The organism is Mesotoga prima MesG1.Ag.4.2 (assembly GCF_000147715.2).
Taxonomy (GTDB): domain Bacteria; phylum Thermotogota; class Thermotogae; order Petrotogales; family Kosmotogaceae; genus Mesotoga; species Mesotoga prima.
This window is the reverse complement of the sequence record NC_017934.1, coordinates 1-115,343: the sequence shown is the minus strand read 5'-3', so window position 1 is coordinate 115,343 and position 115,343 is coordinate 1. Positions and strand designations below refer to the sequence as shown.

Below are 115,343 nucleotides of genomic sequence, written 5' to 3'. Positions count from 1 at the left end.
GGATTCGGATACGAACAGGGAGTATTACGGGCTGTCTTTGACTCCTCAGGAGATTATCGAGAAGGAAGCAATCGGAGACGATGTAAATGAACTGATAAACTTTCTCGAATCTCTTATTGTTCGGCTGAACTAATCGTGTAACTGTTACGGAAACACCATTTATCTATTGAGATGCAACTGGAGCTCACGGAAAGCAATCTAATCTGTGAGCTCCTGTTCTTATGATATCCGGCCCTTGCGTAATATAATCTCTTTGAGACAAGGTCACATTTCTTAACGCGAAGGAGAGATTAGGTTTTGAGACTCGTGTTGATTGTCTTTGTGGTTATCGCATCTGTTGGTTTGTCTGTCGATATCCAACAGATCGAACCGCTTATAGGCAGCTACTCCGAATTTACTTCTAGAGGGTACGAAATGGAAGAAGGCAGTTTCGCCACCGTAACAGCGATTCCATTCGATGCAATATCCAACCTCGATTTCCCGATAAAGGATGTTGTCGGTTTGTTGTTCTTCGAGCTGCCGGAAGGTCCCTCACGTGTATCGTTCCTGAATGTGGCCGTTACGGGGAAGTGTAAGCGCGGAGAACCCGTTGAAGGAGTCTGGGCCGATCTCTTCATAATTGGTGAGGAGTATATCTTCCAGACGGAGAGGTACAATCCTTATATAGCTATTGATTCAGAGGGCCTGTTAATCGCATTTTGTGTCTATCTAGATACGTCCATTTACTACTCCGTAACTCTCGAGGGTAGAATCATGGACGTGCAATGGGAGTTCAACGTCGGCAAATGAAATTGTGATGCAGTCTTGTCCAGTTGAGGAGGCAGAGTCATTTTATGAGAAAACTAAGTAGAAAGATATCGTTACAGTTTCTGCTCTTCGTCCTGGCAGTCTTGACTGTCCTTGTAGCTCTGCTTTCCGTCACATTTGTCCGCACAGCGACCGACGAATACAAGAGCTATCTAAGCTCAAAGAAGCAATCCGTCTTTCAGTGGTTTATCGACTTGCGCAAGGATATGAAGGTTTTTGTCGACGGTTATTCGCTTGAGGGAGTTATTGATGATGGTTGCGATATTCTCATTCGACTTGGAGACGAGCGAAAGACAATTCTTAACAGGCCAGCCATCTCAGAAGGGCAGTTAAACGAAATCGAAGAAGCAGAAAACGGATTCAAAATGCTCGAGGGACAGCTCGTCTACTTCTCGACTGTAGAGAGCAACGAATCGCGATACGTTGCCGGAATTGTCTTCGACAATGAAGATGTGGAAGAACTGTCGGCATTTCTTGGGCAGGACGGAATCGCCTTCCTTCTGATCGATGATCACTTCGTGATCCCGAGAGAGTTCTCGGATTCCGGCCTCTATGTGAGAACGGTGCTGGATGAGGAGAGGTGGTCAAGTGAAATCCCCTTCACCGTGAGCGAACCGAGGCCCGCCTTCTCTTTCTTCTCCTCGGGATCGTTGTTCCTCGCCGACAAGGTTTCGATCGGCGGAGCCGACATCTATGTGTTGCAGTCTGAGGGTCTAATGGTGATGCTCAGGAATAGGCTACTCCCGATACTCAGCATTGTGTTACTCGGGGTATTCGGCTTTTCCTTCGTGCTGTCCTTCACTCTCAACGCCCATATATCCAAGGCCCTGTCGGAGCTGCTGAAGGGTTTCGAGTCGATAAAGAAGGGCTCCTTTGTCAGGGTTAAACTCAATTCTAATGACGAGTTGGGCGAGATCGCCTCAGAACTGAACAACACGATGGTCTTCATTGAAAAGACGCTTGACAGACTGAAGAATTCGAATGAAATGCTCAGGAAGGTTTCGAAGGAGGCACAGCAGGCCAGCAAGATGAAATCGGAGTTTCTGGCAAACATGTCCCACGAGATGCGCACCCCTATGAATGCGATTCTCGGTTTTGCCGAGCTACTGATGAACGATGAGACGAATCTGGAAAAAATGAAGTATCTCAAGACAATATACAGGAGCGGGGAACATCTTCTCAGTCTCATAAACGATGTTCTAGACCTCTCAAAGATCGAAGCGGCGAGATTCGATCTGATAATCTCCCCGTACAGCCCTGCAAAGCTGGTGAAAGAGATCACCGAAACATATCTGCCCATGGCGTATTCGAAGGGATTGCATTTCGCAAACAGCATTACAGAAAGGGTTCCAGAATACGTCGATGGAGACGAATTTAGGGTGAGACAGGTCCTGACCAATCTGGTATCCAACGGACTCAAGTTTACTGACAAAGGTTACGTTTCAGTGCTTCTCGATTACGATGGCCACCACCTGATATACACGGTTCAGGATACAGGTTCGGGAGTCTCCAGAGAAGAGATAGACAAGATCTTCGAGCCCTTTATTCAGGCCGACGGTACGATGTCGAGGAAGTTTGGCGGAACGGGACTCGGTTTAACCATAACGAAGAAGATCGTTGAACTGATGGGCGGGTCAATACGCTTCGAGAGCAAGGTTGGCGAGGGTTCGAAAGTCACAGTTAGGATTCCTTCTAACGTTTCCAAGGAAGTACCGAAGCAAAAGGAGAAACCCGAATTGCCGCCAACGGGAAAGGTTGTTGTCGCCTCCGACGACGAGGACTTCCTGACAATCGTCGGCGCGATGCTCAAGAGAAATGGAGTGCACTACGAATCTGTGAAAAACCTTTCGAATCTCTCGAGAGCTGTAAGGGAATTAGGTGCGTCCCTTGCAGTGGTAGACGCGCCAAAGAATGCCGACGATGCCCTTGCCGCGCTAGATGGGATAGACGAAGCTGCCGTCATTGTGATCACAGATACCACCGAGAACGAAATCCATTTCGGGAAGAAAGTAAACGAAATAATTCAAAAGCCCGTAAAGGAAGACGAACTTATCGGCAAGATCGGCAACTACATGGACCTCGGCCCGGGGCAGGACAACGTCAAATACAGGATATTGCTAACGGAAGACAACGAAGCCAATCAGCTGCTTATAAAAGAAGTTCTTGAAAAGGCCGGTTACTCTGTCGACGTTGCCGGAAATGGCAAGCAGGCGATCGAAATGGTGAGAAACTTCAACCAGTACAATCTCATCCTTATGGACATGCAGATGCCGATCATGGACGGCTATGAAGCTACAAAGGCCCTTAGACAAGAGGGTTACAAGATACCAATCGTTGCCCTGACCGCACATACGATGCAGGGAGACGAGGAGAAGACGATCGAGGCCGGTTGTGACGGCTTTTTGGGAAAGCCGGTCAGGCAGTCGGATCTTCTCGAGATCGTGCGATACCACCTGGGCATATTCGGGAAGACGGGTAACAAGAGATCCGGAGTCCGTCCAATTCAGCGAGAGGGAAAGCATTCGCCGGACAATATCACAGTCTTCGCGAAGGATATGGGGCTCTCCATGGAAGAGGCCTCGGCCATGTTCGAGGAGTACGGGAAACACATCGACAAGACAGTGGCTACTCTCGAAAGTGCTCTTGAAAGGAAAGACATGGGTTCGATCGCAAGAGAAGGCCACAGTCTTAAGGGTTCCGGCAGAATGTATGGGGTTGAAGAGATTTCCGGGGTCGGCTTTAAAATCGAGACGGCCGGGAAGAGCGGCGATGAAAACCAGATATCAGACGGGATAGCAGAGCTCAAGAGGATTTATCGTAAGCTCTGGGAGTGAGGAGCGGCGACTGCAACAGAAGGTCTCTCGCTTCTACCTGGGTTTTCAAGGATCGTCAATACTCTCTGAATTTTCTCAGCAGAGATGATCCCAGACAAATTTCTAGAATGCAATTCACTTCGCTATAATCCGGTCTATGAGGAACCCTGAACCTCAGCCAGCAGAAATTCTCCGTTTAGAGAAGTACTGGAATTTTCGATATGATAACATTGAGATCATTGTCTCTAACGCCGAAAAACCTGTCGTGACTGGAAAGTTCTAGAGCGTAGGCATTGGACAGTCCCAGGCGAAAATCCTTTGGAAAGAGAGGGGAACAGTATGAGCAAGGTCTTCTTTACAAACATGGAGACGACTCCCGAAATGGGACTTCTGAAAAAAGTCGAGGCCTTACTTAAGAGAGCCGGACTTGAAGATGTGGTCCAGAAGGATAAACTTGTCGCCATCAAGCTTCACTTCGGGGAGTACGGAAATCTCGCATACATCCGGCCAAACTATCTGAGGGTGATCGCCGATCAGATAAAGAAACTGGGGGCCGTTCCCTTCCTCACTGATGCGAACACTCTTTACAAAGGGAGCAGATCAAACGCAGTCGATCATATCACAACCGCCTCCCTGAACGGTTTCACAATGGAATCTGTGGGCGTTCCCGTAGTGATCGCCGACGGCTTGAGAGGTTCCGATGAAATAGATGTGGAAATTGAGGGAGATTACATAAAGAAGGCTAAGATCGCATCGGCCATTGCTCTCGCCGACTCGCTTGTAGTAGTCAGCCACTTCAAAGGGCACGAACAAACGGGCTTTGGAGGCGCTCTGAAGAACATCGGAATGGGTTCGGCGTCGAGGGCAGGAAAGATGGAGCAACACTCGGAATCGAAACCCGTAGTAAGAGAGAAGAACTGTGTAGCCTGCGGAATGTGTGAAAAGAACTGCCCTACTGGTGCTATTACTGTCGATAGGGTCGCAAGAATAGATTATGAGGTCTGTATCGGATGCGGCCAGTGCATAGCCATGTGCAATTATGGCGCGATGAGTGCAGGTGCTGGAGGAACGCCGGAATCTCTAAGCAAGAAGATCGCAGAATACGCTCTGGCGGCCTCAAAGGGAAAGAATGCTTTATATATCTCCTTCATAAACAACGTATCGCCAGACTGCGACTGCTGGCACATAAACAGGCCTCCAGTCGTGGAAGACATCGGCATAGTGGTGGGCAGAGATCCCGTAGCGGTGGACAAGGCTTGCATAGATCTGGTGATAGGAAGGCTCGGATACGACCCCTTCGAAAGGGCCCATCCCGGAATTAGCTGGCGCCACCAGCTTGAGCACGCCGAAAAGATCGGCCTGGGCGAAAGGAGCTACAAACTCGAGAAAGTAGCCTGCTTCGGCAGATAGAAACTTGGATTCGTGTTAGCCTGATTACTTAGTCTAAACCAGATCGGTTATCAATCCCTTTACTATGCCGCCCAGCGTCTCCAGGCTGAACTTTTCTCTTCCTATCTGGAAGTTTTTTTCCGCGGTTTCTTCGTATTTCTCTCTGTCGAAGAGGAGTTCCGTGATCTCTTTAACGGCGCTAAGGATAGTCTGCTCCGGTATTTCTGCCAATCCGTCGCTGTAGATATACCTATCGCCCAGATCTACGAAAGAGATCCCGCTGTTCTGTATATCGCTCTTGAATACGCTGTATCTGAAGAGGGCAAGGGGCTTCCTGTACACAAGCGCCTCCAGAAGCTGGTTCCCCCAGCCCTCGAATACGGTTGGATATATAACGATGTCTGCGACGCCGTACGATTCGAAGAAGGCCGCCTGGCTCAAGGAGGATGAAGAGGAGATGTCGATCGCTTTTACTCCGAGCTTGTTCGCAAGTTCATCTAGCTTTTTCCTGTAGTCCATCGACTGCCTTTCGGTCAATCCGGAATACACGAGGACGGCCCTCCCAGTAAACGGCTCCCCGTTGTAAAGCTTTTTCCCCTTCAAAGATCCCGCGATATTATTGAAAGCCGCGATTAGCCTTATAGAGATCTCGACCGCCTTTCTCTCCGTTATCCTGGTTGCCTGGAGAAAGACGATATCCCCCTTCTCTATCCCGGCCTCGCTTCTGAGCGTTCGAATGCGCTCATCGGAGATAGAGACGGGCCCGCTGAAGTCCATCACATTCGGCACCACGGTAGCCCTGATACCCCTCCTCTCGAAGAGATCGGAAGCGGAGATCGAGTTGATCGTCAGGTTCTTGACGTTTGGGAGATCGGGAGGAAAGTAGTTTTCCAGGAGCTCCATGACGCTTCGATAGGGACTGCTGTAATAGGGGCGGTCCCACCAGAAGTCATGGTTGTGAGAGATAAACGGCTTACCCGACTCTTCCGCGAAGTCATGCAGGGCCAGTCCCGCAGGTATAGACCATCCAAGCGACCAGATGTTGTTCGGTATAAGAAGATCGAAGTCAGAGAGAACCGATCTGAAGCTGCCTAGAATCTCGGCGGTTCTGATGGAGAGTTCATCGAGCAGTTCGCTCTCCGATGAAGGCGTACTGCCGTAGAGCTTCGAATTCAGGATTTCATTTTTCTCGTCGTTGTATTCTATCTCCGGAATCACAATGTCGACACCGGGAGCGTTGTTTCCCGCAATGATCTCTACCGAGTGACCCATTCTCGAGAAAACCTTGCGCCACTTTTCCATTTCAAGGGAAACACCGTCCATCAGTCCGGCCCTGTAATGAATCAAACCCACTCTCATAAGAGCACCCCCTTGCCGAATAGTCACAGGAACTCACTACTAATATCCAATAATCTCGCCGGCATGTCAACAGTCAAGATGGCCAACACACTTACGAGCCGTTTGGAACGGGGGGCAAAGATGATAAAATCCATTAATATTTATATTTTCCTAAGGAAAAACGACTCTTGATGCTTCTATAAGGAGGGACCGAATTGAAGTGTGGAGTAGTGCTTACGGGTTGTGGCTCTGAGGATGGAACGGCCGTTGACGAGGCCATAATGACCTTCCTCGCCCTGGATAAGGCAGGGGTTGAAGTTGTTTCTCTGGCACTGGACAAGGATCAATACGAGGTTATTAACCACCAGACAGGAAAACCGGCTGAACTTGAACAGAAGCGAAACCAGCTCGTAGAATCGGCAAGACTGCTCAGCGGACCGGTAAACAACATTGATACTTTCAACTGGGAGGATCTGGACCTGCTCGTCATTCCCGGCGGTAAGGGAGTCTTGAAGAGCCTATCTACATTTGAAGACGAAGAGGATCACTACAGAGTTAATAAGAGCCTTGAAAGGCTTATCGTGAACTGCTTCTTCGGTAAGAAACCTCTGGGAGCGATCGGAGAAGGTGTTTTAATACTTGCAAGGGCTCTCGAGAACGTAGCCTCCAATCTTACCGTCACCGCTTCGGGCAATCCCGAAGATAGGATGACCGTCGTCGAAAAGCTGGCCATCGATCACGTCCCCTGTGAAGTCGGAGAGATGTGCGTCGATAAGACAAACAAAGTTGTAACTGCCCCGCTTCTTGTTCGAGAAAATGGACTCATGGAAAAGAATGAGAGCATCGAGACTTTCGTCAAGAGACTGTTCGACCTGCTGCCAGGTTGAAACCTATCATAACGGTTCTCCCTCAGGCCTTTTCAGAACCTCTATAAAGGAGTTCGTTGACTGCAAAAGAAACCACTGCGATAATGAAGGGAACGAGGTAGAAGATTATTCTATAGATTATTAGCGCTGCCACAAGAATATCCGGCTTTAAGGAGGGCGAGAGAATAACTACTGTAAGCGCCTCAAAGACTCCCAGACCTCCGGGGACCTGACTCGACAGACCTGCAAACTGCGACAGCAGGAAGACGCCAAGAACCTCAAAATAACCGATTTCCGGGGGGAGAAGCATGAAAAACACTCCTGCGGAAAGCAGCCAGTCGAGAATGGATATCCCGGTCTGGACAAGCGTGAAGGACCTCCCCGGAAGAGTGAAACTCTTTCCTCTTATTCTGAACGGACGTTTTCTGAAGCTAACCACTACCATATATAGAACGTAGATCCCGGCAGAGGCTATTCCAATAACCTTCAGTGATCCGAAGGGGACTCTGACTGCACTCTGAAGAACGGGCGGCCAAAGAGTGAACAGGATTCCCGAAAGGGCGAAGAAACCAAGCCAGAAAGTAAGATAGTTGAGAATTATTATTAAGAGGATCTTCCCTCCTGCTACTCCCCACTTTCCGTATAACCTGAAGCGGACGCTTGTACCCGAAAGAAACGTGAAACCGATATTCTTGCTGAAAGTGTATCCAACGAAGGAAACAAGAGCGGTCGACGTAAATTTCAGTTTGACTCCCGCCCTTCTGGAAGAGATCAGATCATAGAAGCTCAGATTCAAGTAAGTCAGAAAGGTCAGGAAGACCGCTATTACAAGCCTGGAAGCCGGAACCTCCCCGACCTTTGCAGCAATATCGCTGATAGTGTATCGACTCAACTCACGAACGAGCACGTAGATCGAGACAGTGAACAGAGCTATTCCCAGAAAGGGCAGAAGCCTTCTTAAAGAGAGAAATACCTTTCTGATGTCTATCACTAGAGAATCTCTTTCGGAACTCTAACTCGCACAGTTACCAGTGGATTCACCACCTGGCTTATCATCAGATCGCACGTGATGCTTGTCAGCATATAGGCTCTTTCAGCGGGAATAGACTTCCAGTCCGAGATAAATTCGATGGCTCTCTTAACCGCCCCGCGGCTTGCCTCTTCAAGAGTCTTCGCGCTGAACAAAAGGTAGAAAGCCTCTTCGGTTTCGACGGTGGGACTTTCGACTGGCATCTTATCTATATCTACACTGAGTCTCACAAGGGCTCTTATCTCGACTCCTGTGCCGCCGACTTCCCCGTCTCCCATTCTCGCATGAACGTCACCGAGGGAGAGATTCCCTCCCTTCACGAAGACCGGAAGATAAACTCTCGAACCGGCCGCAATATCTTTTGTGTCGAGGTTTCCGCCATGACTTCCCGGAGTTGTACAGGAAACGGAACCTTCGGCCGGAGAGTTTCCGATTACGCCTATCATAGGTTTTATTTCGATGCGCTCTCCCAGAAACGACATGAAATTGCCGTCAATCTTGACGATTTCGGTAACGCACTCCCTGGAGACATTGCTAACCGGGCCCCAGAAGGGACAGGTCTCGACAACGCCCTGACTGTCAAGCTCTATGCTCTCTATACTGACTACTATCGTGTCACCCGGCATCGCTCCCTTAACGGCGATGGGCCCGGTAGCCGGATTCACATGAGTGAAGTCGAAGTCTCCTCCGACGGTCTGTGACTCTAAGACGATCCGGTGGCAGAAGCAATCCTCCGTCTCCACTATTACAGTATCCCCCGGGCTGACTTCCAGAACGGGCTTGTGTTCAGGCGACATATCGTACACTACTCTGTCTCTTCCAATTCTGTGTAACACGGGACGCACCTCCACTGACTGATATTGTCTCAATACTACCTCGACGTTGTTTTAATCCAAAGAGATATCATATGTTTATTATAATAAGGGAAATCAGCACCATGCCTAAGGATATCATCTCGAGCTTCTTGAGCTTTTCACCGAAGAACATAAGGCTTCCAAGACTTATCATCACAACGCTTCCGGCACTGTAAACGGGAAAGACCACGGAACCCTTCATTTCTTCCAGGGCCATTATGAGAAAGAAGGATGAGAAGAGGTTTGGCAGTCCCACGATCAGTCCTATGATTGCTTCCCTCTTACGGAAAGATTTACCGGACCTCTTCAGAAAGAATGCGCTTATCGCAAATGCGCTTGCAAAGACGCTGAAGAGAAAGACATTCTTGTATCCGCTGACGGTGTAGTTCTGGAACAGCTTGTTCATAAATTCGGCCAGTCCGCCGGTAATAAACAACATGACTAAAGCGGCTCTGAAATTCTGCCTCCCCGATCCGAAAGGGTTGTTCACGAGTACGATCGAGAAGATGGCAAGGAAGATCCCGACCCACTGCAGCGCTTCCGGATACTCCTTCCAGACTAGCAAAGAAAGAATCATGGGTATTAGAATCCCCAGCTTTCCGAAGGCTCCCGAAAGGCTTGCCCCGCTTTCCCTGACACTCTTCTGATAAAAGATGAAGGAGAGAAAGAAGAAGAGGCCGGAAACGAGTCCCAAAGAGAGGCCCCAGACTACGCTGCTGGTGAGGCTGAAGAGACGTTCTCCCTTCACTATCACTTCGGCCGGAGATCCTCCGCCGGGACCTATGGCCGGTCTTTCAACCGCCATCATGACGAGTGCTACCAAAAACGCGCTCAGGTAATTGAACGTAGTAACCGCGAGCCTGTTGTAGCTTCTTCCCTCCGTCACTTTGAAAATCATTGCTATGGAGGAACTGGAAAGTATCGCCAGCAAAAGATAGAACACTCCAACCTCCCTGATTCGATGCCTTCTCTTCTTATTTGCAGGTGTAATATATTCTTAGCGAGCAAGACAATTATGCCACAGTCTCTGTACGGGATGGTGATTAGATGGCCGAAAGACTGATAGAAGTATTCTCAGGTTCCGACCCCGAAAAAGATCTGAAGGAAATGCTGGAAGAGAAATCGATAATCGACTACTGGACGGTTAAGACATCGGAAGAGCTTTGGCAGACGAAGATACTGGCGCTTGCCGAAAACAGCGAAAAGATCCTCGACTCTCTCGAGCAGCGCTTCACCCAGGATGAATCCTTCAGGGCAATACTCTTTCAGGTAGAAGCCTCGCTTCCAAGAGCTCAAGAAGAGGAGAAAGAAGAAGAGAATCAGGCCACGGAAGAGGAGAATAAGCCCAAGAAGGGAATCTTCAAGCGAATAAGCAGAGAAGAGCTTTATCACGACATCTCGGAGATGATCTCGAACGACGCGGTAGACATAGCGATGATAGTATTGTCGGCCATCGTAGCTACGATAGGCCTTGTGAGAAACAGCCCCGCAATAATCATCGGGGCGATGGTGATCGCTCCGATGCTAGGGCCAAACGTCGCGCAGTCCTTTGCAACGACGCTCGGAGACTTCGGACTTCTCGCAAAGTCCGTGAGAACGAATCTGATCCGTATCGGGCTGGGCTTTGCCTTTGCTCTTGTTTTCGGGCTCTTATTCAGACTAGATTACACTACTAACGAGATAACCAGTCGAACAGTGGCCAACCTGGGCGACATTGTGCTGGCGTTCGCATCGGGAACGGCTGCGGCCCTGTCGATCAGCTCTGGGGTATCCACTTCGCTCATTGGGGTTATGGTAGCCGTTTCACTTATGCCGCCTCTGGCTGCGGCAGGGCTGCTCCTCGGAAGCGGAAATATCGACGGATTCTCCGGAGCGATACTCCTGTTCTTCGTCAACATTGTCTGTATAAACCTCGCTTCAATCATAACGTTCAGACTTCAGGGGATAGAACCGCGCTCCTGGTGGGAAGCGAATAAGGCGGGCAAGGCTGTTAGGGTTACGATAATTGGCTGGGTAGTAGTCCTCGGGCTTCTGGCTCTCTCGCTATTCCTGAGCGAAGTCCTATGATACGGTAACATATGTTACCGATCGGGGCTCTTCGGTTTGCTAAGATAGTACTAACATTAGAGGCGAGGTGATGAAGTTGGTGAAGAGCTCAATCGAAAAGGGCAAAGTTGCACTTGACAGACCCGGACTTAAGGGCCGGATAATCTACGACAGAGAGAATGCGCAGGCGGTCGTCATTGACATAGCCGAGGGGATGGAATTGGCCGAGCACAAGACACCTGTCGATGTTTTCATACTAGTGCTCGCCGGTAGAGGAATAATCACAATCGGCGGAGATAAGCATGAAGTAATGGAAGATGACATCATTGACAGTCCGAAAATGATACCGCACGGAATAGTCAACACCGGAGAAGAGACTTTGCGGGTTCTGGTAGTGAAGGCACCTCATCCATAGAAATTGAGGCCGGGTCTAAGCCTTTCCGACCCGGCCTCTCATTTACCAAGTCTTCAGTCAATCCGAAAAGAGAATTTTAAAGTTATATCGTCGGAGTTCTTATTATAGGTCTGCTTCCTCTATTTATGCTGTTCTTCTCATAGATCATTATCTCAAAGGGAATCCTGAAACTGAGAGAACCCACCGCACCCTTCATACTTCCGAGGCTTCTGTCCCTCGAGAAGTTGATCAGCGTTATGCCCTCTTCCCAGGCGCATCTATGGATCTTTCTTACGATCTTTCGCGCGCTTCGGATATCGTCCCAGCCGAAGAGAAGAACGTCCCAGGACCTCAATCGCTCATTCATTTTCGGGATCCTCACCAGCGGTGAAAGAGTTCCCTGAGCCAGAAGCTGGAACGCCCTCAACCCCTTTGAAAGGCGTGTGATTCCAAAGTCCTGCTCGCCGCTCGTGTCGAGAACCAGGGCGTATGCACCTTCAGTCTTGAATAACCACAATCTCCTCTCTGTAATCATCACCTCGAAGGCCTTCGTACCTTGAAGAAGAAGGTCATGATCCTTCTCGAGAGGTTTGTACAGGTCCAAAATCGTTTCCAGGTCGACCTCCCTTTCCACAAAAACCGACTTCTCCTGAGAGGTCTTCCTAACCGGGCAGGCGTAGAAGTCCAGAATCGCCGTAGTGGAGAAACCCATGTGCTTGAGAATCTTCTTCGAGGCAATGTTGTCGGCCTTAACCGACGCATATCCGAAATCGAAATCCGTGGGGCCGAGCAGATTCTGCAGTTCCTGAATGATCGATTTCAGCCAGCGGGCTACTTTCAGCCTGTATTTCGGGTTCGTCCGAAGCCCAAAGAGATAGATGGCCTTTTTGATCTCTCCGTTTACGATCAGGTTGTCGATTCCAACACCGATACATCCAATGATGTCATATGCGTCTTCGGCAATCATAATGAAACCCTCTTCGAAGTACTTCAGTCTTCCAAAGAAGTCCTCTCTGAAGGCGACCAGCCAGATACTCCCCTCCTGAGCCGACTCTCGCTCGATCTTGAGGAGCTTTTCGTTGTCATCGATTGAGGCGAATCTTACATGGATGTTTCCTGCCTTCTTGTTTTCCATCAACGGCTCATATCTTCAGATAGGAATCGAACCATTCCAGTATTGCCCTCAAACGCTTTTCTCTATGTATGGGAAGGCCGCCTCTGGAAAGCTCGTGGTTCTCCTTCGGGAAGAGCACCATTTTGGCCTCTTTGCCGAGATGCCTTAGCGCTGTGAAGAATTGCATCGCTTCGGGGACCCAGCATCTGTAATCTTCAAGGGAGTGAATGAAAAGAATCGGAGTGACGACGTTGGGCGCCGACATCAGAGGTGACTGCCTTAGATAACCCTCGAGGTTGTCGAAGAAATCGCCTCCGGTTTGATCGCTTGCAAAGAAATATCCTATATCCGTAGTGCCGAAGAAGGAAATCCAGCTCGAGATAGACCTCTGGGAGACGGCCGCCTTGAAGGCGTCAGTATGTCCTACAATCCAGTTTGTCATGAAACCGCCGTATGAGCCCCCGGTGACACCGAGTCTCTCTTCGTCGACGAAATCGTATTCATTTATGACGTACTCGACGATTTCCATTATGTCTTCGAAATCCCTTTCCCCGTAATGGCCCCTTATATCGGCGAAGTCGGTTCCGTAACCGGCGCTTCCCCTCGGGTTACAGTAGATAACTGCATATCCTTCGGAGGCCAGAGTCTGAAACTCATGTATATATCCGCCGCCGTATGCCGTCTTTGGCCCTCCGTGGATCTCCACTACGGCCGGGTATTTCTTCCCTTCCTCGAAGTCTACCGGCCTCATTATCCAGCCTTCAATCTTTTGCCCATCTGAGGCCTCCACTTCGAAGCCCTCCGGTTTTGACAGCTTGATACCCTTCATCCACGAGTTAAAGCTCGTGAGTTTCTTCTTCTTGCCTTTGACAAGAGAGTAGATCTCCAGTGGCTCTGTCGTGGTCATCTCTGAAAGTAGAAGTTCCTCGCCTGCAACATCGAAGCAGTCTATGCTCCCCGAAGAGACAGCGATTTCCTCTACCTTTCCTTCTTTATCCATAGAAACGAGTTTTATCTGCGACCCGGCAGTTACCAGCGAATAGAGCTTTCCTTCTACAACCTTCATGGAAGTGTTTGGCGAGACACCCCTCACATCGCTGTTCAGGCTGTTGCCGAAGTACAGGTCCATTTCCCTGGCAAGAGTAGTAAGAGTGAAGGATTCCAGATCAACGTGGACTATGAAGGGATTGGTTGGGAAGCCCTTTTTGAAGTCTGTCGCGACGGCGAAGAGTTCGCTATCGTCTGACCACTCGCAATGATAGAAAGAGAGACTGTCGTCACCGATTCTCTTTGCAGTTTCACTCTGCAAATCGAGGAGGTATAGACTGCTCCATATCGGCCTCTTCTCCCTGTCTTCGGTTGTTATTACCGCGACGCTCTTTCTCTCGGGAGATAAAACGATGCTTTCGATATCACCTCCGACGGCCGTAATCGGTTCCATCTTTCCATTTTCGAGTTTCATCTTATATAGATGGCCCACTCTGTTCTCGGTGAATCCAGCGCCGTTAGAGACAAATGGTATTCTATCTATTTCGTAAACCTTCTTCTCTGGCGGCTCGTCTTCTTCGATCTTCTCGGGATCTTCCCCGGGGGCATGCTTCGTCATGAATAGAACCGTCTCCGAATCGATCCACGAGACAGAGGAGAATCCTCCTTTAAGAGTCTTCACCAGTCTGCTTTCACCGCCCTCAAGAGGCAGAAGATAAAGCCCGGTTCCTTTAGCCTCCTTGTCTCTCTTCGAGACAAAGAGAATGCTTTTGCCGTCTGGACTTACGACGGGAGAACCGTCCTTCCCGCCCCGGGTCAGCTGACGGACTTCTTCATTCTTCATGTTGCCCAACCAGATGTTGCTTTCGTACTGGTTCTCCTTCTTGTTCATCGTCTTTCTTACAAAGACAAAGTTTTTCCCACCGGGAAAGATGTGAAGATCGCCCACAGCGGAGTATTTGTAGAGATCCTCAAGCTTCAGCTTCTTCAACTAGATCACCCCTTTCAGAATCATTCTACCAGAATGACGGCTTTTCATTCTCGACTTCCTTATGATGCTAAAATTATAGGGAATGAGAGGTGTAAAAGATGATACTCGTGACCCACTTCGACCCCTTCGGGGGAAGTAAAATAAACGCTTCGCAGATAGTCGTGGAGCTTCTAGCGGATATCAGGGAAGACATTGAGCTCATGAGCCTCCCAACGGTCTTCGACGACTGCTTTTCTCGACTGGAGCTGCGGCTCCTAGACAACGTCCCGGAGGCGTTGATCATGGTCGGCCAGGCGGCCGGGAGATCTCTCGTTACTCCAGAGAAGATTGCGATCAACTGGAAGGAATCCCCAACTCCAGACAACAACGGATTTATTGCGACCGGTGAGAAGATAATTCCTGCCTCGCCCGACGCATACTTTTCGAGGCTTCCGGTCGACGGGATCGTCTCGAAACTTAAGGACGAGGGTCTTCCCATCGAGAAATCTTTTTCAGCCGGCGCATTTGTCTGTAACTACCTCTTTTACAGATGTATGGACTTTCTCACGAAGAGAGCCATAAACATCCCTGCCGGGTTCGTACATATACCGTGCATTCCCGAGCAGATTGGTCCGGGAGAAAACAGACCTGCAATAGAGGCGGAAGTTTCGGCTAGGGTCCTTTCGAGGATAATTGATCTTGCGGTGGAGGAGAATAGATGAGAATAGGCGGCGTTCCTCTCAACATAGTATGGGAGTCTCCAGAGATCAACATGAAGATAATCGAAAGAGTTTTCGCCGGGGCCTCGGAGGCAGGTGTTGAGCTAATTGTTTTTCCCGAAACTACCTTGAGCGGGTTCACTAATAACGCCGAAAGAGCTTACGTGAAAGATGCGTGTGGTTTCTTCAGAAAGCAGGTAGATCACTGGGGTATTCCGGCAGTTTACGGCTTTATAGACAGAAGAAACTCGAAGTTCTACAACTGCGCGGCTTTTCTCGCCCCGGGTTCGGAGCCTTTGATCTACCGGAAGAGAAAGTTATTTTCGTACGGAGGGGAGAATATCGTTTACAGCCCCGGTGACACTAATCTCTCTTTCGAGATGAAAAACATACACTTCTCTCTGAACATCTGTTACGATCTTCGTTTTCCGGAGCTCTTCAGGGCCAACTTGCCTGCAGAGGTCATGATAGTGATTGCCAACTGGCCGGAAAAGCGAGCCAATCACTGGCAGGCTCTTCTCAAAGCGAGGGCGATCGAGAACCAGTCATTTGTTCTGGGTCTAAACAGGACTGGGGTCGACGGTAACGGCATAGAATACGACGAGGCCTTTTCAGTACTCTTCGATCAAGATGGCAACGAAGTACCCTTTGAAGCAGAGAAGGGATTGCTTCTCTGGGAACTGGACTATGAGAAAATGAGTATTCTAAGAGACTGGCGGGAGAGATTCCCCGCCCTAAAGGATATATGAAGCTCTAAACCCTACTAGAGCGTCTGATCTGATTCTAGTTTCAATACCTCTCTCATGAAGAATTCGTCGACGTTTTTCGTCGAAATTCCGGTGAATCTCTTCTCGTCTACGTCGGCTACAACTCCGTCGCAACAGGGTCCCATACAGTGGGACGCCTTCAAGGTGGCAAGGTTGCCTAAACCATGTTCGTTAACCAGATTCATAAGTCTCTTACTGACCTCGGAAGAGCATTACATAAGGCACACGCTTCCAGTGCAAACTTCGATAATCAAGGGCAATCTTCCGTTTATGACTCCTTCCACAACAAATTATAAGCTTACAGAAGATGAAGCCTAAATCTAACTCAAAGGTACATATTCTTAATCTCCTTCATCTCGACTCTAAGTAAATTCTATTCTGATGCATTAACTCTCTTGAGTAGACTTAATCATGATCCACTTCACCTGTCAGGATCACCCCGAACTTGTTTCGGGATCCAGGCTTTGAAATACAGTGATCGGGGATTGAAGGTTCGTTGTAGGAAGAGCAAGAAAGACCGGTCTGCCGTTGAATGGTTCTCCATTCACTGAATAAATCCCGTTCTTCCAGAGCGAGGATCTGTTCTTTGTTCTTGGTTAAATCAAAAAACACGAGATTCTGAATGGAGTTCAGATGACGCGGAGCGCAGGGTATCGATTACAGGGTCTGGGGTCTCGTGAAGAGAACTGGCAATCAATTCAGGGTTTCAATGCAACTGAGGAAGTTGTCCAGGCAGCGGTTTCCGGAAGTCCCTCACTCTGTCATCCCGGACTTGATCCGGGATCTGCACTTTTGAAGACCGTGGCCGGGGGCAGCGCGTTGGTGGTTGGAAAGAGCAGGAGAACTCGTTGTCCGTTGAATAGTTCTCCGTTCTCAGAAAAGAACGGTTGCAAGTTCCAAGTTGCAAGTTGTGAGAAGAAGAAGACCTTTTTCTAAAGGGCAATGAAGTGAGCTCGTTACTGACATTCAACAAGAGAGCATCGAGATTCTGAATGGAGTTCAGATGACGGTTTGTTGTGTTCTTAAGAATTACAGGACGCTTTCACGGTATTTGTTGTTTTCGGTAAGCCTGCCTGGATGCTGAAACAAGTTAAGCATGACCGATTCAGACGTTTTCGGAATAAGCATTCGTTGTCGTTCCACTGAGCCTTCCCCACCGAGCCTGCCCTGAAGCCTGCCCCAATGAGCCTGCCCTGAAATGCTCTTGTTCAGGGCTTCTGTTTGGGGTCTCCTGTTCAGGGCTTTTGTTTGGGGCCTCTGTTGCAGAAGTTTTTTTGGAAGATGATCTTCCGCAGCTTTCTCGAAGATTTCACACTTCTACTGGTATGATTTCATAGTGGAGGAGAAGAGATGAAGATTCTGATTGTTGAAGACGAGCGTAGTCTGGGCAGATTGCTCAAGGAGTCTCTCGAAAGAGAGGGCTTTGTAGCCGAACTCGCAGTTGACGGGGAAGAGGGACTTTATATGGCTCTCAATGGTCCATTTGACGTTATTGTCCTGGACATTCTGCTCCCCAAACTCACCGGCTGGCAGGTTCTTGAAAAGATCAGAGATTCGGGAAGCAGAATACCCGTACTGATGCTTACAGCTCTCGACAGCATCGAAGACAAAGTCCGGGGCTTCGACTTAGGAGCCGACGACTATCTTCCGAAGCCATTCGATATCCGGGAGCTTGTCGTCAGGATTCAGTCTCTTTTAAGAAGGGCCCAGTTCGGCGGAGCTCCTTCAAGGGTTCTTAGAGTAGGAGATCTGGAGCTTGATATGTCGCTCAAGACTGCCAGCAGGGGAAACGAGAAGATAGAACTTAGAAAGAAGGAGTACCAGATCCTTGAATATCTAATGCTAAACAGTGGCAGGGTCGTTCCGAAGAGCGAGCTCGAGGAACATCTCTGGAATGAAGACGACGAACTGTGGTCGGACGTAATCAGAAGCCATATAAAGAACATCCGCAAGAAAGTAGACGGAGGGCGAAGAAAGAAGTTAATAAAAACGGTCAGGGGAATGGGCTATGAAATCAGTGACAGGTGAAGGGCTGTCATTCAGAAAGGCAAAGAGGAGATGGACGCTATTCTTCACCCTCATAGTGGTCTCTCTCGTCTCGGTTTTGAGCCTCTTCATTTTCGTCCTCTCCCTCAGGCTTGAAAGAGGGGCCGAGATAACCGCCCTCAACAGAGTAGCAGACAGGATCGAATCCAGAATCGGAAGGGCACCCTTAATAGCCCTGGAGAGAATGCTCAGAAACTATTCCGGAAATTTAGACCTCTTCACCGCGGAGAATGAGATCCTCGAGTTCGTCACTCCTGACGGAGAGAGCGTTCTTCAGCTCGGAGGAAGAATAAAGAGCAGTGTGCCATTAGTTGAGGGGACTTCGAAGGCAAAGGTCGTTGATTACGATGACTCGGAACTCGAATACAACATTCTTACAAGAGCTATTAGAAATATCGCGGGACAACCGGTTTTCTTCCTTAGGGTTGGAAGATCTATCGAAGGGCTGAGCGAAAAATCTACCAGTCTTCTCTTTTCCCTGATTCTACTGATAGTGCTCGTCGCGGCCATCTCCTGGATAGTCGGTCTGGCCTTAGCCGGTTACGTTCTGACACCTCTGAGAGAAAGCTATGATAGACTTCAGCGCTTCACTGCCGACGCTTCTCACGAGTTAAAGACGCCCCTTACGGTTATGAGGCTGAGCGTAGATCTGCTCAAGAGCAGACCACTGGAAAGTGAGTCGAGAGACAAGATAGATGCGATTGACGGTGCTACCCGGAGTATGCAGAATGTTGTCAATCAACTCCTGCTACAGGCAAAAGCAAACAACGATAGTTCGGCGGTGATATCTTATCAGGATGTGAGAGTTCGTGAGTTTCTCGAAGAGATGAAAGAGTATCACAGAACCTTCGCCGAATCGAAAGAGGTCCGAATAATCCTTGAGAGCGATGAAGATCTCTTCGTCAGGACCTATCTGGACAAACTTAAAGTCGCGGTTGCGGCCGTGCTTGAAAATGCTATCAAGTTCACCGAAGAGAAGAGCGATGTCACCGTTAAGGCCTTTGAGAGAGAAGCTTCACTCCTCATTCAGATAGGCGATTCCGGACCCGGCATAGATGACCCGGATAAGGAAAGGATATTCGATAGATTCTACAAGATAGACGAATCTCACAACAGCTCGGGAAGCGGCATGGGTCTCTCAATAGCAAAGGAAATGATCGGCTCGCTAGGGGGCGAAATAACTGTCGAGAACCGCCCCGGCGGAGGAAGCATATTTGAAATACGAATACCATCAAGAAAGCACAAATAGGCTCTTTCTTATATCCGGACTTTGATGAGATGATGATGAAAACGAGGTTCGGGGTTGGTGGTTGCGGGTAGGAAGAGCAAGAGTAGAAGTGATGCTGCCTCCGGCAGGAGGCGAGGCCGCCTTCGTCGGGAAGTGATGCCCGGAAGAGCATCCGGGGAAGTGATGCCGCTTCCGCGGGAGGAATTCAGAAACCAGTCTGCTTTCGCACGCCAGCTCCCACTATGTCAGGCGAAACGACTGCTGTTTGTTTGAAGATGCTTCTCGCAGTGAAAAACAGTCCATGCCCCGGATCAAGGGACGATCCTCTAGAAACTGTTTGAGCTTCTGAATAAGGATTTTAATCCTCCCTTGAGGGAGGAGGGCCACGAAGTGGCGGAGGGTGTGAGTCTCCAACGTTCGGGAAAGTTGCTGCCCTGACATAGTCCCCTGAGAGGGTTGTTCGATGTTCATTCCAGGTTGCTTCTATTAGTATGCCTATGGATCACAGACCAAACAACGTGAAGAGTGAATTTGTCGTTCAATTTCGAACAGGCCAACCTATTCTAAAAGCTGTTCAAAGACCACACTCCCCACCGCAAGCGGTCCCCCCCGCTCAAGCGGGGATTTAAGATCAAGAGCATTAAGAGTTGTTCTTCGGAGAGCAGTTGCCAGTTGTCAGTTCCAAGTTGTGAGTTGTGAGAGCAAAGGCCGGGGTCAGAGGTTTGAGGGTAGATGTAGGAAGATCAAGATCGTTCAGAGAATCTAACACTGCGTCATGCTGAACTTGTTTCAGCATCTCTATCCTAAGAACCGCTGAGCGCTGCTGAAAACAACGTTGTCCGTCAACGGTTCTCCTCCGAGAAGACCAAGAGCCTAAGTGATGCCGCTTCCGCGGGAGGAATTCAGAAACCAGTCTGCTTTCGCACGCCAGCTCCCACTATGTCAGGCGAAACGACTGCTGTTTGTTTGAAGATGCTTCACGCAGTGAAAAAACAGTCCATGCCCCGGATCAAGGGATGATCCTCTAGAAACTGTTTGAGCTTCTGAATAAGGATTTTAATCCTCCCTTGAGGGAGGAGGGCCACGTAGTGGCGGAGGGTGTGAATCTCCAACGTTTGGAAAAGTTACTGCCCTGACATAGTCCCCTGAGAGGGTTGTTCGATGTTCATTCCTTGTTGCTTCTATGAGAATACCTATGGATCACAGACCAAACAACTTGAAGAGTGAATTTGTCGTTCAATTTCGAACAGGCCAATCTATTCCAAAAGCTGTTCAAAGACCACACTCCCCACCGCAAGCGGTCCCCCCCGCTCAAGCGGGGATTTAAGATCAAGAGCATTAAGAGCCGTCCATGATTTGGGACAATTAACGAAGGATGGCTCTTTGCCCGCGCAGCGGAACTGGCCTCGCCGAAGGCGAGACTGGCACCACGAAGTGGTACTGGCGAAGGCGAAGCCTTTACTGGCGGCGATGATTCTCGCCTTTTGACTGGTCTGCTCCATTAGACTAAACAGATAAGAGTCACTTCGGGCTGCCGATGACGTTGCTCACAAACCAGTCCATGGTCAACAGCTCTTCGTCGGTTGGTTCTTCGCCCTCTGAATATCTTAGTTTTCCGTCTTGATCTTGCAAAGGCCCTTCAAAGGGATGATAATCGTCCTCAATTATCCGGCTTCTTTCTTTATTCATAAGTTCCTGAAGATCGGCGGGAACTAGATTACTCATAACTATGTCGACTACACCGTCCTCTATTCCGCCCCAGTATTGATAGCTGGTCCACTTTCCCTCCATTACTTCTTTTACGACTCTCTCGTAAAAGACTCCCCAGTTCCATATGGGAGAAGTCAGAAAAGTGTCTGGACTGAAGGCACTCATATCGGTGTTGTAACCAATAGCGTAAACACCCCGTTGTCCGGCCGCCTGAACTGCAGCTGGCGAATCCTGGCTCTGAGCGATTACATCGGCTCCAAGATCCAGGAGGGCGTCGGCCGCTTCCTCTTCGGAAGAGGGATCGAACCAGGTCTCGGTCCAGATAACGTGCACGCGAGCATCGGGGTTGACCTTTCCGATTCCATTCGCAAAAGCATTTATCCCCCTGATAACTTCCGGAATCTTGAATGTTGCAACATAGCCGATTATGTTGCTCTTTGTCATCTTACCGGCTATGAGACCGGTCAGATACGCCGGCTCATATATCCTTCCGAAGTAGGTCCCGACATTTTCGGCAGTCTCATATCCCGAACAATGCATGAAGATCGTATCGGGATAGTCCTTTGCTATCTCCAGAACGTCGTCCATGAAGCCGAAGCTTGTACTGAAAAGGAGTTTGACGTTACGTTCGGCGTAACTTCTAAGAACCTCCAGATCCTGTTCTCCTTCAGTCACGTTTTCTATGAAAGAAGTCTCGATTTGACTTCCAAAAGTCTTCTCGAGATACAGCCTGCCCTCGTCGTGTTTCTCTGTCCAGCCCCCGTCATTGACCGAACCAACATAGATGAATCCTATGCTGAAAGGCTCTGAAGCCAGAATAACTGCGCACAGTATGAATAGAACGGTAATTATCCCTTTCATAAGTCACCTCCGTAGGCAGTTCAATAGCCCAAACACTCCTTTTTAAATTCCTTACATTGCAATACCAGTGGAATTCCGGTCTTATGAATCCCATTATATCCCACACTTTTGCCGAATTCTCTCGGATATTACTTCCTATAATATAACTGAGAACTAGATCTCAGAGACTTCCAAGGAGTTGAAGAAATGTTAGTCACAAGCCATGAGAAGCGATATTCAGATAAGACGGAAATGACTTTGGACGACCTTATCCAGAAGCTGAAGGACCTGGGCCTGTATTCTCTGAACAGAGTTGTGGTGAGCGAAATCGAAGGGACTGAAACTCGTCTTGTAACAGATAACCGCGTGATCGACCCTGAAGATCTTGAGGAAACGTTGCGTTCCTGGGAAGAGGAATCGATTACGAAAGTGATGATGCTCGATATGACTCCGGTTCACAAGAATCACAACACATTACAATCTGCCGCGGGCTGTATCTACGAACCGCCCGAGTTCTCGATTCAGGTTAAAAGGGTGAGCAATGGAGTTGAAACGATAGTTGTGGCAGTAAAGAGTGTAGATCCCTTTTAGGTTTTTACAAAAACCTTTAACAGTCCTGACCCAATAGATAGGACAAGAACTACGATGACAGTCTGACATAGATAACTGGAACCGCCCCATTCCGTAAGTGCAAAGGAGCGTGATAATCTGAGGACAATGAATCTAGGCAAAGACTGTGCACCATGCGATAGCGTTGTGTTGGTTACTCCGGAAAGGTAGTTCTTTTAAAGGGCCGGACTGCAATACAGGAAATGAGACATATCTATGCAGTCCGGTTTACCGGTTAGTTATTGATAGCGAAATCAATTATTATTGAATAAAGTGGAATTCACAGAGGTGTGATTCATGGGAACAAGGATAAATCTCGTTGAAGACGAAAAGAATCTGAACAGCGTACTGACTTCCTATCTCGAAAAGGAGGGCTGGGAAGTCAAGTCGTTCAAGAACGGAAGCGACGCATTCGATGAAATCGATGACTCTCCCGATATCTGGATTCTTGACATAATGCTGCCGGGGATCGATGGCTTCGAGCTTCTCAGAGAAATCAGGAAGAGGGATTCGATGATACCTGTAATCTTTATTTCAGCAAGGGACAAAGATATTGATAGAGTTGTCGGACTCGAGATGGGAAGCGACGACTACTTGCCCAAGCCCTTTCTCCCAAGGGAGCTTGTCATTCGGGTCAAGAAGATTCTTGAACGTGTCCACCATTCTGGCGGAATCATACCCATTCCTCCATACAAGATCGACGAGGCGAGAAGGACAGTTACTGAAGAAATCGATGAGAATCAGTCACAGCTTATTGAGCTCACTTCCATGGAGTTCGATTTGCTCCTGCTCTTTGTCAACGGCAAAGGCAAGCCTTTTTCAAGAGACCAGATACTTGACAGAGTCTGGGGTTACGACCACTACGGTAGTGATAGAGCAGTTGACGATCTTGTACGGAGGCTTAGAAAGAAGATGCCCCATTTCAAGATCGAAACCGTCTATGGTTTCGGCTATAAGAGTGTGAACATATGAAATCCTGGAGTCTTTCCGACAAGCTCTGGCTGCTATTTGCCGCTGTTCTTTCTATCCTCTTCCTTCTTCTGGGTATCGTCTTCAGATGGTCTATAAGAGACTTTTTCACCACCGAAGCGTACAGAACGATAGAGTATGCTCAAGAAGTGAGGGTGATCGAATTGCAGGGAGGGTTCATCCCCTTCGAGGATATCGACCTCAACAGTCTTAGAAATGCCAGAGACGTAGGACACATAATCGTCTTCGACAGGGAGTTTGACCTAATAGATTACTACCTGAACAGATTTGGAACCCAGGATAGCTCCGACAGAACTCCTCCGCTTCAGGACTCAACTTCCAGGGACGTACTAATTAGCGGAACGATTATTCCCGAAATACTTCCTGTTATGAAATCCATTAAAGAAAACGCAGAAAAGCAGACGTCGCTTTCAGAGAGGTACGAAACGCTTCTCTCCGGCCGGAGTCTTTTCTATGTGATTCGTACTGAAGAGATTTCGGGAAGAGACGTCACGATGATTTCCTATATGTGGGATACGTACATGAACACTCTTTCATCGACGTTGTTCTCCAGGCTGCTGCTCGTAATGGCGATAATGACTGTGGTCAGTCTGGTTTTCATAATAGTCTTCTCTAGATACCTGACTAAGCCTCTCAAAAAACTTTCCGAGGACGTGCGAATGATCTCAAAGAGAAACTGGGACAGGCCGATTTCTTTGAATAGAAGCGACGAGATCGGAGAGCTAGCCGGTTCAATCGAGAATATGAGAAAGAGCCTCAGCGAGCAGGACAGAGAACAACAGTCAATGCTCCAGTTTATCTCCCATGAACTAAAGACACCTGTCATGGTTATACGAAGTTACGCACAGGCAATCAAAGACGACATTTATCCCGGGGGTGACCTGGATAGTGCTATAGACGTCATAGATAAAGAGATCCAGAGAATGGATCTGAGGGTAAAGGATCTCCTCTTCATAACGAGACTTGAATACCTGTCGCGTCACGACCTCGAAAAAGAGGAAGTCAATCTCTCAGAGCTGGTTGAGGACACAGTCGGGCGATTTTCATTCCAGAGGGACGACATAGACTGGAATCTTAATCTCAAAGACTTCAAGACCGAGGTCAATGAAGAACAGCTGGCGATAGCCATAGAAAACATACTTTCAAATCAGATTCGCTATGCAAAGAACAGGATAGAGGTAACTATGGAAGTAGACGAGAGAGAAGAGAATCTTTTGATGCGATTCGCAAACGATGGGGAGAAAATCCCCGAAACCAGATTGGAAGAGCTTTTCAAACCCTTCAACAAGGGGGTTGGAGGAGAAACCGGACTTGGCCTGAGCATAACGAGAAGAATAATCGAACTGCATGGTGGCACTATTTCAATGGCTAATGAAGAGGAGTTCGTCGCTACGATAGTCGAGCTACCGATTTAAAATTCTTTGTTGTTTCCGGAAGAACACCGCTACACTAACCACTTTCTGAATTCAAAATGATCGAGACAAAACAAGAGGGCGCAAACCGTGCCCTCTTGTATTTCCGGCCCATCCAAGGCCAGCCTTCCATTCTCGGAAATCATTCGCATAAAACCAAGAAAGTGATCGAACTCCTGTTAGGCAGATAGCTTTTTTCGGCTCTCTCTTCTTATCTACTCCTTGCTGAGCCAGCTAATAGCCTGATGCCAGAATTTGCCGTAGTACTCCCACTTCACGAAGTCAGTTCCCCAGTGGGGTGCAAGATCTGACATAAAGGCCATCGATCTGCCCTTTCCTGAGTCACCGACAATTATGAAGGGATCGCCGTCGATCTCGGCAAGTACTTCGGAACCTTCCTTGGGAAAGACCTTCTGGTAGCCCAGGAATCTCGGCCACGTTGTATCTATACCCTTCAAGATCGGATGATTGGGATTTAATACTTTGACCGAGGCCCCTTGAGTTGCCTCTACCCTGTCGTCAGTCTCCATCATATTGACAGGCATTACTTTCTCGATAGGGCTGCCGTGGTAGTTACCCTTGCCCTGGAAGCCCTGGAAGTCAACGTACCCACCCGTCATTATGAGAGATCCGCCATTAAGAACGTAATCAGATAACATCTGGACCTTGTTAGGACCCATAGGTACTTTGAACATATCGGGGTACATTGTCAGGGTGTTTCTTCCGCAGTCGCTTATGATTACTACGTTGAACTTCGCAAGCTCTTCCGCGGTCGACGGGAACATGCTGAGCACCTGATGATTGGGGATATGTGTTACTTCTATATCCTCAAAGGCCTTCATAGGCTCTTTGAAATACACAGAGTAGTCATCGAAACCTCCGAGCTCCACAACGTCGAAACCCTTTGTGTGAATCTTTGTTACCGTCCATGTTTCTCCAAGAAGCAATACCTTCTTCTTCACGCTAACACCTCCATTTTCAATCATTTATAATCAATCTACTAGCCTTTTACCGAACCCATAAGTAGTCCCTTTACAATCAATTTCAAGAAGAATATGTACACGATTAGCACGGGTAGAACAGAGATCAACATCCCGGCCATCTGAATATTCCATGATGCAACGGTTGTCCCTTTCAAATTGCCTATCGCAACCGTAAGCGGCTGAGAATCGGCTCCCCTGGTGAGGATCAACCCGAAAAGGAATTCATTCCAGATATTTGTGAACTGAAAGATCGCTACAACTGCGAAACCCGGCAATGATAGCGGGAGCGCAATCCTGAAGAAGGTGCCTATGTAGCTGCATCCGTCTATTCTCGCACTGTCAACAACCTCGGTGGGCAGAGATTCAAAATAATTCCTGAAAAGCAGTGTCGTAATTGGAACCCCGTACGCAGTATGTGTAAGTATCAGCCCCCAGTACGAGTTGTACAAACCGATACTTCCAATGAATCTCAACAGCGGTATCAGTATCGATTGGGGAGCAATGTAAAATCCCAGAACGAGAATCAGAAAGAGAACGGAACTTCCCCTGAATTTCAGTTTGGAGTATCCGAAACCTCCCCATGCACCGAGCGCCGAAGATATTGCAGTTGCAACCATAGTTATCACAAAGCTATTCCAGATCGGTTTGTCTATCTCGGAAAAGGCCTTGAGGTAATTCGCAAATTCGGGATTTCTGACTATATTGACGGGACCGTAGGCCAGCTCTTGATTGCTCTTCAGAGAAGTGTTCACTGCCGTGTATATCGGGAAGAGATAGAAGAAGGCTGCAGCTAGAAGCAACAGATAGATTATGCCCTTCTTTGTAATATCCACTACACCTGAAATCGATTTTGATCTCGCCCTACTCATACTCGCTTCTCCTCAGTCTCGCAAAGAAGGGAATGACAATCAGGATCGATATGGCAAACATTACGACCCCGACGGCCGCCCCATATCCGAATCTATTTCTGTTAAAGGCCGTTCTGAACATGAAGGTCGAAAGTATCTCCGTAGAACTGCCCGGTCCTCCTCCGGTCATTAGCCAGACGAGGTCGAAAACTCTCAGTGAATACATGAGAAGAATCATGAGGACTGTGAGCGTTGCCGGTCTCTGCATGGGAATTATGACCTTCATATACCTCTGAAAGGTTGAAGCTCCGTCGATCTTCGCAGCTTCGGTTATCTCTGGCGCTACTCCGCTTATCCCAGCGTAGTATACCAACGTTGAAAAACCTGAAAATTGCCATACATAAGCTATTGCAATGCAGATCAATGCCTGTTTGTCAGATGTGATCCACGGCTGAGTAAGAGAATCTAGTCCGATTGCCCGAAGCAAGGCATTCACCGAGCCTATCTCCGGAGAGAACATCCAAGTCCACATTGATGCCGAGGCAACAAAGGAAAAGGATAGCGGGAGCAGAAATATAAGTCTGAACAGCTGTTTTCCCTTCAAATTGAGGTCTAGAAGCACCGCAAGGAAGAGACCAAGAGGGATCGTCACGCCGATAAACACCAGTGTAAGCTTGAGAGTGTTGACCAGTGAAGTTTTGAAGACCCGGTCTTTTGAAAACAGTCTGATATAGTTATCCAACCCTACAAAGTCTCCCGCCGATCCGACATCTCGCCAGTTTGTCAACGATACCTGAAACGTCCAGGCCGTGAAGCCATAGACGAACAGGCCGACAAGGATCAAACCTGGTAAAATGAAAAGTAGTATTTGTACTCTCTTGCTCAAATAATCCAACTCCTTGGTTTCGAAAAACATTTGAGCGCGAACGGCCGGCAGGTGCCCTTACACCTGCCGGTCTGTTTTAGAACAGGAAAACCTCTTCGTAAGCGTAATCGAAATTGCCAAGTGTGTTCTCGTTGATCTCAGGTGAATTGAAGTACTCACTGAAGGCCGTTCCGAAAACGTCGAGATACGATTCGGGCGGTGCTCCAAACTGGGAGAGCACTTTCGCAACTCCGTCATCACGGAAGTAGCCAAGGATCTCCTTTGTAATGTCATCATAGACATCGAGAGGAGCGTCGAGAACAAATGGTGCCGCTCCTTTGATGGGGCAGAACGTATTTGCCGCTTTGACTGTCGTCAGGAATTGTATCCAGTCCTTGGCGATCTTTCTGTCGACACCTATCGGAAGAACAAAACAGTCTGCATGTCCGATGAATACGTGATCCGTTCCAGGGAAGGGCTGATAACCGAAATCCACGTTGGGAACCATGTTCATTGAAGTGAAATGACCCTTTGCCCAGTCTCCCATGACGTAGAAGACGGCCTTTCCTGTAGCCATAAGATCGGAAGCCTGGTCCCAGGTTAGAGCCGACCAGTCATCGTTGACGAATCCATTAACGATAAGGGTTCTGAGAACTTTGAGCGTCTCAATGAAAACTTCGGATTCGGAAGGCGTCGTCTTGCCGGCATAGTAATCAACGAAGAAGTCCGCGCCTCCGCCGGATAGGGCACTGTTCACGGCTTCGAAAAGGGTCCCGAGCCAGAATTGCTGTCCCATTCCCGCACCAACTGCTAGAGGTACGTAGCCTTCGGCCTTTACTCTCGCACAGACTCCGAGGAATTCGTCAAGACTCTTGATTGGCATCTCGATCCCGAGCTCTTCGACGAGGTCGACATTGTACCAGAGGCAGTTGTTCTGCATCAGGTTTAGCGGCACCCCATACATGACTCCATCGACTCTTCCCCATTCATAGACGTCCTCCGGGATGTTGTAACCCTTGATCAGATCATCGATGGGTTGGAGAACACTGACGAAAGAGCTTATCATACCGTGTCCGTAAGTAATCTGGAAAGTGTCTGGTGGATTTCCGGCCATGATCATTGTCTTGATCTGCGCTCGGAGGATTCCGCCACCGCCTCCCGCTACCGGGTTCTGAACAATAGAATACTCAGGGTGCTCATCGATGAATACTTCGAAGAGTGCATCAATTGCCTCTTTCTCTCCACCGGCAGTCCACCAGTGGTAAACAACCAGCTCGTTTGCGGAGCTGCCGAGAGCCGTTGCCCCGGCAAAGAGCAAACACAGTACCGTCAAGAGCACTACTCCACGTTTCAACTGTCATCACCTCTCTTTAAATTCGGGCTATAAGACGCCCGTTTCTATGTCTAGATACTTTCTCAAAACCATTAACGCTCCCCCGAAGATGGGCCCCTCTCTGTCGTCGAGAGCTGATTTCATAATTTCCATAGAGGATTGATCGAAGAGAGCAATGCTTTTCAGCTTCGCTCTCAAAGACGGCAGCACCCTTTCCCAGTACTGTTCAAGTGCGCCGCTGATGACCACTAGATTGGGGTCGAGACCGTTTACAATATTCATGAGGCCGACCGAGAACAGCTCAATATAATCCTCCAGCCGATTTTCGCGGATGAAGCCGTCCAGTTCTCTAGAGCCGACCATCGTCAGCCAGCAGCCTCTTCTTCCGCACGAGCATTCCGGGCCTTTGGGATCTATTGACATGTGGCCAAACTCGCCCGCAATGTGATTGCTTCCCACGTAGAGACTTCCATTGATGTAAAGACCGACCCCAACGCCTTCCTTCACTAAAACATAGACAATGTTGGAAAAGCTGTCGGGAATGTCCTTGTTCAGTGCAACTTCGGCAAGAACTCCCAGTTTGGAATCGTTGTTTATCGAAACTCCGCAGACAATACCGTTCAGCCTGAGCCTTTCCTCTACGAGTTCCGCGAGAGGGAGATCGGTCCAGTGGAGCAACGGGACGTTTATAGCAGTTCTGAGATCGCTTCTAACGAGTCCGGGGACGGAGATTACCACCGAGGCAGGCGATTCTTTCCCTGCTCCGCAGAAATCTGAAAGACAGTCCACCAGTTCGGAGGCGAATCTCTCGGGACTCTCTGATGTCTTTATCTCACACTTGTTCGTCATCTTCATCGAAAGATCTACCTTTGCTACGATCGTTGTCGCCAGTCCAACATCTACGGAAATGACGAAGGCCTTCTCGGGATTGAATGAAAGAAGCTCCTGCCTCTTGCCCAGCCCCGAAGAGGTCTTACCCGTCTTCACAATGTAATTTTCGCTCATTAGTAATCCCACAAGCTTGCTCACTGTCGGTTTGCTTATCCCGGTCAATTTCGCGATATTTGTTCTCGATACCGGCTGATATCTAAACACTACGTCTATGATTGTCTTCAAATTCCTCTCTCTAAGCTCGGAAGGAACTCCCGCTGATCTTCTCTCAGTAAATGACAATGAATGCCCCTCCATATTAGTTAGTTTCTGAACCTAAATTATTCTAACAAACTCGACGGTCTTTTCGAAAACACTCTTTTGGGTAGTATGGATTAAACATCGCGCAATAAAGGAAGTTCATCGGGCGGGATCGCATCTCAGTAAGTCTATTGAGGGATAAGATACTATAAAAGAGGGGGCTGAAACTGAGTTCATGAGTTTGGAAAGCCGCATAAAGCCGAGATACTCGACAAGAGCATCCTTCATGATCAATGGAAATTTCAGGATGAAGCGTCTAATTTATTAGAAAAATTGAGATTTGATCTGTACAGAAAAAAGGCAGATCACCTAAAAGCAGGCGAAACTTTCTCAGAAGAATGAAGAGCAATTGTTCATAACAAATCCAGGAGGGCCGTTGTCTTTTTGTTTTGGAATACTATTAGATTATTTCTACCAAAATATCATTGCGGTGCTGAAACCTACCCCTTGCGCAATAAGTATGACTTGATTGCCCTTGCCGAGCGTTTGCCGGCTCCCATCGCTTCGATTACAGTTGCAGAACCCGTAACGATGTCTCCACCGGCGTAGATACCTTCGTCGACTCTGCCGCTTGCTTCATCGGCATCGATACTGCCCCACTTGTTCAGCCTTACCGCCGGGAAACCGGCCTTCAAAATGGCATTTGGAGTCTGACCGATTGCTTCTATGACCATGTCCACTTCCATGACAAATTCCGATCCTTCGATCTGTATCGGTCTTCTTCTTCCCGAATCGTCGGGTTCTCCAAGAGTCATCTTCACGCACTTCATCCCCGTGACGTTGTTGTTTATATCACCTATATACTCAACGGGAAGGGTCAGCCAGTGGAATATGATTCCCTCTTCTACGGCATGGTGATACTCCTCTATTCTCGCAGGCATCTCTTCTTCGCTTCTCCTGTAAACCACATGGACCTCTTTGGCTCCGAGCCTCTTCACCGTTCTTGCAGCGTCCATCGTCACATTTCCGGCTCCAATCACGGCCACTCTGTCCTTTATCTTTACTGGCGTATCGTACAACGGAAAAAGGTAGGCCTTCATCAGGTTTGTCCTCGTGAGATATTCGGAAGAGGAAAATATGTTGTTATGATTCGATCCAGGTATTCCCATGAATCTCGGCGCGCCTGCGCCGATACCTATGAAGACGGCATCATATTCGTTCTTGATCTCTTCGAATGGAATCGTTCGGCCGATGATCTGATTGAAACGGAATTCAACTCCCAGGCTCTTCACAAATTCGACTTCCTTTGCAACAATCTCTTTGGGAAGCCTGAATTCGGGGATGCCATAAACAAGCACGCCTCCCGCCGTATGGAAGGCCTCGAAGACTGTAACAGAAAAACCCTCTTTCGCGAGATCGGCGGCGGCCGTCAATCCGGCAGGACCCGCACCGATTACTGCAACTCTCTTGTTTACGGACGGCTTTACAGCAGTCTCTAGAGAGATATTCTGATCGGCGACGAATCTCTCCAGCCTCCCGATTGCTACGGGTTCACTGCCGGGAATCTTTCCCACTACGCAGGCCAGTTCGCACTGCTTCTCCTGAGGGCAGACTCGTCCACAGATGGCCGGAAGGTTGTTCGCATCTTTCAAAATCCTCGTGCTCTTCTCAATGTCATCCTCTCTAAGGGCCTTGATAAAACCGGGAATATCTATTCCAACGGGGCAGCCGCTCACACATGGTTTGTGTTTGCACTGTAGACATCTTTTTGCCTCCGCGATTGCCTCTTCCTTTGTGTATCCAAGGGCAACCTCCTCGAAGCTGTTGACTCTCTCCGAAGGGTCGAGCTCCCTCATTCTTACTTTGAACTTCTCAGCCATCCTTCTCACCCAATTCACGTACGTATTTCTCAAGAGCAACCCGTTCCTCTTCCCTGTACTGATACTGCCTCTTGATCAGCTCGTCCCAGTTGACCAATCTGCCGTCAAACTCCGGTCCATGAACGCAGGCGAACTTCATCTCGCCTCCAACCTCGGCCCTGCAGGCGCCGCACATTCCCGTGCCGTCCACCATTATCGGATTGAGAGACACCCAGCAAGGTATGTCATTCTGGGAAGCGAGAAGAGAGACGAACTTCATCATTACCATCGGACCGATTGCCCATATCGTGACCGGTGAATAATCTGCTATTACTTCTTTGAGGGGGTTCGTTACGGTTCCCTTGATTCCCGCAGAGCCGTCATCTGTAGAGAGGTAAAGCCTGTCAAGAAAGGGCCTGAACTCGTCCACCATGATCAGATGATCTTTGTTAGCCGCACCCAGTATACCGATTACCTCGTTTCCGGCAGCTTTAAGCGCCCTTGCAACAGGAAACAAAGGAGCTATTCCCACTCCTCCGCCAACAACACAGACCGTTCCAAGTTTCTCGATCTCACTGGGATTTCCAAGAGGACCAACTATATCGCTTACGGATTCTCCCTCGTTCATTGCACAAAGTTTATAGGTGCTTTTCCCAACGGCCTTCACTATTACCCTTACCCTGTCTTTTTCTGCCGATGCTATCGTGAGAGGAATCCTCTCACCAAACTCGTCTATCCTTATTATCAGGAACTGACCGGGTTTTGCATATCTGTAGATATCTGGATGAGAAAGCCAGATATCATACGTATCGGGAGCGATTCTTTTCTTCGAGAGAACTGCGTACATTCAATCACCTCATTTTAATGATAGCAGAATCCTGATCACAATATAGAAGTTATTAAACCTAACCACATCTCTTAAGCGGGGTGATCCAGTAATTGAACTGTCAGCTCTTCTTCCCTTAGAAGAAGTCAGCGCAATATCATGTTAGAATCATTTAAAGTAGTAAGAAGTTTTACAATCTTGTCTCTTCGATCAAACTCTTTTTTCTCTATACAGCGTTTTCACTAATTGTGAGCCGGGATTGTACTTCACAAACTTATTCACTAGATTGCCGAGAACCTAATTGGAAGCCGACCCAACGATGTCCGCTTCTCGGGACCATCGAGACAGGAGGAGAATATGGAAAATGATCCAAAGAAGGAAGGCAAACTCACTACTGAAGCAGGAGCTCCAGTAGTAGACAATCAGAATTCAATGACTGCCGGTCCCCGTGGACCGATGTTGCTTCAGGACGTCTGGTATCTCGAAAAACTCGCCCACTTCGACAGAGAAGTAATACCCGAACGGAGAATGCACGCAAAGGGCTCCGGTGCCTTCGGGACATTCACCGTAACCCACGACATAACGAAGTACTCGAAGGCGAAGCTCTTCTCGGAAATTGGCAAGAAGACGGACATGTTTGTGAGGTTCTCCACGGTTGCAGGGGAGAGAGGCGCCGCCGATGCCGAGAGGGACATCAGAGGTTTCGCGATGAAGTTCTATACGGAAGAAGGAAACTGGGATCTCGTAGGCAACAACACACCCGTCTTTTTCCTTAGAGACCCTCTGAAATTCCCCGATCTAAACCACGCGATCAAGAGAGATCCGAAAACGAACATGAGAAGTGCGAAGAACAACTGGGATTTCTGGACATCACTTCCAGAAGCGCTTCATCAGGTCACCATTACGATGAGTGACAGGGGAATACCTTACTCCTACAGACACATGAACGGTTACGGTAGCCATACCTTCAGCATGATAAACGCCGAAAATGAAAGAGTCTGGGTGAAGTTCCACTTCAAGACACAGCAGGGTATCAAGAATCTAACCGATGCCGAAGCCGAGACAATAATCGCAAAGGACCGCGAAAGCCACCAGCGCGATCTATTCGAAAGCATCGAAAGGGGCGACTTCCCAAGATGGACCATGTACATTCAGGTAATGACTCTTGAACAGGCCGAAAAGATGCCCTACAATCCCTTCGATCTTACAAAGGTTTGGTACAAGGGAGAGTTCCCGTTGATAGAGGTTGGTTACTTCGAGCTGAACAAGAATCCCGAGAACTACTACCTCGACGTCGAACAGGCCGCGTTCAATCCGGCGCATATCGTTCCCGGCATAGGCTTCTCACCGGACAAGATGCTGCAGGGAAGGCTATTTTCCTACGGCGACGCCCAGCGATATCGACTGGGAGTGAATCACGATCAGATTCCCGTAAACAGACCACGAAATCCTTACAACAGCTATCACCGGGACGGTCAGATGAGGGTCGACGACAATGCCGGAAGCACTCTGGGCTATGAGCCCAACAGCTACGGCGCCTGGGTGGAACAGCCGGAATTCAAGGAACCGCCTCTGAAGCTTTCCGGTGCGGCCGATAACTGGAATTTCAGAGAGGACGACGATGATTACTACACTCAGCCAGGTAAGCTTTTTAACCTGATGACTCCCGAACAGCAGCAGGTCCTCTTTGAAAACACGGCAAGAAACATGGGCGACGCTCCTAAGGAGATAAAGATAAGACACATCGGAAACTGTCTAAAGGCCGACCCAGCTTATGGAGCAGGTGTAGCGAAGGCGCTCGGTATCTCTCTGAATGAAGTAGAGCAATAAGCAACGAATTTGGTTATATGAGAGGCAACTCGTGAGACTGAAAAGGATTCTGCTCTCAATTGCAGGATCTCTGTTTCTCTTTCTTGGAATAACGGGAATAATTCTTCCTTTGCTGCCAACAACACCCTTTTTGCTGTTGGCGGCATTTTGCTATTTGAGGAGCTCCAAAAAGCTATATAGATGGCTGATCAGTCACAGGCTCTTCGGCGCATATATCTACAGCTATCTCCATTTCAGAGCCGTCAGGAGGAGAGCGAGGAACCTTGCGCTTCTATTGCTTTGGTCTACTCTCACTTTGACAATGATACTGATATCCAATACTGCCGTCACACTTATCCTCGTCGGAGTTGGCGTAGCCGTATCCATTCATCTGTTGCAACTGAAGATACTGACAGCCGAGATGCTTGAAAAAGTTAGGGAGGGCCTAAAGAATCCAGAGATGATCGACAAATACCCCGGCTCGAATGACTGAGGCAACTCCAGATAGCCGTTGTTTTTTCAGTTTGAAAGGTCTTCGAGAGATTTGAAGGTTTTTCTGGTCTTCAAGATAGGGCAGGCATATACTGTCTGATCAATTTCCAGATAACAAGGGGCTTTCAAATCAGCATTACTCTCCGGAATCACGAATCTCTTCGAGAGTTCTACCGGTCTTTACCGAATCCGGTTCGGTGGCTGTCGGATTTCTCCGCGCATCGGCCTCTTCGTCATTCATCTTCACTAGAAGCCATCTGGCTTTGCTGCCTTTACCGGTTCTTACGAGAGCGTACCCGCCTCTAAGTTTACGGCCTTCGAGCCATATCGTGATATGCCCGTCTTCTATCTGCTTCAACAGAGGATTCGATTCAGGGTCTTCCTTCAGATTTCTGTAGCTTCCCCGGTCCCATAGAAGGACCGTGCCTCCTCCGTACTCGCCTTCCGGGATATTCCCTTCGAAGTCTCCGTATTCAAGTGGATGGTCTTCCGTTGGAACGGCGAGCCTCTTTTCCGATGGATCGGTTGAAGGACCTTTTGGAACGGCCCATGACTTGAGAACTCCATCGACTTCTATTCTGAAATCGTAGTGAAGCCTCGAAGCAGCATGCTTCTGAATGACGAATACCGGCCTTTCATTTGACCATTCAACAGTGGCCTCTCTTCCGTCCGGTTCCGATGTCTTGCTGAAATCTCTCTTTTCCACGTATTTATCTAGTTTCTCTTCTCTTTCGTTCACTGTTCACCTCCTGACATGGCAACGTATGTGAAAGCTGAAGTACCACACCATTGAACAGAGGATATTCGGCTTAATTATACCAGCCGGAGATCGGCGGTTTTCCAAAAACCGAAGCTTCAACAATTCGCGCTTTTAGTATTTTCAGCCTATGATAAGGGTTATGGAACAAGATCTCTGATCTTCCCGTCGTCTTTCATCTTTCTGGCGAGATAGATGAACGGTGTGTCTAGAACGGCAACGACCCATTTCAGAATATAAGTGGACCAGAATATCTGCCACCAGACACCTGCCGAAAAGACTCCCGCAAAGGCTATGACAGTGAAGACAGCCGTATCTATCAATTGCGAGATCATTGTACTCGCGTTGTTCCTTATCCAGATGTGCCGTTTCTCGGGGAACCTCTTCTTCCAGAAGTCGTATGCCCAGACGTCGTGCAGCTGAGAACACCAGTATGCGGCAAGACTCGCAAGAGCGATACGGGGAAGGAGACCAAATACCACAGAAAGGTGTTCTTGAGAAAAGTCCGAAGGGTGGGGCTCGAAGGCGAGCGCAATCTGCATTATCACCGTAACGGATATTAGAGAGAAGAATCCGATATAGACCGCCTTCCTGGCCTCTTTCTTTCCGTGGTTTTCCGATAGGATGTCTGTAGCGAGAAAGGAGGTCGCATATACGATATTCCCGAGCGTGGCGGCCATCCAGAAGAGAGAGACTGTCTTTATAACCTGAACGTTAGCTATTATCGCGGCAATAGCTACCCATACGTAAAGGCCCGTCTTTCCCCACCATCTGTATGCTATGGTAATCAAAGCGAAGTTCACTACCAGCATCACAAACCAGAGAATCTCATTCATCTATATCTCCTTCTTCATATGATCTTGGAAACCTCAAAGCTCCCTTTCGCATTTTATCGCATAAAAGATCTTGAAACCACCGCTGGATGTTTCGTTTGATCTCATATGGAATTGCATTTGATTATGAAGTAAAAGGCACAATTAGATGCGGGAAGCGCTTACTAAGACTATGCCAAGAAGCGGCCGGATCGGGTCGTCAAGAAAACACCGTACCCATGAGAACTTCGCGCTTTCCGGTATATTACTGCTTACAGTCTATACAGCGCTTTGGGATGAGCAGTTCAATCTCGGCCGGCAAGATTCGTTGATCTCGGTTCGTCGGAGATCTCCTCGATCTCTTCCAGTTTTTCCTTTACCTCGGCAAGTGCTTCTATCTCCCTGACTTTGGGTAGCAGTCTGCTTTCAAAGGAGCCCACCCCATCATTGTAGGCCTTTACGGCGTTTTTGAGATGGCCCTGTAATCTGCTGTAATGGGAAAAAAAGACCCGAAATCTTTCATAGAGTTCCTTAGAGGCTTGAACGAGACGCTCGGCATTTTCTGTAAGACTGTACTGCTGCCATCCATATGCAACGGACTTGAGCAATGCAACTAGATTGACGGGAGAGGCGATCAGGATCTTTCTTGAAACGGCATATTCGAAAAGTTCAGGATCTGCGAGAAAGGCGGCGTTGATTGCCGATTCCAGAGGAACGAACATGACAACAAAATCGGCCGTTCTACTGAAGGCCTCCGAGTATTTTTTACCGGCAAGCCTGTTGACGGTATCGCGGACATTCTTCGCGTAGTTACCCATGAGCTGCTTTCTAAGAGATTCGTCTTCTTCTTCCAGCGCTGTCAAATAACTGTCCAGCGGCACTTTGGCATCGACGGGAATGAAGGCGTTATTGGGCAGCTTCACTATCATGTCCGGTCTACCGTTATCGATAGACTCCTGTTCCACGAAGTCAACATGCTCGGTCATCCCGCTGAGCTCAACAATGCGTCGAAGCTCTATCTCGCCCCAACGGCCGCGTGTCGATCTGTTTCTCAAGGCGCTCTTGAGATCCGTTACGCCCTGTCTGAGGTCGGTGTTGGCTTCTGAAAGCATCTTCAGCTGCTCTTCAAGAGCTTTATAAGCTCCTTCCCTTTTCGATTCAAGCTCTTTAACATTTTTCTCGAGCTTTTCAAGATTGTCTCTTACCGGGCTGACAAGGCTCTCGAAATCCTTTTTCTGGCTTCCCCAGTCTTCTTTCTGGAGTTTCAGTAGGCCAGAGAACTTGTCGTTTGCCTGTCGAATGAAGTTTTCAGTACTGGAATTCAAAACGTCCGAGGAAATCGCTTTGAAAGTTGATTCAAGTTCCTCCTTGGCAGAAGTCAGCCACTTGAGCTTCTCATCTCTATCCGAGACATCCCTTTCGAGATCCTTAAGGCTGAGTTGTAGCTCCTGGTTCTTCTTGATACTACGGGATAATCTTCTAACTGATGCAATCACGAAGAGAAAGGAGATCAGTGTAACTATCGACAGAATTATCAGGGCGATAAGCATACTTAACCCTCCATCCGTAACGAGACGGTCTATCCGCCATCAAATGAAAACCATACAAGACAAATAAACGAATGAATACCTAAATATTATAGCAATTCATCTAGCTGCCATCAAAACAGGCAATAAAGCTTGAAAGAGATGGAAGCGGGAAATAATTCCTTTTCTTCGTCTTCTCCAGCAGTTAGCTTTCGATCCTCATCAAGAGAAGAAACCACTGAATCACTCAAGAAACGAGTCTTCTTGCCAGTTCGACCGCTGCCGAGCTATCTGGAGAATAGCCGTCTGCCCCGATCTCCTCGGCATAGGTCTGGCTGACAGGTGCCCCGCCTATCAAGACCTTCACATTGTCACGAATTCCTGCCTTCTTAAGTTCTTCAATCACTCTGGGCATATTCAGCATGGTAGTTGTCAACAGGGCTGAAATCACAAGAATATCGGGCTTCGCACCCTTTGCTGCCTCAACGAACTCTTCGGGCTTCACATCGACTCCTAGATCTATTATCTCGAAGCCCGCTCCCTTGAGCATCATACAGACGAGGTTCTTTCCAATATCATGGAGATCTCCTTCTATGGTACCGGCGACTACCTTCCCGATCTTCTTGACTCCCCCGCTTACAAGAAGCGGCTCGATAAGGTCCATACACTGGTTCATCGCTTTGGCGGCAACAAGGACCTCGGGAACGAAATACTCGCCCTCCCTGAAGAGCTTCCCGACTTCGTCCATGCCCGGGATAAGTGCACCATCCAGGATTTCCTTCGCGCTGAGGCCTTCAGCCAGAGCCTCTTCAGTGGCTACCTTTGCCTCTGCCGGCATTGTCTCGATTATCGCGTTCCTTATCTTCTCCAGACTTTCCATCTTCAACCTCCCGCAGGTCTTATATGTTCAAAGAGCTAGTATTGAAAAGCGCAATGAAAAAGATTACTTCAGCACTTTTCTCCAAAGAGTCTATCTATTACCTTTTTCACGGTAGTGATACCGCTTATTCTGTGTACCTCGCTTCCGCAAAAGGCAAACCCGTTTTCGAGATCTCCCTTGCACGCATTCATGAGTGCCTCCGCAATGCAATAAGGCGCTTCTCTGTAATTGCATGTCTTTATGCATTGATAGGCGCATTTGAAGGGCTTTCTTTTTCCCTCCTCGACATCTTCTATGAACTTGTTCCTGATCGCTCTTCCAGGCATTCCCACTGGACTCTTGATAATCGTGATATCTTCGCTGCGCGCATTTACAAATGCCTGTTTGAACCTGTAGTCTGCATCGCACTCTTCCGCTGCCACAAAGGCAGTTCCCACTTGAACGGCAGAAGCTCCCAGCTTGAAGACTCTCTCGACATCATCTCTGTCAAATATGCCCCCGGCCGCTATCACAGGTATGTTCTTCCCGGTATCCCGTTTCACTTGATCCACAAACCTTCTAATTTCGGGTAATGTCTTCTCGAGCGAACTCTCTTCAGAAAAGATCTCCCCGACTCTGTATCCGAGGTGGCCGCCCGCCTTTGGTCCCTCCACAACGAAACCGTCGGGGATGTACTTGTACCTGCTAAACCATCTCTTGAATATTACAGTCGCGGACTTCAGAGATGAGACTACAGGAATGATAGCCGTTTCCGATCCTTCCTCGAGATAAGAGGGGAGATCTAGAGGGAGTCCTGCGCCCGAGATGATCACGTCTATCTTCTCCTTCACGGCCGTTGCCACCATCTCTGCGTAGTTTGTGAGGGCCACCATTATGTTTACTCCCAGAACCCCTTTAGTCTTCTCCCTTGCCCTTCTTATGGTATTCCTGAGGCCATCGATGCTTGCCTGCCTGAAATTCTTTCTGTAACCTTCAACCGTCATACCTATACCTGCAGTTCCAATAACCCCTATTCCACCTTCATTAGCAACGGAAGCGGCCAGGTTATCCAGAGATATCCCTACGGCCATTCCTCCCTGAATTAGCGGAAGCGATACCTCATGATTCTTTATCTTGAAGAATTCTATGTCGTCACATCCTCTCTATGCCAAAAACTGTGCATGATTCATAATAACCTAATTTGATGACCACACTATTCTACTTTGAAAAGAATTCGATTAAGTCGTCTGCCGATTACTCTTTTATCCATTTGTACTATCCTTACTCCGATGAAAGATCGCATAGAAACTTGTGAATCTCCACCATCGCAAGTGTGTCCATCTTGCAGTACTCAAGCATATCTCTTCTTATTTTCTCTATCTCTGACTCTCTGTAATTTCCCAGAGCCATGTTCACGAAAACATACCTGGCATCGTCACCGTTGTGGATAAACAGCCCTTCATAACCAACCCCTTCTACAAGTGCAGGAAGAAGTTTTTTGATCGAGAAGCTGCCCCCGAAGTCTGGATGATATATGTGGTTTTTCACAAGGAGTTCTGAATCTACGAATATTTCCGAGAAGGATATGAGCTGTTCTGAGAGCTCTGGGAAATCCTTGTATCTGTTAGACAGCCATCTGAGAATATTCCTCTCGACGGAAGCATGGTGTGCCATAAGTGTTCTGCAGTCCTTCAGGTCCTCAACAAGTCTTTCGGCGAGCAGGAGACTCTCATCCCTCGAAGGATCGTCGTAGAGAAACTCCCTGTGTTCCAGGACGCCCGAGGCTTCCCTTCGAATGTGCAGTGAATACTGATACGGAATCCCCTCGTAGGGCGCCAGTCCATCGTAAAGGGGGATAACCGAGGCGGCAGTCTCGAAATCGAGATAACCTATCGGATACTTGAGACTGTTCAGCTTTTCTCGCAGTTCTTCGGGTTCGTCAAGCACCAGCCTTCCCGACTTAGCACCGCGAAAGACCCTTTGCAGGAGTGGTTTGTCGCCGAGTGCCTCTTGAGGAAGCTCTTCTAGATAGAAGTATCCCTTTTCGATCAAAGCATCTGTCTTGTCGGCACCCAGTCTGGGAAGCTCAAAGATGCTTTGTTTCCTTTCCAGGCCGAAGCATCTTCGAAGATGCTCGCAGTCCCTGCATTTGTATCCCAGCAAACCGGAAGGGATCAATGTTGAAGTCAAGACAGCTGAGGCAGATTCGAGTTTGGCCTTTATCTCGATTTTCTGCTCCGAGACCTCGCCAGTTACGTCTATTATCTCAAAAAGCTTCCGGTCGTCATCGCCCTTGCGATACATTCTTGAGATCATGATCAAACATGCTTTCTTGACTCTGTAACCCGAGTTTTCTACTACAGATACCGTGTAAGAGAGATCCCTTATGTAGTCCTTTGTGTTCGATGAACCGGCAAGGCTGGACTTGACCTCGAAGACATCCAGTTCCTCGCCCTCTTTTCTCACAACATCGGCCCTGGAGACGAAATCGCCGCTTATGAAAGCAGGCTCGAAAAGAGTTACGGACCGCCTGTCGCCGATAATCCGTTCGGTTATGAAGGAGGCCTCAAATGGATCCGGTTCCTCTATCAGAATACCTTCAGGAAAGAGACTTCTCGCCCTTCTCCCGACATCGAGGCCTTCCTTCATCCTGAAATCCTCTGCAATGGTCGGCCTGAATTCCCGGGGTTCATTCCTCTCGATCCATCCCCTGACGGGGCAGTAATCGTACTCTAAAAACATCTTCTTAGTAATAAGTCTCATCTGGCTTCACCTCGAGGCATGAAGAGAGTTGAATGCGGGGCATCAGACTCATCTCATGATGATTATAACAGTACCGACAGGTCCGATTTTCAGGCTTTCTTTCGTAAGTTGATTATTCCCGTAAATGCAGCTACACATCCGTTGAGGCCGTAATGCATCATAATTAAATCTACTCAAGAGAGAGGCTTCATTTGAGATGTGAATTGATGCTAGAATGTTTTTGATGAATACCCGATACACTTGAATCCGATCGGAGCTTGAGAAGTTTTGAGCCTTTGGAAAAAATGGGGGGATCTAGTTGAAACCGGCACCCGATTTTTCAGTGATTCTGGACGTCTTCAGGCGTAACGGAGAACCTTGCAGAGTTCCTTTCTTTGAGCTTTTCGCCGACGATGAAATAATGGAAGAAGTTATGGGCTACAAACTTGCAAAATTAGAAGAGGATCCCGACAGATACTTCGACCAGCTGGTCGGTTTCTATAAGGAAATGGGATATGACTACGTTCCCTTCTATCAGGCTCCGCGCTTTCCAACTCCCGATTACATCCATGGTGAAGACACGGCCACATACAGGAGAGAAAGCAGGAAGTGGATGAATGAAAAGGGTGGCCCTATCAAGACCCTGAAAGATCTCCAGGAAGCGGACTGGCCGAAGCCAGAGGAAGCTGTTGATTTCGACCTTTTCCGTAAGCTGGGAGACCACCTTCCCGAAGGGATGAAAGTAGTTGGAGGTGCTTCCGGTGGGCCATTTGAGCACTCCAGCTTCCTGATGGGTGTCGAAAATCTCTCCATGGCCGTTTACGAGGATCCCGAGCTGGTCAACACTCTCAACGAAAAGATCGGCAATGTTCTGGTCGGAGCCGCGAAGATAATCTCTTCGATGGACTGCGTGGGAGCATACTGTTTTGGAGACGATCTGGGATACAAGACATCGACCATCTTCTCTCCGAGACATCTCAGAAGACTTGTTTTCCCGTGGTACAAAGAGATAGCCAGTGTGGTACATGCAAACGGTAAACCCTTTGTCCTTCACAGTTGCGGCAACTTAACCACTGTGATGGACGATATCATAGACGCCGGTGTCGATGCAAAACACTCCTTTGAAGACCAGATAATGCCCGTTACCGAAGTGAAGAGAAGATGGGGCGAGAGAATTTCGATCCTAGGAGGAATAGATGTTGATTTTCTATGCCATGCCTCCGTCGAGCAAGTTAGGAAGAGAACGCTCGAGACTCTCGAACAATGCGCTCCGGGAGGCGGGTATGCTTTAGGCACGGGCAACACCGTCGCCAACTACATCCCGGTGAAAAACTACCTGGCAATGTTGGAGGCCGGAAATGAATTCAACTCTCGCTAGATACTTCGAACCGGCTTCCGATTCGGTCCGTTCATGGTAGAACGCGAGAAAAACATCGCAGTTTTGAAAGGCATTCCTTTCGATATAGATTTGGCTTCGCTTGGAGAAAGCCTGCGGATCAGAGCCGGTTCTGAGGAAGAGTCTACTCTCAAAGAGCTCGTCAAGTGCGCCCGCAAAACCGCCAACCCAAAGGCAATCTACAGGACCTGCTTCGTCGACTGCGTTAACGGAGACGAAGTTACGATAGAAGGTGTTCGCTTCGAGAGCCGTCTCCTGTCGAAAAAACTCCATTCGGTAGGCAGAGTCTTCCCGTTCGTCATAACTTCCGGACGAGAACTTTACGAGTACCCGCTCGATCGTGCAGACTTTCTCAAGATCTTTCTCTGGGATAGCTTGCTGGAGCACATACTCAGTGAGGCAGCCGAATTCATGAGAAGGGAGATTTCAAGGAATAACCTGATCGAAAATCTAGTTTGGATGTCTCCGGGTTCGGGTGATGCGGAGATCTGGCCTTTGCAGCAGCAGAAGGAGTTGTTTTCCTTGATTGGAAATGTGAAGGAGGAAATTGGGGTCGAACTGAAGGAATCTCTTCTCATGATTCCGACGAAATCGATTTCGGGAATCGCCTTTCAATCCGAGAAGGATTACAGGAGCTGCATGGTTTGCAAAAGGGTTAACTGTAATTACAGGAGCGCACCATATGATGAGAAGCTGAGGAACTCCCTTGAATAGAATGGCCCAATCTTGCCGCCAACAAAGAGCCCGCTGCAGTGTAGCTATCGAGTGAAGGGATAGGCTAAATAGAATAGAGGATACCGATGAGGAGAGAAGATAAATAATGAAAGAAGCTGTGCATAAGGTCATATTCCTGCCTTCGCAAAGAACGGTGACGGCAAAGAGAGGCGAGATTCTGCTCGATGTTTTGAGAAGGGAGTCTCAGCCCATAAGTGCCGTATGCGGGGGAAGGGGGAACTGCGGAAAGTGCAAGGCCCTTGTAGCTGAAGGAAGCGAGGCCTTCCCACTAACCCTTACCGAGGCAAGACTTCTGACACGAGACGAGATTGCGGCCGGATACAGGCTGAGCTGCCAGTTCAAAGTCATGACCGATGTCAGAGTCAAAACGGAGGATCCGGCAGTGGATTCTGCAGTTTCCAAACCGCCTCTTCCGAAGGCCTTGATGCGAGAGATATCCCCATTGGTTAGACTCGAAGAGTTTTCTCTTTCAAGGCCGGATATCCATGACCAGGCTTCAGACTATTCAAGACTGATCAGTGCTCTCGTTACAGAAAAGCCCCGGATTGACAGACTGAATCTACTGAGAAGGCTTCCCCATATTATTAGGGAGATAGATTACAGAGGCCGGGCCGTCATGTACGGAAGTGAAGTAATAGACATACTACCTTTCTCTGACGAAAGAGGGATCTTCGGCGTCGCTATCGACATCGGCACGACAACTCTCGCAGTTTACCTGGCGGATCTCAAGTCGGGAGAGATTCTTGCTGTTCGATCTGCCCCAAATCCCCAGTCTTCATATGGCCAGGATGTCATTTCCAGGATAGATTACACAATAAAGAGAGCCGAAGGAATCGATGAACTGAGAATAGCAGTTTTGAAAACACTCAATAAGCTGATCGACGATCTTTGCAAGGAAAGCGAAGTATCGAAGGAAAGGATCTACGATACTTCGATAGTGGGAAACACGACAATGATCCACATCCTTCTTGGAATAAGCCCCGAGAGAATCGCCTCCTCCCCTTTCATACCGGTATTCACGGGAGGAAAGGTATTCGAGTCACGGGAATTGGATCTAGAAGAGTCCATTCCAAATTCGAAAATCTACATAATGCCGGGAATCTCCGCCTATGTTGGCTCGGACATCACAGCCGGTATTCTTTCGTCGGGATTTATCGAAGATTCCGGCAACGTTCTCCTCGTAGACATCGGGACCAACGGGGAGATGGCCCTCAAAAAGGGCGACAGAATCTTCGCCTGCTCCACAGCGGCAGGTCCGGCATTCGAAGGAGGCAATATTAGTCAGGGAACTATTGCCAGGCCGGGAGCGGTCGATCATGTATGGCTCAATGGAGAAGGTATCGGGTTCAGTACGGTAAATGGTTCGAATGCTTCTGGAATCTGTGGTTCGGGACTGATAGACGCGATTGCCGTAATGATAGGTGCCGGTATTCTTACTGAATCGGGACGAATCAAAGGAGAGTACTTCGAGCTTGAAGGCCCTGCGGGCATAGTGCGTATAAACAAGAGAGATATTCGTGAAGTGCAGCTTGCAAAGGCAGCCATTCGAGCGGGAGTATCCATCTTGATGGACCGGGCCGGCATCGAGACACGAGACATCGACAGGATTTTACTTGCCGGAGCCTTCGGGAACTACATCGACCCCGAGAACGCTCTGCGAATAGGCATGCTTCCCAATGTCCCAGTCGAAAGAGTTTCACCCGTCGGTAATGCGGCCGGTCTCGGTGCAGTTCTGGCAGTTCTGGACAGCGGGATTCGAGAGAGAGCGGAGAATCTTAGCAACATCATATACTACGTTGAACTATCTGGCAGAAAGGATTTCAACGAGATTTTCGTTGACAATCTTGCCTTAAGGGAGGGATAAGCAATGGCCTTCAATAGATCAATCATACCTTTGCTCGGCGCGCCGGGCGCAAGGCTGACGGGAACGAAGCTCAAAGAGAATCTCACAAACGCGAAAATCCAGTTTAGCTCTTTGACCAAGCTTATGGAGGAGTTTCAGCCAGACGGGATCTTCTTCATGATGGATCTGACGGTCGAAGCCGAGGCGTTAGGACTGGAAGTCGGCTTCCCCGAGGATAACAATCCCTACGTGAAGGAACATCCAATAAAGGGACCGGACGAGCTGTCCTCAGTGGTAAACTCCTGGAGCGGCGTATCCGGGAGAATGAGGGTCTTCACAGAGGTTGCGGATAAAATGGCAAGAGAACTGCCGGGAAAGAGGGGCAGCTACGTTATAGGCCCACTTAGCCTCGCAGGAGAGTTGGTTGGGGTTACAGACCTCTGTATGAAACTGATAGAAGATCCGGCTTTTGCAGAGAGCGTAATTGACTTCTCCTCAAGGGTTGTAAGTGAATATTCGAAAGCGCTAATCGACCACGGCGCAGACATGATAGCCGTTCTCGAACCGACGGCGGTGCTTTTGTCTAAGAGACAGTTTAAACGTTTTGCGCTTCCCTATTTTGAAAGGCTAAGATCCGAGCTTTCAAAACCTTTGATTTATCACATCTGTGGAGACACGGAACACATAGTAGAACCTATGGGCGCCAGCGGCGCCTACGGATTGAGCCTCGACAGCATGGTGGACCTGAAGGCTGCAGCGGAGAGAGTCCCCGAGAATGTTTTCATCATTGGAAACATAGATCCTGTTAAGGTCTTTCTTCAGTCAAATGAAGAGGAAGTCGAAAGAGAGACTGAAAAACTTCTAGAGAAAATGAAGGACGTACCCAACTTCATTTTAAGTTCCGGGTGTGACATCCCACTGGAGACACCTCCAGAAAACATCTCAGCCTTCTTCAGAGCCGGCAGAAATTATCGTTCGTAGCAAAACGTCTCAAGTCTAGAACAAGAGCAGTTTCTTCAGCGGGTATTATTGAGAACCGTATTCGTATGCGCACTCGAAAAGTCTGAAGATCTTTTCGGGTGGTACTTCGGCCTGAATGTTGTGGATGGGAGAAAAAACGAAGCCTCCCCCAGGAGAAAAAATGTCGATGCGGCGGCGAATATCGTCCTCAAGGTCCTTTAGTGTTCCGAAAGGCAGGACGTGCTGTGTATCGCATCCCCCTCCCCAGAAGACGATATCTCTTCCGAATTCATTCTTCAGCCTTTCCGGCTCCATATTCTTCGCGTTGGTCTGAACCGGATTCAGTATCTGAACACCGACTTCTATGAAATCTGGTATGAAGGTATAGACAGACCCGCAGGAGTGAAGAAAGATGAAAAGATCGGGTTTCTTCCTATGAATGAAGTCGCACAGGGTCTTAAGTCTAGGTTTGAAGATAGATCTGAAAATTCGTGGCGATATCGCGGTGTTCTCCTGGGTGCCGTAATCGTCGCCGATCTGAATAATATCTATATCGTCTCCCAGGGCAGAGAGATACTTCTCCAGATCTACAAGATAGGTCTCTAGAAGACGGTCAAGAAAGAACTCCATGAGAGGCCGATCGGTAATGAGCCTCTCCATGAACTCCTGGTACCCGAACATTGAATGGCCGGCCTCAAGGAAGTTCCCCCCGAAAGCCCCGATCACGGCGCAGTCTGTCGATTCGCGTATTCCCGTGAGCTGAGCCTTCAAGAACTCGATTTCCTCGCCAGTCAATCTTGGCATAACAAGGGCCGAGATCTCCTCTTTTCTCCCGGCATGGGCCAGGGGAAAGTAGCTCCTGTCGAAGTAGTGGCCGCCCCGGGGCATTGCAGCAACTTCGACACCGTCCCTCTCGATTACGAGTGAACCGTCCTCTTTCACTTTCGGGTCGAATCCATCTGGAAAGAGGTATCTCGATCCATCATCAAAGATGTTTCGCCCGTTCCAGGAATCGATTCGAGTTTCAAAGCCTCCATTCAGTCTCTTGAGTTCGATCGCATCGGAATGGACTTCTCTTCTGATCTCATCATCGACAAAGGCAAGCATCTGATGAACATCGAAAACCTTTACTGGAAGATCACGGTAACCGAGATAATCGACAAACCTCCTGTAAGCTTTAGCATGAATACCAGTCGACCTCATTCCTCCCAGATCGATGGGAACGCGGTCAGGTTCGTTGTGGTCCAAAGCGGTAAGGATTCTTTCACGCGATGTCATCTGCTCACCTCTGCTCAATTTTGTTTCAAGCTAGACAACCTGATTATAGCCTTTGCTGAACTGATCAGGAAGGATTGTGAGAGTCTGAGAAGAGAGGAGCATTGTGCCAGAGCTTGGAATTCTGAATCTAAACGTTTTAACTTCAGTCGATCCTGGGATTTCCACATCCCTGAAAAGCTCATCATTGCACATAAATAAGTGAGTTAAATACCATTAATTAGCTGTTTCTTGCATGAGTTCGTATTCGAATCCTGATGATCCTGATCTTAAATCCTCCCTTGAGGGAGGAGGGCCACGTAGTGGCGGAGGGTGTCTTTGAAGGAAGAACCGGGTCTAGGGTTGTAGGGCGTAGGGTCTCGCAAGAGAGAAAAGCGGTTCTTAGTCTTGACGCTACCTGTCCATGTTCTTAGTTCTTAGTTAAAAATCGAGAGAATAAGTGAGATGGCGGGACTGAAGAGACGCGAGAATTTTAGCTGATTCTGGAACTAAGGAACAGGATGATAGATCTCCAGAGAAGATTATGTAGGTAATGATGAGCAGTAATGAGGAGTGATGGTGAGAATCGAAGCCCGATTATCTGATTGCTGCAGATTGTCAGTTCCGGCATTTGCCTCAATTTGCAATATATCTTCATTCATGTATCCGCCATTTTTCGATATTTTTGTTCGAAACTCTAGCTTCAGAGACCATTATGTTAGATGAACAGTCTATTTACGAATACCAGAATCGGAAATCGATGGTGAGCAGTATGAAGATTTCATTCCCTAATTATTTCATGACCGGATTATTCGTCAAAATTACAGGCATAGAGATATCTAAAATCCTCATTAGAAATAATCGCATCTTCTTTTCTTAATCGGTGAGTCTTTGGCCGGAAAGATGATTTATTCCTTTCGAGAAATAGACTGTGAAGAGAGAATGAAGTCTTCCGTAAACCCTAAGAACGGCCAAATCCGGGGAGGTGTTATAGATGGTAGTGAAAAGGAACCGTCTTGTACTGCTTTTAAGTATCTTGATCATTCTCTTACTTACCGCATGTCCTCGCAATCCTGAAAACAACGACCCTGTATGGAACTTGCCGGTAGGAGACAGAAGCGTGGAAGAAACGGAGACTCTCGAAATAACTCTCTCCGACCACGTGTCCGACCCCGACGGCAACTCTCTAAGTTTCTCTTTATCGGGCAAAGGAAGTATTTCCGCGGGAGGGGTTTACTCATACTCCCCGGGAATAGGCGAAGCCTCTACGGATTTCGAAGAGTCGGCAGTCTATGCCGTCACAATCACTGCAAATGACGGGAAGGGAGGAGCGGCAAGCGAGAACTTCAACGTGACCGTAACACCGGAAAATGATCCCCCGGTCTGGTTGACTGTTCCCGACAAGACAGTACAGGAGGGTTCCACTCTTACGATACTTCTAACGACTTACGCCAGCGATCCCGACGGAGATGCCCTGGCCTTCGATATACCCGAAGGGCCGGGAGAAATCGACGGCAACAACTACGAATACACTCCTTCCTATGAAGAAGCCGCAATGAATTTTGAAGAGGCTGCAGTGTATAACGTAGAACTCAGGGCGATTGATTCGAAAGGCGCAACTGCAACGACGAGTTTCCAGGTGACCGTGACCAACAAGAACAGAGTTCCGGAGCTCTCTATACCCTCTCCGCAATATGTCACCGCCGGAAAGACTCTCACGCTCGACGTGGCACTCTTCGCGTACGATCCCGACGGAGATGCGATCTCTTTTTCAAAGGTAGCAGGTGTCGGTTCAGTAACCGGTAGTACGTTTACTTACTCTCCTGCACTGAGCGATTCGGGCACAAGAAACGCGACCATCAGGGCAAACGATGGAAACGGAGGGGTGACCGATCAGACTGTCGAGATAAATATCAACGCGAGCCACATCAATAATCCTCCAAACGTCCCCGGGAAACCCTTGCCGGCAAACAATGCAATGACACAGCCTGCCGCTTTGACCCTGACGTGGTTTGGAGGAGATCCGGACGGTGATCCGGTCACGTACGACGTATACTTCGGTCTCTCTCCTGCGGCGCTGAGCTTTAAAACAAATACAAGCACCAGAACGTATTCGACCGGCTCTCTCAACAGCTCTACTTATTATTACTGGCAGATAGTGGCGAAGGACAACAAGGGAGCCTCAACGACCGGACCGGTATGGCGTTTCCGTACTGCACCGACGCAAGCCTTTGTCGAGAATTTCGAATCATATTCTGCAGGTTCAATCGTCAGCTCATTTGGACCGTGGTATTACCAGGAGTACGGCAGCGTTACAAACCCCATAATCACAGAGATCGCCGGCCATGGAAAGGTAATTGCTTTTTACGGTGGAAACGGTTACAGCGTCGTATACACTCCAAAGGTAGATCCATTCAAACTAGGCTATCTGGAATACGATGTCAGACTAGCCTCAACCTCAATTCCAAGGTGGGGCTGGATCGGTCCTAACAACTCGCTAGCGTATACAGGAATAGGCTATCTTGATGGAAAGAGAGCCATCGTCTGCTGGACACAAGAGGGCGGCTCCTATCACTCGGAAAGAGTAATGGATATTGGTCCGGGAATCTGGTATAGAGTCAAAGTGGTCTTCAATATGTCAACGGGTGGCGCGGCAGTATATGTAGATGGAACGTTCAAGAGGAGTTTTTCTTTCACACCGGTTCCCTCTGGAACAAATGGGGTAAGAATGTCCACCAGTAATTACAACTATTCGTATGTCATGTTCGACAACATCAGTTTGTGGGTCACAGATACCGGTTACGTGCCGTAAATCGTGGGGGTTTTCATACAATCAGGCGTTATGTTCGTAAGTAGACTCTGTCATTTCTGAAGAAGCCGTTCTTCTCTCAAGAGAGAGAGATAGTTCCTAAAGAGATCTCTCGAGTAGTTTGCAATGTCGAATGGACTTCTGCTCCTCCATAATCTGGTTGCCAGGACGGGATATCGTTCTGGCAACTTTCTGAACTTGAAACTCTCCTGCAGCCCTTCGAAGTAGTCATGGTTAACGTGAGTACATTTCAAAAGGCAAAGAACGGTTTTCATTTCTAGCAGGGTCTCTATCACTGCGCAGTAAACATCCTCGTATCTCTTCCTTGCAATGCAGGAGAAGATTCTCCCGCACGACTCGAATACGAGCTCCGAGAGATTCTCCTTCAAGGCCCTCCTGAACTTTTCTTCAGGAACACTGCGAGCAAGATCATAATACTGTTCGGGCTTCGATGCATCGCCCTCCAGTACGACAAGGTTCTTTACGAGTCCAGCATAGAATGGCCATTCAACTCCCGGTTCCTCGAGTATTCCGCAGAGTATCTTTTCAGTTATCGAATTTGTAGTGACCGGGACCAAGCCTTTCAGAAAGGTTTTCTTTGGGACCTCTTCTTTGGTAATCATAAGCATTTCTAGATCGGACCAGTGAGTATCGGTCCCTCTTGAGGTAGAACCAACAGCCAGAAGCAAATCAGATTGCCCTTCATCTCTCTTGAAAGCTTTCCGGAAATCTCCAGAACCAGGTTGAACCTCTCCTCATGTGTCAAATAATCTCCACACTTCTTATTCTCCAAAAAGGTATTTGCTGAGACTGCTTCACAGATCAAAGATTGTTAAGGAGGATTTCTTTCGGATTGTCATGGAGAAGCCGTTCGGCAATTCTTACCGCCTGTGAAACAGTAAGAGTACTATCTCCTATCTTATCCGCAAGAACCCGGGCGATGTTTTCTCTCGCGATCTTGAGATGGCCGTAGATCGCGTCAACGATTGCATAGTCCCCGCCAAAACCGGAAATCTTGTTGAACGGTACCGCATCCAGAAAATCGCTCAAAGCGTTCCGCGCAGAAACTGGCGATATGATGTGAGACCAGCACATGTCGATGAAGACGTTTGGATAGGTCTTGGCAAGAGCCGCAGTGACTCCCCAGTAAGGATATCCTATGTGAAAGAGATCGAATTTCACGCGCGGATATTTTGAAAAGAGATTTTCTAGTAGTTCGGGATTAGAATTACTCAGTATTCCACGATTACCTTCGAGAAACCCGGTGTGAAACTGAATGAAAAGACCCCGTTCATTTGCCACGGAAAGTATGTAATGCATCACATAATCCTGCACTATTTCGGGAATCAAGAGGCCTCTGTTACGATCGGGCCTTCTTCTTCCCCTTTCTTCAAGGGCCTTACGAAATGCAGTTGCGGCATCGTCTAGACTTACTTCTTCAAATCTAATCGGCCTATGATACGCCAGAACGCTCTTCAGACCGACGATGCCGTTCGAAATATTCTCGTCTAACTCCATTTCGAAGACTTTGAGCCAGTCGTTGAGCGATCTGATTTCTACGGCGTAGGTCTCCTCCAGCCAACCTACTATATCGAATTCCGGAGGCATGGGAATTATGTAGTTTTGTGGTTGCCAGACCCTTCTGAAAAGGCTCCTGTCGCACTCGAATCGGCCCGTCCATGGATCAATTATCGCGAGTTCTATGTTACATAAATCCTTCAGGATCTCTCTCATGTGCCCCGGTCTGTTTGCCTCCCTGAATTTCTCTCCTAGCTCCTCTATTGTTGAACCCCTTATTCCGTCGATCCCGTATATCTCTCTTATCGAATCATCTAGAGCCCTAGCGTAGCCGGTGTGCCTGCAGAACTCCCAGTAATCTTCAATTAGCTTCCATCGGTAGACGAGATCTCTCTCACTATCTCTAGCGATGGCCAGAACCTCCGGGCAGAGCCCCGAAGAGATCAGGTCGGAGCTCATGTAGTGAATGAGAAACTCTTGAAGAACATCGTCGCGCCCCTGGAGCAAATCTTCAGAATGGACCAGGTGTTCATGTGTGTCGATCACCGGAACCTGCCTTATGTAATCTAGGATCTCTTTATACTCTTCCATTTTCTTTCCCGATTCCATATCTACGGATTGCTGAAGCGACGATTCTGTTAATGAGATCTTCGTAGCTCCACCCTCTGGTCTCAGCCATCTTAACGATATCGGAGTAGTCCGGTACAAGGAGAGGAAGGGAATTGACCTCCAGGAAGTAGATCTTACCTTCGTCGTCGATCTTTAAATCTATGCGACAATAGTCCTTTAGATCGAGCACCTGGAAGACTCTCATCGAAAACTCTCTTATAACTGTTTCCTCTCTCCGCGAGATCTTCGCGGGACAGATGTAATTCGTCTCGTCACCGTGAAACTGTTTCACCCTGTAGGAATAGAAGGTTTCAAGGTGATCTGGCAGTGACGAGAAATCTATCTCCATGATTGGAAGAACTTCATTGCCAACAATCCCGACGGTGAACTCCCTTCCTTCAATGAATCTCTCAACGAGAGCGGGCTGTTGAAATCTCTCGTGAATACGTGAAACCGCTCTCTGCATGTCATCAACGCTTTCCACAACCGAGTCCTCCCAGATACCCTTTGCGCCTCCTTCCTTGACGGGTTTGACGATCGCCGGACTGAACGGAAGGTTGTCGGCAGTTTCTCCGGGACGTACCGAAAAGAATTCGGGAGTGGATATTCCATAGGCCTTCATGATTAACTTTGTGAGCGTCTTGTTTATACAAAGAGCGTTGGCCGTAGTGCCCGAGCCGGTGAAGGGTATGCCCAGAAGATCCAGCACGGCCGGAAGATGGACCTGCCTCTCGGTATTGCCCATGGCGGTAGTGAGATTGAATACGAGATCAGTGCCTCTAAGTCTGCCCACAGCATCGATCTCAAATGGTCTCGAATCAACTTCGAAAATCTTCTCGAGCGAGCTCACGACACTATTGACCATCTCTTGATGATGAAGATTGAGCGGCGTGTCATGAACGACAGTAATTCTCATAACATTCCTCCTTGGTATATCTTAGCAGTATCACTAAAAAAGAATTGTACATACTCCAGATTTTTGACTTTTAAAATGAGTATCAGTGGAAGGGAAAAACCAGTCTAGAAAGTGTGTTAGACTCTTATATATGTTGCTGATAATGCGTACCGCCTTAAATCGTAACGTTTAGTATCTCTTCCCTATCGAATTCTCTGGCAACGGCAAGCGCCCTTCCTCCGTACCATATGGAAGATCTCCCCTGCGCCCTGTCTCTGCCGACAATTCCAGTCGCCATTGGATTTACAAGATATCGAATCTTCTCCCTACCTGATGTTGCTTTGATCGGCCCATCACGAAACCATATCCTCTCCTGCGTCGAGTCACTCAGTCTTCCCTTCCACAAGGCAAAGTTGCACGAAGGAACAAGAACTGTCTCACAACCTGCGGCATCCAGTTTCTCTATTTCGCTCTGAAAGAACATGTCATAGCAGATTGCAATACCAATTACTCCTATCTCCGTGTGCACGACGTTAAGCTCTTGCTGTCCTCTGGAAAAGATAATGGAGCTCTCGGCCTTGGTTAAATTGTGCTTGAAAGCCCTTGCTACAACCTTTCCCGAAGGGTTGTAGAAGTAGGCGAGGTTGTAGAGCTTATCGCCCCGGATGAATCTCCCTTTTTCCGATTCAGTGTCGATAACCGGCAGCAGGATCGAAGGCGCAAGAAGATAAGTGCCGAACTCCTTTGCAATGCCTTCGAAGACATCATGATAATAGGCTTCGATCACAAGAGCGTCCCTCAGAAAAGCCTTCTTGAAGGGATTGAAAGAAAGCCCCATGTTCTTAATCGCATATTTGACAAGAGTCTTTGCCGTCGTCTCCTCGAAGCTCAGCTTCCTGAAGGATGGGTAAAGAAAGGTCGCAAAGAACTCGGGGAAGACGACAATGTGGTTCGTTCCCTTCCATAACAGAGAAGCCTCGGCCACATAGTCTCTCATCTTTCTGCGAAATGCCTCTTCTCCAAATGAATCCTGATCAAACCAGACCTGTATTGCAGTAAAATCAGTGTCTTTCATGACGCAAGCTTAACAATAACCAGTATTAGACCAACAACCAATAAGATCGGCAAGAAGAAAGCAACAAGACCTGCTATGGCAAAAATCACTATCATTATCACTCCTACGCCGGCTACAATCATTATCAGCGCAGGGAAGAACCTAATTGCAAGATAAAGCAGGAACAATGCGCCAACAATGGCTAGAAAAGTGTTCAAGAGATCACCTCCGTTCACTAGTCATTGACAGTATAACGCATAAACTATATGATTCTCTAGGCAATGAAGCTTGCCTTGGAGAACAATCCTCCAGAACCGCCACCAGCTAATAGCTTCTACCAAAATTCCCAGCCTGGTTTTGCTTGACTCTGGAGGAACATATGATTCTGAGCATCTCACTTATAGTGATTCTCTCGATCGCAGTTCTTTCACTCTTTGAAAGAGTTCGTCCTCCCGGTCTGATAGGCCTGGTCTCCCTTGGGATAGCTTTGGGACCTGGTGGAATGAATCTCATAGACCCATCATTGCTCTCAATTTCCGATGAAGTCCGGCTGCTCGCACTGATAGTCATATTTATGCGTGCCGGTCTCGGATTGAACCGGAGAATTATCAAGAAGATAGGGCCCCTGGCTCTTCGTCTTAGTTTTCTTCCGGGCCTCTTCGAAGGTTTCTCAATTATGATAATGGCTCACTTCTTCCTGAAACTCAGCCTCATTCAAGGCGGAATGCTAGGCTTCATTATTGCGGCGGTGTCGCATGCGGTAGTAGGTCCCGAGATGCTGAGACTGAAAGAAAGGGACTTCGGAAAGAGAAACGAAATACCTTCTACAATTCTTGCGGCAGCTTCAATGGACGACGTTGTGGCCATTATACTCTTTACAGTGTTTTTGGGAATTGAAGGAGGACAGGACGTCAGTATCGGGATGTCCTTTCTTATGATACCAGTAGAGATTATTCTCGGAATATCTCTTGGGGCGCTAATTGGGTTCCTCTTCAGCTTGTTATTAAAGAGATTCCATATTAGGGGCACTAAGAAGGTTCTCTTGATCCTATCTGTTGCATTCGTTTTCCATAAACTCGAGGAAGTACTCCCTGTAGCGACTCTCCTGGGAGTGATGGCGATAGGTTTTGTGCTTCGAGAGAGACTTCCGGTAACCGCCGACACGATTGCGGGGAAGATGGAGAGAATCTGGGTTGTCGCAGAAATATTCTTATTCGTTCTGGTTGGCGCAAGTGTCAACGTACGTGCGATAGGCGACTCATGGCTTATGGGACTGCTCGTAATTCTTCTTGGACTAACATTTAGAAGCGCAGGCGTTCTGGCCGCCACTCTCGGTTCGCAAATGGATCTTCGCGAAAGGCTCTTCTGCATGATTTCCTATCTGCCAAAGGCCACAGTTCAGGCTGCAGTTGGAGGAATACCCTTAGCAATGGGAGTAGCTTACGGAGATGTGATACTCTCGGTTTCGGTACTCTCGATCCTAACAACGGCCCCTCTTGGCGCCATTGGTATAAGACTCGCTGCAAGAAGGTTTGCGAAAAACCAGTTGAGAATCCACTCAGTTTTCTCTTCGACTCTCTTTCTCGTTGTATGCAAATGTAAAAGCTGTTCTAGATTCGTCAGAAGCCTTCGGCTATCCTTTACCTAGTTACCATTTCAAGCCCAAAATAGAATTGAGTGGGTTCCCTTCAGTTTTCTTTTCTTCGCCGCGTCTTTCTGCCGGAATGATTCTGCTCGAAAAAAAATCTCTTGCATTTCTATTCGGTGATAGGGCGGGGTCACGGCTAGTAAAGAACCCACAGCAACACGATGTGAATTTTCAGAGCGGTATTCGATTTTATCGAGCGGAATTATCTTCTGAGACTACCCTTTTCTTCCAATTGACAACGACAATACCGGCCGAAACCAATACGAGGGCAAATGCCATATACGAATTTAGCGCCTCTCCCGGAATAAAGGCTGCCGAGAGAAAGACACCGGCCACCGGGATCACGAAACGAAACATAGTGATCTCACCGGCTTTGTGAAAGCTGAGAATCGCGTACCATAAGGAAAAGGCTATGGCCGAAAGAAGCATAGAATATACCAGAAGGAGATCTCCCTTGAGCGTGAAAACAAGCGAATCCCCCTTCAACCCGGGAAAGCCGGCAATCAGGAGAAGAAAGCCGCCGATCGAAAGCTGCCATCCCGACACGAGAAAGGGAGATCGCCTAGATGACATCCATTTGGCATACATGGTGCCGAATGCACCGATTGTCGCCGCGATCAACATGAATCCGTCGCCCAGAAATACGAAGCTCAGAGTAAAGCCGACTTCAAAATTTGCAAGGAAAACACCGGCGAATCCCAGTATCATCCCAATTGTCTTTTTCCAGCTCAAACGGTCATTCTTGTATATGTAATGGGCAAGAAGAATAACGAGAAAGTTCTCTCCCGCCATTATTATCGAAGACTTCATACCCGTTGTGTAGCTCAGCCCGTTATAGAAGAAGAAATATAGCAGAAAAGTCTGCAGTATCCCGAGCGCCAGCAAATGGAGGTAGTCCTTCTTCGCGAATCTCGTTCTACCCTTTCTACCAAGGGGTATTGAAAGCATAAGCACGATGATGCCGGCCCCCAGAAACCGAATTCCCGCAAAGACAAGTTTGGCTGAAACGTCGTCCGGAGCGATAGACATTTCCTCGTAACTCAGTTTCAGCACCGGAAAAGCACTGCCCCAAAGAACAGAGCAGAATACTGCGGTTAAGGCCGCCATCCACTTCTTTTTCAAAATATCCATGAAATTAGTCTACACTAAAAATGTAAGGTGAACTGCAAAATGAGTGGGGCTAAACATGAACAATCATTGAGATGGTCACGAAAATTCTTTAGTGACACCCATCATATGAAATTCAAGATCCCGGTTTACGCAGCAATAAGGGCTTCGATGATATAATGCAGCACATGCATGAAGTTAGGGAAAGCTTTGCTGAAGTGTCATTTGATATCTGTTTTGCGTCGTTTTCTGCACTAGGCAAGTAAGAACTGTGATAGTTTGCCAACACGCATAACTATGCAATCAATCCCAAAGGCTGTCTCGCAACCACAGCAAAGAGGACCCTTGTTCAGACCTCTGCAGGATTTGCAGTAAGAGTTATGAGATGCTGATTCTTTTTTACACAAGAAGATAAGATCAAGAGTATTACCAGCAGTGTGATAATCAGTATGCGCTTCGTCATGCTTATCCCCCCTCAACCGTCCAGAAAGCCCAACAACCGTTTATGATAACTGGTTTTCCTGGCGATCTGGCAGACAAATATGACCTTGAAGGTTTTCAATCGAGGGATCGGAATAGAAGAACTGGAAAAAAATAAGGCCTTTGCTGAATTTTATGATTTGACTATATCAGCACGGGAACCTCATCCAAAGAAAGCTCTTTTGAGTTTCTTATGTTTTGGAGAGCTTCTACCTTTTTATTTGGGCTTTGAAAAAGAACTACTCGGGGTTTTTCCGCCAATGAAGATACCTTCCCCTAACAAAAATACCCGGAGAGAAAATCATTTGTTTCCCTTGATGCAGTCCTGAGCTTTTCTCTACAAAGAAGGAAAGAAAATGAGCATTAAAGTCAAACGAATGCATAAGCATAAACGATACAGTTATTGGCTCTAAATTAGTTTTTGATAATCACTATCAACTGCAGTATAATGATAATGTTTCTGCCAGGTTCATCCGTTCTAGTTAATGCAGAAAAAATGTGTGTTTTGCGGCTTTAAGCCGTTTTAGTTTTCTAAAAAGCTGTCTGGGTGATTCATTGTGAAGAAGAGAGATCGCGGGGCAATAAGCGTTGCATATGCTCGCAGAAAGGAAAAGGCTTACAAATACTTTACGGCCGCAGGTGTCATAGTTGGTTTGCTTTCGATAGTTTTGATAGTCACGGCAAACCAAATGTCGACTAACATTGTGCAAGATGCCGACTCGATTAGGCCTATCTTCATCGCAGGAATAGTGTTCGCACCTATTTCGTTTTTTATCTACGTTTTTGCTTTGGTAACTTCACTGAGCGCGGGAATAAGGAATTGGAATCTCGTTCTAGGATTCCTGTCTTCCTTTCAAGCCGTAGTCTCCCTGATTTTCGCAAGAGATATCCTTCTGCTGGACTCTTCTCTGAAGCTGAGCCTCCAGACTCCCAACTGGTCGTCATGCATTCTCTGGTCAATTCTAGTAGCCTCTCTCTTGCTCACATTCTTTGTAGGAGTCTTCTCAAGGAAGAGTGTATGAATCGGTAATTTCGCCGAAGATGAGCGAATGATAGGAATTATCGCCATAGAATGTGCTGGCTATACTACCATTCAGAGCTAAAGGCGTCAACGCTTCCTTTGAAACAACGCGACACTCCAGAACTTTGTCAGCCTCATCTACTACGACTATTGAAGGTGACAACCCCTCTCGAGCAGTCAATCCGGTTTCCTTGAACTTGTCGAAATACTTTCCGCTTCTTGTTCCACAGAAGTCCAGAGCCTCCTGCCACTTTGCTGACATGAAATTGACCGAGAATCCGTCGCTGCTTCTGAAAAAATCGTGCGTGAATCTGCTCGGCCTTATCATGGCAATGAAGACAGGTCGATTCCATGTGTAACCCAGGAAACCCCAGCCAACGGTTATCAAGTTCGTTTCAACGCCATCTGTCACTCCGATCAGAACTCTCCCGTCCCTCAGGGTTTCAAGAAGCTCCGTCGAGTGCTCCGGAAAGCTGAATTCTGTCATGCTAACCTCCTGTAACAAAGACGATTAGGGTTATCCCCCCATCGCTAAATCTTCTTAAGATGATTCGAAATTTCTGTGTAATCTGGCTCAACTCTGGGATCGTCTGAAACCCATGTGTAGGAAATTTTCCCGTCTTTATTCACAATGAATACGGCTCTCTTTGAAACAGTGAGACCCCTGACGCCGGCAAAGTCCTGATGCACGCCGCCGTACTTTCCGGATACTTCTCCTCCAATATCTGAGAGAAGCTGAAAAGAAAGGGAATTTTGCTCCTTGAAAGCTTTGTTGGCAAAAGGGCTGTCCATACTTATCCCGAGAATTGTAGCGTTAAGGCTCTCAAAGTTCGCAAGAGAATCTCTGAATGTACATAGTTCCTTTTGACATACACTCGTAAACGCACCGGGGTAGAAAACCAGTACAACTTTCTTTCCTAGATATTCGTTGAGTTTGTATTCCTTAAGATCCGAACCGAATAGTGAGAAGTCTATCGCCTTTTCTCCTTTTAGTAACATCCCATGTACCTCCTAAAACCGTCTATTATTGTCATATTAATTCTAGCAGATGATTAGGTGCGATACATAGAAGAAGAAACACCATGCATCCTTCATCGACATTCCCGACCTGGCCGCATTTGCCTTCCGGCTCAGACTGAGCAATCCCGCGGCACACGGGAGCGCTCGCTTATGGCTGCTTCCTCCCGGACCTGACCAGGTTCGCAAGTTCCCGTTGCGCAGGACTCAATCCTCAACACCTTTAGACAAACCGACACCAAACCGGCAAAGCCTCAAAAGGCATTCGGCCCCGCGTATGGCGGATTTCGGGTACAGGGAACCGCCAGCTCCCCACCTAGCATGGTGTATATACATTATATATTCTGCTTTCTTAGCTTTCAAGTGATCTCTAGTTGTTCAGTCTGGTGAAGTCTATTCCAAGCACTAGAATGCTTCTGTTCGAATAGGTCCTTTTTGTGCCGGGAAGGATTATCTGTCTAACCCCGGAGGCAAGTATTCTCACTATCAGGTCGTCGGTCAAATCATTGTCAGAAGCCATTACAGAATCCCTCAAATCATGACTGCCGAAATCGTAACTCTGAAGTTCTTCGTAACTCAAACCACTTTTTAGAAGCAGACTTTCACCGTCTTTGAAAACCGAGAAATTGTTCGCCCTGTTCACGCGTGAACAATAGAGAGCGAGCCTTCCGTCTGTATCAAGGTCATACTTCTTCATCTCAAATGTGAGTTCTCTTACAAAATAGTTTCCGAAGCCCGAATACGTTTCCTTCGATAGTGTCACCGCTTCATGGACCGGTACGGTCAGTATCATGATATCTCTCTCTCTTGCAGCGCGTATGGCATCGCGGTCGAAAACGCCTCCAAAAGCTTCTACGCCATCGTCACTCAGTCTTTTCAAAGTATCACCATCGATGGCAAAGGTCGAAGCAAACATCGTATCGGGACCGCCCGTGGAAAAATCGTCCGGTACCTTGCCCGCAAAGACTTTTATGATCTTACCTTTGTCAAGGAAAAGCGAAATATTGTCGCTGTAGTAATAAAGCTCCATGAAAACATTAATGTTTCTCAGCTGAGACTTCTTGAGTCCAATGGCGGGATTACCGATCTGAACCTCATCAAGCAGACCAGGTTCCTTCGAAAGCTTTAGCAAATGAGCCTTCTGAGAGGGGTTATCCCCGTAAAGCAGCTGCATAACGTGTTCCATGACCGTATAGTCGTATTTCTCGGAAGCAAAAATCTGCGATAACGCCTTATGAATGGAAGAATTGTAAAGCAAGGCAGCGTAGATCGCCTTAAGAGCGTATCTTCTTCTTTTAAGAAGGGGAACATCTCCACAGTCCTCTAAACTGTCAATCACTTCGTCATAATCCATAGGATCGGATATGACTACAATGTCCCTGTGGTTCTTGGCGCCCGCCATCAGCAGGGCCGGTCCACTGATATCGATCTCTTTTGAGAGATTAGACTCATCCGGTGATTCCTTTACGGCGGACTCAAAAGGCTTGAGATTCATAACTATCATGTCGAAAGGCAGAATCGAATGTTCCCTCATTTCCTCAATATGGGCAGGAAGATCCTGGATCGCAAGAATTCCACCTATAATCTTTGGGTGGATAGCTTTCAGCCTTCCGTCGAATATCGAAGGAAACCCAGTGTAATCAGCGACCTTTATTGCCTCGACACCATGATCTATAAGATATTCCGCAGTGTGATCAGTGGCGATGATTTCTACACCGTTCGAAACCAGATATCCAGCGATCTTTTCCACTCTTGACTTGTCATGTACGCTGACAAAGGCACGCTTTATGTTCATCAGGCACCTCCATGTGATTAGTTTATCATCAATCAATCCCTGAGAAATCCAACCAATGATTTATAATGTTATCAGTTTGGCGTATACTTTAGTATCTCATGCCCTTGGGTCGGGCAAGGATAGCGGGGGAGTAACATGACTGAAAAAGAATTGATTCAGAAATGCGAATCTGGGGAAATTGGTTTTGTCAGGCTTCAGATAACCGATATAAACGGTATGCTGAAGAATGTGGAAGTTCCTGCAAGAATGCTGCCTACAATTCTGGAAAAGGGTGCAATGTTCGACGGATCTTCAATCGACGGCTTTGTGCGAATCGAGGAGTCCGACATGTATCTACGGCCGGATCTTTCGACTTTCGCCTTTCTTCCCTGGGACAATTGTCAGGGAAAAACTATAAGACTCATCTGTGATGTCTACAAACCTGACGGTACACCATTTGAGGGAGATCCAAGATATGTTTTGAAGAGAGTTATCCAGCGAGCCAAGAGTATGGGGTTCGAGACTTACGCCGGTCCTGAACCAGAATTCTTTATAGTCAAGAGAGACCATGACCGTGGAAAACCGATCGGAGCGTTTCTGGATACGGGAAGTTATTTCGACCTCCTTCCAGTTGACGGAGGTGAGGAGGTAAGAAAACAGATCGTGCTTTCTCTTCAGGAAATGGGGTTTGAAGTTGAGGCGGCACATCATGAGGTGGCCCCTTCACAACACGAAATTGACTTCAGATACACTGACATACTGAAGACCGCAGATAATATTCAGACATTCAAATGGGTTGTAAAGACAATAGCTATAGCCGACGGATTTCATGCCACGTTTATGCCGAAGCCCTTTTCGGGAGTCAACGGATCGGGAATGCATATCCATATGAGCCTCTTCTCGGACGGCAACAATGCCTTTTACGATTCCTCAAAAGATCACGGGTTAAGCCAAACCGCTCTGAGTTTCGTCGGGGGAATCATCTCACACGCAAAAGAGATTACCGCCGTCACAAATCCAACTATAAATAGTTATAAGAGACTTACACCTGGATACGAGGCCCCCGTGAATATCTCTTGGGCGCTGGGAAACAGGAGCGCAATGATCAGAATACCCAGCACAAGGGGAGAAGGAACAAGGCTGGAATTCAGAAGTCCCGATCCCACGTGCAATCCTTATCTTGCGTTAGCATTGACTCTTGCCGCCGGTCTGGACGGTGTTGAGAAGAGGATCGACCCGCCTAATCCAGTCGATGAGAATATTTTCAAGATGAAAGGTTCGAGAAGAAAGGAACTGATGATAGAAAACCTTCCAGGGACTCTGATCAATGCTCTTGAGTTTACCAGAAACAGCGAATTCGTGAAATCGACGCTAGGCGATCATATATTCAACACCTTTGTCAGATCAAAAGAGGGCGAATGGAGCGAATTCTGCGCTTCGGTCACCGACTGGGAGATCAGTAAGTATCTGGAGCTGTATTGAGGAAAGTCTCACCAAGAGGTTGGAAGGATAAAAGCAGTCTAACTTTTCTCGATGAATTTAGATTTTCAGTCAAATTATCCTGAAGTCAAGTGAATTCATTCGGATTTACTGAAACAGAAGTGCCCGGGCAGATTATCCGGGCACTTAAATGTCCGAAGAATCAGTGTCCGCAGGTTGAACAGCTTCCGCCGGAGCATGAGCCGCAGCTATCGGAACTCGAGGATGATCCGAAGCTCGAAATATTAGTTATCTGCTTTGAGAGAATCCCCCCGCATTTTTCACAGGGAGGCACCGTAGCGCTCATTCCCAAAAGAAGACTCTCTTCGTGACCACATTTTTCGCAGACAAACCTGTATAAGGGCAAAAGAATCACCTCCGTAATTATTCAGAAGCCACATCGATCTCATCTATTAAGACCGAAGGAGAACTCACACGATAGATAGATGAAACCGAGTCGCTGCCAACTTCTAAAATGCCACTATAGACCTTCAATATGTTCGAAGATATCGTAAATTGCTCTATGGGATTACTTATCTTCCCGTCCTTCACGAAAAAGCCGCTCGCTCCAAGCGAAAATTCGCCCGAAACCTGATTCGTGCCGGAATGAAGACCGGTAAGATCAGTGACCAGAATGCCTTCGCCCATACTTTCGAGGAGTGCATCGAAACTCAAGTCTCCCGATCTAACAACAGTGTTCACTGGGGCTATTGAAGGCTTTGATCTGTAAGTACCCCTTACGGAGTTCCCCGTGGACTTCGTACCGTCTTTCGCGGCCGTTCTCAAGTCATACAGGAAAGTCTTCAACTCGCCTTTCTCAACAAGCGCTTTTTTACGCGTCGGCACTCCTTCGTCGTCAAATGGCTTACTGTAAGGACTCTCGGAAAGGAAGGGATCATCGTACACCGTAAGCTTGCTTGATCCAATTACGGTCCCCATTTTTCCTTTCAAGACGGAAAGGCCTCTTTGAACGTTGTCCGCCGAGTACATAGAGGTGAAAGTTCCGAAAAGCTGCCCGAAAACGTCGTTCCTGAAAACGACTCTGTACTTTCCACTCTTCACATTTCTCGCGCCAAGTTGATCTATGGCTCTTTTTGAAGCCTCTTCAGCGACTCCTTTCACATCCAGCTCTTCAGGCGTTCTGACAAGAGAGAAACTGAAACCCGTCTTCTTGGATTTCTCATCGCCTGCAAGACTCACGACAACTGCAAATCCGCCGTCGCTCTTGTACCGCCTATTCAGTCCAAGTGTATTGATTATGGTTACTTCCGACCAGGTATCGGCAGTCCTGCATGTCGGAACCATCACGATCCTTTTGTCGTATTCGAGAGCCAGCTTCTCCAGAGATACCACGGTATCGATCTTTTCCTTCACGGTCTTTTTCTGGAAGGCTCCTGAATAACCTTCAAAGTCACGGTACTCACCAGTTCCGTCATGGAAGATATAGACATCCTCTCCGCTCGCTATTGAGCAGTTCTCAAAAGCCTCTTCGACCAGCAGTGTCGCCGCCTCTTCGCTTAGAATCTCTGAAAATGCCGTGCCGATCTTTCCGTTCTTGAGGCCTCTGAAGTAAACCTCTATCGAACTGGCATCCGTGTATGAATCGATTTCTCCGTTCAGAGAGCTTAACTGAAATTCTCCACCTTTCGAGTAATAGATCTCGGCTTCATCAAAGCCCTTTTCTTTGGAGATTTTGAAAGCCTTGTCGGCAAAGGTATTGAAATCCATCAATTTCGCCCCCCAACAATCAGTTCAGACACTCTTACGGTTGGCTGGCCCACATCGGCCGGGATCGAACCCGAGATCGACCCGCACATACCCTGCCCCCGTTCGAGATCGTTGCCAACCATATCAATCTTCGTAAGGACCTCATTGCCCTTTCCGATAAGTGTCGCACCCCTTACCGCTCTGGTTATCCTTCCCTTCTCTATCATGTATCCTTCCTTTACCGCAAAGTTGAATTCACCCGTGGAAGGCATAACCGATCCCCCGCCGAGAGACTTCGCGTAGAGACCGTAGTCTGTGGCAGCTATTATCTCCTCGGGATAGTACTCTCCGGGAAGAAGGAACGTATTGCTCATTCTCGATGTCGGCGCAAACGTGTAATCCTGTCTTCTTGCGCTTCCAGTAGGTTTCATTTTCATCTTTATTCCACCAAGGCGATCGATCATGTAGCTTTTTAGAACTCCTTTATCGATCAGTAAGTTTCTCCTTGTCGGAGTACCTTCATCGTCAACATTTGCCGATCCCCAGGCATTGGGAATTGTTGGATCGTCTACAGCAGACACACATTCATTTGCTATCTTCTGACCGAGCTTACCGGCAAATACAGATGCGCCTTTGGCTACTCCCGTAGCTTCGAGCGCATGGCCGCAGGCCTCGTGGAATATTACTCCTCCAAACTCGTTGGAGATTATCACGGGCATTCGTCCAGCAGGAACAAACTCCGCCCTTACCATTCTGTCTGCGATTCTTGCGGCCCTTTCTCCGGCGGCCCTGGGATCGACCATATTAAAGAACTCAAAGCCCATTGCTGCTCCCGGTCCGTAGAAACCACTTTCCATTTGTCCGTCTTTTGTGGCGACAGCCGATATCGCTAGTCTCGTCCTTACACGGCGATCATGCGCCTTCACGCCTTCGGAATTGTAGATCCAGACGTTCTGATCGTATTCAACGAAATTCACGACAACCTGAGATATTGTCGAAGCGAAGGTCGATGCTCCTTCATGGGCAAGTTGCATAACTCTTACCTTCTCTTTTTTCGGTACATTATTCGGTGAAAAGAGAACTGGACAGACGTCAACAAACTCTTCATTTCTAAAATCAATAACTGAATCCGCGACCCTATCCTGACTTATAACGGCCCTCAGCCTTTCTGCAACTTTCGTGAGACCATCGAGCGAAAGTTCATTTGTGTAAGCATAGATGCTTCTAGTACCTTTAAAGGCACGTAACCCCGCTCCGAATAATTTCCCCGACACGCTACCTTCTACTTCACCTTGAACCATGTTTATACTTCCCGTATATCTCTCTTCCAAAAAGATCTCTGCAAAATCCGCTCCGCCAGACAGTATCTTGTTGATAACTGCGGAGTATGCTTCATCTGAATGCATGATGCACCTCCAATCTTGTTAGGTATTCTTACAATTCTACAACATTTTCGAGATTGAGGTCTTAACAAAGGAAATGAAATATAAGGTTAGGTGGAATTTCTCCTTCTGGATCTCCTGGGAACTCCAAAAATCGGTCTGCCGGCGAGATTTCTAAGAACAAACCTAATCGCAATGGCACCTATGACTACGGCTCCTCCAATCATGGGAAGCCTACCGGGAATCTCTCCCATGAACAAAAAGACCCAAACGGGACTGAGAATGGGCTCAATCATGAGAATCAAAATGGCCTCGAGGGCTGTGGAATGTTTGATTGCCTCAGAGTAGAAAACATACGATAATCCCAGTTGTGCCACGCCCAAAATAAAGAGGCTGATCCATCCGGAAGGACTCGGTAGAGATCCCACAATGAAAGGCACTCCGATCGCAGCCGTCAGTATGTTCCCCAGAAGCACTGACTCCAAAGGCGAACCATCCTTCTGAAGTCTCATGAAGATGTTGAAAAGAGCGAAGGTAACTCCACTTGCAACCGCCAGAATATTTCCCGCCATTCCCCTGCTGTCCAGGCTTTCAAAGAAGAAGAGGGCCATACCGCCAAATACCGCAATAATGGTGATCCAGTCGAGAAGCTTCGCCCTCTCCTTCAATATCCATACACTCAACAGAGCAACATATATAGGCGCAGTCGATTGAAGCAGAATAGCATTTGCAGCCGTTGTCATCTTGTTTGCCGAAACAAAGAGAATCACCGTGGCCGAGTAAGAGAGAGCAGAGGCTATCTGTGGCAGGGACCATGTGAATTTCGGTCTTCCAAGGGCAACGAGTATTACCAGGGATGCAATCATGCTCCTGATCCCCGATATCGCAAGAGGATTTGAGTCGACGTTCTTGATCAAGAGACCTCCGGTGCTCCAAAGAAGACCGGTAAGAATCAATAAGATCACAGACTTTGTTCCAGAAGACTTCTCTTTACTCCGGTTCATAATTCACCTGCCGATTCTGCTTCAATCCCCATGGAAGAAGAATACATCAGATGATAGCAGTAGACAAGCATCCGACCGTTAAGAGAAAGCGAGGTTAGAGGTTAGTCGTCAGAGGTTGGAAGAGCAGAAAATTAGTTGCAAGATGCAAGTTCCAAGTTGCAAGAATAAGAACCAAAACCTGAACGCTAGACCTAGATGCTGAAACAAGTTCAAAGAAAGACGAGGTTAGAGGTTAGTCGTCAGAGGTTGGAAGAGCAGAAAATTAGTTGCAAGATGCAAGTTCCAAGTTGCAAGAATAAGAACCAAAACCAGAATGCTAGACCTGGATGCTGAAACAAGTTCAGACGAATTATTTCGCTTTCGGAATCAGCAAAGGCTGTCATTCCAATCTCGCCTTCTCGCGTGTCTCTCACGTTGTCATCCCGGACTTGATCCGGGATCTGCACTTCTGAAGAAGACGTGGCTTGGGGTGGCGGGTTGGGGGTTGGAAGAGCAAGAGAAACGGTTGACCGTTGAGCGGTTCTCCGTTCTCAGAAAAGAACGGTTGCAAGTTCCTAGATGCAAGTTGTGAGAAGAAGAAAGAAAACCTTTTTCTTAAGGGCTATTAAGTAAGCTCGTTACTGACATTCAACAAGAGAGCATCGAGATTCTGAATCAAGTTCAGATACTCTAAGTTGTCAAGTATAGAATTAGGAAAATTATGAGAGTGAAAGGTCAAATGGAACGTTATTTTTCAAAAGTTGGTAGACCATTTCAGCTGCAGCTCTTGCAGTTGCTATTAGGGCCACCTTATTTTTCACCCCCCTCTTTTTCATCTTCTCGTATTTGTTCCTGTACTTTTCAGTGTTTTTGATCAAGCTTTTAGCTAACTGGTAGAAGGTTCTTCGTAGATGTTTGTTACCCTTCTTAGAAATTGAGAGGCCGCGAGTCATGTTACCACTCTGCTTAATAACAGGATCAAGGCCTATGTACGATACAAAGGCTTTCCCAGAAGAGAATCTGTCTATGTCGCCTACTTCAGATACGATTTCGGCTTCCGTGACTTCAGCAATACCTGGTATGGTTCTTAGGGGATTGTCAGGGAACTTCTCAAGAAACTTCTTTATTTCCTCATTCAGGGCTTCCACGTGGTCTTTGAGAAGCTTAATTTCAGCTATGAATGTGCTGGTAATCGTTGAGTAGGTTCCAAAGGTATCTGGCTTGCCTATTGAGTCTTTGAGTGAATCGATAACCTCTCTCGCTTTCTTTTCACTCCAGTTTCTGTGAGAGCTGAGCAATTTGACTGCATCTTCCTCGTTGTCAAGTATCTCTTCTCTGGATGGATATACACTCAACAGATGCAACAGCACAGGTGAACTAACGGATCTGAAGGTCTTAAGAAGCTCAGGCATATGAATCTTCAATTTGCTCTTCAGTTTCCTTTGAAGATCAGAACAGTTTGCTACTACAGTGCTTCTCACCCTAACCAAGTCCCTGAATGCTGACATCTCTTCCTCTGGTACTTGAGAAACGCTCAGCAGATCGAATATCCTGTACATTGCAACCGCTATGCTTTTTGCATCTTTCTTGTCTGTCTTTGACCTGCTCATAGCCTTCATGAATTTGCTAAGGGTATACGGATCGAGAAGCTGTACGTCTATCCCTTTGCTCCTAAGAAATCCGTACAAGTTGCTGTGATACGAACCCGTCGCTTCCATTCCGACTTGTTTCTCGTCCTTGTAAGTATTTAGCTTCTTTAGAAATTCCCTAAAACCTTCCTTGTCTTGTTTGTACTTCATGCTTTTCATTTTCTTCTTCTCTGGTAAATAGAAACAAGCGTCAAAACTTTCACTGGATATGTCCACTCCTACATACAACATGAGGGTTCCTCCTTTCACAACCTCGTACAAGGTGCGGTCTTTTCGACCATTACTCTCAATCGTGTTAAGAAGGATGCCCAATCTGAACTACAGGCTCTAAGCCTACGCATGACGACTGGCTACTCCCTCTACCCTCATTCTATACTCTCTCTCTTTTGACAATACACGAGCATGACGCGAAGGGCAGGTATCGATTACAGGGTATGGGGTCTCGTGAAGAAAACCGGCAATCAATTCAGGGTTTCAATGCAACTGGGGTTGCCTCTCTGGTACAAATTCTACGGTCTCGTCTTCTGCGGTATATTCCATTACATCACGGACGGGCGTTTTCTGAGAAAGTCGAAATCGTGTATGGAGAGATCTACGAAGACGCCTCCGCTCTTTGCAATATCGGCGAACCAGTTGTCTATACCGTGAGAGGGAAAGGAACCTCCCCTGTAAAGCCTTGCCATTACAATTTCACCCACGTCTCCGGCGGCAGCTAGTTCCTTCACTCTTATATACTGCGGAAAGAAGCGTACGACGTGGCCCACCATGAATTTTCTGCCGCCCTGTCTATTGCCCTTGCGTCTTCAAGAGTTAGCGCCATGGGCTTTTCGCAGAAGACGTGCTTGCCGGCCCTGAGCGCCCTGACGTCAAGTTCCCTGTGCGTGAATGTCGGCGTGCAGATATCTACAATGTCTACACTGCTGTTTTCCAGAATCTCCTCAAAGCTGGCGACGGTTGCTCCGTATTTTTCGGAGATCGTCTTCGCCCTGCTTTCGATTGATCGACTATCCAGGGGGGATTTCTTTTATCGATGGCCCAGTGGGCCCCCGCATGGACTTTCCCATCATCCCCGATCCAAGTATCGCTATAGAGTGCAAACCGTATCTACCGGGATTTTCCGTTATGTCAAGCCAGTTGTTTGAAGAATACAGGCTTCATGGTATTCGTGGAACGGAAATCTAGAGCTTCTTCACATTCATGTCCATGATCGTAAGCTTCGCGTTCTCAATTCCAAGAAAGTCTTCACTTGAAACGCCACGGAAGTCCTTGCCCAGCATGTCGAAGATGTGTGAACTTAAGCTCAGTTCCGGAAGCCTTCCAATGAATCTGTCTCCATCAAAGAGAAAGGCCAATTGTGCTGGGGTCGCGAATCGACCGTCCTGAGTGAAGTCACCTCCGCTCGCGATTAAAATGAATATGGCCTTCTGACCGTCAAGAAGTTGCTTTGCGGTTTTGTGTGATTCTGCGAATTTGAGCATCGGCATCCCTAACTCAGGCAGACCATCGTACTCCCCTCCTGCAGAACCGGTATGGGTAAGATTGAAGGTGGCAGCAGTCTTTTTGTCCGTATATGGAGAGATTACTACTCCGTCCTCTATCAACGCAAATCTATCGGAGTCGTTTACGGTTCCTTCCTTGTCAAAAAAGGGTTCAAAGAAACCATCTTCCACATTGCGCGTCTGGAAAAGAGTGACTTTGTCGGAGAAGACTTTTTTGCCGATCTTCCCCGAAAGAAGTGATCCGCCCGAGCCGAAAAGCATACCGTTTAGAGACTCGTAGAGTTTCTTGTAGTACGTCATATCATCTGACCTGAAGACTACCGGATAAACTCCTTCTTCTATGTCAGGCAATTGGTTCATGTATGCATCACAAATCATATTAGTCAGCCCGATAAAGGAGTCTTTATGGAACTTCCTTCCTTCGTATCCCGTCATCGCATCGATGATGTTCGATGATTTCTTGTCCTTTATTACTAGTTCGAGACTTATGAATTCGCGAGATGATTTCAAGTCAAGACCGAGATCGTTCTGCATGGAAGACTCGACTCTCGCAGATTTGAACAAGTGGCTAAAACTAAAATGAGGTTGGTCTCTTCTCAGTTTCTGGAGAATTTCTTCTGTAGCTTCAAGCAATTCTTCTTCGCCCTGGAGATCTGACCGGTGGCGTTCTTCTCTCACGAGCTCTCTTGAAGCCTCGTAGGGATAAGGAATCGCAAGCTTCAACGATTCTTTTGCCTTTGCCACGAGTTCTTCTTCATTACACTCTCCAAGCGCACCGGCAACCCCCATTGACTTGCCATCGTATAGTCGAATCGACGTGCGAAGAATGTCTTTCTTCCTTACAGAACTGACCTGTGTTTGAACTATCTTTACTGCATTTTCTGTATAATGAACAACATATCTTTCCTTCGTCATATCCAGCACCTCCTAGTGAACACTCAGCGAGCGGACTCGGACATATGGTCCCCCGAATCCAACGGGAAGGGGATATTGCTCCATTTTCCCACACCCTCCAAGCGCAAACGATAGAAGCTTGAACTCCTCGGTCAGTCCCTCGATCTCGTTAAGGGTTTGGAAAACACTTCCCGTCACCACAGAGATCTTTACCGGTTCTGCAATCTTTCCGTTTCTGACCATGTATGCTCTACATGGAGCGAGCGTGAAGGTCGACATGCCGGAGCCGTGGTTTAGAGAATCAACGTAGACGCCTTCTTTTATACCGGAAAGAAGCTCATCAAAGGATAATTCACCAGGTGAAATAAAAGTGGTGGTCATTCTCACAATCGGTTCATACTCGAAATTCACAGCCCTGGCATTTCCCGTCAGTTCTTCGCCTAAAGCTGCCGCAGTTTCTGCACTGTGCAACCGTCCAGATAGAAGGCCCTCTCTCACCAAATAGGTTTCTTCTGCCTTTGTTCCCTCGTCATCAAAAATGACATTCCCGACACCTGGCTTATTCCCATCGTCGACAATAGACAGAATTTCGCTTCCCACTCTTCTGCCCATTTTCCATTCTTCCATCATTGTCCTGTCTCCGATCATGAAATCCGCCTCGCTCTTGTGTCCAAAACTCTCATGCGCAAAGACGCCGGCAGCTTCCGGAGAGAGAATAACCGGATAACTGCCCGAAACAACCGGTCTTGCATTTCTTATGAAATCTTCAGAGGTCTCAACAGTCTTTCTCACTTCTTCATGAAGTCCCTTTATAGAATCAAGCTCGTTACCGGCAAGATCATATCTTTCCATGAACTGCTCTTCATCTTTGGCCATCTGGAAGAGCAGTCTGAAACCTACTCGTTGGTAATCGAATTCCAGATTCGCCCCCTTGCTCGAAAAGAACCTCTTGCCAACTCTCTGATCTATATACTGACCTCTCCAGAACTTCACGAGCTCGCTCTTTTCGACATGGGGAAAGTAACTTGAAAGAATATCGTATTTCTCATTGAGAGAGGCTTTAAAAACGTTTAAGTCTCCATCGAATCTCAAGTACGACCCTTTGTTTGCCTGGAGTTTCCGTACCACTCCATGCTCTTCAATGGAGCGATTCTTCTTTGCAAGAGAAGCCAGCCTGTCAAGTTCGTCCTGAACTGAATCAAGATCTGTCGTCGCGCTGAAGTACCATCTCTCTCCATCAAACACCCTGATGAAAGCCGCCGAGTACCTCTGCTCTTTCATATTGTCTGTTCTTCCAAGTGTCACCACAATATCGCTTTTCGAAACATCCTCGATTCTGACATCCGAGTACAAAAGGTCCGGGAAACTATACATATTTCACCTCCAACGTGTCCTCCTTCGAAAAGTATACTACGAGATCTTTAGACATCAGGGCGGAGATTACCGTGGTAGGCTTTAACTAAGGAAGACATATTTCAGATCTCGTTTGACCTGGTTCTTATCCACAGTCTCTGCTAAATTGTGGCTGCGTTCGCAATTCCACAAATTTCATGTAGTATTTGACGATTCGACATCTTACGAAGCGAGGTCTTTTATTAACGTGTTAAATACGATAGGAATTATCGATGTGAACCACTACCTTTGCACAATCATGGCCCAGGACAGAGGAAATCCTATCGCTCCTCACTCCCTTGATTTTCTGGACTTCTGAAGCACTGAAATTAGAGATTCCCCTCGCAACTTCCTTTCCCTTGACTGAGCAAATACTTACTACATCACCTTCAGAGAACTCTCCAGAAACATCTTCTACGCCTACCGCCAAAAGACTTTTCCCTCGAGCAATAGCCCCTTCGGCTCCTCGATTTACTGTGATCTTTCCTCTCGGAGTTGAAAGAAAGCCAATCCACGTCTTGCGGGCGCCGGGAGATTCTATTGGGGAGAAGATTGTTCCGACATCCTTTCCCTGAACAAATTCCTCTATCTTTCGGAAATCCCTTCCATTACAAATACAACTTCTAATGCCACTTGCAGACGCGGCGCGTGCAGCCCTTATCTTTGTATCTATTCCGCCTGTACCCCAGGAATTATTCTCTATGTTCTTGAGTCTCTTCGATGGGTCAAATTCCCGAATCACTTTTCCTTCCTCATCGACGATTCCATCTATAGTTGACATGAGTATCAACAGGTTAGCCTGCCATCCGATAGCAAACATTGAAGCGAGAATGTCGTTGTCCCCGAACATGATCTCTTCGGTGGAGGTTGTGTCGTTTTCGTTCACTATAGGAACAAGACCGAGTTCAAGAAGCCCTATAAGAGTATTTCTGAGATTGAGAAATCTCTTTCTGTCTCCAAAATCGTCTCTGTTAACTAGAATCTGTGCGATTCTCTCTCCAAAGAGATCGAAAACCGTCTCATACAGCTTCATCAGCTGGACCTGCCCTGCGGCGCAAAGGGCTTGCTTCATGTAAAGATCGCCATTCGACTTTTTTCCCTCCAGATAACCAAAGCCAGCCGCTCTGGCTCCTGAAGACACTAAGACAACCTGGCTGCCTGACGATTTCAGCAAAGAGATCTCTCTCGCAAGCTCAGTCACATATTTCTTATCGATTTCTCCGTTACTCTTTACAAGCAGGTTGGAACCAGCTTTCAGGACCACTCTAGACATCACTTTCTCACCTGATTATTCCCAAGTATCGTATACTTGTAGCTTGTTAGCTCCTTAAGACCAAAAGGTCCTCTTGCGTGCAGCTTCTGTGTGCTTATGCCTATTTCACTGCCAAAACCGAATTCTCCGCCATCGGTAAACCTTGTTGAAGCGTTAACGTAAACGGCTGCGGAATCCACGTCTTTCAAGAATTTTCTGGAATTAGCGTAGTCGTTGGTCAAGATTGCTTCGGAGTGCCCCGACGAGTATTTCTCAATATGCATAATCGCTTCATCCACGTCTTTAACTACCTTTATGGCAAGCACCAGATCAAGAAACTCAGTGGCGAAATCCTCATCGGTGGCGGAAATCATCTTCCAGTATTTGGTTGATTCATCACAGCCCCTCAGCTCCACTCCTTTTTTTGAGAGAACTTCGGAGACTCTTGGAATGAACTCTGCAGCTATGTCCCTGTGAACAAGCAACGTTTCAACGGCGTTGCACGTTCCTGGTCTCTGTGTCTTCGCATTGTCAACTATTTCCACCGCTTTATTCAGATCTGCATTGTAGTCCACGAAGATGTGGCAGTTACCAGTTCCAGTCTCTATTACGGGTATTCTTGAATTGTTGACCACGAACTTTATCAGTCCCGCGCCGCCCCTGGGTATTATCAAAGATAGATATTGATTCATTTTCAGCATCTCTTGCACAGCTTCATGAGAAGTATCTTCAACGAGTTCCACCGAACTATCGGGAAGACCGGCCAAAGCTAGGGCAGTCTTAATTGCGGAAACTATTGCCTTGTTGGAGTTAATAGCATCGCTCCCTCCTTTTAGAAGGACCGAATTGCCGGATTTTATGGCGAGTATGGAAGCGTCGACGGTGACATTCGGCCTCGACTCATATATCATACCGATTGCCCCAATCGGAACTCTCTCTTTGGAAATAAGCAGCCCATCTTTCTGAACCCAAGCGCTTTCTATTTCGCCAACCGGATCAGGCAGAGAGGCAACATTCTCGCATGATTTAACCATCATAGCGATGCGTTCTTCGGAAAGAGCTAGTCTGTCAATTAGAGACTCTTTCATTCCCTTCTTTCTCGAGTTTTCAACGTCAATGGAATTGGCCCGGAGGATCTCTCCTTTCTGAGCTTCGAGTTCTCGGGAGATCAACATGATCGCTTCGTTCTTCTCATTGGTGCTCAGCAACCTGAGCTTTCTCGAAGCGGTCTTAACTCTCTCTCCCTTATTCAGAAGATCCATTATGTGTCACCTCCAGCTCGGAGTTGATCTCTTCAGCTCTCAAATAGGTGTCAAAGAGAGCCTTCATTATCGTGCCTCTCAATCCTTCTCTCTCCAAAGAATAGATTCCTTCGATCGTCGTGCCTCCGGGTGAGGTTACGAGATGACGGAACTCGCCAGGGTGATTTCCCTTCACCTTAAGCAACTCGACCGAACCCCCAAGAGTGCCGAGAATAAGCTCTCTGGCAACGTCATAAGAGAGACCCATTTTTAGGCCCACATCAATCAATGACTCAACAATCACAAACACGAATGCCGGGCCACTACCGCTTAGAGCGGTAACAGCGGAGAGGTCTTTCTCCCTGACTTCCACAATCTCACCCATTGTGCGAAGGATTCTCTCGACCTCTTTTTTCTCCCTTCCTGTAAGTGAACTCGAGCAAACGAATCCCGTGACGCCCCGTCCTATTGCGCTTGGAACGTTTGGCATAATTCGGGCAATCTTTTCCAAGCCCGTCTTCCTTGAAATCAAAGCTATCTCAATTCCAGTTATTGTGCTGATAATGATTGGAGAGGAGTTCTTACCGTTTATGACTTCCGCAAATAACTCCATACAGTCCTGAGGTTTCACCGAAATTATTACGTGGGTGCAATTCTCCAGGACTTCACCGGGAGTCTTCGCGATAACCACTCTCTCAGTTTCGCCAGAATAATTTGAAAGCCTTTCCTGATTTCTGTCCAGCAAGTACAGCTTCTCGAGACCCTCAAGCTCTCCGAGAAGCCTGTCGGCAAAGATTCCACCTATGTTTCCTACACCGATAATCCCTACTCTCATATTCCCCTCCTGAGTCATCGCTTGTGAAAGCTGACGATCCGGCAAAAATTGGCAAAGATTCTTTGCAGCTGCTCGTCAGAACCAAGCTCAATTTCCTCTGGATGAAACTGTATACCGAATCTCAACCCATCTGTAGAAGATATTCCCTGAATGAAAGTTTCATCCCCCCATGCAATCTGCCTGTAGCCATAAGGTACGTAAGGCAGACCATAATTGTGTCTCTGATAGGCGCTAACTTCACTTTCAATTCCCGAAAAAAGTTCATGTAAAGCGTCCAGTCTTATCTTTGTAACTCCCAGCTCTTTAGATACGACCAGTGACTCACCACCGATCCTGGCCAGAATCTGCATTCCCAGGCAAATACCCAGAATTGGCCCCCTAAAACTACGAACGAAGTTTCCTCCAGAAGATAGTGCTCTTCCTTCGAAGTAGTTGCTCATTGAGAAACCACCAGTTATTATCAATCCGTCACAGCTCAACTCGTCCTCAGGAAACCCGTCAAGAAAGGTTCTCCATGTCGAATACTCATACCCCGTGTTATCCAGGGCCTTTTCAACAGGGGAGATTTCTTTGTAAAAATCACTGTCGTTTTGCAGAATGCAGATCACAGAAATGCCTCCGTTGTTTTGCGCTTATTATAGCACCTGAAAAGCAGTAGACCTTATCGGAAGAGCAACAACATTTGTGGCAAAAGATCTTCAATTATGACTTTTGTTGGAAGCTCTAAAAGATCAGATTTTTTAAGATTGACTATTCAAATATATGGATAAGAACCTCTCGCTCACTTTTCGGGATCCAATATCCGCTCTTTGCAGTTTCCGGTAAGATTTTTGGGTGGAAACGTGCACGATTCAATTTCGAAACGCTGAAAGATACTTAATTGATGAAAAATCGGAACTCCATGCTTCTCCTGCCGCAGATTTTCTCAACCTGATAACGCCCCGGAATAGACGGCGTGGCTTTCTTAATCAGGCATTTCCAGTGACAGCAATGAATCTACAGCTTTCAAAGCGCTGTGGGATCTATTAGTCAAAAATCCCAAATCATCAAGGGTTTTATTTGTCAGACTTTCATGCTCTCTTCCCAAGCAGGCTGTTAAATATGGAGACCTCTCCCCCAGACTTCGTCGTTATGGTTTTGTAAGCTATCTCATGATAAGCCCTTATTCTTCTTACTGTTCTCGTGCTCGATCTCATTGCTATTGAATCAGTAATTGCTTGACTGTGAGTGAACCGGACTCCCTTAAGGAAAGAGCCATCAGTGATCCCTGTCGCACTGAAAACTACTTCTTCGCCATCTATGAGATCCTTTGTCCCGTAAACAGCGTGGAGTTCAAAAGAAGATTTTTCTACTTTTTCAATTTCGTCTTTGTCTCTTGGCCAGCACTTAACCTGAATTTCGCCTCCCATGCACTGAAGTGCGGCGGCTGCAAGAACTGCTTCAGGCGATCCTCCTATTCCCATGTAGATTTCTGTCCCTCCATCCGGAAGAGCGGTGGCGATTGCGGCAGCAATATCCCCGTCATTTATAAGCCTGATTCTGGCACCGACCGTTCTAACTGCTTCCACGAGCGGATGGTTTCTCTCTCGGTCTAGTATCGTTACTGTGAGCTCCGATACATTGACACCAAGAATGGCGGCTGCAATACGAAGGTTTTCCCGCGGGGTAGCTTCAATATCCAGATTCCCTGCAAGTTCTTTCCCGACGGCCAGTTTGTCTACATAGTAAGTTGGGAGAGGAGCGATCTTTCCGTCTTCAGTCGCAGCAATAACGCTCAACGCGTTCGATCGACCATTTGCAACTAGTCTGGTCCCGTCGACTGGATCGACAGCGATAAGAACCTCGGGATCATCTTCGTTCCACTTACCCACGTGCTCTCCCGCAGCCAACATCGGAGCCTGATCCTTTTCTCCCTCTCCGATAACGACTGTACCCTTCATGTCCAGCAGATCAAGAATTCCTCTCATGGCATCAACGGCTCTTTGATCCACAGCTTCTTTGTCACCTCGCCCCAGGAAGACACTCGAAAACAGGGCCGCCGCTTCGGTTACCCTAACCATATCCAGGGTTATCTCTGGAATCAAATCTATCACCCCCTTACAAATCATATCACCGCGATACCGTTTTTCTGCCTTACTTCTCCAAACAACCCAGTCGCTCTGAAAATGGCGAACCTCTGAAATCAATGACAGAGTCGCACAAGCCCCATTTACTTGATTCATTTTGAACAAAAGATGAGGTTAGTTTCAGAGAAAGAATTGCACAATCTTTTTTGGCTCACCCAGCGGCAGCTCGGTGGTATTATTCTTCTATGAAGATGCTTATTCTGTCCTTTGTAGCATTTACAATATGAATGATCGTTAAAAGGAGGGGTTTCTATGCGAAGATTGTTGATTGCAGTCTACTTGGTGTTCGCTCTTGCGGTTGCGTTTTCTTATACCGAGGATCTTCCTGAACAGATCTTTCTTTCCAATGGAAACATGATATCCGTTCTCGGGAAAAACATTGTCGAAGACTCTGAAATATGCGAAATAAATATTCAGATTCCTTCAATAAGCGGTTTGAAAGACAAGCCTTTTGAAGACTATCTTAACGCAACTATTGAGTCTGAGATTACGGATTATAGAACTCAGATCGAAGAAATGGCCCAGGCCGCTTACGAAGAATCGAAAACTTCCGAATGGCCATTCCGAAAATTCAGCATATATGTTTTATATGAGGCTTATCTCAGCGATGGCATTCTTAGCATCGACATGATCTTCAGCGAGTACACAGGCGGGGCCCACCCCGGTGCTTCCAGAAGAACTTATAACATCTCTGTTGACAGATGCCGCCTTGTTGCCCTTCACAGTGTTTTGGACAGTGCGGCCGCTGAAGACAGACTGAATGAACTGATAACAGGAGAGATTGGAAAGCGAGAAGACCTGTGGCCGGAATATTTCAAGGGGGTCACAACCGACCAGGGTTTCTACCTGAAGGCAGGAAGACTATGCGTATACTTCCAGCCATACGAGATAGGTCCCTGGGCAGCGGGAATGCCGGAGTTCTGCTTCTCGCTGGGCGAATTGCTGAAACAATAGGGAAGCGTTCTGGCTGCTGTAAAGCCGACCGTTCTGACTGGTGGCGTATCCGAAAGAAACTCGTTGACACTGATAACCTTTGATGGTAAAGTTTTATTGCTGGCCGAGGTGGTGGAACTGGCAGACGCGGCGGACTCAAAATCCGCTGGGGTTGAGAGCCCCGTGCGGGTTCGATTCCCGCCCTCGGCACCAGAGGAAGGCTAAGCCTTCCTCTTTTCGTTGAAAATGTGGCTCTTCGTGTCTTAATGAAATTTGGAGGTGTTCGTTTGAGATTCTTAGATTTCGAACTGGAAGAGAAGGATCTAGTCTCTGTAGCAAATGAACTCATTCAGCGAACACAATCGGGAGTTAGATCACACGTCCTTACTATAAACGCTTTGATTGCTTACGAATACATGCACAACGAGGAGTATTGCAGGGCTCTACACAAAGTGAATTACGTCGTTCCTGACGGAAGCGGTGTACTGAAAGCAATTAAGCTAATTTCCAAAAGGAACCTTGAAAGAGTTCCGGGCATCGATTTGATGCTTAAGCTCTGTGAACTCTCCGCTGAAAAGGGATTGAGCATATTTCTTCTGGGATCTAAAGAGACTGTTGTAACAAAGACAACCGAAAAACTAAAACAAAGATTTCCACTAATTGACATTGTCGGGTATCACAGTGGCTTCTTCACGCAAGAAGAAAATGATACAATCGTTTCGGAAATAAACGCTTCATCTGCAGATATTTTGTTTGTCGGGATGGGTGTCCCAAGACAGGAACTTTGGATTGCAGAGAATGCTGAGAAACTCCAGGCAAAGATATTGATGGGCGTAGGCGGATCTTTCGACGTCGTTTCTGGCAATCTTAAGAGGGCTCCTTTATGGATGCAACGAGCCGGCCTTGAATGGCTTTACAGAGTGGTTCGAGAACCTGGAAAGCGGCTCAAAATTATTCCCAAGCTCTTTAGTTTCGAGACTTACGTTATCAGATCTTATTTAGAATCAAGAAGAGGTGGTTCCAGATGATCGTAACTAACGTTTTGGCATTCACAAATGATCTAAAGAACCCTCTTGTGGATGATGCTTTGGTTAGATTTGAGGACGGGGAAATCACTTTCGTTGGCCCAAGAAGAGAATACAGCATCCAGGAAGATGAAGAGATAGTCGATGGCGAAAAAGGCATTCTGTTGCCCTCATTTTTCAATGCTCATTACAGCATCTATTCCAGCATTTCTCCATACCCAGTCAGAGTCCTGAAAGGCGAGAGAACTGAGATCGATTTTTTCGGTGGCTTGCTTAATTCGGGAAGGAAAGAGGTGAATTCCGAACTGGTTCGACTTTCGGCTGAGTTAGCCGTAATGAAGGCAATTAGAAGCGGTTCAGTCGCCATGAGCGGTCCGGTTGTTGATCATCCCGATGTGGATCCGGAGCTATATAGGGAGATTGCTGCGAAGTACGGTGTCTATCTTGCGGTCGGGCCGGTTCTGACTGAAGACACGCTGGACGAGATCGGTGGTCGTTGGGAAAACGTTACCAGAGACGCCTCGTTCTGTCCGATGCTTTATGTTAGCAATCTTGCAACCTTTGAAGAGGAAGCTATTCAAAAGCTACGAGGTCTTTATGAGAAGGGGATGAATCTGAATCTGCTCATCTTCGACATGAAGCGGGAGAATGAAGTGTGCCTCTTCAGGTGGGGAGAAAGCCTTGTAGAGAGGCTTATGAAGAATGGAATATTGATCCCCGAATGTGGTGTTGTCTACGGCGGGAACCTCAGTGAGACAGATATGGACATAATCTCTTCTCGAAGGATTTTCGTCACAAAGTCTTTGAGATCGGAAATGTATGCCGGGACCTTTCAGCCGAATATCTCAGATTTGCTAGGTCGAGGTATGCAGGTCTGCCTCGGCACGGGATTTCTCGGGGCGGACATCCTCGGGGAAGCAAAAGAGATAATTCTCACTGAACGTTGCCATAGGGGTTTTGACAATTCAATTATCGACTACGAGATAAGGAAGACGCTATTTGACAATAATTACAAACTCTTTCAGAGGTTTTTTGGGAAACATTCTGGAGTACTCAAAGAGGGTTACTCAGCAGATCTTGTTCTGGCGAAATCATCGCTTGATCTGGAGAAATTCGATATGAATTTGCCGATAACCCTTCAGCTGGTTCTCAAGTCCTCTTTCGATACATCGTTTGAGAAAGTCTGGAATTCCGGAGAGCTGATCTTTGACAAGGGAGTGCCTCAACGGATCTCGAAGAAGGAGCTTAGGGAAATATCGAAGCAGCTTAGAAGCCTGGAACTGTGATTTCTCCCGATTTTTTGTAGACATCTATAGCATGTCTTATTGCTGAGGCTCGTTTCTCACCGATTCCGTCGACATCTTTGAGCTCGTCTTCGCTGCTTTCAAGGAGATTCGAAAATGTGCCAAACTCCTTGCCCAAATTGATGGCGACCTGCAAAGGAATTCTGGGAATGTGTCTGGCAAAACGAATACCCCTCGACCGGATGAAGTATTCAACGGCTTGAGAAGCGGTATTTATATCGTAACCCAGATTTCTCAGTATCACTCCGAAACTGCTTATCTCCTTCTCTCCGAGACTCCTCATCTTGTCGAAGACTTCCTCCAGGCTATCTTGATCCAGTAACTCTTCGTGGAAGTCCAGGATTAAACTCTCGATCTCCTCGTTAACATTGACGAGGATCTCCGCAAGCTGCATTGAAGGAAACCTTCCGTGGTTGCCCAGCTCGGCTATCGTGAATTCCGCTTCCTCACAGATAAGAGCAACCATGAGTCCTTTCTGGATTGTCTTCACAACGTCGTAAAGAGTAAGAGACCCGGTCCGTTCCATGAACTCTATACCCTGTAAAGCCTCGATGAATGCCTCTTTGTACTTCTCGGCCGTTCTTATCGTCTGAGTGATCTTAGAAGTGAGAGTCTCCACATTGTTCAGAGTGTAGGCGAAGTCCCCTAGAAAGATTGTCATCGTATTTCTTCTCTTTGAAATTGCAACAAGCATCCTACCTGTTTCTTTAGCCATCCTCTCTGCAGCCCGGTGTCTCATCCCAGTCTGATTTGTAGGAATCGTGTGATCGGGTATCAACTGGACGTTTGCGCCAACGATTGTAGTAAGGTCGTCATCGACGACAATGGCCCCGTCCATCTTTGCCAGTTCATAGAGTTTGTTCGGATTGAACTGACAGTTTAGAAGGAATCCTATCTGCATTAAATGACTGTATTTCTTGTAGTCGTCAACAAAAAACAGCAATCCGCCGACGTTGGCATCTTGAATATCATCAAGAGCGTGACGGAGGGGCGTTCCCGGGGCAATTTTCTTGATTTTTTCTATCAGTTCACTCCTTTCCACTCTTCATACCTCCGATGAATTTTAAGAGTTGCTTTACATCTTTTATACCATTTCTTCCTTCCGGTGCAACTATCCTCATGAAGGATGATTTTTTCGCCCTCTCGATTCTTTTCTCCATAGAAGAAACTGAGCGCACGGTTCCGTCAAGACCTATCTCACCGAAGAAAGCTACACCTTCGGGTATTGAAGTATCTGTATAAGATGAAATCAGAGCCGCTGCGATCGCCAGATCGACGCCAGTATCTTCTATCTGCAGTCCTCCCGCAACGTTCATATAGAGATCTAGGCTGTCAAGAGGAATTCCCGCTCTTTTTGTCAGCACCGCGGTCACAAGAAGAAGCCTTTCAAGAGGTATCCCCGAGGCGAGTCTCCTTGGTGTACCATAAACGGGTTTTGAAACTAATGCCTGCACCTCTATCAACATAGCTCGAGAACCCTCATAGATTGCCGAAACGACATTTCCGGGGGCGCTAATGTAGTCCTCAACAAACAGACTGCTGATGTCGGGAACTTCTTTGAGGCCCTCTGAAGTCATTTCGAAGACGGCAATTTCGTCTGAAGGTCCAAATCTGTTCTTAATGGTTCTCAAGAATCTGAAGCCGGTTTTACTAGATTCGAAGTACAAAACCGTATCTACAACATGCTCCACAAGTTTTGGGCCGGCGATTTGACCTCCCTTTGTAATGTGTGACACAATCAGGACAGGAATGTCAGAGGATTTTGCAAGAGAAACCAACATGTTAGCGCACTCCCTGACCTGCACTACAGAACCAGGCAAAGAAGGTACAGAAGACATCTTTATTGTCTGCAGCGAGTCGACGACGATCATGCCGTACTTTTCAATGGCCAAAGATCCCAGGAAGTCTATCTCGGTAGCCGATACTACTTCTATCTGCTCCTTCCTTTGGATTTTGAGCCTCTCCGCTCTCAATCTTAGCTGACGTGCAGATTCCTCTGCCGATATATACAGGACGGGCCTTTCTCCGGCGATCAGCGCCGAGAGCTGGAGCATGAGTGTCGATTTGCCTATACCAGGTTCTCCGCTGATCAGAACCGCGCTTCCCGGAACGACTCCACCTCCAAGTGATCTATTGAGTTCTTCAATTTTCGTGTCAATTCGAGATGATTCGGTCGTGTCAACTTGCGAAAGCGGTCTTACTTCTATATCTGCAAAAGAAATGTTTTCGTCCTTGTCTCCTTCGCTAACAAACGATATGGCAGTGTTCCACTCATGGCATGAAGGGCAACGACCAAACCAAGCGGGCGATTCATAGCCGCACACATCGCAGACATAGCTTCTTTTCTTCTTCATCTAGAACGACTCCGTAATATACGGAGATACACCTCCGTTAGTATTTTAAAAAAGGGGGCCACTTGTGCCCCCCGAAACCTCGCCAATCAATGAATCTAGGTGATGGCCTTCACTTCAGTCTTCTCATCTTTTTTCTTCTTGAAGATCAGAACCCTATTGTCAACTTCGGCCGTAATCAGATCACCGTCCTGAAATCTCCCTCTAAGCAGTTCTTCGGAAAGAGGGTCTTCAACATACTTCTGTATGGCTCTTTTTAGAGGCCGGGCACCGTACACGGGATTGAATCCTTCTTCAACGAGGAACTCCTGGGCGGCCTCTGAGAGTATCAGCTTCAGATGCTTCTCATTCAGTCTCTTTCTCATGTCGTTCATGAGAATATCGATGATCGTCTTTATTTGATCCTTCGTGAGCTGATGGAAAACCACAACTTCATCGAGCCTGTTCAGAAATTCCGGCCTGAAAGTACGTTTTACCTCCTCTAGAACGGAGGTCTTCATCGCTTCGTATTCTTTTTCTTCATGACTCGACTCTACAAATCCGATTGATGACTTTGTCTTGTTTATGAACTCCCCGCCCAGGTTGCTTGTCATTATGACTATGGTGTTTCTGAAGTCTACCTGTCTCCCCTGGGAATCGGTGAGCCGTCCGTCGTCCATTATCTGAAGCAAAATATTGAAGATATCAGGATGAGCCTTTTCAATCTCATCGAACAGGATTACTGAAAACGGTCTCTTCCTGATTCTCTCAGTCAACGTACCGCCTTCATCGTAACCGACATAACCTGGTGGAGCTCCAATTAATCTGGAGACCGAGAATCTCTCCATGTATTCCGACATATCAAATCTCACGAGGGCCTTATCGTCGCCAAAGAGATATTCCGCAAGGGCCTTCGCCAACTCGGTCTTTCCGACCCCCGTCGGTCCGAGGAACAAAAAGGTACCAATCGGTCTACGGGGATCCTTTAGCCCGCTTCTTGCGCGCCTTATCGACTTGGCAACTGCGGAGATGGCCTCATCTTGAGATACAATTCTCTCATGAAGAGCGTTCTCAAGAGTAAGCAGCTTTTCGCTGTCAGTTTCCTCGAGCTTCCTAAGCGGAATTCCGGTCCAGTTGGAAACTATTTCGGCAACTTCGTCATCATCGAGCGTGACGATCTCAGAGTCCACTCTGTTCCTCCAATCGTTGTACCCATCTCTATACTTTTGCTGTATTAAACGCTCCTTTTCTTTGAGTTGAGCGGCCTTTTCATACTCCTGATCGGCTGCAGCAGTTTCTCTCTTGATTTTGAGAGACTCAATGTCACCCTGCATTTTCTTAAGCTCATCTGGTATAGTGAGCTTCTTCAACCGGGCTCTGGAGCCGGCCTCATCAATGATATCTATGGCCTTGTCCGGCAGGAATCTATCAGACACATATCTGTGCGATAGAGTCACCGCTGCCTCTAAGCCCTTTTCCGTATAGTGCACTTTGTGGTGGAGCTCATATTTATGTCTAATCCCTTTCAGAATCTCCACAGACTCTTCTGGAGTAGGTTCAGTCACATATATCTTTTGAAATCTTCTCTCCAGTGCGGCATCCTTTTCTATGTACTTTCTGTATTCATCGGGAGTGGTTGAACCTATGCACCTTATTTCTCCGCTCGCAAGAGCCGGTTTCAGAATATTAGCAGCATCTACCGCACCTTCTGCAGAGCCTGCTCCAACAATCGTGTGTACCTCATCGATAAAGAGAATTATGTTTCCATTTGTCTTGACCACGTGAATCAGTTTCTTCAGTCTCTTCTCAAATTCACCTCTATACTTAGTTCCGGCTATGAGAGAAGCAACGTCAAGAGCGAATATTACCTTATTCTTAAGCGTTTCAGGAACCTCTTCATCTACGATCATCTGCGCCAGGCCTTCAACAATAGCGGTCTTCCCAACTCCGGGCTCACCGATCAAGACAGGGTTGTTCTTCTTTCTCCTTGACAGAACCTCCATCAATCTCTGCCTTTCAATCTCCCTGCCAACTATCGGATCAAGTTTACCCGCCTTTGCCATGGCAGTGAGATCGATGCCAAAACCTTCAAGTTGCTTAATGGCGGGGCCCATTGTAGAGCTCGGTTGAACAAAAACATTCTCGGGCTGTTCTCCACCTTCTTCCCAGTCCCCTGTTATGTTCTCAATGATCTCCCTTCTCAGCTGAGATAAGTTGACTCCCATCTGTTTCAATATGTGGGCAGCTATGCCCTCTCCTTCGCGAACGATTCCGAGCATTATGTGTTCTACATCAATCTTGTCTTGCCCCAGCATCTTAGATTCATCATTTGCGAGCTCAATGACTCTACGTGCTCTGGGAGTCATTTGCGGGGCACCTACTACAGATTGATGAACGTTTGTCCCAACCATCGAAGTGACTTCTCTGGAGATTCTCTCGTATGTAATCGAGTAGTTTCTCAGAATCCTAGTTGTTAGCTCATTTTCTACTTTAATGATCGCCAGAAGGAGGTGTTCAGTTCCAACATAAGGGTGGCCGAGACTTCTCGCCTCGTCCTGGGCTGTCACGAAGACCTGCGCAGCACCTTCAGAAAACTTGTCGAAGTACATTTCAGTCACCTCCCATTTTGATTTTTCTTATGAAACAAAACCCGCAACGACTTCCTGATATCAGTTTGAACTTTCTCTTCAGATTGTTTTCCATCTATCCGAACAAACCTCTCACGATTCTCTACCATCAGTTTCTCATATCCTTCTCTCACTCTTTCGAAGAAATCAAAATTCTCCATCTCTATTTTATCATTTTTCTTTTCTTTTCTCATCCGAGAAATAGCTACATCGGTCGGTACATCAATGTAAAAGGTAATATCGGGAACGGTTCCCCCTACCGCAAATGCGTTCATAGCTTGAACTATCTCTCTGCCCAGTCGTCTACCCACTCCCTGATAGGCAACCGATGAATCCATGAATCTATCAGCAATCACCGTTTTGCCTTTCTCAAGCTCGGGCCTTATGACCTCCCTAACTATCTGCGCACGTGCCGCCATAAAGAGTAGAAGCTCAGACTCAGAGAACAAATGATACTCCTTATGGAGAAGTATGTCCCTTATCTCTTCACCGGCCTTTGTTCCTCCGGGTTCCCTGACAATTATGAATTCTACATCTAATTGACTCAAATACTCCGCTAAAAGTTTTATCTGAGTCGTCTTACCGCATCCATCAATTCCTTCTACACTGATGAACATAACTTCACCTCATCCTTATGGGTGGTTCTACAACGATTTCAGAAGATGAACTCTTTCTCCCACTCACTAATACCAACTGTGCCTGTCCTTCCATTGACCCATGTGCGAAACGCATTTTATGGATTCCAAGCTTAAAATCCTCAAGCAGGCGGACCCACTTCGTTAGATCCCTCGGATGGAGTAAAAAGAAAAAAGCTCCTCTATTTTTGAGCAACTTACTTGTTGCGGAGGCGAAGACCATAGCCAGTTCAGGGTCGATTCTCCTCGCCCTATTTCTTTTGCCATCGGGACTCTCTACACCGGAATGAAGAAAATGAGGAGGATTCGAGACTACCATATCGAACACCTCTCCCCTGTTGTTTGCCGCATAATCGTCTATGTCGCAGTTCACAAATCTTGTGAGATTTTCAACTCCGTTCAGTGAAGCATTCTTTGTCGCAACAGCGTGCAATTCTCTATCAACTTCGACTCCCGTCACTTCAAGTCCGAAGTTTTTGGCCAAATATATGGAAATCACGCCACTGCCTGCACCCAGTTCAAGCGCTCTTCTCGAACCTTTGGGGGGTTCGACGAACCAGGATAGCAAAACCGTCCCATGATTTATGCGCGCGTGTCTAGAAGAGAAATCGAATTCAAAAGCCTCTAGAACGTAAGGATCAAAATCGCGAAACTTCTTTCCCATTTCAAAATACCTTTATTGCCGACTTCTCATCCGAAACAATCTCGATCGATCCTTCGAAATCCTTCTGCAGACTCAGCCTTGAAAGGTCTCTGAGCTCTATCTTGACATCTCCGGTCAAATTGGGTTCTTCGATATGGATAGATGATGCACCGGAAACGGAGATTTCAGTTTCTATCAAGGCACCTCTTGTCTGCAACAGATGAGATGTCTTTCGAACAAACAAACCTTCAGCTTCGAAAAGCGATTCATACGCTTCAAGTCTCGAATCTACTATCTCGAGAGAATGGAATCGTAAAGAGCTTCTAGAAAGCAAAACCCTACCCAAACCACTCAGAACCAGACTGCTTCCCGAAAAATCGCTTTGATGAACCAGCAGCTCTCTAACGTTCTCGATCTCCATATCTCCGCTGAACTGGCTGTTGTATATTTGAACCGTTCTGGCTCCGCTAATCTTCAGGTCTCCTGACAGCGTGCAATCCTCAAACACCGCAACGGCAGCATTTTCAATCGATACAGTGGAATTATTGAAATCAACGCTCCTGGCAATAAGAACTCCGTTATTTGTTACTTCAATTGTTCCCGAGGAACCGCCGGGATTCACTTTTATTCTATCCTTCCAGCCTTCCAGATCAAGAACACCGCTAACTAGAAGAGTGTTTCCTCGGGGAATCGTCAGAGACGTGCCCGATTCAACTCTCATGACAGTGTTTTCTCGAACGACGATGTTTCCGTAAAATCTGTAGGAATTGCCGCCGACTAGCAGCGCATCCATTCCGAGAAAAGACGATATAAACTCCGTGCTAAATCTCCTAAACAGACTTTCCTTTGCAAAAACCGGAACTGAAGGCAGCAGTTTCTCATTATCAGAGTCCACAACAATTCGGTAAAGATCGCCTTTTTCAGAAATGCTGTCCTTTGCGATTATTGATGACTCCTCTTCCGAACTGTGGGTAGACAGAGTTATCCATTCGCCATCAATGTATCTCTGAAGTTCAACCATGCCCTTTGGCGTCGTCCATCTTGCGTTCCTAATAGTGCCTTCCTCGATGTACAGTTCAGGAATTTCAACCGAGGTCTTTCGGACTGTTTTCAGCTCCCTCTTTAACTCGGTCACGTTTCCCGATGAATCGGCGACCCGAACAACAAGTGTATTTATACCCTCGGGAAGGGGTATCTCAGGAATCAACCTGTTTCCATCAAAAAGCAGAAGAATGTTACTCTCCTCAAGGAAGGCCTTTATAGAAAGATCGTTTGTTCTATCCCAGTCATCGACGACAGTAATATCGACTGCGCCATTCGTAAAAGGAAGCACAGAAGTAAGCTCTACTTCGGGGGCAAAATCCTCCGAAAGCTTGAGATCAAGAATTGAGGGGTCGGATCTTAGATTGCCAGCCACCGAAAAGGCCTGAATAACATAGTGGGCATCCCGATCAACGGGAAATGAGAATGTTCCTTGGGTCGAGCTGTGCAAGACGTTGTTGACAAGAATGCGATAGTCAGTGACCGAATCGGAACTATCGCTTCGAAGAGACAGTTTGAGCTCACCTTGAGAAAGGCTCCAAGTGAGATCAGGTGCATCGGGAGGATTCAGATTTATAATTACTTCTTTGGAAACCGGGGTGCTTAAGAATCTCTTTCCATCGACCAAAGTGACAAAAATCGTGTGGCTCCCCGCCTCCTTCAGATCTAAAGAAATCTCTGTTCCTTTGATTCTAATTCCATCACTTCCGTCGACTGGAGGGCGATCCAAAGTGATAAGGAATTCCGGAAGACTTAACCCGTCTTCGGAAATCTCCAGCCTCAAATTACAGGTTGAACCTTCGCAGTCAATCTGCTTTATCGAGACCGCGTAATTTGTGCTGTTACTACAAGAAATCAACATGAGAAGCATAGCGAAAATCAAGACTCTCCAGGCAATCCTCTTAATCTCTTTCACTCTCCCATCTAAAGAAGAATAACATATCTTGATCAAACTGACTCTCTGGCATTGTTCGGAGAGTCAAAAAAAGATAAAATGAAGATCATTGGACATCGTCAACTGGGAGGTGCTCAAAGTGAAAGTCATTGCGGTTTTTGCAAGTACGTTGAATGGAAAGATCTCATTATCAGAAGACGATAAGACAGAGTGGACATCGAGAGAAGACAAAAGGTACTTCAAATCCCTGACCTCAAGTGTCGGCATAGTGATAATGGGGAGGAAGACCCACGAAGCTATCGGGAGGGCCCTTCCTGACAGGCTCAACATCGTATTGACGAGAAATCCAGACTATTATAGACCATCCGAAAACCTCATCTTCACATCCTCAACCCCAAAAGAACTTCTCGAAGATTTGGAGAAAAAGGGGCACGATGAGGTGTGCTTGATTGGCGGCGCCGAGACTTTCGATCACTTTGCGGATTTGGGCCTGGTCAATGAACTCCACATTACTTTTGAACCGATCATAAGAACGGGCATCGCCGGGTTGGGAGAAACTATGGAACGCGACCTAGATCTCAGCCTAAAGGAGTTTCGAAAACTCGGGGAAGCAATTCTAACCGTATACGAAGTCAAATAATTGGAGCGGGCGACGGGACTCGAACCCGCGACCCTCAGCTTGGGAAGCTGATGCTCTACCAACTGAGCTACACCCGCATTCATGGAGATTCTATCACCCCGAGGAAACGCTTGTCAATCGGAAACGCTTGTCAATCTGGACTTACGAATTAGCCGAGCACCGAATTCAAGTCGTGTTCAGCTCTTCAAGAGAGTTCTCAACCAGATCTCTAGCAGAAGGTAAATCGACGGTCGAAATCAGACCAACTGCGCCAAATATGTAATTTCTGTCCCGGAATAATCTTACACTGGATTTAGGCAACAACTCTTTTTCGTGTTTCGCGGAGAGAGTCCGTACGATCTTCATAATCTTCGAAGAGAATTTCGATCTACTAAGGATTCCTCCGGTGCCGATCACCGATTTCACGGCGGTCAGATCCTTCCCATAAGCAACTTCGGTTCTACCAGTCGGACCATAGAGCTGTTTTATGGTTCCTGCGTGTCTTCGGATAGAGGTCTCGAAACAGTATGCGGCCAATCTCAAGGAGAAAGCCTCATCACGATCATTCTTTGGATAAGGAGTTAGGTTTCGAAGGATGTTCTCAAGGTCGGGAAACTCTTTCCCCAGTTCATCTCTTCCGATTTGCTCTATTACATGACTGGCGTTTACATAGATTCCAAGATCACCTTCAACCGTTCTCTTTGATCTTGGCTCGGGAGCCAGCAAGATCGACGCTATTTCGGGATCTCCGTCTGTAACGGAATCGACATCGGTGGTTGCTCCCCCGATATCTACCACAATAACGTCGTCATTGACTTGGGAAAAGAGTTCCGTCGCCAGCATGACGGCCGCGGGAGTCGGTATTATCGGTTTGTCAATGACTGAATAGACCTTTTCCATCCCGGGGCCATTGACGATATTTTTGGAGAAGACTTCACGAATCACTTGTCTCGTTGGTTCGACGTTTAGCTCGTCTATTCGCGGATAAACATTGTCGACAATATGGACGTCTCTCCCGTTTGTCGAGATTATTTCTAGAACGTCATCGGCAGCAGCAACATTCCCAGCGAATATTATTGGAATATTCTGATCGAGATCTCTAAGAATCTCGGCGTTATGTACCACAGTCTCTTTTTCTCCGTAATCGACCCCACCTGCAAGAAGTATAAGCTTTGGATTGGCTGCCTCAATCTTCTTTAGATCTCTCTCACTCAATTTGCCGGCTGTTACCAGCTTTATCACTCCGCCAGCTCCCAGGGCAGCTTCTCTTGCCGCCTTTACGGTCATGTCGTACACCAGTCCATGAACCGTCATTCTCAAACCGCCGGCCGCGCTTGAGGAAGCCAGGAAGACACTCCATTCGAGGTTGTCGCAGCCCAGAGATCTCTTCAGGTTTCTCAAAGCATTGTCAATGCCGATTGTGACATCGTTCTCATTTACGGTCGTATAGGACTCACCCTGTCCCACAAATCTCATCGATCCAGAAGCGTCACATGAAAAAGCAGAGAGCACCGTAGTGGTGCTCCCGATTTCTGCAGTCAAGAACTCGACTTTCATCTACTCTCCAAAAGCTCCCTGACAATCTTGTTGACGAGTTTCCCATCCACTCTCCCCTTCAATCTAACCATCAGTTCTCTCATAACCTTTCCCAGATCGGAGGGGTTGTTTGCCTTCAAATCCTCGATTGTCTTTAGTGCTACTGCTCTTATTTCATCAGGACTCATTTCTTCGGGAAGATAACTCTTAAGTATTTCGAGCTCTTCGGATTCACTTTGTACTAAATCGTCTCTTTCAGCCTTTCTGTACGCTTCGATGGACTCTTCACGTTTTTTCGCCTCTTTTCTTACAAGGCCAATCACAATCTCATCCGTTAGCTCACCCGATCTAGCTTCTTCAGAAGAGGCAAGATACATCTTTACCGACGAGATCACGCTTCTCAGTGTATTGGTCTTGAGAGAGTCTCTTGCCTTCATTGCTTCTTTCATATCCTGCTGAATGCGATCATAAAGAGTCATCAAATCACCTCTACTGTTCATCGCTTATCTCTAATGCTTCTTCTTCCTCAAAGGAGATAGGTCTTACAAGTGGAAAGGGAATTATATCCCTGATCGATGGGGAATCAGTAACCAGCATAATTATCCTGTCCCAACCCACTCCAAGCCCACCCGTAGGGGGCATACCGTATTCGAGGGCTCTGATAAAGTCATGATCCATCATTTGAGCTTCCTCATCACCTATATCCCTTAAACCCGCCTGATGGAGGAAACGGTTGTACTGCTCTATAGGATCATTCAGCTCACTGAAAGCATTAGCCATTTCCATCGAGCTTATTATCAGTTCAAATCTCTCTGTAACTCTTGAGTCTTCTCTGTGCACCTTTGAAAGCGGAGAAATAATTACCGGGTGTTCGGTAACAAAGGTGGGATTCACAAGATTATGCTCAACCAAATCCCACAATTTTTCGATTAAATGGCCTCTCTCTTTAATCTCCGGTTCTGTGTTGTGTTTCTTAAGGACGGCCATCATTCTATCATCTGAGTCCTCCAGGATATCAACGCCTAGATTCTCCTTGATAAAATCTGCCATCTTCACTCTGCGCCAAGGCCTTGAAAAATCGATCTCTTTACCCTGGTATGAAATAATCTCCGAGCCAGCGATCTCACGGACCACGAAATTTATCATCTCTTCGGTGATGTTCATTATGTCGTTGTAGTCCGCGTAAGCCCAGTACAATTCCATCATCGTAAACTCAGGATGATGCTTGTATGAGACACCTTCGTTTCGGAAGTTCTTCCCGATTTCAAAGATTCTCTCAAATCCTCCGACCAGATACCTTTTGAGGAAGAGCTCTTCCGCTATCCTCAAGTACATATCCGACTCGAAGACGTTGATATGAGTCTTGAATGGTCTCGCTGACGCACCCCCGGTCAAATAATGGAGCATTGGAGTGTCCACTTCAACAAAATTCTTGGACTGAAGAAATTCTCTGACCAGCCGGAACAGCTCGGAACGAATCTTGAATCTCTTCAGCGCGTCGTCACTTGAAAGCATCTCTACGTATCTTTGCCTGTAGATTATCTCCTTGTCCTTGACGCCGTGCCACTTCTCCGGCATCATCCTGATAGACTTGGAGAGTATTTCGAACTCCTTAACAAAAACGGATATCTCTCCCGTGTGGGTCTTGAAGGGAAATCCCTTTACGCCGACAAAATCACCAATATTAACGTATTTCTTGAAAACCTCGAAGCTCTCCGCTCCCACTCCGTCAAGCCTGATGTATGCCTGGATTCTGTCAGAGTTATCCCTCAAGACAAAGAAGCTCGATTTTCCGTGATTTCTCACGGCGACAACTCTGCCGGCCGTACTAAGAACTGTATCTTCCTTCGTTTCCGAATTTTGAAGATAGGCGAACTCGCTCTTGATCTGAGCTGCCCAGTGCGTCTTATCAAAGCTATACGGGTAAGGTTCAATACCCTCCTGACGCATCTGATTTATCTCTTCGATTCTCTGTCTACGTGTTTCTTCACTCATTAGATATCCCCATCACTTTCCGATGGTAAGAATCTTGTATTTCGCCCAACCCGCAGGAGTCTTCACCCTTACCACCTCATTGACTTTGTGCGTCAACACTCCGCGCCCAATAGGAGAATCGGAAGAGATCTTCCCTTCAAATATGTTAGCTTCCTGAGCATTAACGATTCTGAATTGAGATTTTTCATTCGTATCTATATTCAGTAACTCCACAACATAACCCAACTTCACAGTGCTGAGGTCGCCGTCGTCCTCAATGATCTCGGCATTGTTGAGAATCTCTTCCAGCTGTTTTATTCTGCTGTCGATTCTTCCCTGCTCATTCTTGGCCTCATCGTATTCGCTGTTTTCGCTGAGATCGCCCAGTTCCCTGGCTTCCTTAATCCTTTCAGCAATATCGTACATTAGCTTTTTCCTGAGGCTTTCCAGTTCCTCTTTCATTCCGTTGAAGCCTTCTTGCGTAAGGTAGATCACTTTCTTCTTCACGACCTGGACCCCTCCATTCAACGATTTCTGTCGTCTCTGAGTTCCTCAATTATATCCATGAAATGGTCTAAATCTCTAAATTCCTTGTAAACAGATGCGAATCTAACATACGCAACCCTGTCCAGAGACTTGAGTTTAGTCATCACCATCTCACCAATCTCGCTTGAAACAACTTCATGTTTCCCGGACTTCACGACTTCGTTTTCAACGGAATCAACGATTTCATTAACTGTATCAACAGATATTGGTCTCTTCTCACAGGCTCTTAGCAGTCCATTCAAGAGTTTCTCCCTGCTGAACTTCTCTCTCCGTCCGTCTTTCTTCACCACCAAAAAGGGAAGTCTTTCATATCTCTCGTATGTCGTGAATCTAGCACCACATTTCTCACACTCTCTTCTTCTCCGAATCGAAGTGTTTTCATCGGTTGGTCTTGAATCCAGGACTCTCGTAGAATCTCCACCACAAAATGGACATTTCATTTATTTATCTCCTAGCTCTTCGGCCAACGCCATTAGTTTTTTCAACCTATTATATACTGCTGACTTGCTCATCGGTGGATTCATGATTTCGCCGAGCTCTCTCAAATTGAGATCCTCGTTCTCCAGACGTAGAATGGCAACCTGTTGAAGGTCCTCTTCCAGATTTTCTATTCCTAGCTTCCTGTCGACAATTCTGATGGCCTTGACGTGTTTTGCCATGGCCTGTCCGGACTTATTTGCATTTGCTGTCAAGAAGTTCAGGGTTCTACTAACATCACTCCTGATCTTTCTCACTTCTATAGCGCTGGAAAGCCTTGTGACGGTCTTCTTTCCACCCATCAGGGAAAGTAGCTCGATGATATCCATCGAGGACTTCACATATGCTTTGAATTTGTCCCTGACCTTCACCACACCGACTTTTATGTTGAAGTTCTCAGAAACATACTGTTTCACCGAATTTACAAATGCTTCGGTTGTATCGAGAGTAATCTCAAGATGATACTCCTTAGAAGGATCGACTACGGATCCACCGGCCAGATAAAGGCCTCTAAGAAAGGCTCCGAAATAGACCGGATCCTCCCTGACAGGTCGTGGAATCGAATCATCTCGGACAGATATTCCATTCCTTCGAAGAAATTCTTCAACTTCTCCATAGAGATAACTCAGTTCTCCGCCGCGTTTCCTATCTAATCTGACTTCTTCGATTACCTGGGTTTCAAAAATTGGAATAGAAAGTCTCTTTGAAACCTGAAACAGCCTCTTCAAACTTGTAATTGACGTGAGAGGAATCACCAAGAACGAGGTGTTCCCCCTTAATCTCAAAGTTCCCCTTGATTTAACGAAGCCAAGATACTCGGCTCTACATTCTGCCTGATCATCGAGCGGAAGATGACATAACTCTTCTTTGAGTTTGTCGGCATAGCTCAAATTCCTTCCTCTCCCAACAAGCCTAATTCATGAAGAATCGAAATTATTCCGGCTCGAGAGTGCCTAAGTACGGGGCGTCTTCTTCCATCGTCTATAAACTCGGTAGTCGCTCCGGTTATTACCTTAACCCTCCCATCCGAAATCATGTCATTTTCGACCGGACGTGAGCCTTTCTCTTCATACCTACTCAAAACCGACGATGCAACGCCCCCGATCTCTGTCCAGAAAATAAGATCGAATTCTACCCCACAATAACTCTCTGCGATTTGTACGTGCTTTGCCAGTGAAAAATCATCCGTTTCACCCGGTTGAGTCATGATGTTACAGACATAGATCTTTCTCGCTTGAGATCTCTTCAGCGCCTCCTTTACACCGGAAACAAGGAAGTTAGGTACAACGCTTGTAAAGAGACTACCGGGACCGATAATTATCGTATCTGCCGAAACCAACGAGTCGCTCACCTCTGGAAGAGCTTCGCACGTTCTGTCAAGGGAGACTTTTTTAAGCCTCTTTCCAGCTGCCGATACTCGGGATTCTCCCTTGACAATTGTCCCATCGTCAAGCTCACCCACGAGACTAACGAGATCCTCCGCCACGGGCAGGACAATGCCTTTGATCTTGAGCATTCTGGAAGCAGTCAAAACTGCCTCGGAAAAACCTCCACACATCTCCATGAGACCAGCGATAATTATGTTTCCGAGCGAATGACCGTTCATCGCCGGGGCACTGAACCTGTGAGAAAACACCTTCGTCAACAGTTCTTCATCATCGGCTAGCGCGATAATATTGTTTCTTACATCACCGGGCGGAGGCATTCCTAAAGCCTCTCTCAATATTCCGGAACTTCCCCCGTCATCTGTTACAGCCACAATCAGAGTAAGAGAAGTAACGAAATCCTTTATCACTCGAGCGAAAGTCGATAGCCCGGTCCCACCTCCGACAAGAACTATCTTGCTCATCCTAAACTCTTCCTCTCACATTTATCCCTGTAACGTTCAGATCGACACCCTTCACATTCTCGAATCTTCCGAGATATCTCTTTAGAATATCCTGGAAAATTCTGGTGTTGCCACTTACGTAATAATCAACCGTCGAAGGTTCAGGCGACAAAATCGTAGCCCAGTCAGCTACGTCCCTCACAATATACTCGGATGGATCGACAACCTTGGTTTTTGAAGGCAAAAACCTCTCAATCGAGTTTTTTATGAAAGGGTAGTGAGTGCATCCGAGAATCATGAAGTCTGGCTCAATCTCAGCAAAGTCATTCAAATAATACTTGACGATCGAGTCGACAATCTCACCTTCCCAGATACCCTCTTCGATCAACGGCACGAAGAGTGGGCAAGCTTTTTGAACTATCTTACTGAAGCTTTCATAGCGAAATAGCTTTCTGAGGTAAAGAGACTTCTTTACCGTGTTTTCAGTTGCGATTATGGCCACCGTTGAATTACCGGGAGCCGACTCGCCGATTCTTCTAACTGTAGGATCAATTATGCTGAAGTATGGAACACCGAGCTCCGCTTTATCACTTTGCGTAAGTATCGAATCAGAAGTGTTACAGGCCGTCACTATTGCATCGACATTCAAATGAGCAAAGAGGTCGAATATTTCTCTTACATATCTTCTTAGCGTCTCTACTGGCTTTGAGCCGTAAGGAACTCTGGCAGTATCGGCAAAATAATGAAAACTCACTCCTTCGGGTAACGTCTCCACGAGCCTTTTGAGAACAGTGAGGCCACCTATTCCGGAATCAAAAACTCCAATTCTTAATCTACTTCTCAACCTCGTCACGTCCCTGGAAGTATTCTGAAAGAACCTCTTCGTATTTCGCCTTTAGCCTAAGCAGTTCATTCTGACTTCTCACAAGGTCGTGTGCAAGGTTGACAGAAATCCCGACCAGTATTTTTTCATAGCCGATTTCCTCTTCATTATTCTTCAGTGAATCATATAGCTCGCCTATCTTTGAAAAAACTTGATCCACGAGTTCTTGCGGATCACTAGTAAGAAAAGTGTACTTCCTTCCTCCTAGATCTAGAGAGACTGAACGCTTCATAGCTGGACTCCTTATACTTTTTTACTGTCTTCAACGAGGCTGCCTCTGACTCTTTTTATCAGTGAAGAGATTGTTCTTGATTCACTCTCAAGGCGGAGCTCAAGCTCCCGGATTCTTAACTCAGATTCTTCGACTTTTTTCTGTGACGTCTCGAGTTGATTCCAGAGCTGTTCGTTTTCCTTTCTAAGTCGGGTGAATTCCTCCACCATTTTGTCCACAACAAGTTCGAGCTCCTGATAACGTTCCAAGAACTACACCCCCTATTGTGAGATTATAACACCTTGAAGAAGAAGAAAAGTAGTAGCCGCCCACGAGGGGGCGGCCATCATTTCGTAGTTGTCAAGCGTGACTTTCAGCTATTGCAACCAGCTGTACAAAGCTTTCCTGAAGGCTTGCGCCCCCAACTAAACCACCGTCAATGTTCTCCATTGAAATGAGTGATTCAAAGTTTTCTGGCTTGATACTTCCACCATAGAGAATCCGAACACTCTCTGACAAATCAACGCCATAAAGAGACGCAATTAGATCTCTGATAAACTTCATCGCTTCATCGGCCTGCTCTGGCGAAGCAACCACGCCAGTTCCTATTGCCCAAACTGGCTCATAAGCGATTATGATACGTTCTAGATCGCTCTTTCCAAGACCGGAAAAGCCCTTTCTAATCTGGGTTTCCAGTACCTCCTTCATCCTGCCGGCTTCTCTTTCTTCAAGAGTCTCACCAACACAGAAAATCGGTGTGAGGCCATGCTTCAAGACTGACTTGATCTTCTCACCAGTCAGCTCGCATGTTTCGCCGAAAATGTGCCTGCGCTCAGAGTGACCAACCAGAACATATTCAACAGCAAGATCTGACAGCATCGATGCAGAGATCTCTCCTGTGAAGGCTCCACTGTCGGCTGGATAGATATTCTGTACTCCGAATTTGATCGAAGTGTCCTTTAGAATATCGGCCACCCCTGCAACCGAGAGACTTGTTGGAAAGACAACGACATCTACCGCATTTTCATTACCGATTGACGATGCGAGGAAGCCTGCAAACATTCGAGCTTCATTAGGCGACTTGTTCATCTTCCAGTTTCCCGCGACCATCAATCTACGTTTTTTTTTACCACCCTCAATCGAAAGGCTTTTTATCCCAGGCATTTCCTTACCTTCGAGCATCTCTAGCGACGCGCCGCCCCCCGTTGAAACATGGGAGACCTTTTCAGCAAGCCCAAACTTGTTTATAGCGGCCGCACTATCCCCGCCGCCAATTATCGTAACCGCATCATTGAGCGAGGCCAGCGTTCTCGCAATCGACTCAGTTCCCTTAGCGAAGTCGTCGATCTCGAAGACTCCCATGGGTCCATTCCAAACGACTGTTTTAGCATCGCTCAGTTTCTTATTGAAGAGTTCTATTGTTGATGGACCTATGTCAAGCCCCTTCCAACCAGCAGGCACGCCTTCTTCAAGATCGACTACTTTCGATTCACTACCGGCTGCAATCTCCTTTGCGATCACCGTGTCGACGGGAAGGACAAATTCAACATTCTTTTCCCTTGCCTTCTGAAGAATCTCTCTTGCAAGATCGATTTTGTCTTCTTCTACGAGAGAGTCTCCAACACTCTTTCCCTGGGCCTTTAGGAATGTGAACATCATTGCGCCCCCGATTAGGATCCTATCTGCCTTCTCCAGAAGATTGGTGATCACTCCAATTTTGTCTGAGACTTTCGCTCCTCCAAGAATGACCACGTAGGGGTGTTCGGGATTCTCAATTGCCATCCCAAGCATTTCTATCTCTTTTTGCATGAGGAACCCGGGCACACTGGTCAAATAACGAGCAACTCCCACGTTTGAGGCGTGGCTTCTATGAGCAGTGCCGAAAGCATCGTTGACGTGAATATCTGCAATAGATGAGAGTCTCCTCGAAAAGTCCGGATCGTTCTTCTCTTCTTCAGAGTAGAATCTGACATTCTCCAGAAGAAGAATGTCACCATTGTTCATTTTTGAAACGGCCTTCTCAACCTCTTCTCCTATACAGTCCGGGACGAAAGTAACGGGTTTACCGATCAGTGACTGAAGCCTCTCGGCGACTTTTTCGAGAGAGTACTTCGGATCTCTCTTCCCTTTGGGTCTACCCAGATGAGAAACGAGAATCGCCTTGCCCCCTCTTTCGATAATCTCATTGATAGTAGGCAATGCCGCGACGATTCTGGTATCGTCACTCACCTCACCCGTCTCTTTATCTAGAGGTACGTTAAAATCAACTCTTACAAGAACCCTTTTCCCAGCCAGATCGATATCCTTAAGAGTCAATGTCTTAGACATTTCTTAAGCCTCCTCTCCTCAATAAAACGGGGCCTCGGGGCCCCGTCGACAAAACTCAGAGTTACATTTCCATCATTTTCTTCGCAAGATCAACAACTCTGCACGAGTAACCGTACTCGTTGTCATACCACGAACAAACCTTTACAAGGTTACCCATTACGGCCGTCAGTTTGCTATCGAATATCGCGGAAACAGTCGTTCCAACTATGTCAGAAGAGACAAGCTCCTCTTCGGTGAATTCAACTATTCCTTTCAGTTCGTTTTCTGCAGCTTTCTTCACAAGTTCATTTACTTCTTCAGCTGTAGTGTCCTTTTTGAGAACGACCGTCAGATCGGTTATTGAACCATCGGTAACGGGAACTCTCATCGCTATTCCATCGAGTTTACCTTTTAATTCTGGGATAACCACCCCTACAGCCTTGGCTGCACCGGTTGATGTAGGAATTGTGTTGGCAGCGGCCGTCCTGGCTCTTCTTAAATCACTGTGAGGAAGATCTAGAATTCTCTGGTCATTGGTATATGCGTGAACAGTGGTAAGATAGCCCTTCTCAATTCCAAAATTGTCGTTCAGAATCTTTATTATCGGTGCTATTGAATTAGTTGTACAGGAAGCATTGGAAACAATCTTCATCTCTGGTTTAAGAACCTCATCATTGACACCGAGCACGATTGTGGCATCTACTTCGCCCTTTGCGGGGGCAGTAATCAAGACCTTCTTCGCTCCAGCATCAATATGAGGCATGGTCTTCTCTCTGCTTCTGAAAACCCCTGTTGCTTCTATTACGAGCTCGACGCCAAGATCCTTCCAGGGAAGATTTGCAGGATTCTTTTCGGCGAATACTTTCACTTCTTTTCCGTTAACTACAATAGCTCCTTCCTTAGCTTCTACTGAGCCCTTGAACCTTCCGTGAACAGAGTCGTATTTAAGAAGATGAGCAAGAGTAGCGGCATCTGTCAAGTCGTTGATCGCAACAACGTCGAACTCCCCGCGCTTCACCATCTCTCTAAAGACAAGTCTTCCGATTCTTCCAAAACCATTGATCCCTACTTTGTGCATTCGTTACACCTCCTAAAGTATGTTGTCCGGTAGATTGAACTCACCTGTTATTTTCGCTGTTTCCTCTTCTCTCCTCTTTGTTACTTCAGCTAACGCCTCGTTTATCCCCGCGATTATCAAATCCTGAACGATTTCGAAATCCTCTTCTCTTATTTCCGGCTCTACCTCAATGAATTTGATGCGATAGTCACACGTTGCAACTACGTTTATTGCACCGCCACCTGCAGAAGCGGTAACTTCAATCGACTTGAAACTATCTTCAAGATTTTCCATCTCTTCTTGTGCCTTCTGCGCCTGTTTAAGAAGGTCGCCCATATTGGAACCTTTCCTTGAACCTCCGTAGTTTCGTCCTCCGAGGCCCCTGAATTTCTTCGCCATAGTTATTCCTCCTCAAGCTCTAACTTTATTCTTCCATTCTCTATATCACTCTTAAGCCCCAGGCCTGTAATTACCGATTCAAAATACTCTCTTGAATCTCTGTCGAGGCTTTCAAGGGCCTCTTGTCCAGCCGCTTTGTCAGAGAGAACGAATCGTTTGCCGATAATATCTTCAGCGATTTTGTTTATCGATTCCATTCTTTCCTTCAGAAGCTCACTTGAGAATTCGCTATCTGGTTCTATTATTAAGTCCTCGATTCGATTCCCCTTCCTGATTTCCGCCAGACTTATCAAAGTCCACCACAATATATAATCCTTCATTCTAAGATGTTCGATGAATAATGAGATCTCTTCACTTTCTTCGGTGACTGAAACCTCAAGCTTTTCAGGCTTCTCACTATTTTCGTCAACAGCGATCGGAGATACTTCGGATTTTTGCGTGTCTTCGCCGTTCTGTTTTCCGAAACCGCCCTTAAGAAGGACCATAACTTCAAATGTTGTCTGTTTGTCTTCGGCATACTTTAATTCTTTATTTGTTTCCCAAAGAGCCGAAAGCAGCCTGAAACAATCGTCACTCGGTCGCTCAACAAGTCGTTCCTTGACCGCATCAATCGCCTGTTCAAGAAATACTTCGTGCGTGAAGCCTCCAGACTGGATTTTTTCGGAAATTTCAAGTACTGAAGATGGGTTTCCCGATGAAAACGCCTGGAGAAATTCCTCTATTACCTCTTCGGGCAGGATCCCCAGAGCGGTTCTAGCTGCCTCTTCCTTAACGTTACCAGAGTATGAGATTACCCTCTCCATAAGATTTACAGCGTCTCGCATTCCTCCGTGTGCCGCCTTGGAAATGTATCTCAAAGCCTTTTCGTCGTATTGAAGCTCTTCGGCTCTCGCAATTCTTTCAAGATAAGTTACTATGTCTTCTTCCCTCAAAGGTTTGAAGTAAAAGATTTGACAGCGGGAAAGAATCGTTTCAGGAACTTTCTCGAGATTAGTAGTTGCCAGGATGAAAACCACCCTATCGGGCGGTTCTTCAAGAGTCTTGAGAAGAGCGTTGAAAGCCTCTCTGGTAAGCATGTGAAATTCATCTATAATGTAGACTTTGAATTTCCCCATTACCGGTCTGTAAGAAACCGCATCTCGGATCTTTCGTATCTCATCTATGCCTCTATAAGAGGCGGCATCGAGCTCTACAACATCCATATGCGAAGAGGAGTCGATTGCTTTGCAAGAATCGCAAACTCCACAAGGTTTTTCCGATCCTTCCGAAAGACAGTTGAGCATCTTCGCAAGAATACGAGCGCTAGTCGTCTTTCCAGTACCTCTTGAGCCTGAGAATATATATGCGTGGGAAAGCTTGTTCTTCTCTATCGCCTTTCCCAGGATCTCTTTTACCTGATCCTGACCGACTAACTCATTGAAATTTCTTGGCCTATATTTCCTATACAAAACTTCAGACATCTTAATCACCCGTTCATCTGAATTATAGCAGATCGTCTGAAATTTGTTTGGGCACGAAATGAGAATACTGTGAAAAAGAAAGTGAAAAATTTAACTAACTTTTCTAGACAGAATGATTATTACATTCGCGACTAGGAGACTCTCCTTGTTTCCCATTTTCCCCTCAGATAGTAAAAAATCATTACAGTTGCCTCTGCGATATCGGAAAAAACATATGAAAGCCAGACCCAGACTATGCTAGCTTTCATGAACGCTACGAAAACTATCAGCATAGGAACCTGAATCAGCCATCTGGAGACAACGCTGCCCACTACGAATGGAAAGTTGTAACCCGATCCCCCGAAAACTGAGGAGAGACCGAAGCCATAGGCCAGGACTGAAATTCCAAGAGAACCGTATTTCAAAAAGCTCGCGCCATATGAAATGATCTCTGGATCATCATTGAAGATTCCAATAACTATCTCTCCACCAAAGAACGCAATCAGAGCGAAGAAGAACATAATGAAGAATCCAATTAATCCCGCCGTTTTTGCAGTCGCTCTCGCTCTGCCAACATCATCTGCTCCTAAATTCTGCCCGACCATCGCAGAACCCCCCATGTTAAGTCCTACAAGAGGCATGAATGCAAGTCCGAACAATCTTCCCGTTACTCCTACAGCAGCAACGGCAGTTGTGCCGTATAGTGCCACGAATTTCAGAACCACAACGGCGGCAAGATTTCTGAAGAAACCCTCCAGTCCCGTTGGAAGCCCAATAGTTAGAAGCTTCCTGTCAATGTGCCTATCGAGGCGGAAAAGCCTCGATAGCTTCGGTTTGACTCCCTCTTTGCCCGAGAAAAGAATAAAAAAGCCAAGTAGAAACGATGCGGTCTGTGCTATGACGGTTGCTACCGCTGCGCCGAAGACCCCTAGTCCAAAACCCGGAATCGACGTTCCGGGAATGTGACTAAACATCAGAATCGGATCGAGTACCACATTGAGGGCGCTAGCCATCATCATTATGTACATCGGACTCTTCGCGTCGCCTATGCATCTTAAAGCCGTATTAACGGAGTAAGATGAGAACATCATCGGCAGGAAGAACAACCGGATATAACCGTAATCTAGAGCTGCTGTTATTACTGTCGGATCGTTGCTGAAAAAACCTAGAGAAGGTTTTAGAAATGCAGCAACTAACAGTGCGGAAATCAACGCAACTATGAACTTGAAAGTAATGGTCTGTTCTATCGCCCTGTTCGTCCCTTCTAAATCCTTCTTTCCAAAGCTCTGTGAAATCAACGAAACAGAGCTCTGACCGATAATTGAATTAAGAATGTCTACAATCCAGAAGAGAGTGGTGAAGATGGTGACTCCCGCAATGGCTTCACCGGAGATTCGACCTATCCAGAAAATATCCACTATGTCGTAGACCATTTGTGCACTGAATCCAATCATTGTAGGAACAGACATCACGAGAAGATTTTTCAGAATGTTGCCCTGAGTAAGATCTCTTGCCATTTAAGCCCCCTATGTTACCCTTGAAAAGAGACGCAAAAAGGAAAATTTTATCCATCAGAACACAGAAATTATAACCTATATATACTATCAGGAATCGATTATGTCCCGCAATCTTTCCAGAAAATTCTCCTGGATGAAGTGAAGTCCATTTTCCCAAAAGTAAGGCTCGGAAATATCTATTCCAACTGATTTCAGCAGAATCTCCGGTGAGTCTGAACTACCGCTCTCCAGCAGTCGTATATACCTTCGCTTGAACACATCCCCGTCCTCAAGGTACATCCTGTAAAGTGAGATAACCAGCAACTGAGCGAAGTTGTAGGCATAACAATAAAAAGGCGTGTGAAAGATATGTGGTATGCGAGCCCATTCGAATTTACTTTCAGGAAAAAATACTATAGTGTCTGCAAACATCAGCTTTAGTTCTTCAAAGTACAGATCAGACAGCTCTTTGAACGAAAGAAACTCCCTAGAGATAATACTGTGGGCAGCCATCTCAAATCTTGTGAACATATTTTGTCTCGCCGTCGAGGCCAGTATCTCTTCCATTCTTTTTGAGATAAGCGAAAGTTTTTCCGCCTTTCCACTAATATTGTCCAGAAGAAAATCAGTCATAAGCATCTCCGAAAAAATCGAAGCGGTTTCAGCCATGGTGAGAGGCGTCTCGTAGTTAAGATGAGTCTGTTTTGAAGAAAGCACGCCATGCAAGCCGTGACCCAGCTCATGTGCCAACGTCAAAACATCGCTAGTTTTCCCACCAAAATTCACAAGGACATAGGGGTGGACTTCAGGTGAGGCGTAATAACAAAATGCGCCACTACGTTTTCCAGGAATTATCGATCCATGAATATATTCACCATCGAAAAAACCGGAAATAATTCGTCCACTTTGGGAATCAAAATTCCCCATTACTTCAAGTATCATATTTTTCGCTTCCTGCCAGCTGAATATATCTCTCGAATCTGCGAGCGGTGCGTAGATGTCGCTGTGAAGAAGGATTTCCTTGTTCATGACACGGGCCTTCAAACGGTAGTAATCCTGCACGATAGAATAACCTTGCGTAGTCGCGTCTATAAGATTCTGAACGGATTCATCTGAAACCTCGTTTTCAATGTTCCTCATTGAAATTGGAGAGGAGAAGTGCCTTTTGCTTGCGTCAAGATCCCAGTCCTTGGCGAGGGAGTTGTAGATGTTCGTCAAAATAACACTATTTTCCTCTGTTTTTCTGAAGAGGCTTTCAAATGCCTTTTTCCTTATCCCTTCATCTCCATGGCTTCTTAGATTCTCGACTTCGCTTTCGGTAAGGACCTTCTCTTCTCCATCAATAAAGATTCTGTATTCGAAAGTCGAGGTAAACTCGTCAAAGAGATTCAGCATAGCCATTTTCCCCGTAATGTCTTTCCTTACTATTATGTCTTCCTCGGGTTCCGATAACTGATGGTCTCTCAACGCTCGAACAAGATCGAAGTAATGTCTGTAGTTCTTCAACTCATCACATTCATTCAACTCTGAAAAGAAGTCGTCTGAAACTCGCGCCAGTTCAAGCTTAATAAACATCAGTCCACTTTCAAGCGCCGCCTCTAGATCGTCCATTTTACGAACTAGTTTTTGAGTCGCTGAATCTGCTGTTAAAACAGAATGATTTAGATAAGCGAACATCGACAGCTTGCCGGCACGATTCAGAAGAGACTCCGATTTTTCAAGCAACCCCCTCAGTTCACGAGCACTAATATTTTCACCTGAGATCCTTCCCCTGTAATCTCTGACGAGTTCATCCTTTTCTCTTAGGACGGTCTTGATGTCTTCAAAAATAGTCTCGTCATCAAGCGAAGCGTAAAGCCTTGTCAGATCCCATTCTATTATCTCCCGTTCATTCAACTTGCTCATCAACCCCTTCTCCAAGTGCAACAACCAGTTCTCCGAACGTTCTTTCTCTTAGAATTTTCGAGACTTCTACCCAGCAGCTGAAGCTGTAAGATCTGTAAGTCATGAAATCCATCCCTGAATAATCCAGGCTTTCCACCCGGTCGAGTATCAGCTCTTTTCGACCAATCCATTCCCCCGTTACGCAACACACTATTCCTTCTTCTAACCAGTAGGGCAATCGATACTGCCTGAGAAAGAGATGGCACATTTCGTGAGCCACCGTTTGCGTCACATTCGGGACCAAACTCAGAGGCTGAACAAAGATCGTGCTATCTTCTGCAGCTGCAATGAACCAATAGCCTAGGCCGGAGAGTTCCATGAACTCTCCGGTCGATGAAGCGATTATTAAGCGGTAAGTTCCCGTGACAGGTTTGCCTACGAGCCTTTCAAGAAGACCTTTATATTCTTCAAGTTCCGGCATTTCCCATGAAACGAATGTGCTTGTGAAGCAAAAAACTGTCATTCCAAAAAATAGAAATGCCACCAATGCCAGAGATTTCATTCGATAACCAGCACTATAGATTCGGTATTTGCCCGGTAATTCGAATCGTACATTGCCCATGCCTGAACCGGTGGAATTATGAATTCACCACTGGTGAGTATCCTCCAGCTGTTTTTGGTAACAAACTCTCCTCCTTCCCTAAAGAAGAAGGCAATTCGGTCGTATCTTGCGTCTTTGAATGTGTAGCCCCACCAGTAGTAGTCGAAGTAATAGAACTTCGTGTACCCGAGCACGTCTGCTTCCAGATTCTCCTCAACGGATATTCCGGTTGCCGGCAGCATATCTTCGACAACCACGTAAGGAACGTCTTCCGGAATCTTAATGTGAACCTCAGAGACTATTGTTTCACCAGCGGTAAGAGAACCTGGGGTACCGAGTCTAACTGAGTAGATCTCGACTGTCGGTTCATCATAGTAGCTCTCTTCAAAGGCTCTGATAATTATCTCGCCGTTGCTGATTCCCAGAACATCGCCTTCATACACCTTAAGACCCAATCCGTATTCTCCAAGAAACAGCTCTCCGTCTTTGATTGAAATCTGCATGTTTTCAACCGTCTTCGATACATTTATCTCGAGAGAACCAACTTCATCCGGTGATAGGGTCTTAATGGACGAAACAACGTATGGTGAATCAATCTGCGGTGTTGTAAGGACATGAGTGTCATCCATGGGAACGGCGAGCTTCCTTCTCAGAACTCTTTTGACGATCAAACCCGAGTTTTCGGGTTCTATCTCCTCAGCTGCCACTGCTTTCTCACCATTTACTGAGACAGCTACCATTTCTGAGCTTTTGACAATTATGTTCTCTTCGCAAAATGGGATTGTAATTGATTCAGAAAGCCCACCGCTGTAAAGAACTTCTCCGCCGATCAATGAAACTTCCACTTGGGCGTTTTCCGAAAGCGAGCTACTCACGGAAGACAGGGACAGAATTGCCAGCGCCGTTGACGATGTTCTATACCAGTAGCTTCCGTTACCCATCTTCAGAAGTCTCTTCGAAATCTCAAAGATGTCCTCCGAAGGCATCTCCAGATCTACCGAAGCCTTCAGAAGCAGAGACAAAGTAACTATATCGTCGAAGAAATAATCAAAACTGGTCCCGGAAATCACGTCGTCTGCATCCAGATCTACGTATTCCATCGCTTCTTCAATTAGATCTTCAGCCTTGTCGTCCATGTTCAACGCTTCGTAGGCCAGCGAAGTCAGAATTATGGAAGGAACGTCACCTTTGAAATCGACGACAGAACCTACGGGATCCCTCAGCTTTCTGCTGAAGAGAACTATCACGTATTGAAGGAAGGGATCTGGATCCTCTTTGTAGAGAGTTTTCATCTCAGAATAGCCCATAGATACCACATCTTTATTGATAACATAACCGTTCTCTGTAGCGAGATACAAACCCAACATCACATACGCGGTCATGAATGGCGTGGAGTTATCGTCCTTCCACCAGCCCCAGCCTCCATCGTAATGCTGGTACCCATATAACCTCTCAAGTCCTTCACTTACCACTCTTGAGACCTTGTTGATAAAAGCAGTATCCGCTTCTTCCAGTAGCTGAGAAGCTGCTAGTGCGGGAAGCAGTCTGCTCATCGTTTGCTCAACACACCCGTAAGGGTAATCTACCAAATACCTGACCGCCTCCAGAAGAATAGGATCAATTGTGGAAGAAATCGTAATCGTTCCTGCAGAGTTTTCTGAGAATTCGAGAGTCTTGTTTCCTTCAAGGAAATCAAGGGAACCGAATCGAGAGTAAGAAAACCTGGGCTTTATGGGAATCTCGTATTCGACTCCGTCTGAGCCGTGGCTTCCCTTGACGACAAACTTCACTTTGAGCTTCTGATCTTTCTCAGAGGACAAGAGATCCTGTACATTGACCTCGTAGCTGAATGAACGGCTCTCAAATGCTTTTATTGAAGAACCCTTTTCCTCTATTACTTCTTCGCCGAGATAGAAGCCGGTGATTACAGGTAGGGTCGAATCAAGGTTATTCTTAACAGAGAAGACAAGGTTAACGGTGTCTCCAGCAATAAGAAACTCTGGAAGAAAACTGCTGACGGTCATTGGTTTCCATGTCTCGAAACTCGATTTACTGTAGCTAAAATCACCGTTCGCACTGGAAGATAAAGTCCTTACTGTCCAGGTATCTAGATCTTCAGGCACTACAAAAGACAGTTCAGCCTGACCGTTCTCATCTGTGAAAGTTCCGGTAGACCAGAAGGCGCTATCACTGAATAGCTTTCTTGCCCTTACATCAGAGGTAAGGCTCTTCTCATCTCCACCTAGATCGCCCATGCCGAGCGGAGCACCTCCCGTAACTTTGGACTCTGCGGCCGGCGGTTGTGATTCAAGCAAATCTCCGAGTTTTGCGATAGATGGGTAGGCGGAATAGTAGAGATCATTGATGCTGATTGTGTTAAACCCTCTGTTGAAAGGACTGCCTAACGATCCCTTCCACTGATCGTAGTCCCCTTCAAATATGGATAGCATTGCCTGGGATACAACGGAAACGGTAAGCCCAACTTCGGCTGGTTTGCCTTCGGAATCGGTAACCTGGATTTTCATATTCACTGTATCACCAGGACTGTACCTTTCCTGAGTGAGAGTCTCTATTGATAGCTCTCTTGAAGACGTTTGGACTTCGATCAGGCTTGATTGGATAATCTGATAATCCCTGTATCCGACGATGAATAACATGAAATTATCGTAGGCATACCCTTCCGGTACTTCTATATAGACCGTGTTTTTCCCTTCAGTCGAACTGAATGGGAATTGACTGAATTCTCCGGAAAAATCAGAAATGATCCACAGATCCATCGGTGACGGTGTGTAGAAGACCACTTCTGCACTAGACCCTGGCTCCGCAGATTTCACCGAATCGATTAATATCGACCCATAATAGTCATAGTAACCTCCGGTGTAAACTGAGTAGGTATTTACGATTTCAGGTTCCCCTGAAGGCGAACCATTTATCTCAAAGTACACTACCGTATCTGGAGGAACTTGCCTAAGATCAATCGATACATCTGCCTTTCCGCCGCTATCGGTTGAGAGTTCACCCTTGAAGACGTTTATTTTTAGATTCTTTTCAACGTGTTCGCCTTTATCCATTAGAATTACTGATTCCTCGTACCAGGCCTTTATCTCGAATTCCTTAGAGACAGGAGTATCGTCATTCAACCTGGTTTCGATTCTTACAAGAGCCTCGTTTTCGGTGAATCTATAATCCACTAGGAAATCGAAACTTCCCTGTACAATTTTGAAATCGACCACACTCCGTGACTGCATACCTGTGTCATCTGACACAGTCACTATCGCGTAGTAGGCTCCGCTTTCAAGCTCCCCAGTGTATCCTATTACGGTCTTTCCCGAACCGTCCAGTCTTGCAGAGCCATTGTCAATGTATTGAGTGCCTTTGTAGATCGTGTAGTCTACCTTTCCAAGAGAGACCGGATCTCCAAAGTAGTATTCCGACGAGACATCAATTGTGACAGGCTCTCCTTTTCTGAAGGCACTGGTTGTGGGTTCTGCCAGTGTAAAGAAAGTAGGCTTCTTATAATCTGCAATCTGGAAGTAGTAGTAATCCTCGTTTTCACCCCATCGAACGATTATTCTGTAAGATCCTCTGGTTATTTCGGAGTATGTTCGGAAACTACCGACAACTGATCCCAGATCGTCTGGCTCCAGAGTTTGAGCGTAAACTCCTCTGTTTAAAGGATCGACTATCTCGATTTCGACAAAATCTATTTCCGGTATCTTATAACCCGATGGAGTCACTTCTCTGATGAAGGATCTGAAGTTAACTACCTCTCCAGCTTTGTAAGCCGGTCTGTCTGTAAACGTCAAAGAAATGTGCCTGGAAGAGAAATAGTAATCATACTCCCCTGGCCTCCATAGAATCGATCCCTCGGAAGACTGAACAAGTATTGCCTCTTCGGTTTTAGGAAGGTAATCGAAGACGAAAACTCCCTCTTCAGATTGCCCCAGCAGCTCCCCATCACTGAGTCTGTAAAGCGAGAAGTGATCCAGGAAGCTCCCATCATCTTTCTTCCAGAGCCTCAACATCGCTCCGTCTTCATGAGCGAGCAACTGGGCTCCAACCATGCGAAAACTCGTCATTAGCTTTGCGGTACCGGACTGCGACGAAACAACTATTAATCTTAGACCCATGAGTTCTTCTCTTGGTAAGTAGATTCTCTGTTTCTCCTTAACTGTCTGCCTAGAAGCGTATAGAGGATCTCCGGAAACTCTTACATCACCAATTGTTATCGCTCCAGTAAGGTCTTCCTCGTCTAGATCGTAGATCTTGATGTCGATGAAAGAATCCTTGTCATCGGTGTAGACACTTGGAAGATAATCAAGCGAATAGAACTCCACGAAAGAGGAGCTCAGATCGTATCCATATCGCTGAATCTCAAACGCAATCGCTGTTAACCCTGCTAAAAGAAGAATTAGAAGAAGCACACATACCTTTCTCATCGCGTTCACCCTCCATCACTTCTGGGGCAGAAACTTGAAAGCGTATACCCCTAGATAGTTTTCGTTAGTATATATTGGTTGCCATTGGTAAGGCATAGTTCTTACGTAATCATCCATACTCCAGAGTTTCAAGACACCGGAATCGGTTTCGGAAAGGGGTCCAGTATGGTATATGAGGCCATCACCGGTGAAGATCATTGAATGAAAGGTTGACGGCGAAGGATGATGGAAGAAAATTATGTCGCCAGGTCTTGCTGCTCCCAGATCCCTACCCTTAAATACCATACTACTACGAACCAGGTTGTAAGCATCGGCAAAGTAAGTGAAGGCTCCGTCGTTGCTTATGAAGATTCTATTTCTCAGTATCGGGATATCTGGGTAGTTATACTCTCTAACGTCCGGAATCTTTCGCAGATCAATTCCAGTCTTCTCACGCCACAGATCATAGTCTACTGCTGTTTCGGAAAACCACCCTTCGTCGTGCGTCTTAAGAGCTTCTCTGGCGGCGAATCTGATCAGCCCGCTACAATCTCTTTCTTCGGATTTCCAGTTATTTGAGAACTCAATAACCTGGTAGGCAGCAATGTTCACAAACCATGCTCTGAAGTTCTCGGCATCTTCATAGTCAAGCACCAGTTTATCAGGGAAACCGTCGGAATTACTGTCAACGAAATCATTGAACTCTAAAGAAATAGTCTTGCTGGCTCTGAACAGGCCCTTGAAATCAACAACAATGACCGCATTCTTGTCATCAGCGCAGAAAGAATATGTCACGAGATCAGAATCGCTGTAGAAACTTTCTAGTGTTGCACCCCTTACATATGAAAGAGTAGATCTTTCATAGGTGGATTTGGGGACTGAAATGGAAAAAGACTCACCCCTTCTTACATCTGACGTCTGCACTCTTATGTTCGAGTAGTCGTCTTTGAAGTTCAGAAAGGTTGCAGATAGAACAACAGTAGTCAAGATTACCAGGAAAAGATAAGCAATGTTCATTCTCATAGACTAATCTCCTCACAGAACCGCTAGACTAGCTTACCACCTGTAAGACTTCCGAGTGATGATTTTGTTCGACTCTCCACAAGTTCATCTTACAGATCTCTAATTCATACGATTCTCCAAGAACATAGGATAGTTAGGCCTGTCGATCTGCTATCATATGAGGAGAAGATTAACCTGGGGGTGAAGCTTTGTCGAGAAGAAATTTCATCTTTCTTTTGCTTTCGCTGATTTCATTATCTATCCTTACTTCCGGATGCATTAACTATGTGCTGGCCAGACCGGAGAGTGTCCTAACCAAACTGGAGCGCGAAATAAACAGAGCCAAGGAAGACAGAATTATTGAACTCTACTCAGAAGAGGTGTGGGTGGCTACTCCGGGTAATCCCTCCGGCAGAGTTCTTCCGAAGGACAGCCTTGCCTCTTTCTACTCGGACTTTTTCGAGCTCTACGAAGACATAAATATAAAACTGCACTCCGAAGAAACCCTTAGAGATTCTCTGGAAGCAACCATGACGGTCTCTTTTAGACTTGAGTATTCTTACGAAGGAAAGAGGTATTACGACATCGGAGAGGGAAGTATTCTGTTATCGGGAATAGATAATCATTGGCAGATTTGTGGGGAAAGAAACAATCCGATACTGAGCCTTTTCGAACCTGCAGAGATGTAAGATTCAAACTTAAAGGAAGGCTCTCGGCAATTACGGTTCCACCGCTGAATCTTATTCTGTTCTGGGACTGTTAGTGGGATACATCGAGAACTGTAACGATAGATGCACTTTTATTTGGGAAATGAAGAAGCCTCATCTAGTGCGTTTTTGACCGCCGCAACGATAGACTCGCTTGGGGTTGTAGCTCCAGTAACCAAATCAGCATCGGGACTCTGTGCTTCAAGTACTCTATCCGCAGTTCCTTAAGCTCTTATGTCATATCTATCAGATTGATTCTTGAGTATTCGTATTTCGATTATTCTCTACTGGAATCTATGACCTCCAGACTTATACATCCTTCACTTACGGCAAAGACTCCATCAACCATGTTTGGAAATGCTCCTGACTTCTCATTCATCGATTCTCGAAGTCTGCTTGCCTGAGAGTCGGAAATTGTCCCGATGATCGCAGCTGCAGATACCAAGAATAGCAAGAAACTAACTGCATATTTCATTCTTACCCTCTTCACTTACGGCAAAGACTCCATCAACCATGTTCGGGAATACTCCTGACTTCTCATTCATCGATTCTCGAAGTCTGCTTGCCTGAGAGTCGGAAACTGTCCCGATGATCGTAGCTGCAGATACCAAGAATAGCAAGAAACTAACTGCATATTTCATTCTTACCTTCCAGACTAAGTAAATTTCACTGAATTTACTATCTATTGGATAAAGAGTGGTGGAATTTCCACAAAGAAATATTCAGATTAAGGTTGTCCGGATTAGTTGGCTTGACAAGAAAAGTTGAAAGAGATCTGGCAGCATAACGAAATTTCATACTGCGGCCGAATTTGAAGTTATTATCCCGATGACATCGTCGTACAGGAGTTTTGTTGCTCCCTTGCCCATCATTACACTCTTGTCGATCTTCTTCAGTGAGTGTATCACCGTTGAGTGCTGTTTCCCGGTTTCACGCGCTATTTCAGTTACTTGCTTACCAAAATGATTCTTCAGAATGTACATAGTTAACTGCCTCGCAAGAACAATGTCCTTGCTCCTGCTCCCCGATTCGATTTCTTTCTTAGTAACCTTCATCGTCTTCTCAATAGCGGAGTAGATCTGGTCAATCGGTCTCTGGAATGCTGGAACGTTTATCGAGCCAGTGAAAGACTGGAGAATCTGGGTTGCCAGAGATAGATCTATCTGTGATCTAAAGACACTACTGTGTACAATCAGTTTTATAATTGCTCCACGCAATCTTCTGAGGTTACCATCGATGTTGTCCGCGAGAACTTTGGCAACATCATCCGGGAGAGATACGGATTCCCTTTGAGCAAGCTGCTTGGCAATATGAAACCTGGTAGATGGGCGGGGTTCTTGAATTGACATCAGCATTCCCATCTGGAACCTTGACTTAAGCCTGCTGTGGAATGTCTCTAACTCCTCGGGATTTCTGTCGGAGCAGATTATCAACTGTTTCCCCGAATCGTGAAGTTCATTGAAGGAATGGAAAAACTCATTCTGGACACCTTTCTTGCCTATTAGAAACTGAATATCGTCTATCAGAAGAATATCGGATTTCTTCCTGTAATGATCTCTGAACTTCTGAATGTTGTTCTCTTTTATCGACTGAATCATGTCGTTCATGAACTGTTCGCTTGTTATGTAGAGAACCTTCTTGTCAGGAAAGTTGCTCATGGTCTCCTGAGCTATTGCCTGCAGAAGATGAGTCTTTCCCAATCCCACTCCCCCATAGACAAAGAAGGGATTATACTTCCCCGGATTCTGGGTTACGTCCAGCGCCACTTCATAGAGGGCTTTGTTTTCACTTCCCACAACGAAGTTACTGAACGTATACTCTGGATTTAGATTTGAAATCATCAGAGGCTTTCTCTTCAACAGAGAACCGGATATCTGGTCGCTGGTCGAATCTACAGAGGGAGTCTCCTTGTTCTTGTACACAATTTCAAAAGAGACTCGCCTGCCGAGAATCTCGGCTATAGAATCGGAAATGACAGCTCCATATTTTGTCTGAAGCCAGTCCTTGATGAACAGGTTGGCGACCGAGAAAACGACCCTTTCATCTTCGACTGCCTTCAACTCAAATGTGGAGAACCAGTTGTCCCACGTTTTCTTTGAGACCTTCTTCTTCAAAGTGCTTATAATAGAATTAGACACAACGACCTCCACGGAATAATGCTATAACCCTGAAGCGAACCGCAAAATAGGAAATATT

At 46.9% G+C, this 115,343-nt stretch carries 102 protein-coding genes, 2 tRNA genes, 1 other RNA gene, 1 pseudogene and 1 riboswitch (1 of these 107 running past the window's edge); of the genes and pseudogenes, 30 read left to right on the top strand and 76 right to left on the bottom strand.

Annotated features, from left to right (window positions below; translation table 11 throughout):
- From THEBA_RS00645 to THEBA_RS00630, 4 genes are all read left to right on the top strand, one after another.
- Positions 1-133: the 3' portion of a lipid-binding SYLF domain-containing protein gene (locus THEBA_RS00645; RefSeq protein ID WP_014730021.1), read on the top strand. 536 nt of this gene lie to the left of the window's left edge; only the last 133 of its 669 coding nucleotides appear in the window; its start codon lies off the left edge, out of view; its stop codon occupies positions 131-133.
- A gap of 173 nt (positions 134-306) precedes the next feature.
- Positions 307-789 (top strand): hypothetical protein, encoded by a 483-nt coding sequence (locus tag THEBA_RS00640; RefSeq protein ID WP_236609229.1) that lies wholly within the window; start codon positions 307-309, stop codon positions 787-789.
- Positions 790-833: 44 nt separating this feature from the next.
- On the top strand, positions 834-3,641 hold the full coding sequence (locus THEBA_RS00635; protein ID WP_006490184.1) for a hybrid sensor histidine kinase/response regulator: 2,808 nt from the start codon (positions 834-836) through the stop codon (positions 3,639-3,641).
- A gap of 318 nt (positions 3,642-3,959) precedes the next feature.
- On the top strand, positions 3,960-5,030 hold the full coding sequence (locus tag THEBA_RS00630; RefSeq protein ID WP_014730020.1) for a DUF362 domain-containing protein: 1,071 nt from the start codon (positions 3,960-3,962) through the stop codon (positions 5,028-5,030).
- Positions 5,031-5,063: 33 nt separating this feature from the next.
- On the opposite strand, the gene mggS is transcribed toward THEBA_RS00630, so the two are convergent.
- Positions 5,064-6,368, bottom strand: a complete 1,305-nt coding sequence (gene mggS, locus THEBA_RS00625; protein ID WP_014730019.1) for a mannosylglucosylglycerate synthase — start codon at positions 6,366-6,368, stop codon at positions 5,064-5,066.
- A gap of 194 nt (positions 6,369-6,562) precedes the next feature.
- Between mggS and elbB the strand changes: the two genes are divergently transcribed.
- On the top strand, positions 6,563-7,234 hold the full coding sequence (gene elbB / locus THEBA_RS00620) for an isoprenoid biosynthesis glyoxalase ElbB (RefSeq protein ID WP_006490179.1): 672 nt from the start codon (positions 6,563-6,565) through the stop codon (positions 7,232-7,234).
- Between the two features lie 22 nt (positions 7,235-7,256).
- On the opposite strand, the gene THEBA_RS00615 is transcribed toward elbB, so the two are convergent.
- The 3 genes from THEBA_RS00615 to THEBA_RS00605 all read right to left on the bottom strand — a co-directional run bounded on the left by THEBA_RS00615 (position 7,257) and on the right by THEBA_RS00605 (position 10,040).
- Positions 7,257-8,204, bottom strand: a complete 948-nt coding sequence (locus tag THEBA_RS00615) for a lysylphosphatidylglycerol synthase domain-containing protein (protein WP_014730018.1) — start codon at positions 8,202-8,204, stop codon at positions 7,257-7,259.
- A complete protein-coding gene (locus tag THEBA_RS00610; RefSeq protein ID WP_014730017.1) occupies positions 8,204-9,079 on the bottom strand; it encodes an acetamidase/formamidase family protein in 876 nt (291 codons plus the stop codon). Before THEBA_RS00610 ends, THEBA_RS00615 begins: the two co-directional genes overlap by 1 nt.
- Before the next feature lie 67 nt (positions 9,080-9,146).
- Positions 9,147-10,040: a DMT family transporter gene (locus tag THEBA_RS00605; protein ID WP_014730016.1), complete on the bottom strand. Its 894-nt coding sequence runs from the start codon at positions 10,038-10,040 to the stop codon at positions 9,147-9,149.
- 104 nt (positions 10,041-10,144) lie between these two features.
- On the opposite strand from THEBA_RS00605, the gene THEBA_RS00600 reads away from it, so the two are divergent.
- Both THEBA_RS00600 and THEBA_RS00595 read left to right on the top strand, forming a co-directional pair.
- Positions 10,145-11,164 carry a TIGR00341 family protein gene (locus THEBA_RS00600; RefSeq protein WP_014730015.1) on the top strand — a complete coding sequence of 340 codons (1,020 nt, stop codon included), beginning with the start codon at positions 10,145-10,147 and terminating at the stop codon, positions 11,162-11,164.
- 70 nt (positions 11,165-11,234) lie between these two features.
- Entirely contained in the window at positions 11,235-11,558 is a 324-nt protein-coding gene (locus tag THEBA_RS00595) for a cupin domain-containing protein (protein ID WP_014730014.1), read from the top strand.
- Positions 11,559-11,640: 82 nt separating this feature from the next.
- On the opposite strand, the gene THEBA_RS00590 is transcribed toward THEBA_RS00595, so the two are convergent.
- On the bottom strand, positions 11,641-12,672 hold the full coding sequence (locus THEBA_RS00590) for a GNAT family N-acetyltransferase (RefSeq protein WP_014730013.1): 1,032 nt from the start codon (positions 12,670-12,672) through the stop codon (positions 11,641-11,643).
- Positions 12,673-12,679: 7 nt separating this feature from the next.
- Entirely contained in the window at positions 12,680-14,629 is a 1,950-nt protein-coding gene (locus THEBA_RS00585; protein ID WP_014730012.1) for a S9 family peptidase, read from the bottom strand.
- Between the two features lie 98 nt (positions 14,630-14,727).
- Here THEBA_RS00585 and THEBA_RS00580 point away from each other — a divergent pair, with 98 nt between their 5' ends.
- Positions 14,728-15,330 carry a pyroglutamyl-peptidase I gene (locus tag THEBA_RS00580; protein ID WP_006490164.1) on the top strand — a complete coding sequence of 201 codons (603 nt, stop codon included), beginning with the start codon at positions 14,728-14,730 and terminating at the stop codon, positions 15,328-15,330.
- Positions 15,327-16,076, top strand: coding sequence for a nitrilase-related carbon-nitrogen hydrolase (locus tag THEBA_RS00575; protein WP_014730011.1), 750 nt, complete (start codon positions 15,327-15,329; stop codon positions 16,074-16,076). Before THEBA_RS00580 ends, THEBA_RS00575 begins: the two co-directional genes overlap by 4 nt.
- A gap of 14 nt (positions 16,077-16,090) precedes the next feature.
- Here THEBA_RS00575 and THEBA_RS00570 read toward each other — a convergent pair whose 3' ends face one another.
- Entirely contained in the window at positions 16,091-16,279 is a 189-nt protein-coding gene (locus THEBA_RS00570; protein ID WP_041928042.1) for a hypothetical protein, read from the bottom strand.
- A gap of 1,165 nt (positions 16,280-17,444) precedes the next feature.
- On the opposite strand from THEBA_RS00570, the gene THEBA_RS00560 reads away from it, so the two are divergent.
- Both THEBA_RS00560 and THEBA_RS00555 read left to right on the top strand, forming a co-directional pair.
- On the top strand, positions 17,445-18,122 hold the full coding sequence (locus THEBA_RS00560) for a response regulator transcription factor (RefSeq protein ID WP_006490156.1): 678 nt from the start codon (positions 17,445-17,447) through the stop codon (positions 18,120-18,122).
- Positions 18,103-19,389, top strand: coding sequence for a sensor histidine kinase (locus THEBA_RS00555; RefSeq protein WP_014730010.1), 1,287 nt, complete (start codon positions 18,103-18,105; stop codon positions 19,387-19,389). Before THEBA_RS00560 ends, THEBA_RS00555 begins: the two co-directional genes overlap by 20 nt.
- A gap of 1,500 nt (positions 19,390-20,889) precedes the next feature.
- Here the strand turns inward: THEBA_RS00555 and THEBA_RS00545 are convergent.
- Complete coding sequence (locus tag THEBA_RS00545) at positions 20,890-21,939, bottom strand: BMP family ABC transporter substrate-binding protein (protein ID WP_014730009.1); 1,050 nt, start codon at positions 21,937-21,939, stop codon at positions 20,890-20,892.
- 186 nt (positions 21,940-22,125) lie between these two features.
- On the opposite strand from THEBA_RS00545, the gene THEBA_RS00540 reads away from it, so the two are divergent.
- The 3 genes from THEBA_RS00540 to THEBA_RS00530 all read left to right on the top strand — a co-directional run bounded on the left by THEBA_RS00540 (position 22,126) and on the right by THEBA_RS00530 (position 24,932).
- A complete protein-coding gene (locus THEBA_RS00540) occupies positions 22,126-22,509 on the top strand; it encodes a hypothetical protein (RefSeq protein WP_041928040.1) in 384 nt (127 codons plus the stop codon).
- 315 nt (positions 22,510-22,824) lie between these two features.
- On the top strand, positions 22,825-23,499 hold the full coding sequence (locus THEBA_RS00535) for a response regulator transcription factor (protein ID WP_014730008.1): 675 nt from the start codon (positions 22,825-22,827) through the stop codon (positions 23,497-23,499).
- Entirely contained in the window at positions 23,496-24,932 is a 1,437-nt protein-coding gene (locus THEBA_RS00530) for a sensor histidine kinase (RefSeq protein WP_014730007.1), read from the top strand. The genes THEBA_RS00535 and THEBA_RS00530 overlap by 4 nt, the downstream gene beginning before the upstream one ends.
- A gap of 212 nt (positions 24,933-25,144) precedes the next feature.
- Here THEBA_RS00530 and THEBA_RS00525 read toward each other — a convergent pair whose 3' ends face one another.
- From THEBA_RS00525 to THEBA_RS00495, 7 genes are all read right to left on the bottom strand, one after another.
- On the bottom strand, positions 25,145-25,891 hold the full coding sequence (locus tag THEBA_RS00525; protein WP_014730006.1) for a glutamine amidotransferase: 747 nt from the start codon (positions 25,889-25,891) through the stop codon (positions 25,145-25,147).
- A gap of 38 nt (positions 25,892-25,929) precedes the next feature.
- Positions 25,930-26,781 (bottom strand): carbohydrate ABC transporter permease, encoded by an 852-nt coding sequence (locus tag THEBA_RS00520; protein ID WP_014730005.1) that lies wholly within the window; start codon positions 26,779-26,781, stop codon positions 25,930-25,932.
- Complete coding sequence (locus tag THEBA_RS00515) at positions 26,774-27,646, bottom strand: carbohydrate ABC transporter permease (protein WP_014730004.1); 873 nt, start codon at positions 27,644-27,646, stop codon at positions 26,774-26,776. The genes THEBA_RS00520 and THEBA_RS00515 overlap by 8 nt, the downstream gene beginning before the upstream one ends.
- A gap of 76 nt (positions 27,647-27,722) precedes the next feature.
- Positions 27,723-28,979 (bottom strand): ABC transporter substrate-binding protein, encoded by a 1,257-nt coding sequence (locus THEBA_RS00510; protein ID WP_014730003.1) that lies wholly within the window; start codon positions 28,977-28,979, stop codon positions 27,723-27,725.
- 27 nt (positions 28,980-29,006) lie between these two features.
- Entirely contained in the window at positions 29,007-30,131 is a 1,125-nt protein-coding gene (locus tag THEBA_RS00505) for an ROK family transcriptional regulator (RefSeq protein WP_014730002.1), read from the bottom strand.
- A gap of 458 nt (positions 30,132-30,589) precedes the next feature.
- Positions 30,590-31,969, bottom strand: coding sequence for an NADPH-dependent glutamate synthase (gltA, locus tag THEBA_RS00500; RefSeq protein WP_014730001.1), 1,380 nt, complete (start codon positions 31,967-31,969; stop codon positions 30,590-30,592).
- Positions 31,962-32,795 carry a sulfide/dihydroorotate dehydrogenase-like FAD/NAD-binding protein gene (locus THEBA_RS00495; RefSeq protein WP_014730000.1) on the bottom strand — a complete coding sequence of 278 codons (834 nt, stop codon included), beginning with the start codon at positions 32,793-32,795 and terminating at the stop codon, positions 31,962-31,964. Before THEBA_RS00495 ends, gltA begins: the two co-directional genes overlap by 8 nt.
- Positions 32,796-33,131: 336 nt before the next feature.
- Between THEBA_RS00495 and THEBA_RS00490 the strand changes: the two genes are divergently transcribed.
- Both THEBA_RS00490 and THEBA_RS00485 read left to right on the top strand, forming a co-directional pair.
- Positions 33,132-34,604 carry a catalase gene (locus THEBA_RS00490; protein ID WP_014729999.1) on the top strand — a complete coding sequence of 491 codons (1,473 nt, stop codon included), beginning with the start codon at positions 33,132-33,134 and terminating at the stop codon, positions 34,602-34,604.
- A gap of 31 nt (positions 34,605-34,635) precedes the next feature.
- Positions 34,636-35,076, top strand: coding sequence for a DUF454 family protein (locus THEBA_RS00485; RefSeq protein ID WP_014729998.1), 441 nt, complete (start codon positions 34,636-34,638; stop codon positions 35,074-35,076).
- Positions 35,077-35,211: 135 nt separating this feature from the next.
- Here the strand turns inward: THEBA_RS00485 and THEBA_RS00480 are convergent, their stop codons facing one another.
- The 6 genes from THEBA_RS00480 to THEBA_RS00455 form a co-directional block, all read right to left on the bottom strand.
- Positions 35,212-35,814 carry a DNA polymerase ligase N-terminal domain-containing protein gene (locus THEBA_RS00480; RefSeq protein WP_014729997.1) on the bottom strand — a complete coding sequence of 201 codons (603 nt, stop codon included), beginning with the start codon at positions 35,812-35,814 and terminating at the stop codon, positions 35,212-35,214.
- Between the two features lie 158 nt (positions 35,815-35,972).
- A complete protein-coding gene (locus tag THEBA_RS00475; RefSeq protein ID WP_014729996.1) occupies positions 35,973-36,668 on the bottom strand; it encodes a queuosine precursor transporter in 696 nt (231 codons plus the stop codon).
- Between the two features lie 281 nt (positions 36,669-36,949).
- On the bottom strand, positions 36,950-38,194 hold the full coding sequence (gene rmuC, locus THEBA_RS00470) for a DNA recombination protein RmuC (protein WP_014729995.1): 1,245 nt from the start codon (positions 38,192-38,194) through the stop codon (positions 36,950-36,952).
- A 223-nt stretch (positions 38,195-38,417) separates the two neighbouring features.
- The gene (locus THEBA_RS00465; RefSeq protein WP_006490121.1) at positions 38,418-39,050 is read right to left on the bottom strand and encodes a corrinoid protein; all 633 of its coding nucleotides are present in this window, start codon (positions 39,048-39,050) and stop codon (positions 38,418-38,420) included.
- Between the two features lie 68 nt (positions 39,051-39,118).
- Entirely contained in the window at positions 39,119-40,177 is a 1,059-nt protein-coding gene (locus THEBA_RS00460; RefSeq protein WP_081484582.1) for an NAD(P)H-dependent flavin oxidoreductase, read from the bottom strand.
- Between the two features lie 133 nt (positions 40,178-40,310).
- Positions 40,311-41,792, bottom strand: coding sequence for a DUF2779 domain-containing protein (locus THEBA_RS00455; RefSeq protein ID WP_014729993.1), 1,482 nt, complete (start codon positions 41,790-41,792; stop codon positions 40,311-40,313).
- A 298-nt stretch (positions 41,793-42,090) separates the two neighbouring features.
- On the opposite strand from THEBA_RS00455, the gene THEBA_RS00450 reads away from it, so the two are divergent.
- The 4 genes from THEBA_RS00450 (at position 42,091) to THEBA_RS00435 (ending at position 46,726) form a co-directional block, all read left to right on the top strand.
- On the top strand, positions 42,091-43,149 hold the full coding sequence (locus THEBA_RS00450; protein ID WP_014729992.1) for a uroporphyrinogen decarboxylase family protein: 1,059 nt from the start codon (positions 42,091-42,093) through the stop codon (positions 43,147-43,149).
- Positions 43,150-43,182: 33 nt separating this feature from the next.
- A complete protein-coding gene (locus THEBA_RS00445; RefSeq protein WP_014729991.1) occupies positions 43,183-43,881 on the top strand; it encodes a vitamin B12 dependent-methionine synthase activation domain-containing protein in 699 nt (232 codons plus the stop codon).
- Between the two features lie 106 nt (positions 43,882-43,987).
- Entirely contained in the window at positions 43,988-45,766 is a 1,779-nt protein-coding gene (locus tag THEBA_RS00440; protein WP_014729990.1) for an ASKHA domain-containing protein, read from the top strand.
- Positions 45,767-45,769: 3 nt separating this feature from the next.
- Complete coding sequence (locus THEBA_RS00435) at positions 45,770-46,726, top strand: methylcobamide--CoM methyltransferase (protein WP_014729989.1); 957 nt, start codon at positions 45,770-45,772, stop codon at positions 46,724-46,726.
- Positions 46,727-46,771: 45 nt separating this feature from the next.
- Here the strand turns inward: THEBA_RS00435 and THEBA_RS00430 are convergent, their stop codons facing one another.
- Entirely contained in the window at positions 46,772-47,983 is a 1,212-nt protein-coding gene (locus THEBA_RS00430) for a uroporphyrinogen decarboxylase family protein (protein ID WP_014729988.1), read from the bottom strand.
- 970 nt (positions 47,984-48,953) lie between these two features.
- Here THEBA_RS00430 and THEBA_RS00425 point away from each other — a divergent pair.
- Positions 48,954-50,771, top strand: coding sequence for an Ig-like domain-containing protein (locus THEBA_RS00425; RefSeq protein WP_014729987.1), 1,818 nt, complete (start codon positions 48,954-48,956; stop codon positions 50,769-50,771).
- A 50-nt stretch (positions 50,772-50,821) separates the two neighbouring features.
- Here THEBA_RS00425 and THEBA_RS00420 read toward each other — a convergent pair whose 3' ends face one another.
- The 5 genes from THEBA_RS00420 to THEBA_RS00400 form a co-directional block, all read right to left on the bottom strand.
- Positions 50,822-51,457 carry a hypothetical protein gene (locus THEBA_RS00420; protein ID WP_014729986.1) on the bottom strand — a complete coding sequence of 212 codons (636 nt, stop codon included), beginning with the start codon at positions 51,455-51,457 and terminating at the stop codon, positions 50,822-50,824.
- Between the two features lie 133 nt (positions 51,458-51,590).
- Entirely contained in the window at positions 51,591-52,877 is a 1,287-nt protein-coding gene (locus tag THEBA_RS00415) for an amidohydrolase family protein (RefSeq protein ID WP_014729985.1), read from the bottom strand.
- Positions 52,864-53,811, bottom strand: coding sequence for a D-alanine--D-alanine ligase family protein (locus tag THEBA_RS00410; RefSeq protein WP_014729984.1), 948 nt, complete (start codon positions 53,809-53,811; stop codon positions 52,864-52,866). Before THEBA_RS00410 ends, THEBA_RS00415 begins: the two co-directional genes overlap by 14 nt.
- A gap of 154 nt (positions 53,812-53,965) precedes the next feature.
- A complete protein-coding gene (locus THEBA_RS00405; protein ID WP_014729983.1) occupies positions 53,966-54,865 on the bottom strand; it encodes a nitrilase-related carbon-nitrogen hydrolase in 900 nt (299 codons plus the stop codon).
- Entirely contained in the window at positions 54,862-55,062 is a 201-nt protein-coding gene (locus THEBA_RS00400; protein ID WP_014729982.1) for a hypothetical protein, read from the bottom strand. The genes THEBA_RS00405 and THEBA_RS00400 overlap by 4 nt, the downstream gene beginning before the upstream one ends.
- A gap of 50 nt (positions 55,063-55,112) precedes the next feature.
- Positions 55,113-55,188: riboswitch (Fluoride riboswitch) on the top strand.
- 35 nt (positions 55,189-55,223) lie between these two features.
- On the opposite strand from THEBA_RS00400, the gene THEBA_RS00395 reads away from it, so the two are divergent.
- The gene (locus THEBA_RS00395) at positions 55,224-56,492 is read left to right on the top strand and encodes a cation:proton antiporter (protein ID WP_014729981.1); all 1,269 of its coding nucleotides are present in this window, start codon (positions 55,224-55,226) and stop codon (positions 56,490-56,492) included.
- 189 nt (positions 56,493-56,681) lie between these two features.
- Here THEBA_RS00395 and THEBA_RS00390 read toward each other — a convergent pair whose 3' ends face one another.
- The gene (locus THEBA_RS00390) at positions 56,682-57,599 is read right to left on the bottom strand and encodes a DMT family transporter (RefSeq protein ID WP_269078289.1); all 918 of its coding nucleotides are present in this window, start codon (positions 57,597-57,599) and stop codon (positions 56,682-56,684) included.
- Positions 57,600-58,636: 1,037 nt separating this feature from the next.
- Here THEBA_RS00390 and THEBA_RS00385 point away from each other — a divergent pair.
- Entirely contained in the window at positions 58,637-59,101 is a 465-nt protein-coding gene (locus THEBA_RS00385) for a hypothetical protein (RefSeq protein ID WP_014729979.1), read from the top strand.
- Here THEBA_RS00385 and THEBA_RS00380 read toward each other — a convergent pair.
- The 4 genes from THEBA_RS00380 to THEBA_RS00370 form a co-directional block, all read right to left on the bottom strand.
- The gene (locus tag THEBA_RS00380; protein WP_006490088.1) at positions 59,084-59,587 is read right to left on the bottom strand and encodes a flavin reductase family protein; all 504 of its coding nucleotides are present in this window, start codon (positions 59,585-59,587) and stop codon (positions 59,084-59,086) included. The two genes, THEBA_RS00385 and THEBA_RS00380, sit on opposite strands and share 18 nt — an antisense overlap.
- Positions 59,588-59,631: 44 nt before the next feature.
- Positions 59,632-60,099: a peroxiredoxin gene (locus tag THEBA_RS00375; protein WP_014729978.1), complete on the bottom strand. Its 468-nt coding sequence runs from the start codon at positions 60,097-60,099 to the stop codon at positions 59,632-59,634.
- Positions 60,100-60,180: 81 nt separating this feature from the next.
- An RNA gene (gene ffs, locus THEBA_RS13945) (signal recognition particle sRNA large type) lies at positions 60,181-60,442 on the bottom strand.
- A gap of 45 nt (positions 60,443-60,487) precedes the next feature.
- Positions 60,488-61,912 (bottom strand): AICAR transformylase/IMP cyclohydrolase PurH, encoded by a 1,425-nt coding sequence (locus tag THEBA_RS00370; protein WP_014729977.1) that lies wholly within the window; start codon positions 61,910-61,912, stop codon positions 60,488-60,490.
- Positions 61,913-62,047: 135 nt separating this feature from the next.
- Between THEBA_RS00370 and glnA the strand changes: the two genes are divergently transcribed.
- On the top strand, positions 62,048-63,373 hold the full coding sequence (gene glnA / locus THEBA_RS00365; RefSeq protein WP_014729976.1) for a type I glutamate--ammonia ligase: 1,326 nt from the start codon (positions 62,048-62,050) through the stop codon (positions 63,371-63,373).
- 160 nt (positions 63,374-63,533) lie between these two features.
- Here the strand turns inward: glnA and THEBA_RS14925 are convergent, their stop codons facing one another.
- The 14 genes from THEBA_RS14925 to glpX all read right to left on the bottom strand — a co-directional run bounded on the left by THEBA_RS14925 (position 63,534) and on the right by glpX (position 78,288).
- Positions 63,534-63,746 (bottom strand): FmdB family zinc ribbon protein, encoded by a 213-nt coding sequence (locus THEBA_RS14925; RefSeq protein WP_373561615.1) that lies wholly within the window; start codon positions 63,744-63,746, stop codon positions 63,534-63,536.
- 8 nt (positions 63,747-63,754) lie between these two features.
- A complete protein-coding gene (locus THEBA_RS00355; RefSeq protein WP_014729975.1) occupies positions 63,755-65,098 on the bottom strand; it encodes a TldD/PmbA family protein in 1,344 nt (447 codons plus the stop codon).
- Positions 65,098-66,483: a TldD/PmbA family protein gene (locus THEBA_RS00350; RefSeq protein ID WP_014729974.1), complete on the bottom strand. Its 1,386-nt coding sequence runs from the start codon at positions 66,481-66,483 to the stop codon at positions 65,098-65,100. The genes THEBA_RS00355 and THEBA_RS00350 overlap by 1 nt, the downstream gene beginning before the upstream one ends.
- A gap of 86 nt (positions 66,484-66,569) precedes the next feature.
- On the bottom strand, positions 66,570-67,463 hold the full coding sequence (locus THEBA_RS00345; protein WP_014729973.1) for a DMT family transporter: 894 nt from the start codon (positions 67,461-67,463) through the stop codon (positions 66,570-66,572).
- A gap of 698 nt (positions 67,464-68,161) precedes the next feature.
- A complete protein-coding gene (locus THEBA_RS00335) occupies positions 68,162-69,322 on the bottom strand; it encodes an IS110 family RNA-guided transposase (RefSeq protein ID WP_014729972.1) in 1,161 nt (386 codons plus the stop codon).
- 308 nt (positions 69,323-69,630) lie between these two features.
- The gene (locus tag THEBA_RS14605; protein WP_236609178.1) at positions 69,631-69,816 is read right to left on the bottom strand and encodes a Gfo/Idh/MocA family protein; all 186 of its coding nucleotides are present in this window, start codon (positions 69,814-69,816) and stop codon (positions 69,631-69,633) included.
- A 2-nt stretch (positions 69,817-69,818) separates the two neighbouring features.
- Complete coding sequence (locus tag THEBA_RS14600; protein WP_236609267.1) at positions 69,819-70,025, bottom strand: Gfo/Idh/MocA family protein; 207 nt, start codon at positions 70,023-70,025, stop codon at positions 69,819-69,821.
- 244 nt (positions 70,026-70,269) lie between these two features.
- Positions 70,270-71,505 carry a metallopeptidase TldD-related protein gene (locus THEBA_RS00325; RefSeq protein WP_014729971.1) on the bottom strand — a complete coding sequence of 412 codons (1,236 nt, stop codon included), beginning with the start codon at positions 71,503-71,505 and terminating at the stop codon, positions 70,270-70,272.
- A gap of 12 nt (positions 71,506-71,517) precedes the next feature.
- Positions 71,518-72,858, bottom strand: a complete 1,341-nt coding sequence (locus THEBA_RS00320; RefSeq protein ID WP_014729970.1) for a TldD/PmbA family protein — start codon at positions 72,856-72,858, stop codon at positions 71,518-71,520.
- Positions 72,859-73,087: 229 nt separating this feature from the next.
- The gene (gene proB / locus THEBA_RS00315) at positions 73,088-74,149 is read right to left on the bottom strand and encodes a glutamate 5-kinase (protein ID WP_014729969.1); all 1,062 of its coding nucleotides are present in this window, start codon (positions 74,147-74,149) and stop codon (positions 73,088-73,090) included.
- Complete coding sequence (locus tag THEBA_RS00310) at positions 74,149-75,390, bottom strand: glutamate-5-semialdehyde dehydrogenase (protein ID WP_014729968.1); 1,242 nt, start codon at positions 75,388-75,390, stop codon at positions 74,149-74,151. The genes proB and THEBA_RS00310 overlap by 1 nt, the downstream gene beginning before the upstream one ends.
- Positions 75,374-76,204 carry a pyrroline-5-carboxylate reductase gene (gene proC, locus THEBA_RS00305; RefSeq protein WP_014729967.1) on the bottom strand — a complete coding sequence of 277 codons (831 nt, stop codon included), beginning with the start codon at positions 76,202-76,204 and terminating at the stop codon, positions 75,374-75,376. Before proC ends, THEBA_RS00310 begins: the two co-directional genes overlap by 17 nt.
- Before the next feature lie 14 nt (positions 76,205-76,218).
- The gene (locus THEBA_RS00300) at positions 76,219-76,812 is read right to left on the bottom strand and encodes a type 1 glutamine amidotransferase (RefSeq protein WP_006487474.1); all 594 of its coding nucleotides are present in this window, start codon (positions 76,810-76,812) and stop codon (positions 76,219-76,221) included.
- Positions 76,813-77,274: 462 nt separating this feature from the next.
- Positions 77,275-78,288 (bottom strand): class II fructose-bisphosphatase, encoded by a 1,014-nt coding sequence (gene glpX, locus THEBA_RS00295; protein ID WP_006487473.1) that lies wholly within the window; start codon positions 78,286-78,288, stop codon positions 77,275-77,277.
- 294 nt (positions 78,289-78,582) lie between these two features.
- Between glpX and THEBA_RS00290 the strand changes: the two genes are divergently transcribed.
- From THEBA_RS00290 to THEBA_RS00275, 4 genes are all read left to right on the top strand, one after another.
- A complete protein-coding gene (locus tag THEBA_RS00290) occupies positions 78,583-79,284 on the top strand; it encodes a DUF3298 and DUF4163 domain-containing protein (protein ID WP_014729966.1) in 702 nt (233 codons plus the stop codon).
- A 102-nt stretch (positions 79,285-79,386) separates the two neighbouring features.
- Positions 79,387-79,476, top strand: a tRNA-Leu gene (locus THEBA_RS00285).
- A 74-nt stretch (positions 79,477-79,550) separates the two neighbouring features.
- Positions 79,551-80,291 (top strand): WecB/TagA/CpsF family glycosyltransferase, encoded by a 741-nt coding sequence (locus tag THEBA_RS00280; RefSeq protein WP_014729965.1) that lies wholly within the window; start codon positions 79,551-79,553, stop codon positions 80,289-80,291.
- The gene (locus THEBA_RS00275) at positions 80,288-81,574 is read left to right on the top strand and encodes an amidohydrolase family protein (RefSeq protein ID WP_006487469.1); all 1,287 of its coding nucleotides are present in this window, start codon (positions 80,288-80,290) and stop codon (positions 81,572-81,574) included. The genes THEBA_RS00280 and THEBA_RS00275 overlap by 4 nt, the downstream gene beginning before the upstream one ends.
- On the opposite strand, the gene disA is transcribed toward THEBA_RS00275, so the two are convergent.
- The 6 genes from disA to THEBA_RS00245 all read right to left on the bottom strand — a co-directional run bounded on the left by disA (position 81,555) and on the right by THEBA_RS00245 (position 89,820).
- On the bottom strand, positions 81,555-82,634 hold the full coding sequence (disA, locus tag THEBA_RS00270) for a DNA integrity scanning diadenylate cyclase DisA (RefSeq protein ID WP_014729964.1): 1,080 nt from the start codon (positions 82,632-82,634) through the stop codon (positions 81,555-81,557). The genes THEBA_RS00275 and disA overlap by 20 nt on opposite strands.
- Complete coding sequence (gene radA, locus THEBA_RS00265; protein ID WP_014729963.1) at positions 82,621-83,946, bottom strand: DNA repair protein RadA; 1,326 nt, start codon at positions 83,944-83,946, stop codon at positions 82,621-82,623. The genes disA and radA overlap by 14 nt, the downstream gene beginning before the upstream one ends.
- Positions 83,947-84,041: 95 nt before the next feature.
- Complete coding sequence (locus THEBA_RS00260) at positions 84,042-86,531, bottom strand: ATP-dependent Clp protease ATP-binding subunit (RefSeq protein ID WP_014729962.1); 2,490 nt, start codon at positions 86,529-86,531, stop codon at positions 84,042-84,044.
- A gap of 5 nt (positions 86,532-86,536) precedes the next feature.
- Positions 86,537-87,166: a dTMP kinase gene (gene tmk / locus THEBA_RS00255; protein ID WP_006487464.1), complete on the bottom strand. Its 630-nt coding sequence runs from the start codon at positions 87,164-87,166 to the stop codon at positions 86,537-86,539.
- 4 nt (positions 87,167-87,170) lie between these two features.
- Positions 87,171-87,848: a tRNA1(Val) (adenine(37)-N6)-methyltransferase gene (locus THEBA_RS00250; protein WP_006487463.1), complete on the bottom strand. Its 678-nt coding sequence runs from the start codon at positions 87,846-87,848 to the stop codon at positions 87,171-87,173.
- A 1-nt stretch (position 87,849) separates the two neighbouring features.
- Entirely contained in the window at positions 87,850-89,820 is a 1,971-nt protein-coding gene (locus THEBA_RS00245; RefSeq protein ID WP_014729961.1) for a hypothetical protein, read from the bottom strand.
- Positions 89,821-89,902: 82 nt separating this feature from the next.
- On the opposite strand from THEBA_RS00245, the gene THEBA_RS00240 reads away from it, so the two are divergent.
- Positions 89,903-90,403: a dihydrofolate reductase family protein gene (locus THEBA_RS00240; RefSeq protein ID WP_014729960.1), complete on the top strand. Its 501-nt coding sequence runs from the start codon at positions 89,903-89,905 to the stop codon at positions 90,401-90,403.
- A gap of 1 nt (position 90,404) precedes the next feature.
- Here THEBA_RS00240 and THEBA_RS00235 read toward each other — a convergent pair.
- The 20 genes from THEBA_RS00235 to THEBA_RS00140 all read right to left on the bottom strand — a co-directional run bounded on the left by THEBA_RS00235 (position 90,405) and on the right by THEBA_RS00140 (position 112,461).
- Positions 90,405-90,480 (bottom strand) — tRNA-Gly (locus THEBA_RS00235).
- Between the two features lie 88 nt (positions 90,481-90,568).
- Positions 90,569-91,939, bottom strand: a complete 1,371-nt coding sequence (locus THEBA_RS00230; RefSeq protein WP_014729959.1) for a GlmL-related ornithine degradation protein — start codon at positions 91,937-91,939, stop codon at positions 90,569-90,571.
- The gene (locus THEBA_RS00225; protein WP_014729958.1) at positions 91,936-92,397 is read right to left on the bottom strand and encodes a GatB/YqeY domain-containing protein; all 462 of its coding nucleotides are present in this window, start codon (positions 92,395-92,397) and stop codon (positions 91,936-91,938) included. The genes THEBA_RS00230 and THEBA_RS00225 overlap by 4 nt, the downstream gene beginning before the upstream one ends.
- A gap of 10 nt (positions 92,398-92,407) precedes the next feature.
- On the bottom strand, positions 92,408-93,913 hold the full coding sequence (gene lysS / locus THEBA_RS00220) for a lysine--tRNA ligase (protein WP_014729957.1): 1,506 nt from the start codon (positions 93,911-93,913) through the stop codon (positions 92,408-92,410).
- A 12-nt stretch (positions 93,914-93,925) separates the two neighbouring features.
- Entirely contained in the window at positions 93,926-94,399 is a 474-nt protein-coding gene (gene greA, locus THEBA_RS00215) for a transcription elongation factor GreA (RefSeq protein ID WP_014729956.1), read from the bottom strand.
- 17 nt (positions 94,400-94,416) lie between these two features.
- On the bottom strand, positions 94,417-94,878 hold the full coding sequence (gene nrdR, locus THEBA_RS00210; protein ID WP_014729955.1) for a transcriptional regulator NrdR: 462 nt from the start codon (positions 94,876-94,878) through the stop codon (positions 94,417-94,419).
- Entirely contained in the window at positions 94,879-95,805 is a 927-nt protein-coding gene (gene whiA / locus THEBA_RS00205; protein ID WP_006487455.1) for a DNA-binding protein WhiA, read from the bottom strand.
- A complete protein-coding gene (locus tag THEBA_RS00200; RefSeq protein ID WP_014729954.1) occupies positions 95,802-96,764 on the bottom strand; it encodes a gluconeogenesis factor YvcK family protein in 963 nt (320 codons plus the stop codon). Before THEBA_RS00200 ends, whiA begins: the two co-directional genes overlap by 4 nt.
- A 1-nt stretch (position 96,765) precedes the next feature.
- Positions 96,766-97,596, bottom strand: a complete 831-nt coding sequence (gene murI, locus THEBA_RS00195; RefSeq protein ID WP_236609177.1) for a glutamate racemase — start codon at positions 97,594-97,596, stop codon at positions 96,766-96,768.
- Complete coding sequence (gene zapA, locus THEBA_RS00190; protein ID WP_006487448.1) at positions 97,577-97,858, bottom strand: cell division protein ZapA; 282 nt, start codon at positions 97,856-97,858, stop codon at positions 97,577-97,579. Before zapA ends, murI begins: the two co-directional genes overlap by 20 nt.
- A gap of 11 nt (positions 97,859-97,869) precedes the next feature.
- Complete coding sequence (locus tag THEBA_RS00185; RefSeq protein ID WP_006487445.1) at positions 97,870-98,106, bottom strand: hypothetical protein; 237 nt, start codon at positions 98,104-98,106, stop codon at positions 97,870-97,872.
- Positions 98,107-98,197: 91 nt separating this feature from the next.
- Complete coding sequence (gene tpiA, locus THEBA_RS00180; protein WP_014729952.1) at positions 98,198-100,165, bottom strand: triose-phosphate isomerase; 1,968 nt, start codon at positions 100,163-100,165, stop codon at positions 98,198-98,200.
- A gap of 61 nt (positions 100,166-100,226) precedes the next feature.
- A complete protein-coding gene (gene gap / locus THEBA_RS00175; protein ID WP_014729951.1) occupies positions 100,227-101,222 on the bottom strand; it encodes a type I glyceraldehyde-3-phosphate dehydrogenase in 996 nt (331 codons plus the stop codon).
- Between the two features lie 12 nt (positions 101,223-101,234).
- Positions 101,235-101,600, bottom strand: coding sequence for a YbaB/EbfC family nucleoid-associated protein (locus THEBA_RS00170; RefSeq protein WP_014729950.1), 366 nt, complete (start codon positions 101,598-101,600; stop codon positions 101,235-101,237).
- Between the two features lie 2 nt (positions 101,601-101,602).
- The gene (gene dnaX, locus THEBA_RS00165) at positions 101,603-103,060 is read right to left on the bottom strand and encodes a DNA polymerase III subunit gamma/tau (RefSeq protein WP_014729949.1); all 1,458 of its coding nucleotides are present in this window, start codon (positions 103,058-103,060) and stop codon (positions 101,603-101,605) included.
- A gap of 131 nt (positions 103,061-103,191) precedes the next feature.
- The gene (locus tag THEBA_RS00160) at positions 103,192-104,556 is read right to left on the bottom strand and encodes an MATE family efflux transporter (protein WP_014729948.1); all 1,365 of its coding nucleotides are present in this window, start codon (positions 104,554-104,556) and stop codon (positions 103,192-103,194) included.
- Between the two features lie 87 nt (positions 104,557-104,643).
- The gene (locus tag THEBA_RS00155) at positions 104,644-106,440 is read right to left on the bottom strand and encodes a M3 family oligoendopeptidase (protein ID WP_014729947.1); all 1,797 of its coding nucleotides are present in this window, start codon (positions 106,438-106,440) and stop codon (positions 104,644-104,646) included.
- Positions 106,424-106,981: a hypothetical protein gene (locus THEBA_RS00150; protein ID WP_014729946.1), complete on the bottom strand. Its 558-nt coding sequence runs from the start codon at positions 106,979-106,981 to the stop codon at positions 106,424-106,426. Before THEBA_RS00150 ends, THEBA_RS00155 begins: the two co-directional genes overlap by 17 nt.
- Positions 106,978-111,459 carry an MG2 domain-containing protein gene (locus THEBA_RS00145; RefSeq protein WP_014729945.1) on the bottom strand — a complete coding sequence of 1,494 codons (4,482 nt, stop codon included), beginning with the start codon at positions 111,457-111,459 and terminating at the stop codon, positions 106,978-106,980. Before THEBA_RS00145 ends, THEBA_RS00150 begins: the two co-directional genes overlap by 4 nt.
- A 15-nt stretch (positions 111,460-111,474) precedes the next feature.
- Positions 111,475-112,461, bottom strand: coding sequence for a DUF1175 domain-containing protein (locus tag THEBA_RS00140; protein WP_014729944.1), 987 nt, complete (start codon positions 112,459-112,461; stop codon positions 111,475-111,477).
- A 188-nt stretch (positions 112,462-112,649) separates the two neighbouring features.
- Here THEBA_RS00140 and THEBA_RS00135 point away from each other — a divergent pair, with 188 nt between their 5' ends.
- A complete protein-coding gene (locus THEBA_RS00135; RefSeq protein ID WP_041928037.1) occupies positions 112,650-113,129 on the top strand; it encodes a hypothetical protein in 480 nt (159 codons plus the stop codon).
- A 110-nt stretch (positions 113,130-113,239) separates the two neighbouring features.
- On the opposite strand, the pseudogene THEBA_RS14920 reads toward THEBA_RS00135, so the two are convergent.
- The 4 genes and pseudogenes from THEBA_RS14920 to dnaA form a co-directional block, all read right to left on the bottom strand.
- A pseudogene (locus THEBA_RS14920) lies at positions 113,240-113,344 on the bottom strand (hypothetical protein); the annotation flags it as partial.
- A gap of 80 nt (positions 113,345-113,424) precedes the next feature.
- Positions 113,425-113,622 carry a hypothetical protein gene (locus tag THEBA_RS00130; RefSeq protein WP_014729943.1) on the bottom strand — a complete coding sequence of 66 codons (198 nt, stop codon included), beginning with the start codon at positions 113,620-113,622 and terminating at the stop codon, positions 113,425-113,427.
- Complete coding sequence (locus tag THEBA_RS00125; protein WP_014729942.1) at positions 113,606-113,788, bottom strand: hypothetical protein; 183 nt, start codon at positions 113,786-113,788, stop codon at positions 113,606-113,608. The genes THEBA_RS00130 and THEBA_RS00125 overlap by 17 nt, the downstream gene beginning before the upstream one ends.
- Positions 113,789-113,941: 153 nt before the next feature.
- Positions 113,942-115,285, bottom strand: coding sequence for a chromosomal replication initiator protein DnaA (gene dnaA / locus THEBA_RS00120; protein ID WP_006487417.1), 1,344 nt, complete (start codon positions 115,283-115,285; stop codon positions 113,942-113,944).
- Positions 115,286-115,343: the final 58 nt, after the last annotated feature.

What these genes read in the sequence shown, in the direction of transcription:
- THEBA_RS00635 (WP_006490184.1), top strand. Translation starts at nt 834, where the DNA reads ATGAGAAAACTAAGTAGAAAGATATCGTTACAGTTTCTGCTCTTCGTC.
- THEBA_RS00630 (WP_014730020.1), top strand. Translation starts at nt 3,960, where the DNA reads ATGAGCAAGGTCTTCTTTACAAACATGGAGACGACTCCCGAAATGGGA.
- mggS (WP_014730019.1), bottom strand. Translation starts at nt 6,368, where the DNA reads ATGAGAGTGGGTTTGATTCATTACAGGGCCGGACTGATGGACGGTGTT.
- THEBA_RS00600 (WP_014730015.1), top strand. Translation starts at nt 10,145, where the DNA reads ATGGCCGAAAGACTGATAGAAGTATTCTCAGGTTCCGACCCCGAAAAA.
- THEBA_RS00595 (WP_014730014.1), top strand. Translation starts at nt 11,235, where the DNA reads ATGAAGTTGGTGAAGAGCTCAATCGAAAAGGGCAAAGTTGCACTTGAC.
- THEBA_RS00590 (WP_014730013.1), bottom strand. Translation starts at nt 12,672, where the DNA reads ATGGAAAACAAGAAGGCAGGAAACATCCATGTAAGATTCGCCTCAATC.
- THEBA_RS00580 (WP_006490164.1), top strand. Translation starts at nt 14,728, where the DNA reads ATGATACTCGTGACCCACTTCGACCCCTTCGGGGGAAGTAAAATAAAC.
- THEBA_RS00575 (WP_014730011.1), top strand. Translation starts at nt 15,327, where the DNA reads ATGAGAATAGGCGGCGTTCCTCTCAACATAGTATGGGAGTCTCCAGAG.
- THEBA_RS00570 (WP_041928042.1), bottom strand. Translation starts at nt 16,279, where the DNA reads ATGAATCTGGTTAACGAACATGGTTTAGGCAACCTTGCCACCTTGAAG.
- THEBA_RS00560 (WP_006490156.1), top strand. Translation starts at nt 17,445, where the DNA reads ATGAAGATTCTGATTGTTGAAGACGAGCGTAGTCTGGGCAGATTGCTC.
- THEBA_RS00555 (WP_014730010.1), top strand. Translation starts at nt 18,103, where the DNA reads ATGAAATCAGTGACAGGTGAAGGGCTGTCATTCAGAAAGGCAAAGAGG.
- THEBA_RS00545 (WP_014730009.1), bottom strand. Translation starts at nt 21,939, where the DNA reads ATGAAAGGGATAATTACCGTTCTATTCATACTGTGCGCAGTTATTCTG.
- THEBA_RS00540 (WP_041928040.1), top strand. Translation starts at nt 22,126, where the DNA reads ATGTTAGTCACAAGCCATGAGAAGCGATATTCAGATAAGACGGAAATG.
- THEBA_RS00535 (WP_014730008.1), top strand. Translation starts at nt 22,825, where the DNA reads ATGGGAACAAGGATAAATCTCGTTGAAGACGAAAAGAATCTGAACAGC.
- THEBA_RS00530 (WP_014730007.1), top strand. Translation starts at nt 23,496, where the DNA reads ATGAAATCCTGGAGTCTTTCCGACAAGCTCTGGCTGCTATTTGCCGCT.
- THEBA_RS00520 (WP_014730005.1), bottom strand. Translation starts at nt 26,781, where the DNA reads ATGAGTAGGGCGAGATCAAAATCGATTTCAGGTGTAGTGGATATTACA.
- gltA (WP_014730001.1), bottom strand. Translation starts at nt 31,969, where the DNA reads ATGGCTGAGAAGTTCAAAGTAAGAATGAGGGAGCTCGACCCTTCGGAG.
- THEBA_RS00495 (WP_014730000.1), bottom strand. Translation starts at nt 32,795, where the DNA reads ATGTACGCAGTTCTCTCGAAGAAAAGAATCGCTCCCGATACGTATGAT.
- THEBA_RS00490 (WP_014729999.1), top strand. Translation starts at nt 33,132, where the DNA reads ATGGAAAATGATCCAAAGAAGGAAGGCAAACTCACTACTGAAGCAGGA.
- THEBA_RS00475 (WP_014729996.1), bottom strand. Translation starts at nt 36,668, where the DNA reads ATGAATGAGATTCTCTGGTTTGTGATGCTGGTAGTGAACTTCGCTTTG.
- rmuC (WP_014729995.1), bottom strand. Translation starts at nt 38,194, where the DNA reads ATGCTTATCGCCCTGATAATTCTGTCGATAGTTACACTGATCTCCTTT.
- THEBA_RS00465 (WP_006490121.1), bottom strand. Translation starts at nt 39,050, where the DNA reads ATGGAAAGTCTGGAGAAGATAAGGAACGCGATAATCGAGACAATGCCG.
- THEBA_RS00455 (WP_014729993.1), bottom strand. Translation starts at nt 41,792, where the DNA reads ATGAGACTTATTACTAAGAAGATGTTTTTAGAGTACGATTACTGCCCC.
- THEBA_RS00445 (WP_014729991.1), top strand. Translation starts at nt 43,183, where the DNA reads ATGGTAGAACGCGAGAAAAACATCGCAGTTTTGAAAGGCATTCCTTTC.
- THEBA_RS00440 (WP_014729990.1), top strand. Translation starts at nt 43,988, where the DNA reads ATGAAAGAAGCTGTGCATAAGGTCATATTCCTGCCTTCGCAAAGAACG.
- THEBA_RS00435 (WP_014729989.1), top strand. Translation starts at nt 45,770, where the DNA reads ATGGCCTTCAATAGATCAATCATACCTTTGCTCGGCGCGCCGGGCGCA.
- THEBA_RS00430 (WP_014729988.1), bottom strand. Translation starts at nt 47,983, where the DNA reads ATGACATCGCGTGAAAGAATCCTTACCGCTTTGGACCACAACGAACCT.
- THEBA_RS00425 (WP_014729987.1), top strand. Translation starts at nt 48,954, where the DNA reads ATGGTAGTGAAAAGGAACCGTCTTGTACTGCTTTTAAGTATCTTGATC.
- THEBA_RS00415 (WP_014729985.1), bottom strand. Translation starts at nt 52,877, where the DNA reads ATGGAAGAGTATAAAGAGATCCTAGATTACATAAGGCAGGTTCCGGTG.
- THEBA_RS00410 (WP_014729984.1), bottom strand. Translation starts at nt 53,811, where the DNA reads ATGAGAATTACTGTCGTTCATGACACGCCGCTCAATCTTCATCATCAA.
- THEBA_RS00405 (WP_014729983.1), bottom strand. Translation starts at nt 54,865, where the DNA reads ATGAAAGACACTGATTTTACTGCAATACAGGTCTGGTTTGATCAGGAT.
- THEBA_RS00395 (WP_014729981.1), top strand. Translation starts at nt 55,224, where the DNA reads ATGATTCTGAGCATCTCACTTATAGTGATTCTCTCGATCGCAGTTCTT.
- THEBA_RS00390 (WP_269078289.1), bottom strand. Translation starts at nt 57,599, where the DNA reads ATGGCGGCCTTAACCGCAGTATTCTGCTCTGTTCTTTGGGGCAGTGCT.
- THEBA_RS00380 (WP_006490088.1), bottom strand. Translation starts at nt 59,587, where the DNA reads ATGACAGAATTCAGCTTTCCGGAGCACTCGACGGAGCTTCTTGAAACC.
- THEBA_RS00375 (WP_014729978.1), bottom strand. Translation starts at nt 60,099, where the DNA reads ATGTTACTAAAAGGAGAAAAGGCGATAGACTTCTCACTATTCGGTTCG.
- THEBA_RS00370 (WP_014729977.1), bottom strand. Translation starts at nt 61,912, where the DNA reads ATGAACATAAAGCGTGCCTTTGTCAGCGTACATGACAAGTCAAGAGTG.
- glnA (WP_014729976.1), top strand. Translation starts at nt 62,048, where the DNA reads ATGACTGAAAAAGAATTGATTCAGAAATGCGAATCTGGGGAAATTGGT.
- THEBA_RS00355 (WP_014729975.1), bottom strand. Translation starts at nt 65,098, where the DNA reads ATGGATTTCAATACCTTTGCCGACAAGGCTTTCAAAATCTCCAAAGAA.
- THEBA_RS00350 (WP_014729974.1), bottom strand. Translation starts at nt 66,483, where the DNA reads ATGCATTCAGATGAAGCATACTCCGCAGTTATCAACAAGATACTGTCT.
- THEBA_RS00345 (WP_014729973.1), bottom strand. Translation starts at nt 67,463, where the DNA reads ATGAACCGGAGTAAAGAGAAGTCTTCTGGAACAAAGTCTGTGATCTTA.
- THEBA_RS00335 (WP_014729972.1), bottom strand. Translation starts at nt 69,322, where the DNA reads ATGTTGTATGTAGGAGTGGACATATCCAGTGAAAGTTTTGACGCTTGT.
- THEBA_RS00325 (WP_014729971.1), bottom strand. Translation starts at nt 71,505, where the DNA reads ATGACGAAGGAAAGATATGTTGTTCATTATACAGAAAATGCAGTAAAG.
- THEBA_RS00320 (WP_014729970.1), bottom strand. Translation starts at nt 72,858, where the DNA reads ATGTATAGTTTCCCGGACCTTTTGTACTCGGATGTCAGAATCGAGGAT.
- proB (WP_014729969.1), bottom strand. Translation starts at nt 74,149, where the DNA reads ATGTCTAGAGTGGTCCTGAAAGCTGGTTCCAACCTGCTTGTAAAGAGT.
- THEBA_RS00310 (WP_014729968.1), bottom strand. Translation starts at nt 75,390, where the DNA reads ATGGATCTTCTGAATAAGGGAGAGAGAGTTAAGACCGCTTCGAGAAAG.
- proC (WP_014729967.1), bottom strand. Translation starts at nt 76,204, where the DNA reads ATGAGAGTAGGGATTATCGGTGTAGGAAACATAGGTGGAATCTTTGCC.
- THEBA_RS00290 (WP_014729966.1), top strand. Translation starts at nt 78,583, where the DNA reads ATGCGAAGATTGTTGATTGCAGTCTACTTGGTGTTCGCTCTTGCGGTT.
- THEBA_RS00275 (WP_006487469.1), top strand. Translation starts at nt 80,288, where the DNA reads ATGATCGTAACTAACGTTTTGGCATTCACAAATGATCTAAAGAACCCT.
- radA (WP_014729963.1), bottom strand. Translation starts at nt 83,946, where the DNA reads ATGAAGAAGAAAAGAAGCTATGTCTGCGATGTGTGCGGCTATGAATCG.
- THEBA_RS00260 (WP_014729962.1), bottom strand. Translation starts at nt 86,531, where the DNA reads ATGTACTTCGACAAGTTTTCTGAAGGTGCTGCGCAGGTCTTCGTGACA.
- tmk (WP_006487464.1), bottom strand. Translation starts at nt 87,166, where the DNA reads ATGTTCATCAGTGTAGAAGGAATTGATGGATGCGGTAAGACGACTCAG.
- THEBA_RS00250 (WP_006487463.1), bottom strand. Translation starts at nt 87,848, where the DNA reads ATGGGAAAGAAGTTTCGCGATTTTGATCCTTACGTTCTAGAGGCTTTT.
- THEBA_RS00230 (WP_014729959.1), bottom strand. Translation starts at nt 91,939, where the DNA reads ATGAAAGTCGAGTTCTTGACTGCAGAAATCGGGAGCACCACTACGGTG.
- THEBA_RS00225 (WP_014729958.1), bottom strand. Translation starts at nt 92,397, where the DNA reads ATGACTCTTTATGATCGCATTCAGCAGGATATGAAAGAAGCAATGAAG.
- lysS (WP_014729957.1), bottom strand. Translation starts at nt 93,913, where the DNA reads ATGAGTGAAGAAACACGTAGACAGAGAATCGAAGAGATAAATCAGATG.
- nrdR (WP_014729955.1), bottom strand. Translation starts at nt 94,878, where the DNA reads ATGAAATGTCCATTTTGTGGTGGAGATTCTACGAGAGTCCTGGATTCA.
- THEBA_RS00200 (WP_014729954.1), bottom strand. Translation starts at nt 96,764, where the DNA reads ATGAGCAAGATAGTTCTTGTCGGAGGTGGGACCGGGCTATCGACTTTC.
- zapA (WP_006487448.1), bottom strand. Translation starts at nt 97,858, where the DNA reads ATGAAGCGTTCAGTCTCTCTAGATCTAGGAGGAAGGAAGTACACTTTT.
- tpiA (WP_014729952.1), bottom strand. Translation starts at nt 100,165, where the DNA reads ATGTCTAAGACATTGACTCTTAAGGATATCGATCTGGCTGGGAAAAGG.
- gap (WP_014729951.1), bottom strand. Translation starts at nt 101,222, where the DNA reads ATGCACAAAGTAGGGATCAATGGTTTTGGAAGAATCGGAAGACTTGTC.
- THEBA_RS00170 (WP_014729950.1), bottom strand. Translation starts at nt 101,600, where the DNA reads ATGGCGAAGAAATTCAGGGGCCTCGGAGGACGAAACTACGGAGGTTCA.
- dnaX (WP_014729949.1), bottom strand. Translation starts at nt 103,060, where the DNA reads ATGTCTGAAGTTTTGTATAGGAAATATAGGCCAAGAAATTTCAATGAG.
- THEBA_RS00160 (WP_014729948.1), bottom strand. Translation starts at nt 104,556, where the DNA reads ATGGCAAGAGATCTTACTCAGGGCAACATTCTGAAAAATCTTCTCGTG.
- THEBA_RS00155 (WP_014729947.1), bottom strand. Translation starts at nt 106,440, where the DNA reads ATGAGCAAGTTGAATGAACGGGAGATAATAGAATGGGATCTGACAAGG.
- THEBA_RS00150 (WP_014729946.1), bottom strand. Translation starts at nt 106,981, where the DNA reads ATGAAATCTCTGGCATTGGTGGCATTTCTATTTTTTGGAATGACAGTT.
- THEBA_RS00145 (WP_014729945.1), bottom strand. Translation starts at nt 111,459, where the DNA reads ATGAGAAAGGTATGTGTGCTTCTTCTAATTCTTCTTTTAGCAGGGTTA.
- THEBA_RS00140 (WP_014729944.1), bottom strand. Translation starts at nt 112,461, where the DNA reads ATGAGAATGAACATTGCTTATCTTTTCCTGGTAATCTTGACTACTGTT.
- THEBA_RS00130 (WP_014729943.1), bottom strand. Translation starts at nt 113,622, where the DNA reads ATGAAATATGCAGTTAGTTTCTTGCTATTCTTGGTATCTGCAGCTGCG.
- THEBA_RS00125 (WP_014729942.1), bottom strand. Translation starts at nt 113,788, where the DNA reads ATGAAATATGCAGTTAGTTTCTTGCTATTCTTGGTATCTGCAGCTACG.